Annotated in this window: 97 protein-coding genes, 3 tRNA genes, 4 pseudogenes and 1 riboswitch (1 of these 105 cut by a window edge); of the genes and pseudogenes, 94 read left to right on the top strand and 10 right to left on the bottom strand. The window is 35.6% G+C overall.

Features of this window, described 5'->3' with window-relative positions:
- From infB to accA, 14 genes are all read left to right on the top strand, one after another.
- Positions 1 to 1,608, top strand: the 3' portion of a protein-coding gene (infB, locus tag RSC39_RS02895) for a translation initiation factor IF-2 (RefSeq protein ID WP_332534984.1). The gene continues 1,245 nt to the left of window position 1, outside the view; only the last 1,608 of its 2,853 coding nucleotides appear in the window; its start codon lies beyond the left edge, outside the window; its stop codon occupies positions 1,606 to 1,608.
- Between the two features lie 244 nt (positions 1,609 to 1,852).
- Positions 1,853 to 2,212, top strand: coding sequence for a 30S ribosome-binding factor RbfA (rbfA, locus tag RSC39_RS02890; RefSeq protein WP_011675738.1), 360 nt, complete (start codon positions 1,853 to 1,855; stop codon positions 2,210 to 2,212).
- Between the two features lie 175 nt (positions 2,213 to 2,387).
- Complete coding sequence (manA, locus tag RSC39_RS02885) at positions 2,388 to 3,335, top strand: mannose-6-phosphate isomerase, class I (protein ID WP_332534981.1); 948 nt, start codon at positions 2,388 to 2,390, stop codon at positions 3,333 to 3,335.
- Positions 3,336 to 3,741: 406 nt separating this feature from the next.
- Positions 3,742 to 4,182, top strand: coding sequence for a MarR family transcriptional regulator (locus tag RSC39_RS02880; protein WP_003132498.1), 441 nt, complete (start codon positions 3,742 to 3,744; stop codon positions 4,180 to 4,182).
- Entirely contained in the window at positions 4,182 to 5,159 is a 978-nt protein-coding gene (locus RSC39_RS02875) for a beta-ketoacyl-ACP synthase III (RefSeq protein ID WP_332534979.1), read from the top strand. The genes RSC39_RS02880 and RSC39_RS02875 overlap by 1 nt, the downstream gene beginning before the upstream one ends.
- Positions 5,160 to 5,340: 181 nt before the next feature.
- Positions 5,341 to 5,562, top strand: a complete 222-nt coding sequence (locus RSC39_RS02870) for an acyl carrier protein (protein WP_003132501.1) — start codon at positions 5,341 to 5,343, stop codon at positions 5,560 to 5,562.
- A gap of 285 nt (positions 5,563 to 5,847) precedes the next feature.
- Positions 5,848 to 6,768, top strand: coding sequence for an ACP S-malonyltransferase (fabD, locus tag RSC39_RS02865; protein ID WP_332534977.1), 921 nt, complete (start codon positions 5,848 to 5,850; stop codon positions 6,766 to 6,768).
- Between the two features lie 84 nt (positions 6,769 to 6,852).
- A complete protein-coding gene (gene fabG / locus RSC39_RS02860) occupies positions 6,853 to 7,584 on the top strand; it encodes a 3-oxoacyl-[acyl-carrier-protein] reductase (protein WP_063281647.1) in 732 nt (243 codons plus the stop codon).
- 41 nt (positions 7,585 to 7,625) lie between these two features.
- Positions 7,626 to 8,861 (top strand): beta-ketoacyl-ACP synthase II, encoded by a 1,236-nt coding sequence (gene fabF, locus RSC39_RS02855; protein ID WP_043736545.1) that lies wholly within the window; start codon positions 7,626 to 7,628, stop codon positions 8,859 to 8,861.
- 61 nt (positions 8,862 to 8,922) lie between these two features.
- On the top strand, positions 8,923 to 9,390 hold the full coding sequence (accB, locus tag RSC39_RS02850; RefSeq protein WP_332534971.1) for an acetyl-CoA carboxylase biotin carboxyl carrier protein: 468 nt from the start codon (positions 8,923 to 8,925) through the stop codon (positions 9,388 to 9,390).
- Between the two features lie 120 nt (positions 9,391 to 9,510).
- A complete protein-coding gene (fabZ, locus tag RSC39_RS02845) occupies positions 9,511 to 9,945 on the top strand; it encodes a 3-hydroxyacyl-ACP dehydratase FabZ (protein WP_011675909.1) in 435 nt (144 codons plus the stop codon).
- A gap of 208 nt (positions 9,946 to 10,153) precedes the next feature.
- Positions 10,154 to 11,521, top strand: coding sequence for an acetyl-CoA carboxylase biotin carboxylase subunit (accC, locus tag RSC39_RS02840; protein WP_332534968.1), 1,368 nt, complete (start codon positions 10,154 to 10,156; stop codon positions 11,519 to 11,521).
- A gap of 75 nt (positions 11,522 to 11,596) precedes the next feature.
- Positions 11,597 to 12,463 (top strand): acetyl-CoA carboxylase, carboxyltransferase subunit beta, encoded by an 867-nt coding sequence (accD, locus tag RSC39_RS02835; RefSeq protein ID WP_332534966.1) that lies wholly within the window; start codon positions 11,597 to 11,599, stop codon positions 12,461 to 12,463.
- A complete protein-coding gene (gene accA / locus RSC39_RS02830) occupies positions 12,456 to 13,250 on the top strand; it encodes an acetyl-CoA carboxylase carboxyl transferase subunit alpha (protein WP_332534964.1) in 795 nt (264 codons plus the stop codon). The genes accD and accA overlap by 8 nt, the downstream gene beginning before the upstream one ends.
- 48 nt (positions 13,251 to 13,298) lie before the next feature.
- On the opposite strand, the gene RSC39_RS02825 is transcribed toward accA, so the two are convergent.
- Complete coding sequence (locus tag RSC39_RS02825) at positions 13,299 to 14,345, bottom strand: LacI family DNA-binding transcriptional regulator (RefSeq protein WP_063281642.1); 1,047 nt, start codon at positions 14,343 to 14,345, stop codon at positions 13,299 to 13,301.
- Between the two features lie 182 nt (positions 14,346 to 14,527).
- Between RSC39_RS02825 and RSC39_RS02820 the strand changes: the two genes are divergently transcribed.
- The 14 genes from RSC39_RS02820 (at position 14,528) to RSC39_RS02755 (ending at position 27,148) form a co-directional block, all read left to right on the top strand.
- The gene (locus RSC39_RS02820) at positions 14,528 to 15,607 is read left to right on the top strand and encodes an SIS domain-containing protein (protein WP_332534962.1); all 1,080 of its coding nucleotides are present in this window, start codon (positions 14,528 to 14,530) and stop codon (positions 15,605 to 15,607) included.
- Positions 15,608 to 15,623: 16 nt separating this feature from the next.
- Positions 15,624 to 16,583, top strand: coding sequence for an ROK family protein (locus tag RSC39_RS02815; RefSeq protein ID WP_332534960.1), 960 nt, complete (start codon positions 15,624 to 15,626; stop codon positions 16,581 to 16,583).
- Between the two features lie 30 nt (positions 16,584 to 16,613).
- Positions 16,614 to 17,861: a cellulase N-terminal Ig-like domain-containing protein gene (locus RSC39_RS02810; RefSeq protein ID WP_332534958.1), complete on the top strand. Its 1,248-nt coding sequence runs from the start codon at positions 16,614 to 16,616 to the stop codon at positions 17,859 to 17,861.
- 21 nt (positions 17,862 to 17,882) lie between these two features.
- Entirely contained in the window at positions 17,883 to 19,001 is a 1,119-nt protein-coding gene (locus RSC39_RS02805) for a glycoside hydrolase family 9 protein (RefSeq protein ID WP_332534956.1), read from the top strand.
- A complete protein-coding gene (locus RSC39_RS02800) occupies positions 18,982 to 20,289 on the top strand; it encodes a PTS transporter subunit EIIC (RefSeq protein ID WP_063281639.1) in 1,308 nt (435 codons plus the stop codon). Before RSC39_RS02805 ends, RSC39_RS02800 begins: the two co-directional genes overlap by 20 nt.
- A gap of 37 nt (positions 20,290 to 20,326) precedes the next feature.
- Positions 20,327 to 21,139 carry a Cof-type HAD-IIB family hydrolase gene (locus RSC39_RS02795; protein ID WP_063281638.1) on the top strand — a complete coding sequence of 271 codons (813 nt, stop codon included), beginning with the start codon at positions 20,327 to 20,329 and terminating at the stop codon, positions 21,137 to 21,139.
- A 111-nt stretch (positions 21,140 to 21,250) separates the two neighbouring features.
- The gene (locus tag RSC39_RS02790; RefSeq protein WP_332534950.1) at positions 21,251 to 22,390 is read left to right on the top strand and encodes a cystathionine gamma-synthase; all 1,140 of its coding nucleotides are present in this window, start codon (positions 21,251 to 21,253) and stop codon (positions 22,388 to 22,390) included.
- Between the two features lie 196 nt (positions 22,391 to 22,586).
- Positions 22,587 to 23,507, top strand: a complete 921-nt coding sequence (gene cysK, locus RSC39_RS02785) for a cysteine synthase A (protein ID WP_015082220.1) — start codon at positions 22,587 to 22,589, stop codon at positions 23,505 to 23,507.
- A 230-nt stretch (positions 23,508 to 23,737) separates the two neighbouring features.
- Positions 23,738 to 23,977 (top strand): CsbD family protein, encoded by a 240-nt coding sequence (locus RSC39_RS02780; RefSeq protein ID WP_011675915.1) that lies wholly within the window; start codon positions 23,738 to 23,740, stop codon positions 23,975 to 23,977.
- A 146-nt stretch (positions 23,978 to 24,123) separates the two neighbouring features.
- Positions 24,124 to 24,417, top strand: a complete 294-nt coding sequence (locus RSC39_RS02775; RefSeq protein ID WP_332534947.1) for a rhodanese-like domain-containing protein — start codon at positions 24,124 to 24,126, stop codon at positions 24,415 to 24,417.
- A gap of 31 nt (positions 24,418 to 24,448) precedes the next feature.
- The gene (locus RSC39_RS02770) at positions 24,449 to 24,757 is read left to right on the top strand and encodes a rhodanese-like domain-containing protein (RefSeq protein ID WP_063281635.1); all 309 of its coding nucleotides are present in this window, start codon (positions 24,449 to 24,451) and stop codon (positions 24,755 to 24,757) included.
- Positions 24,754 to 26,397, top strand: coding sequence for an FAD-dependent oxidoreductase (locus RSC39_RS02765; protein WP_332534944.1), 1,644 nt, complete (start codon positions 24,754 to 24,756; stop codon positions 26,395 to 26,397). Before RSC39_RS02770 ends, RSC39_RS02765 begins: the two co-directional genes overlap by 4 nt.
- A 17-nt stretch (positions 26,398 to 26,414) precedes the next feature.
- The gene (locus RSC39_RS02760; protein ID WP_011675918.1) at positions 26,415 to 26,669 is read left to right on the top strand and encodes a metal-sensitive transcriptional regulator; all 255 of its coding nucleotides are present in this window, start codon (positions 26,415 to 26,417) and stop codon (positions 26,667 to 26,669) included.
- 128 nt (positions 26,670 to 26,797) lie between these two features.
- Complete coding sequence (locus tag RSC39_RS02755; RefSeq protein WP_042748865.1) at positions 26,798 to 27,148, top strand: arsenate reductase family protein; 351 nt, start codon at positions 26,798 to 26,800, stop codon at positions 27,146 to 27,148.
- 162 nt (positions 27,149 to 27,310) lie between these two features.
- Here the strand turns inward: RSC39_RS02755 and RSC39_RS02750 are convergent, their stop codons facing one another.
- From RSC39_RS02750 to RSC39_RS02740, 3 genes are all read right to left on the bottom strand, one after another.
- Positions 27,311 to 28,057 (bottom strand): DeoR/GlpR family DNA-binding transcription regulator, encoded by a 747-nt coding sequence (locus RSC39_RS02750; RefSeq protein ID WP_231722666.1) that lies wholly within the window; start codon positions 28,055 to 28,057, stop codon positions 27,311 to 27,313.
- Between the two features lie 93 nt (positions 28,058 to 28,150).
- Positions 28,151 to 28,708 (bottom strand): GNAT family N-acetyltransferase, encoded by a 558-nt coding sequence (locus tag RSC39_RS02745; protein ID WP_332534938.1) that lies wholly within the window; start codon positions 28,706 to 28,708, stop codon positions 28,151 to 28,153.
- An 89-nt stretch (positions 28,709 to 28,797) separates the two neighbouring features.
- Complete coding sequence (locus RSC39_RS02740; RefSeq protein ID WP_332534936.1) at positions 28,798 to 29,655, bottom strand: exodeoxyribonuclease III; 858 nt, start codon at positions 29,653 to 29,655, stop codon at positions 28,798 to 28,800.
- 172 nt (positions 29,656 to 29,827) lie between these two features.
- Here RSC39_RS02740 and metG point away from each other — a divergent pair.
- The 36 genes and pseudogenes from metG to RSC39_RS02560 form a co-directional block, all read left to right on the top strand.
- Positions 29,828 to 31,837: pseudogene (gene metG, locus RSC39_RS02735) on the top strand (methionine--tRNA ligase); the annotation flags it as partial.
- A gap of 152 nt (positions 31,838 to 31,989) precedes the next feature.
- Entirely contained in the window at positions 31,990 to 32,229 is a 240-nt protein-coding gene (locus tag RSC39_RS02730; protein ID WP_011675925.1) for a DUF2829 domain-containing protein, read from the top strand.
- Between the two features lie 21 nt (positions 32,230 to 32,250).
- Positions 32,251 to 32,982, top strand: a complete 732-nt coding sequence (locus tag RSC39_RS02725; RefSeq protein WP_332534933.1) for a 3-oxoacyl-ACP reductase — start codon at positions 32,251 to 32,253, stop codon at positions 32,980 to 32,982.
- 301 nt (positions 32,983 to 33,283) lie between these two features.
- Positions 33,284 to 33,390, top strand: a riboswitch (PreQ1 riboswitch).
- Complete coding sequence (locus RSC39_RS02720) at positions 33,388 to 33,897, top strand: QueT transporter family protein (RefSeq protein WP_332534931.1); 510 nt, start codon at positions 33,388 to 33,390, stop codon at positions 33,895 to 33,897. (Overlaps the previous riboswitch by 3 nt.)
- Before the next feature lie 102 nt (positions 33,898 to 33,999).
- Positions 34,000 to 34,632 (top strand): NAD(P)-dependent oxidoreductase, encoded by a 633-nt coding sequence (locus tag RSC39_RS02715; protein WP_021036939.1) that lies wholly within the window; start codon positions 34,000 to 34,002, stop codon positions 34,630 to 34,632.
- 166 nt (positions 34,633 to 34,798) lie between these two features.
- Positions 34,799 to 35,821: an N-acetyl-gamma-glutamyl-phosphate reductase gene (argC, locus tag RSC39_RS02710; protein ID WP_332534928.1), complete on the top strand. Its 1,023-nt coding sequence runs from the start codon at positions 34,799 to 34,801 to the stop codon at positions 35,819 to 35,821.
- A gap of 11 nt (positions 35,822 to 35,832) precedes the next feature.
- Positions 35,833 to 37,020 carry a bifunctional glutamate N-acetyltransferase/amino-acid acetyltransferase ArgJ gene (gene argJ / locus RSC39_RS02705; protein WP_332534926.1) on the top strand — a complete coding sequence of 396 codons (1,188 nt, stop codon included), beginning with the start codon at positions 35,833 to 35,835 and terminating at the stop codon, positions 37,018 to 37,020.
- A 17-nt stretch (positions 37,021 to 37,037) separates the two neighbouring features.
- The gene (locus RSC39_RS02700) at positions 37,038 to 38,171 is read left to right on the top strand and encodes an acetylornithine transaminase (protein WP_332534924.1); all 1,134 of its coding nucleotides are present in this window, start codon (positions 37,038 to 37,040) and stop codon (positions 38,169 to 38,171) included.
- Positions 38,168 to 39,019 carry an acetylglutamate kinase gene (argB, locus tag RSC39_RS02695; RefSeq protein ID WP_332534922.1) on the top strand — a complete coding sequence of 284 codons (852 nt, stop codon included), beginning with the start codon at positions 38,168 to 38,170 and terminating at the stop codon, positions 39,017 to 39,019. The genes RSC39_RS02700 and argB overlap by 4 nt, the downstream gene beginning before the upstream one ends.
- A gap of 38 nt (positions 39,020 to 39,057) precedes the next feature.
- Positions 39,058 to 40,059: an ornithine carbamoyltransferase gene (gene argF, locus RSC39_RS02690; RefSeq protein ID WP_332534920.1), complete on the top strand. Its 1,002-nt coding sequence runs from the start codon at positions 39,058 to 39,060 to the stop codon at positions 40,057 to 40,059.
- A 106-nt stretch (positions 40,060 to 40,165) separates the two neighbouring features.
- Positions 40,166 to 40,690 carry a DivIVA domain-containing protein gene (locus RSC39_RS02685; protein ID WP_332534918.1) on the top strand — a complete coding sequence of 175 codons (525 nt, stop codon included), beginning with the start codon at positions 40,166 to 40,168 and terminating at the stop codon, positions 40,688 to 40,690.
- Positions 40,691 to 40,859: 169 nt separating this feature from the next.
- Positions 40,860 to 41,555, top strand: a complete 696-nt coding sequence (rnc, locus tag RSC39_RS02680) for a ribonuclease III (RefSeq protein WP_011675938.1) — start codon at positions 40,860 to 40,862, stop codon at positions 41,553 to 41,555.
- On the top strand, positions 41,545 to 45,069 hold the full coding sequence (gene smc, locus RSC39_RS02675) for a chromosome segregation protein SMC (RefSeq protein ID WP_332534916.1): 3,525 nt from the start codon (positions 41,545 to 41,547) through the stop codon (positions 45,067 to 45,069). The genes rnc and smc overlap by 11 nt, the downstream gene beginning before the upstream one ends.
- Before the next feature lie 242 nt (positions 45,070 to 45,311).
- Positions 45,312 to 47,480 (top strand): LTA synthase family protein, encoded by a 2,169-nt coding sequence (locus tag RSC39_RS02670; protein WP_063281621.1) that lies wholly within the window; start codon positions 45,312 to 45,314, stop codon positions 47,478 to 47,480.
- 94 nt (positions 47,481 to 47,574) lie between these two features.
- Positions 47,575 to 47,985, top strand: a complete 411-nt coding sequence (locus RSC39_RS02665) for an EbsA family protein (protein ID WP_011675941.1) — start codon at positions 47,575 to 47,577, stop codon at positions 47,983 to 47,985.
- A 92-nt stretch (positions 47,986 to 48,077) separates the two neighbouring features.
- The gene (locus RSC39_RS02660) at positions 48,078 to 49,196 is read left to right on the top strand and encodes a YibE/F family protein (protein WP_332534913.1); all 1,119 of its coding nucleotides are present in this window, start codon (positions 48,078 to 48,080) and stop codon (positions 49,194 to 49,196) included.
- Positions 49,193 to 49,954 (top strand): YibE/F family protein, encoded by a 762-nt coding sequence (locus RSC39_RS02655; RefSeq protein WP_332534911.1) that lies wholly within the window; start codon positions 49,193 to 49,195, stop codon positions 49,952 to 49,954. Before RSC39_RS02660 ends, RSC39_RS02655 begins: the two co-directional genes overlap by 4 nt.
- A 686-nt stretch (positions 49,955 to 50,640) precedes the next feature.
- Complete coding sequence (locus RSC39_RS02650; RefSeq protein ID WP_332534909.1) at positions 50,641 to 51,978, top strand: FAD-dependent oxidoreductase; 1,338 nt, start codon at positions 50,641 to 50,643, stop codon at positions 51,976 to 51,978.
- 281 nt (positions 51,979 to 52,259) lie between these two features.
- Positions 52,260 to 53,069 (top strand): Cof-type HAD-IIB family hydrolase, encoded by an 810-nt coding sequence (locus tag RSC39_RS02645; RefSeq protein ID WP_332534906.1) that lies wholly within the window; start codon positions 52,260 to 52,262, stop codon positions 53,067 to 53,069.
- A 9-nt stretch (positions 53,070 to 53,078) separates the two neighbouring features.
- Entirely contained in the window at positions 53,079 to 53,630 is a 552-nt protein-coding gene (locus RSC39_RS02640) for a hypothetical protein (protein WP_332534904.1), read from the top strand.
- A gap of 61 nt (positions 53,631 to 53,691) precedes the next feature.
- On the top strand, positions 53,692 to 55,059 hold the full coding sequence (ftsY, locus tag RSC39_RS02635; protein WP_332534902.1) for a signal recognition particle-docking protein FtsY: 1,368 nt from the start codon (positions 53,692 to 53,694) through the stop codon (positions 55,057 to 55,059).
- A 180-nt stretch (positions 55,060 to 55,239) separates the two neighbouring features.
- Positions 55,240 to 56,214 carry a ribose-phosphate diphosphokinase gene (locus tag RSC39_RS02630; protein ID WP_014572881.1) on the top strand — a complete coding sequence of 325 codons (975 nt, stop codon included), beginning with the start codon at positions 55,240 to 55,242 and terminating at the stop codon, positions 56,212 to 56,214.
- Between the two features lie 123 nt (positions 56,215 to 56,337).
- Positions 56,338 to 57,009, top strand: coding sequence for a helix-turn-helix domain-containing protein (locus RSC39_RS02625; RefSeq protein WP_332534900.1), 672 nt, complete (start codon positions 56,338 to 56,340; stop codon positions 57,007 to 57,009).
- A 70-nt stretch (positions 57,010 to 57,079) separates the two neighbouring features.
- Positions 57,080 to 59,569 carry a leucine--tRNA ligase gene (gene leuS, locus RSC39_RS02620; RefSeq protein ID WP_332534898.1) on the top strand — a complete coding sequence of 830 codons (2,490 nt, stop codon included), beginning with the start codon at positions 57,080 to 57,082 and terminating at the stop codon, positions 59,567 to 59,569.
- Positions 59,570 to 59,812: 243 nt separating this feature from the next.
- Positions 59,813 to 60,568 carry a MurR/RpiR family transcriptional regulator gene (locus tag RSC39_RS02615; RefSeq protein WP_332534896.1) on the top strand — a complete coding sequence of 252 codons (756 nt, stop codon included), beginning with the start codon at positions 59,813 to 59,815 and terminating at the stop codon, positions 60,566 to 60,568.
- 405 nt (positions 60,569 to 60,973) lie between these two features.
- Positions 60,974 to 62,392, top strand: coding sequence for a PTS sugar transporter subunit IIC (locus RSC39_RS02610; protein WP_063281614.1), 1,419 nt, complete (start codon positions 60,974 to 60,976; stop codon positions 62,390 to 62,392).
- Positions 62,393 to 62,478: 86 nt separating this feature from the next.
- Positions 62,479 to 63,843: a glycoside hydrolase family 1 protein gene (locus RSC39_RS02605; RefSeq protein ID WP_063281613.1), complete on the top strand. Its 1,365-nt coding sequence runs from the start codon at positions 62,479 to 62,481 to the stop codon at positions 63,841 to 63,843.
- A 146-nt stretch (positions 63,844 to 63,989) separates the two neighbouring features.
- The gene (locus RSC39_RS02600) at positions 63,990 to 64,793 is read left to right on the top strand and encodes an alpha/beta hydrolase (RefSeq protein WP_332534892.1); all 804 of its coding nucleotides are present in this window, start codon (positions 63,990 to 63,992) and stop codon (positions 64,791 to 64,793) included.
- Between the two features lie 138 nt (positions 64,794 to 64,931).
- Positions 64,932 to 65,294, top strand: a complete 363-nt coding sequence (locus tag RSC39_RS02595; protein WP_063281611.1) for a hypothetical protein — start codon at positions 64,932 to 64,934, stop codon at positions 65,292 to 65,294.
- Between the two features lie 132 nt (positions 65,295 to 65,426).
- Positions 65,427 to 66,668: pseudogene (locus RSC39_RS02590) on the top strand (NAD(P)/FAD-dependent oxidoreductase); the annotation flags it as partial.
- Between the two features lie 158 nt (positions 66,669 to 66,826).
- Entirely contained in the window at positions 66,827 to 68,830 is a 2,004-nt protein-coding gene (locus RSC39_RS02585; protein WP_332534890.1) for an NAD(P)/FAD-dependent oxidoreductase, read from the top strand.
- 113 nt (positions 68,831 to 68,943) lie between these two features.
- Positions 68,944 to 69,615, top strand: coding sequence for an L-serine ammonia-lyase, iron-sulfur-dependent subunit beta (gene sdaAB / locus RSC39_RS02580; protein WP_011675783.1), 672 nt, complete (start codon positions 68,944 to 68,946; stop codon positions 69,613 to 69,615).
- A 19-nt stretch (positions 69,616 to 69,634) separates the two neighbouring features.
- Complete coding sequence (sdaAA, locus tag RSC39_RS02575) at positions 69,635 to 70,498, top strand: L-serine ammonia-lyase, iron-sulfur-dependent, subunit alpha (RefSeq protein WP_021036962.1); 864 nt, start codon at positions 69,635 to 69,637, stop codon at positions 70,496 to 70,498.
- Positions 70,499 to 70,618: 120 nt separating this feature from the next.
- Positions 70,619 to 71,074 (top strand): CopY/TcrY family copper transport repressor, encoded by a 456-nt coding sequence (locus RSC39_RS02570; protein WP_063281609.1) that lies wholly within the window; start codon positions 70,619 to 70,621, stop codon positions 71,072 to 71,074.
- An 18-nt stretch (positions 71,075 to 71,092) separates the two neighbouring features.
- Positions 71,093 to 71,293: a heavy-metal-associated domain-containing protein gene (locus RSC39_RS02565; protein ID WP_011835520.1), complete on the top strand. Its 201-nt coding sequence runs from the start codon at positions 71,093 to 71,095 to the stop codon at positions 71,291 to 71,293.
- Between the two features lie 186 nt (positions 71,294 to 71,479).
- Positions 71,480 to 73,642 carry a heavy metal translocating P-type ATPase gene (locus RSC39_RS02560; protein ID WP_332534886.1) on the top strand — a complete coding sequence of 721 codons (2,163 nt, stop codon included), beginning with the start codon at positions 71,480 to 71,482 and terminating at the stop codon, positions 73,640 to 73,642.
- Between the two features lie 65 nt (positions 73,643 to 73,707).
- Here RSC39_RS02560 and RSC39_RS02555 read toward each other — a convergent pair whose 3' ends face one another.
- The 3 genes from RSC39_RS02555 to RSC39_RS02545 all read right to left on the bottom strand — a co-directional run bounded on the left by RSC39_RS02555 (position 73,708) and on the right by RSC39_RS02545 (position 77,351).
- Positions 73,708 to 73,854: a hypothetical protein gene (locus RSC39_RS02555; protein WP_011675788.1), complete on the bottom strand. Its 147-nt coding sequence runs from the start codon at positions 73,852 to 73,854 to the stop codon at positions 73,708 to 73,710.
- Positions 73,844 to 76,495, bottom strand: a complete 2,652-nt coding sequence (locus RSC39_RS02550) for a YfhO family protein (protein ID WP_332534883.1) — start codon at positions 76,493 to 76,495, stop codon at positions 73,844 to 73,846. Before RSC39_RS02550 ends, RSC39_RS02555 begins: the two co-directional genes overlap by 11 nt.
- Positions 76,496 to 76,565: 70 nt before the next feature.
- Positions 76,566 to 77,351 (bottom strand): DUF4931 domain-containing protein, encoded by a 786-nt coding sequence (locus tag RSC39_RS02545; RefSeq protein ID WP_332534881.1) that lies wholly within the window; start codon positions 77,349 to 77,351, stop codon positions 76,566 to 76,568.
- A 314-nt stretch (positions 77,352 to 77,665) separates the two neighbouring features.
- On the opposite strand from RSC39_RS02545, the gene mnmA reads away from it, so the two are divergent.
- From mnmA to mutY, 6 genes are all read left to right on the top strand, one after another.
- Positions 77,666 to 78,796 carry a tRNA 2-thiouridine(34) synthase MnmA gene (mnmA, locus tag RSC39_RS02540; RefSeq protein WP_332535137.1) on the top strand — a complete coding sequence of 377 codons (1,131 nt, stop codon included), beginning with the start codon at positions 77,666 to 77,668 and terminating at the stop codon, positions 78,794 to 78,796.
- 211 nt (positions 78,797 to 79,007) lie between these two features.
- On the top strand, positions 79,008 to 80,234 hold the full coding sequence (gene rpsA / locus RSC39_RS02535; RefSeq protein WP_003132594.1) for a 30S ribosomal protein S1: 1,227 nt from the start codon (positions 79,008 to 79,010) through the stop codon (positions 80,232 to 80,234).
- A 151-nt stretch (positions 80,235 to 80,385) separates the two neighbouring features.
- Entirely contained in the window at positions 80,386 to 81,102 is a 717-nt protein-coding gene (locus RSC39_RS02530; RefSeq protein ID WP_063281605.1) for a nucleoside phosphorylase, read from the top strand.
- 17 nt (positions 81,103 to 81,119) lie between these two features.
- Positions 81,120 to 81,833, top strand: a complete 714-nt coding sequence (gene pnuC / locus RSC39_RS02525) for a nicotinamide riboside transporter PnuC (RefSeq protein ID WP_021036969.1) — start codon at positions 81,120 to 81,122, stop codon at positions 81,831 to 81,833.
- 96 nt (positions 81,834 to 81,929) lie between these two features.
- Positions 81,930 to 83,939: an excinuclease ABC subunit UvrC gene (gene uvrC / locus RSC39_RS02520; protein WP_332534877.1), complete on the top strand. Its 2,010-nt coding sequence runs from the start codon at positions 81,930 to 81,932 to the stop codon at positions 83,937 to 83,939.
- A 97-nt stretch (positions 83,940 to 84,036) separates the two neighbouring features.
- Positions 84,037 to 85,200 carry an A/G-specific adenine glycosylase gene (mutY, locus tag RSC39_RS02515; protein ID WP_332534875.1) on the top strand — a complete coding sequence of 388 codons (1,164 nt, stop codon included), beginning with the start codon at positions 84,037 to 84,039 and terminating at the stop codon, positions 85,198 to 85,200.
- Positions 85,201 to 85,323: 123 nt separating this feature from the next.
- Here mutY and RSC39_RS02510 read toward each other — a convergent pair.
- The 3 genes from RSC39_RS02510 to RSC39_RS02500 all read right to left on the bottom strand — a co-directional run bounded on the left by RSC39_RS02510 (position 85,324) and on the right by RSC39_RS02500 (position 85,591).
- A tRNA-Ser gene (locus RSC39_RS02510) sits at positions 85,324 to 85,411 on the bottom strand.
- 15 nt (positions 85,412 to 85,426) lie between these two features.
- Positions 85,427 to 85,499 (bottom strand) — tRNA-Asp (locus tag RSC39_RS02505).
- Between the two features lie 2 nt (positions 85,500 to 85,501).
- A tRNA-Ser gene (locus tag RSC39_RS02500) sits at positions 85,502 to 85,591 on the bottom strand.
- 663 nt (positions 85,592 to 86,254) lie between these two features.
- On the opposite strand from RSC39_RS02500, the gene secE reads away from it, so the two are divergent.
- From secE to RSC39_RS02380, 24 genes and pseudogenes are all read left to right on the top strand, one after another.
- Positions 86,255 to 86,428 (top strand): preprotein translocase subunit SecE, encoded by a 174-nt coding sequence (secE, locus tag RSC39_RS02495; protein WP_063281017.1) that lies wholly within the window; start codon positions 86,255 to 86,257, stop codon positions 86,426 to 86,428.
- Between the two features lie 198 nt (positions 86,429 to 86,626).
- Complete coding sequence (gene secG, locus RSC39_RS02490) at positions 86,627 to 86,866, top strand: preprotein translocase subunit SecG (protein ID WP_063281016.1); 240 nt, start codon at positions 86,627 to 86,629, stop codon at positions 86,864 to 86,866.
- Between the two features lie 1,052 nt (positions 86,867 to 87,918).
- On the top strand, positions 87,919 to 89,385 hold the full coding sequence (locus tag RSC39_RS02485; RefSeq protein WP_332534871.1) for a glycosyltransferase: 1,467 nt from the start codon (positions 87,919 to 87,921) through the stop codon (positions 89,383 to 89,385).
- Positions 89,385 to 90,710 (top strand): hypothetical protein, encoded by a 1,326-nt coding sequence (locus tag RSC39_RS02480; RefSeq protein ID WP_063281014.1) that lies wholly within the window; start codon positions 89,385 to 89,387, stop codon positions 90,708 to 90,710. The genes RSC39_RS02485 and RSC39_RS02480 overlap by 1 nt, the downstream gene beginning before the upstream one ends.
- A 52-nt stretch (positions 90,711 to 90,762) precedes the next feature.
- Complete coding sequence (locus RSC39_RS02475; RefSeq protein ID WP_155723343.1) at positions 90,763 to 90,975, top strand: hypothetical protein; 213 nt, start codon at positions 90,763 to 90,765, stop codon at positions 90,973 to 90,975.
- Positions 90,976 to 90,996: 21 nt separating this feature from the next.
- A pseudogene (secA, locus tag RSC39_RS02470) lies at positions 90,997 to 93,366 on the top strand (preprotein translocase subunit SecA).
- A 23-nt stretch (positions 93,367 to 93,389) separates the two neighbouring features.
- On the top strand, positions 93,390 to 94,619 hold the full coding sequence (locus tag RSC39_RS02465) for a preprotein translocase subunit SecY (protein ID WP_332534868.1): 1,230 nt from the start codon (positions 93,390 to 93,392) through the stop codon (positions 94,617 to 94,619).
- Positions 94,616 to 96,205 (top strand): accessory Sec system glycosyltransferase Asp1, encoded by a 1,590-nt coding sequence (gene asp1, locus RSC39_RS02460; protein WP_063281011.1) that lies wholly within the window; start codon positions 94,616 to 94,618, stop codon positions 96,203 to 96,205. The genes RSC39_RS02465 and asp1 overlap by 4 nt, the downstream gene beginning before the upstream one ends.
- Positions 96,184 to 97,797 carry an accessory Sec system protein Asp2 gene (gene asp2, locus RSC39_RS02455; protein ID WP_332534865.1) on the top strand — a complete coding sequence of 538 codons (1,614 nt, stop codon included), beginning with the start codon at positions 96,184 to 96,186 and terminating at the stop codon, positions 97,795 to 97,797. Before asp1 ends, asp2 begins: the two co-directional genes overlap by 22 nt.
- Position 97,798: 1 nt before the next feature.
- Complete coding sequence (gene asp3, locus RSC39_RS02450; protein ID WP_196756653.1) at positions 97,799 to 98,587, top strand: accessory Sec system protein Asp3; 789 nt, start codon at positions 97,799 to 97,801, stop codon at positions 98,585 to 98,587.
- Positions 98,568 to 99,641, top strand: coding sequence for a beta-1,6-galactofuranosyltransferase (locus RSC39_RS02445; RefSeq protein WP_332534862.1), 1,074 nt, complete (start codon positions 98,568 to 98,570; stop codon positions 99,639 to 99,641). Before asp3 ends, RSC39_RS02445 begins: the two co-directional genes overlap by 20 nt.
- Position 99,642: 1 nt before the next feature.
- Positions 99,643 to 100,710, top strand: a complete 1,068-nt coding sequence (locus RSC39_RS02440) for a hypothetical protein (protein WP_063281007.1) — start codon at positions 99,643 to 99,645, stop codon at positions 100,708 to 100,710.
- 16 nt (positions 100,711 to 100,726) lie between these two features.
- Entirely contained in the window at positions 100,727 to 101,236 is a 510-nt protein-coding gene (locus tag RSC39_RS02435; protein WP_332534858.1) for a sugar O-acetyltransferase, read from the top strand.
- A gap of 30 nt (positions 101,237 to 101,266) precedes the next feature.
- Positions 101,267 to 104,656, top strand: a complete 3,390-nt coding sequence (locus RSC39_RS02430; RefSeq protein WP_332534856.1) for a KxYKxGKxW signal peptide domain-containing protein — start codon at positions 101,267 to 101,269, stop codon at positions 104,654 to 104,656.
- Between the two features lie 141 nt (positions 104,657 to 104,797).
- Entirely contained in the window at positions 104,798 to 105,916 is a 1,119-nt protein-coding gene (locus RSC39_RS02425) for a hypothetical protein (protein ID WP_332534854.1), read from the top strand.
- A gap of 588 nt (positions 105,917 to 106,504) precedes the next feature.
- Positions 106,505 to 106,810, top strand: a complete 306-nt coding sequence (locus RSC39_RS02420) for a helix-turn-helix transcriptional regulator (protein WP_155723361.1) — start codon at positions 106,505 to 106,507, stop codon at positions 106,808 to 106,810.
- A 383-nt stretch (positions 106,811 to 107,193) separates the two neighbouring features.
- Positions 107,194 to 108,612: a dipeptidase PepV gene (gene pepV / locus RSC39_RS02415; protein ID WP_332534851.1), complete on the top strand. Its 1,419-nt coding sequence runs from the start codon at positions 107,194 to 107,196 to the stop codon at positions 108,610 to 108,612.
- 128 nt (positions 108,613 to 108,740) lie between these two features.
- Positions 108,741 to 109,100, top strand: coding sequence for a holo-ACP synthase (gene acpS / locus RSC39_RS02410; protein WP_332534849.1), 360 nt, complete (start codon positions 108,741 to 108,743; stop codon positions 109,098 to 109,100).
- Between the two features lie 43 nt (positions 109,101 to 109,143).
- Positions 109,144 to 110,247, top strand: a complete 1,104-nt coding sequence (gene alr, locus RSC39_RS02405; RefSeq protein ID WP_332534847.1) for an alanine racemase — start codon at positions 109,144 to 109,146, stop codon at positions 110,245 to 110,247.
- Positions 110,248 to 110,407: 160 nt separating this feature from the next.
- Complete coding sequence (locus RSC39_RS02400) at positions 110,408 to 110,836, top strand: Spx/MgsR family RNA polymerase-binding regulatory protein (RefSeq protein WP_332534845.1); 429 nt, start codon at positions 110,408 to 110,410, stop codon at positions 110,834 to 110,836.
- Between the two features lie 137 nt (positions 110,837 to 110,973).
- Positions 110,974 to 112,281, top strand: coding sequence for an NAD(P)/FAD-dependent oxidoreductase (locus RSC39_RS02395; protein ID WP_332534843.1), 1,308 nt, complete (start codon positions 110,974 to 110,976; stop codon positions 112,279 to 112,281).
- Between the two features lie 128 nt (positions 112,282 to 112,409).
- Entirely contained in the window at positions 112,410 to 113,327 is a 918-nt protein-coding gene (locus RSC39_RS02390; protein ID WP_011675807.1) for an ABC transporter ATP-binding protein, read from the top strand.
- The gene (locus RSC39_RS02385; RefSeq protein ID WP_332534841.1) at positions 113,324 to 114,826 is read left to right on the top strand and encodes an ABC transporter permease/substrate-binding protein; all 1,503 of its coding nucleotides are present in this window, start codon (positions 113,324 to 113,326) and stop codon (positions 114,824 to 114,826) included. The genes RSC39_RS02390 and RSC39_RS02385 overlap by 4 nt, the downstream gene beginning before the upstream one ends.
- 264 nt (positions 114,827 to 115,090) lie before the next feature.
- Positions 115,091 to 115,343, top strand: a pseudogene (locus RSC39_RS02380) (cell wall anchor protein); the annotation flags it as partial.

Genomic DNA, 115,343 nt, shown 5'->3' with positions numbered 1-115,343 from the left:
TATGGCGTGACACCACTTAAAAAGGTTGAAGAAGATAAATCAGATATTGAACGTTTGTTTGTTGAAGAGGGTTATCTTAATGAAGATAAACTGGTTGAACGCCCAGCAGTTGTAACAATTATGGGACACGTTGACCATGGTAAAACGACTTTGCTTGACCGTTTCCGTGAATCTCGCGTCACTGAAGGTGAAGCTGGTGGTATCACTCAACATATTGGGGCTTACCAAATTAAAACCAATGGCAAGAAAATTACTTTCCTTGACACACCAGGTCACGAAGCCTTCACTTCTATGCGTGCTCGTGGTGCTTCAGTCACTGATATTACAATCCTCGTTGTTGCTGCTGATGATGGTGTAATGCCTCAAACAATTGAAGCAATTAATCACTCTAAAGCTGCTGGCGTGCCAATTATTGTAGCCATTAACAAGATTGATAAACCAGGGGCTAATCCACAACGTGTGACACAAGAATTGACTGAACATGGTGTTTTCCCAGTCGCATGGGACCCAGAAAATGGTTCAGAATTTGTTGAAATTTCAGCTAAATTCAACCAGAATCTTGAGGAATTGTTAGATACAGTTCTTCTTGTGGCAGAAGTGCAAGAACTCAAAGCTGACCCATCTGTTCGAGCAATTGGTACTGTTGTTGAAGCACGTCTTGACCAAGGTAAAGGGGCGATTGCAACTCTCTTGGTTCAACAAGGGACACTTCATATCCAAGACCCAATCGTTGTCGGAAATACTTACGGTCGTGTACGTACAATGACAAACGACCTTGGACGCCGAATTAAAGAAGCTGGTCCATCAACACCAATTGAGTTAACAGGTCTTTCAGATGTTCCTCAAGCGGGTGACCACTTTGCGGTATTTGAAGATGAAAAAGCAGCCCGCGCTGCTGGTGAAGAACGTGCTAAACGTGCTCAATTGATTAAACGTCAAAATACACGTCGTGTTAACTTGGATAATCTCTTTGACACACTTAAAGAAGGTCAAACTAAATCTGTTAACATTATCATCAAAGCTGATGTACAAGGTTCAGCAGAAGCACTTGCCGCTTCACTTCAAAAAATTGAAGTTGAAGGTGTAAAAGTTGATATCGTCCATTCAGCTGTTGGAGCAATTTCAGAGTCTGATATTTCACTTGCTGCGGCATCAAATGCGATTATCATTGGTTTCAATGTTCGTCCAACTGGTCTTGCTCGTGAACAAGCAGCGCAAGAAGAAGTTGACATTCGCTTGCACAGTATCATTTATAAAGTCATTGAAGAAGTTGAAACAGCAATGCGTGGAATGCTTGACCCAGAATTCAAAGAAGAAATTATCGGTGAAGCAATTGTTCGCGAAACATTCAACGTTTCTAAAGTGGGTACAATTGCCGGATTCATGGTTATTCGTGGTAAAGTGACTCGTGATGCTTCAGTTCGTGTTATCCGTGAAGGTGTCGTGATTCATGATGGTGCCATTGCCAGCCTTAAACATTTTAAAGATGATGTTAAAGAAGTCGGAAATGCTCAAGAAGGTGGTTTGATGGTTGAAGACTTCAATGATGTTGAAATTGATGATACATTTGAAGTTTACAAAATGGTTGAAATCGAACGTAAAAAATAAGATGTGAGGAAGATTCGCTTAGAAGTTAAGAAAAATGTCATTCGACTTGCGACTATAGTCGTATAGCGAGAATGGACAACGCAGTAGCAAAAGTGCGGAGATAGGAAAATTTAGGATTCACACAAGTTGTGTTTCTGTATTTCACCTATTTTCAATGATTTCTAGGACTATTGACTCACTTAAAAAAATGTAAAAATAGTTTCATATTTATTTCTTACATTTTGAAATAAATTAGGAGGAAAAAATGGGAAATTCTTTTCGTAGCGACCGTGTCGCAGTAGAGATTCAACGCGAAATCAATGATATTTTGCGCAATAAAGTTCGCGATCCACGTGTACAAGATGTTAATATTACTGATGTTCAATTGACAGGCGATTTGAGTCAAGCGACTGTTTATTATAGTCTCTTGTCAAACTTAGCTTCTGACAATGAAAAAGCTGCCACTGCTTTGAAAAAAGCAACTGGACTTTTCAAAAGTGAATTGGCAAAACGAATGACTATTTTTAAAATTCCAGATTTAACTTTTGCAAAAGATGAATCTGTTGAATATGGTTCAAAAATCGACGAGCTCTTACGTGGGCTTAACGATAAATCAGAATATTAATTAAAAAGTTACTGACAGAAAAAGTTGAATGTGTTCTCTATAGAGATAGATTCTGCACCTTTTGTCAGTAATTTTTTTGTCTTAAAATTACTGACAAATTGTTCTAGATAAATTTTGTGATATAATAGACATTGTGAAATGAAAGCGAATAAAATCTGCTCATTTGGAGGAAAATATGAAAGAACCATTGTTTTTGAACTCAGTTTTGCAAGAAAAAATCTGGGGCGGCGACCATTTGAAAGAATTTGGCTATGATTTGCCATCCGATAAAGTTGGCGAATATTGGGCCATTTCTGCTCATCCACATGGTGTGTCAACAATTGCTAATGGCGAATTTAAAGGTCAAAAACTTGACCAATTATACGCAAGTCATCGCGAATTGTTTGGTGACAGTAAAAAGGAAGTCTTTCCATTATTAACTAAAATTTTGGATGCCAATGACTGGCTTTCTGTACAAGTTCATCCAGATGATGAATATGGACAAAAACATGAGGGTGAACTTGGGAAAACTGAATGTTGGTACATAATTTCAGCTGAACCAGGAGCTGAAATTATCTATGGTCATAATGCCAAATCACGTGAAGAACTCGCTGAAATGATTAAATCTGGTGATTGGGATCATTTGTTGCGTAAAGTGAAAGTGAAAACGGGTGATTTCTTCCATGTTCCATCAGGAACAATGCACGCAATTGGTGCTGGAATTGTCATTCTTGAAACACAACAATCTTCTGATACGACTTACCGTGTTTACGATTTTGATCGTAAAGACGACCAAGGAAATCTTCGTGAATTACATATTCAACAATCGATTGATGTCTTGAATATTCCGGGCGACAAAGTTCCTGAAAATCAAGTTAAAACTGAAAAATTTGCTGATGCAGAAATTACAACTCTTGTGAAATCAGATTTCTTTGATGTTTATAAATGGCAAATTCATGGTGGCCATGAATTTACCAAAGTTGCTGATTACACTTTGGTTTCTGTCCTTGATGGCGAAGGGAAATTGACTGTTGATGGAAATGAATATCCCTTGAAAAAAGGTGCTCATTTTATCTTACCAAGCAATGTTGAAAACTGGACTTTATCTGGTCATTTAGAAATTATTGCCAGCAATCCAGCCTAATCAAATGAAAAATTACTGACGAAAGTTCAAAAAATCTTGTCAGTAATTTTTTTTTGACAAAATTTCTGTCAGTAAAAATACCATTTTTACAGATAAAAACTGTGGATTTTCAAAAAAATTTAAAAATGTTGACGTTTTCTAAAAATTATTACTTGCAAATCATTCTAAAAAATAATATAATTTGATACAGAAAATCATTTGCAATATAAAAACAAATTGAGTTCATCTTGCGCGAAAGATAAAATAGATTATTAATCAGGGGATAAATTGATGATATTTTGATATCAGTTTATCCCCTGTCTAAATGTAATAATAAAAGCCCATAGGGACTTTTATTTATTTCGTTTTCCTATTTTTACTAATGTCTAAAGTCGGACTCACATCTAAAAAATGAAGAGGATGACAGATGAAAACAGATTTTGATAAGGTAAATGAATGGCTGATTCAACTCTTTCATGATTTTATGATATTAGAGGAGCAATTCTTAAAAGATTCAGCTTATTCAGATGTAACAGTAAAAGAATTACAAATTTTGACACTCGTCCATACGTTGGGAACTTGTCGAGCAACAGATATTGCCAAAAATCAAAAATTGGCCTTATCAACAATTACAATTACCCTCAATCGATTAGAAGATAAGGGATATATCGAACGCAAGCGTTCAACAGCGGACCGACGAGTGACTCACATTATACTGACATCGAAGGGTGATGAGCTTTGTGCGACTCACCGTGAATTTTTCCATACGATTACAGATAATCTATTTGATAGCGTTTATGGAACTACTGAAAATAAATTGGCTGGTGAACTTGCAACTTTACACGATTCTTTGGAGAATATGAAATAATGACTTTTGCGAAAATTACGCAAGTGGCACACTATGTGCCTGAAAATGTGGTATCTAATGATGACTTATCCAAAATAATGGATACTAATGATGAATGGATTTACAGTCGAACAGGAATTAAAAATCGTCATATTTCAACTGGGGAAAATACTTCAGATTTAGCAACAAAAGTTGCTAAACAGTTGATTGAAAATTCTGGGTTAGACCCAGAATTGATAGATTTTATTATTGTTGCTACTGTGACCCCTGATTCAATGATGCCATCAACAGCCGCACGCGTTCAAGCGCAAGTAGGTGCAACTAATGCATTTGCTTACGACTTGACCGCGGCATGCTCAGGATTTGTTTTTGCACTATCAACCGCAGAAAAATTAATTTCCTCAGGTGCTTATCAACGTGGGATTGTCATTGGGGCAGAAGTATTCTCAAAAGTAATTGACTGGTCAGACCGATCAACAGCCGTTCTTTTTGGAGATGGTGCTGCTGGTGTACTCTTGGACAATAGTGGAAGTCAACCTCTTATCATTGCTGAAAAAATGCAGACAGATGGCAAGCGAGGTGGAAGTTTACTTTCTAGCTACGCTGATATTGAAACGCCATTTGCCTCTGTTTCATACGAGGCTTCAAACTTGAGTATGGAAGGGCGAGCAATTTTTGATTTTGCTGTACGCGATGTTCCAAAGAACATTCAAGCAACATTAGAAAAATCTGACCTTGCTGCTGAAGAAATAGATTATTATCTCCTTCATCAAGCAAATTCAAGAATTCTTGATAAAATGGCTAAAAAGTTAGGCGTGACAAGGGATAAGTTCCTCCAAAATATGCAAGAATATGGCAATACATCGGCAGCAAGTATCCCTATATTGTTGTCAGAATCCGTAAAAAATGGTATATTTAGTTTGGACGGTCAAACAAAAGTCGTCTTGACAGGATTTGGTGGTGGCCTCACTTGGGGCACAGCAATTATTAATTTATAAGAGTCAAAAAGTTTAGCCTACTTTTGGTAAGTTGTCTACTTTAAATTTTAAAGAAGTGACGAAAAAGTTGAAGCTGACTTAACTCTTAAGTAGATTTTTAAAATCTACATTTAACTAATGGTTATAAACCGCTTTGCGGATATAATATAAATATTTTCACTCAATTAAAGGAGAAAAAATTATGGCAGTATTTGAAAAAGTACAAGATATTATCGTTGACGAACTCGGTAAAGAAAAAGAAGAAGTAACACTCGAAACTTCATTTGAAGAGCTCGACGCTGATTCACTTGACCTTTTCCAAATCATCAATGACATCGAAGACGAATTCGACGTTGAAGTTGATACAGAAGCAGATATGAAAACAGTTGCTGACCTCGTTAAATACGTAGAAAACAACAAATAATTCGGGATGGGGGTGAAGCGAGCAAGGGAGTTGATTCTTTTGCGACTTTCGCCCCTTCTTTTCGTTGGACTAGCTCTATTTTTAAAAATAGAATTCTAGTATAGGGAGCTCAGTAGTGTTATACTGGGCTTGTCCTATAATTTTCATATTGAGGAATGTCATTTTTTTTAAGATAAAAACATTTTACAATACTAATAATTAACTTTATAAAAGAAAATACGAGGAATTCTAATCTACTAGTTTGAATAGCTTATTTGAATTCGAAATAGTTGATTACTATATATTATGACTAAAACAGCATTTTTATTCTCGGGTCAGGGCGCACAACAGCTAGGAATGGCTCGTGATTTATATGACCAACACGAATCGGTAAAAACGACTTTTGACGAAGCAAGCAAAGCTTTAGGATATGACTTACGTGCTTTGATTGATCATGATGAAGAAAAATTAAATGAAACAAAATATACACAACCCGCTATTTTGACAACTTCTGTTGCCATTATGCGATTGTTGAATGAAAATGGAATAAAACCCGATGTAGTTGCTGGGCTTAGTCTTGGTGAGTATTCAGCATTAGTTGCTTCAGGAATTATTGATTTTCAAGAAGCAGTTAAGCTTGTAGCTAAACGTGGTCAATACATGACAGAAGCTGCTCCGACTGGTTCAGGTAAAATGGTTGCAGTAATGAATACAGAGCCTGCTTTGATTGAAGAGATTTGTCAAAAAGCATCTGAGCGTGGCATTGTGAGCCCGGCAAATTACAACACGCCCGCACAAATTGTTATTGGTGGTGAAGTTTTAGCCGTTGATTACGCCGTTGAATTATTAAAAGAGGCAGGGGTTCGTAAACTGATTGAATTAAAAGTATCAGGACCTTTCCATACAGCTATTCTTAAGCCAGCTTCTGAAAAATTAGCTTTGGAACTTGATAAAATTAATTTTAAATCTTTTGAATTACCTTTAATTTCGAATACTAGCGCTAAAGTAATGCAAGAGGATGAGGTCAAAGCCTTGTTAACTCGCCAAGTAATGGAACCTGTCCGTTTCTATGAATCTGTTGAAACAATACAAAAACTAGGAGTGACTCGCTTTATTGAAGTTGGTCCTGGGAAAGTACTTTCTGGTTTCATAAAGAAAATTGATAAAAGTGCAGAATTTACAAATGTTTGCGATATTGCTACATTTGAAGCCTTGATTAATCAGTAAAATAGGAGAAAGGAATTGAGTTAGCCTACTAGAGTTGAATTGCTTCTGTATTTAAACTCTAGGGAAAGCTCATATCTGGGAATAATGGAAATTAAAAATAAAAACGTCTTTGTAACTGGTTCAACTCGTGGAATTGGTAAAGCAATTGCTCTTCAATTTGCTAAAGCGGGTTCTAATGTGATCATTAATGGACGTTCAGCTGTTTCAGAAGAACTTTTAGCTGAATTTAAAACTTTTGGTGTTCAAGCGGTTGGGATATCAGGTGATATTTCAAAATCAGAAGATGCTAAACGAATGGTTAAAGAAGCAATTGAAGCCCTTGGTTCAGTAGATATTTTGGTAAACAATGCAGGAATCACACGCGATGGCTTATCATTAAAAATGTCAGAAGAAGATTTTGAGACTGTTCTTAAAATCAACTTGACAGGTGCCTTTAATATGACACAAGCAGTTTTAAAACCAATGACTAGAGCGCGTTCTGGAGCAATCATTAATATCTCATCAGTTGTTGGTTTGATGGGAAATGCTGGACAAGCAAATTATGCGGCTTCAAAAGCTGGACTCATTGGTTTAACAAAATCAATTGCCAGAGAGGTAGCAGGACGTAACGTTCGTGTAAATGCTGTGGCTCCAGGATTTATTGAATCAGATATGACAGAAGTTCTTTCTGATAAGGTTAAAGATGCAATGAAAGGGCAAATTCCAATGAAACGTTTTGGTATGCCAGAAGAAATTGCGACCGCGGTTCAATTCTTGGCCGAACAAGAATATATGACTGGACAAGTACTCACCATTGATGGTGGGGTTGCGATGTAAATTGCTCATTTATAAATTTTGAAATTAAGAAGGATAAAAATATGACAAATAGAGTTGTAATCACTGGTTATGGCGTAGTTAGTGCAATTGGGAATAGCCCAGAAGAATTTTGGAACAATCTTAAAGCTGGTAAAACTGGAATTGGTCCAATCACTCATTTTGATGCCGAAGCAACAGGAATTTCTGTTGCAGCAGAAGTAAAAGAATTTCCATTTGACAAATATTTCCAGAAAAAAGATGCACGACGCATGGATACTTTTTCACTTTATGCGGTTTATGCAGCGCTTGATGCGATGGAAATGTCTGGTATTACAGAAGAAAATACTAATTTTGACCGTTTGGGTTGTATCATGGCTTCTGGGATTGGTGGACTTGAACAATCACAAAAAAATTCACAAGCGATTGTTGCTAAAGGACCTCGTAAAGGGGTTGCTCCACTCTATGTTCCACTTGCTATTGCTAATATGGCAACTGGTAATGTTGCTTTACGTACAGGTGCTCGTGGTGTTTCACGTGCCGAAGTTACTGCTTGTGCGGCTGGTGCCAATTCAATTGGTTCAGCTTTCCGTGAAATCAAACATGGTTACGCTGATGCAATGATCGCTGGTGGTGCTGAAGCGGCAATTTGTGAACTTGGAATTGCTGGATTTGCTAATTTGACAGCTTTGACTAAAGAAACTGACCCTGAAAAAGCATGTATTCCATTCGATAAAAACCGCTCTGGTTTCGTAATGGGTGAAGGCTCTGGTGTTTTGATTTTGGAAAGTCTTGAACATGCACAAGCTCGCGGTGCTAATATCTTGGCTGAGATTGTTGGTTACGGAAATACAAATGATGCTTTCCATATGACAACTCCTTCAGGAGTTGGTGCTGAAAATGCCATTAAATTGGCATTGGAAGAAGCTGGGGCAAGTCCTGCTGATGTAGATTATGTCAATGCTCACGGAACTTCAACACATGCTAATGAAGAAACTGAAAGCAAAGCGATTCACAATGTTATCGGCGATAAAGCTTACGTTTCATCTACAAAAGCTTTGCATGGACATGCACTTGGTGCAACGGGTGCAATTGAAGCAGTAGCAACTGTTCAAGCCCTTTTGAATCAATATGCACCAGTAAACGCTGGAACAACTGAACTTGATGAAGGAATGACAATTAATGTTGTTCTTGGTGAAGGGAAACCTGCTGAAATTAACCTTGCCTTGTCACAAGACTTTGGTTTTGGTGGACATAATGCTGTATTGGCATTCAAGAAATGGGAAAATGCGGCCGAATAAGGCGTATTTTGACGATAGAATAAAACTTTGCCTAGCAAAGTGTCAAAAAGGATAAACAAAAATGAACATTTCAGAAGTAAAAGATTTGATGAACCAATTCAATGGTTCTACTTTACGTGAATTTTCTTGGAAAAATGCTGACGGCGAATTATCATTTTCAAAAAATGAAGGGCAAGCCCTTGTTGGTACTCAAAGTTCCGCTCCTATTGCACCTGCTTTTACAGCTCAACAAGCTGCGCCAGTTGCAGAAAGCACAGAAGTTCCCGTGGCAAATGAAACAGCCGTAGAAGCTGAAGGCGAAGCAGTTACTTCTCCATTGGTAGGTGTGGCTTATCTTAAACCTTCTCCAGATAAAGCTGAATTTGCTAAAGTTGGAGATACGGTTAAAAAAGGTCAAACCTTGCTTATTATTGAAGCAATGAAGGTGATGAACGAAATTCCAGCACCAAAAGATGGAATTATCACTGAGGTGATGGTTTCAGGAGAAGATGTTGTTGAATTTGGTCAAGATTTGATGAGAATCAAATAAAAATTACTGACAAGGCTCTGTCAGCTTATCTTTAATGTAAAAATTGCTGACAGTTCTAGAGGCTAGATGATTTACAGGCAAGTTCTGTCAGTAAATCATCTAAAAGAAAAGTGAGAATAAATGACTGAAGTAAATATTAATGTAACAGAAATTATGGAGGCTTTGCCTCATCGTTATCCATTTTTATTAGTGGACCGTGTGATTGATATTGCTGATGATGAGATTACAGCAATTAAAAATGTGACGATTAATGAAGAATTTTTCCAAGGACATTTTCCACAATATCCAGTAATGCCAGGCGTTTTGATTATGGAAGCTCTCGCCCAAGCGGCTGGTGTCTTGGAATTATCTAAACCTGAAAATAAAGGGAAGCTTGTCTTTTATGCGGGAATGGATAACGTTAAATATAAAAAACAAGTCACTCCTGGAGACCAGTTGGTCTTACATGCTAAATTTATCAAACGTCGTGGACCAATTGCGGTTGTTGAAGCAGAAGCAACTGTTGATGGAAAATTGGCAGCGAAAGGAACTTTGACCTTTGCCTTAGGTAAATAGGTTATTCCCATTTAAAAATAATCATATTTATTATGATTAAGAAGCAAAAAATTTATTTTAACCATAAGATTTTTTACTTATGGTAAATTCGGACTTATTTTTATTTATCAAAAAATTGTTTTGTTGGGAATAACTTTCTTTTTTATCATTCCTTTCAAAACACCCATTGAGCAAAAGCTCGGGGTATTTTCCCATATGGAGAACATCTATGTTTAATAAAATTTTGATTGCCAATCGTGGCGAAATTGCTGTAAGAATTATTCGTGCAGCTCGTGAATTAGGAGTGGGTACAGTTGCCATTTATTCAACTGCAGACCGTGACGCTTTACATGTTCATTTAGCTGATGAAGCGATTTGTGTTGGTCCAGCTAGAAGTACAGAATCATATCTTAATATGAATAATATTCTGTCAGCTGCTGTTGCAACTGGCGCACAAGCGATTCACCCAGGTTTTGGATTTCTTTCGGAGAATTCAAAGTTTGCTCGTCTTTGTGAAGAAATGAATATTAAATTTATCGGACCGTCAGCAAAAGTCATGGATATGATGGGTGATAAAATCAATGCTCGTGCAGAAATGATTAAAGCTGGTGTTCCAGTAACTCCGGGTTCTGAGGGCGAAGTTCATACCACTGACGAGGCCGTGAAAATTGCTGAAGAAATTGGCTATCCAATCATGCTTAAAGCGTCAGCTGGTGGTGGTGGTAAAGGAATTCGTAAAGTTAATACTGTCGAAGAACTTGTCCCAGCCTTTGAGGCAGCCCAAGCTGAAGCCCAAGCGGCTTTTGGAAATGGTGCCATGTTCATCGAACGTATGATTTTCCCAGCTCGTCATATTGAAGTTCAAATCTTAGGTGACAGCCATGGCAACGTGATTCATCTTGGCGAACGTGATTGTTCTCTTCAACGTAATAATCAGAAAGTTCTCGAAGAATCTCCGTCAGTAGCAATTGGACATACTTTACGTAATGAAATCACGTCGGCTGCTGTAAAAGCGGCTCAACATGTTTCTTATGAAAATGCAGGAACCATTGAATTTTTACTTGACGAATCTTCTGGTAAGTTTTATTTCATGGAAATGAATACTCGTGTTCAAGTTGAACATCCAGTTACTGAATTTGTCTCTGGTGTAGATATTGTCAAAGAGCAAATTCGTGTAGCCAATGGCAATGAGTTATCTGTTAAGCAAGAAGACGTGACTTTTAGCGGACATGCGATTGAATGTCGAATTAATGCTGAAAATCCTAAGTTTAATTTTGCACCATCGCCAGGAAAGATTACTAATCTTTTCTTACCAGGTGGTGGGGTTGGCTTACGGGTTGATAGTGCCATGTACAGTGGCTACAGTATTCCCCCTTACTATGACAGTATGATTGCTAAAGTCATTGTTCATGGCGAAAATCGTTTTGAAGCTTTGATGAAAATGCAACGTGCCCTCCTTGAATTCGATGTTGAAGGTGTGACAACGAATGTTGATTTTCAATTGGAGCTTATTTCTGATCCACATGTTGTTGCGGGAGATTACGATACAAGTTTCTTAGGAAATGTTTTCTTACCAGAATATCAAAAAGAAGACTGACAAGAAAATTCTGCAAAAGCAGAAAGCGAATGTCTGTCACTAAATTTAATAAAAAAATGAGAAAAGGATGCAAAGATGGCTCTTTTCCAAAAGAAAAAATACATTAAAATTAATCCAAATCGTTCAATTATTGAGAAACAAGCAGAGCATCCGGAAGTTCCAGACGAACTTTTTGCTAAATGTCCTGCTTGTAAACACACGATTTATCAAAAAGATTTAGGAAAGAATAAAGTCTGTCCTAATTGTGACTATAATTTCCGAATTACGGCAAAGGAACGTCTAGCCATTGTTGCTGACAAAGATTCTTTTGTTGAAATGTTTACTGGAATTGATAGTAAAAATCCCTTAGATTTTCCAGGATATCCTGAGAAATTGGCGGCCACAAAAGCAAGAACAGGTCTTGACGAAGCAATTATGACCGGAGTGGCTATGATTAAAGGTCAAAAAACGGCTTTGGCAATCATGGACTCGACTTTTATTATGGCTTCTATGGGGACGGTTGTTGGTGAAAAACTGACACGTCTCTTTGAACATGCGACGACTGAAAAATTACCAATTATTGTTTTTACAGCATCAGGTGGGGCACGTATGCAAGAGGGAATCATGTCCTTGATGCAAATGGCTAAAACCTCAGCTGCTGTCAAACGTCATTCAAATGCTGGTCTTTTTTATATTATTGTTTTGACTGACCCAACCACGGGTGGAGTGACGGCATCTTTTGCTAGCTTGGGCGATATTATTCTTGCCGAACCACAATCTTTGATTGGTTTTGCTGGCCGTCGAGTTATTGAGCAAACGGTGCGTCAAACCTTACCTGATGATTTTCAAAAAGCTGAATTTCTTTTGAATCACGGTTTTGTCGATGCCATTGTTAAGCGCAATGAATTACGTCAAAAATTGGCCCTTCTTTTAGAACTTCATACGGAGGTGGAAAATGTCTGAAACTATTGATTCAATGACAGGTGAAGTTTCGCAAAAAAATATTGCTGATATTATTAATGAAGCAAGAGCTGCTGATAGAATTTCGGCAAGAGATATTATTGATCAGGTTTTCACTGACTTCTTTGAATTACACGGAGATCGTCAATTAACGGATGATGAAGCAATCGTCGGTGGAATTGCACGATTTAATGACCAAGCTGTGACCGTTATCGGAATTCAAAAAGGGCGCAATCTTGAGGAAAATTTGGCGACTAATTTTGGACAACCCAGTCCGAATGGTTATCGGAAAGCTTTGAGATTGATGAAACAGGCCGAAAAATTTGGCCGTCCAGTCATTACTTTTGTCAATACTGCGGGTGCTTATCCCGGCATTGAAGCCGAAGAACGTGGTCAAGGTGAGGCGATTGCTAGAAATCTTTTAGAGATGTCTGACCTTAAAGTCCCACTGATTGCCTTTATAACAGGTGAAGGAGGCTCTGGTGGAGCACTTGCTCTTGCGCTTGCTAATAAGGTTTATATTTTAGAAAATGCCGTTTATTCTGTTCTTTCGCCAGAAGGTTTTGCCACTATTCTGTGGAAAGATGGTTCGCGTCGTGATGAAGCGGCTGAGCTGATGAAAATTACTGCACCACATCTTTTAGAAATGGGAATTGTTGATGGGATTATTTCTGAAGAAAATCTGATTGATAATCTCAAAAGACAGCTGACAGAAACGCTCAGCGAGTTAACTTTACTGACAGAAACTGAATTAGCAGAACAACGCTATAATCGATTTAGAAAATATTAAAAACGAAGCCCTTTGCATCGTTTTTTTATTTTTTTGAAAGATATAGAATTAGCAAGACTCTCCAAGAATGAGCTTAGGAATAGGAAAGGTCAAATTATTAGTATTTATGGTCTCATTATCAAGTACTTCAAATAATAAGTGAATGGTTTTTTCTCCCAATTCAGAAATATTATGGTCTATCGAAGTAATCCGTGGGATATGAAAAGCGCTATCTGGGAAATATTCACAAGAGGCCACTCCGTTTAAAGTTGACGAATTAGAAAAATCTCGCAAGGCACGAAGTGCTCCTTGTGCTACACGGTCATTAATGGCCACAATTCCATCAAATTCTATTTTTGAACTCAGTAAACGAGCGACCGCCTCATAGCCATCTTTAGCATAAAAATTATTATTAATAATTCTACTTTCATCAATCTGTAATTGATTTTCGGCTAAAATATCTCGAAAAGTCCCCGTTCTTTCTTGAGTGATCCAAGTGTTAGGAGAGCCACCAATGAAAGCTAATTTTTGATAGCCTTTTTGAATCATATAGGAAACAAGGAGTTGTGTGGGAGTTCGTTGATCTCTTTTTAGTGAAAATATATTTGTTGACAAGTCGGATAAATCTCTTCCAACAACGACAAGAGGAATCTCCTTAGCCAAATTTTGAAGAGCAGTTTGATATTCTGAATTGATTTCAGCTTCATCCAAAAGTCCCCCTAAAATTAGAACCGCATCAAAATTATTTTCTTGAATTTGTTTAAAAATGCTGACTTCAGTTAGCCTATTTTTTTTATCTTGAATCCTGTTGGCAGTCTGTGTATCGAATAGAGAAAGCGTATAGCCTTTGTCAATAAGCTGACTATCAAGCTCAGCAACCAATTGATTGAAATAAGGATTTGTAATATCTGAAACAAGAATAGCTAACATATTTGTCTTTTTAGAAACCATCCCTCGTGCCAACATACTAGGATGATAATTATTTTCAAGAATAATTTTTTCAATTTTTTGCTTTGTTTTTTCTGAAACTTCTTTATCGTTATTAATAGCTCTGGAAACTGTGCTGACAGAAACACCAGCCATTTTTGCAATATCTTTAATCGTTATTTTTTTCATTAGTTTACCAATCTTTTGATCGCATTTATAATCTAATCTCTATTATCAATTATTTTTTTACAATAGTCAATTCTTTTAAATAAAAACGTTTACAAAAAATTATTGACATCCTCCTTAAGATGAATTATAATATATTTATGGAAACGTTACCGGAAATAAAATATTAATGAAGGAGAGAAGAAGTGGAAGAAACTAAACCAACAATGATGACCTATATCAAGGAGGAGCAAGATGTATTATCCAACATATTAAAAAGATACCCTGATAATTGTCCGGTTATCGAGGGTAATAACTGGTTAATCCTAGCGACTGGGTCAAGTATTAACGCAGCTTACAGCGCGAAATATTATATTGAAAAACTATTAGATGTTTATCTCATGATAGAAGAACCATTCAAATTTCAATATTATGAAAAATTAAGACCAGAAATTGATAGCGTTATCGGTATTTCTCAAAGTGGAGAAAGTACTTCGACAATCGAAGCCTTAAAAGCGATTCAAAAGGAAAAAGCAGACCTTGCTACTTATGGGCTAACAAGTAAAAAAGAAAGCGAACTTGCCGAGATTGTTGGGGAAGTCATTGATATTGAAAATGGGATAGAACGTGTTGGCTATGTCACAAAAGGATTCACGGCAACTATTTTTAAATTAATGTTAAGTGGATTAAAAACGGCCAAAAATAAAGGTTTAATTAGTGAACAGGAAGAAGCAAAAGAACTGAGCAGTTTTGAAAAAGCTATCAATAAAATTTCAGATATTATTGAAAAAACGGAAAACTTTTATGAAAAATGGTCAGAGAAATTAGGCCAAGCAGAGCGTTTTACTTCGTTATGCACTGGTGCCTTGATTGGAACAGCAATGGAAATGCAAACAAAATTTTCAGAAACGATTCGGATTCCAAGTCAAGGAATGGATATAGAGGTTTTCATGCACGGTCCTTATTTTGAAGTCAATTCAATGCATCAACACTTCTATATTGATAGTAATTCGCCAATGAATCAACGACTCTTTAATTTACGAGATTATGAAAAACAATATGTTGGTCAAGTATACACGATCAGTTTAAATAAAAGTCAGAATGATTCTGAACTTGGATTGGAACTGGAGATTGATGAATACAAAGCAGGACTTTTTATGATTATTCCTTTTCAAATTTTGGCACACCATATTGCGCAAGCAAGAGGGAATCATTTAAGTCAGAGGATTTATACAGATTTTGGTCTTGCAATGAAGAGTAAAACTAAGCCTGGTGATTACGCTTAGTTAAAAAGGGGAAATCATGAAAAAAGAAACGGTCTTAGGGGTAGACCTTGGTGGGACTAAGATTCTTATCGGGGAACTTGACCAAGCAGGAAATATTTTGGAAAGTAAATCTTTTCGTTCAAAGGTAACTTCTCAAGTTGAAGCAGTCGAGCAAATAAAAGAAGTGATTGCTTCGTATTTTGAAAATGAAAAGCTCCAAGGGCAATTAGTAGCTATCAGTATTGATTTAGTAGGGAGAGTTGACTCTGAAAAAGGAATTTGGTATGAAATTCACCCTGAGAATGCTAAAGAGATTCCATTAGCCCAAGAAATTAGTCAAAGATTCAATTTACCAGTTGTTATTAATAATGATGTTTCTAGTGCTAGTCTTGCAGAAATGGAGTTAGGAATCGGCAAAAAAACCAAGGATTTTATTTATTTAAATATCGGAACAGGAATTGCCGGCCGAATAATTGCTGAGGGTCAATTGCTAAAAGGCGGTCATTCTAATGCTGGAGAAATCGGTCATAGTCTTGTTGGGATAAATAATCATGTAAGATGTGTCTGCGGCCGAATCGCATGTGTAGAAACTTTTGCCTCTGGTTTAGGAATGAGTAATGAGGTTCATCGTTTAAAAAATAAATATCCAACTCAATTAGAAATTACTGACAAACATCGTGTCAGCGGGGAGGAGATAATCAACGCTTTTCAAAAAAATGACCCACTTGCTAAAGAAGTCGTTGAGCAAGCTACTAAGGGAATTGCTGAACTTATCATGAACTTAGTCAGGACGTCAGACCCAGAAGCGGTAATTTTGGGTGGAGGATTAGCAAACAATGATATTTTTTATGAGCTGATGCTTGAAAAGTTAAATGCCAATACCATGCGTTTTGTGACAGAAGGAGTCCATCAAACAGAAATTGATCCGCGTTTGATTGCCTTAAAAGGGTGTGCGGTTCATGCCTTCAAGAAGCTGGCAGGAAAAGAAGCTCAATAAATTCATTAACAGGAAAATAATGAGGTAAATATGAAAAAATTTTATCAAGACTTACTAGCGACTAATAGTCTCCATAAACCATTGACTGTCCATAAAGAAGAAAGTTTTGAAAGTGAAAGTCTGAAAAAAGAAAAAATAATTCAACAAGTTCCAATTTTAGGGGAATGGGAACAAATCGGAAGGGGAAAGCTTGTTAAAGATGATGCACTGATTCATCTAAAAAGTCCGGCGAGGTTTGAAACTTATCCAGCAGACTGGCCGCAAGATGGGGATTATACCTCATTTGGAATGATTGGGGCCAAACGGATTTTTGCCAATGAAAACTGGGAATCCTTTAATCAATTAAAATTAGTGGTGACTAGCAATTGTAAAAACATTATCAATCCAGCAATTACCATCAGTTTCACAAATGATGGCAAAATAAAAGTTCCAGATAAATATGACCGAGAAGGTCATCATGTCATTAATTTGGAAAATAAAAAGACCCAAGAATATCGTCTAAACTTAAGCAATCTTTCAAGAGATGCCATAAGTAAATTAGAAATTACTTTTAATGCTAATGGTTCCTATATGAATTTACCAGCAGAGTGGGATATTGTTGTTGAACAGGTTTTCTTAGAGACTAATCAAGAAAAAACAAATGTTAAAGGCTGGCAACTTTTAGAAAATGATTTAAGCTATTCACATATTGGCTATCCGAAGGAATCAACTAAAACAGTTATTGCTCATAATAAACATATCGACGAAAGGTTTAGGCTTGTCAGTAAAGAAAATTCTGAAAATGTTTATGAAGGAACCTTCAAAAAAATTGATAAAACTGTTGGAGCTTACGCAATTGCTGATTTTTCAGACTATGAGATAAGCGGTGAATATTATTTCCAAGTTGGTGATTTAAAAACAAAATCATTCAAAATTGCTGATTACGAAAATTTGTTAAAAAGTTCTTTATGGAAAAGTTTAAATTTTGTATTTTGTGAACGTTGTGGTTGTCCAGTTTCTGGGATTCATGGGACTTGTCATCAAGATGTCTATGCTGAATTTAATGACAGAAAAATAATTTTCAATGGAGGTTGGCATGATGCAGGTGACCTTTCACAACAACTGGTCCAGTCAGCAGAAGTGACCTTGGGAATTTTTGAATTAGCAGAAAAAGTAAAAAATAGTGACCCCGTCTTATATGCTCGACTTTTAGAAGAAGGGGAATGGGGCTTAGATTTTATTTTCAAAACTAGACTGGGGAATGGCTATCGTTTGACAAGTGCTGGTGTCAGTCGTTAGACAGATAATCAAATTGGGTCAATGGATGATGCGAAAGCGCGCGTGCATAATAGTTCTTACGATAATTTTCTGATTACAGGTATTTTAGCGAAAATATATCTGTCCTTATCCGAAGAATCTGACTTGAGAGAAAAAATTGCCTCAATCTTAGAAATTGATTATGAAGAGGCACTGACAGAATTTAAAAAAGCACCTTTCGTGCATGAACCCATCAGTTGGGAGCATACTTATTCAACCTCTAAAAGCAGCTATCTAGCAACTATGATATGGACGGCTGCATTACTTTATCAAATTACTGACAAAGTTGATTATCAACTTTTAGTTGAGCAAAAGCTTGTTGAATTGCTCGCTTGTCAGGAAACTGACGGAATTTCTCTTTTTGACGGAACTTTACTAAAAGGGATGTTTTATCGGGATGAAAAGAAAAAAGTTTTTCAACATTTTAATCATCAAGCAAGAGAACACCTTTACGCTTATGCCATGACAGAAGCACAAAAGATAATTACTGACGAAGAATTGAAAGTGAAATTATCAACTTCTGTCAGTAATTATGGGACTTATCTAAAATATTTAATGAAATTTGCGGCTCCTTATCCAATGATTGCCAGTGGAATTTATGAAAAAAATGAGTGGCAAGATAAGGAATCTTTTGATAAGCAACATTTATTAGTCGGGCCAGAAGCGAAAATTGAGTTTCAAGAGCAATTGGTCGCTGGTGAGCAGATTGCCGAAAATTATTATATTAAGCGATTTCCAGTTTGGTTCTCTTTTAGAGGGAATAGTGCAATATTATTATCAATGGGTGAAAGTGCAGCTCTTTTGGGGAAACTTTTAGGAGATAAATCACTGACAGAAATCGCCTATCAGCAATTGGAGTGGCTGATAGGAAAAAATCCTTTTGGACAATCCATGATGTTTGGCGAGGGACATCAATTTCCTGAGATGTATACCGTATCATCAGGAGAAATAGTTGGCGAAATGCCTGTAGGAGTACAGACCTTTGAGAATGAAGATGCTCCTTATTGGCCCCAGTTTAATAATGCAACCTATAAGGAAGTTTGGGTTGGTTTAGCTGGAAAATGGTTTACGTTAGTATCAAAATTACTTGAAGAGGAAGAATATGAAAAAGTTATCGGTTGATCAGTTAAGTCAGCTTGCTGGAAAAATTTCAGCAAATCGTTATATTGCAGCGATTCGTGATGCATTTGCTTCTACGATTCCTATTACGATTACCGCCGCAATTTTTGTCTTAATCAATAATCTATTATTGGAAAAAACAACAGGTCTATTGAGGGGAATTCCTGGGAGAGATTTCATCTCAAATGTCTGTATTCAGGGTTACAATGGGACTTTAGGTATATTAGGTTTAATGATAACTTTCCAAATTGGTTATCATTTGGCAAAAACTTATGGTACAGATGGGGCTTTAGAAGGAATTGTAGCCATTGCCTGCTATATCACTTTAATTCCAAATACTGTCAGCGTTTTGAGTGTGGGAGGTAAGACTTTTCAGGCTGCTGGGACACTCACACAAACTTATACAAGTGCGACAACAATGCTTTTAGGAATTATTGCAGCTTTGGTAGGTGTGACCTTACTCTGTAAGTTTTCACAAAATCAAAAATTGAAAATTAAAATGCCTGAAAGTGTTCCGTCAGCAATTGAGAATTCATTTAATAAACTGATTCCGGCAATTCTAGTCATAACGATTTTTGCAATTGTCGAAGAAACTATCAAAAGCTTGAGTGGTTCCTCTGTCCCAGAACTTATTGTGAAATTCTTGCAAGCCCCTTTAGTGGGTGGTTTCCAATCACTTCCTGGAATCCTACTCTATGTTTTATTATCAACTTTTGTATTTGTTCTTGGAATTCATGGGGCTTATGTATTTGGTGCAATTTCTGGCCCAGTTTTATTGACAAGTTTGCAACAAAATATTGATGCGATTCAGGCTGGACATACAGCACCTAATATTGTCACTCAACCTTTCCTTGATGCCTATGTTTATATGGGTGGCGGTGGAACAATGATTTGTCTTGTGATTGCACTTTTCATCTTTTCAAAACGTAAAGATGAACGAACAATGGCAGAAATTGGGGGAGTTGCTAGTATCTTTAATATCAGTGAACCCATGATGTTTGGTTTGCCAATTGTGTTTAATCCAGTCTATGCCATTCCATTTTGTCTTGTTCCTTTGTTATCAACAGTGATTGCTTATTTTGCAACAAGTCTGCATTTTGTTTCCCCAACTTATATTTCAATTCCATGGGTGACTCCACCTTTGATATCTGGTTATTTAGCAACAGCAGGTGATATCCGCGGTTCAATTGTACAATTTATCATCATTGTTCTTGGTGTCTTAGTTTATATGCCATTTGTTATCTTTTCAAATAAACTTGCACAAAAAGAAAGGGTTGTCACAGAAGACTAAAGACAAAGCGGTAAAAGTTGATTTTTAAAGGAGAAATATGATTCCAAAAATGATTTTTATGGATATTGATGGAACCTTGGTGGATGCAAATATGAAAATATCAGCCCTTGATAAAGACAGTATTTGTCAACTTATTGACCAAGGGACTCTGGTATATCTTGCGACAGGTAGAAAATATCAAGCAGCGAAAGCTGTCGCAAAAAATTTACATCCTCAAGTGAAAGTGATTGCTTCAAATGGTTGTGTTTATGATTGTGAGCAAAAATTAATAAAAAATGCTTTGAACCTTGAAGCGCTAATTGAAGCTTTTGAAATTTGTCAAAGAAAAAATGTTTCCTTATTTTTCTTTGGGCTGTCAGAAACTTTTTACAGTAAAGATTTGCCGGATTACTTCAAAAATGAGGATAAAGGAAGATTAGTTTCAGAAGGAGAAAGAGAATTTATCAAAATTTCTAGCCTAGATGATTTACAAAAGTTTTCAAATCTAATAATCAATGGAATCATAATTTCTGAGGATGATTTTGAAATTTTAGAAGAAATAAAAACCGAATTAGAAGCATCAGAGAATTTATCTGTTTCCTCGTCAGCCATAAATAATCTTGAATTGACCCCAAAATCAGTCACAAAAGCGACAGCAATATCGGCTTTACAAGATTATTATGCAGTGAGTAAGAAAGATACAGTGGCCTTTGGTGATGGGATGAATGACCTTGAAATGTTTGGGCAAGTTCATTATTCGGTGGCCATGGGAAATGCGTCAGAACTTGTCAAAAAGCAAGCCACTTATGAAACTTTATCTAATCTCGACAGTGGAATTAGTCATTTCCTAAAATTTTTAAGTCGTCAATAAATTTCAGATCGTTATAAAAAATATTAAGTCTGCCATAGCATTTTCTTATGGCGACTTTTTAACTTTCATGATATTTTTATATTATAGAAAAAATTAGAAAGTAAAGGACGAATGACAAGTTTAAAAACAAAAGTAATTCACGGTGGAATCTCAACAGATAGAACAACAGGAGCTGTTTCTGTTCCAATTTATCAAACATCAACTTATAAACAAAATGGACTTGGACAACCTAAAGAATATGAATATTCACGTTCAGGTAATCCGACACGACATGCTTTGGAAGAATTAATTGCAGATTTAGAGGGTGGGGTTCAAGGTTTTGCTTTTAGTTCAGGCTTGGCTGGAATTCACGCGGTACTATCTTTATTTTCTGCGGGCGATCATATCATCTTAGCTGATGATGTTTATGGCGGAACTTTTCGATTGATGGACAAGGTGCTGACAAAGACAGGAATAATCTATGATTTAGTAGATTTGAGCAATCTTGACGATTTAAAGGCAGCTTTTAAAGCAGAAACCAAAGCAGTCTACTTTGAAACACCCTCAAATCCCCTCCTAAAAGTCTTGGATATCAAAGAAATTTCAAGGATTGCTAAAGCTCATAATGCTCTAACATTAGTTGATAATACCTTTGCGACGCCTTATTTACAACAACCAATCGCTCTAGGAGCGGATATTGTCTTGCATTCTGCAACGAAATATTTAGGAGGACACTCAGATGTAGTGGCTGGTTTGGTAACGACAAATTCAAATGAACTCGCTAGTGAAATTGGCTTTTTACAAAATTCTATTGGAGCGGTTCTTGGTCCACAAGATAGCTGGTTAGTCCAAAGAGGAATCAAAACACTTGCACTCCGGATGGAGGCCCATTCAGCAAATGCTCAAAAAATCGCTGAGTTTTTAGAAGCATCACAAGCTGTTTCAAAAGTTTATTATCCAGGTCTCGTCAATCATGAAGGACATGAGATTGCTAAAAAACAAATGACTGCTTTTGGTGGAATGATTTCATTTGAATTGACTGACGAAAGTGCGGTTAAAAATTTTGTTGAAAACTTGCGCTATTTTACACTAGCCGAATCACTCGGCGGAGTCGAATCTTTGATTGAAGTGCCATCAGTAATGACTCATGCCTCAATTCCTAAAGAACTTCGGGAAGAAATTGGGATAAAAGATGGATTGATTCGCTTATCAGTCGGTGTTGAAGCTCTTGAAGATTTACTGACGGACCTCAAAGAAGCACTCGAAAAATAATAATTTATTGACAGAGTTGTAAGCAAAGCTTACAACTCATTTCTCCACCCGCTTTAACAGCTCCCGTTGGTCCTGTTGAACTGACAGAAAAATTAGATAGTAAAAATTGAGAATGATTTACTGACAGAATGGTAAACTTCAAAGTCTGTCATTCTTAAGCAGAACTGACAAGACTGTCAGTAATTTAGGAATTAATATGGCAAAAATTGTTGAAAATATCACTGAATTAGTTGGCAATAGTCCAATAATAAAATTAAAAAATAGCCCAGAAAACAGTGCTGAAATTTATCTCAAACTGGAATATTTCAATCCTGGAGGCTCAGTTAAAGACCGGATTGCCCTACAAATGATTCGACAAGCAGAACAAGAGGGACTCTTGAAAAAAGGGGGAACGATTGTAGAGCCTACTTCTGGAAATACAGGGATTGGACTTGCCATGGTTGGAGCAGCCTTGGGTTATAATGTCGTAATTATCATGCCTGATAGTTACTCAAAAGAACGTCGTCAGCTCATTCAAGCTTATGGGGCAAAGTTAATATTAACTCCAGCAGCTGACGGAATTAAGGCTGCCATTGATTTAGGTGAACAGCTGGTCAAAGAAAATGGCTGGTACATGCCAATGCAATTTGAAAATCCAGCCAATTTGAAAGCCCATGAATTGAGCACAGGCCCTGAAATTATTGAAGCCTTTGGTAAAGAAGGACTGGATGCTTTTGTGGCTTGCGCAGGAACTGGTGGGACAATTTCTGGAGTTTCTCATTATCTAAAAAGTCAAAATTCCAAGATAAAAACTTTTGTCGTTGAACCAGCGGAATCTCCGATTTTAACAGGAGGAGAGAGTGGGCCTCATCGAATTCAAGGAATCGGCATTCCTTTTATGTCGCCCAATTTGGATACAAAGTCTTATGACGGCGTGGTGGATGTGACAAGTGATGATGCTTTAGATACCGCACGAAAGATCGGTAAAACAGAAGGTTTTTTAGTCGGAATTTCTTCAGGGGCTGCCATTTGGGCAGCTTATGATTTGGCTAAAAAACTCGGAAAAGGGAAAAAAATACTAGCACTTTGTGCTGATAATGGGGAGCGATATCTTTCAACAGAACTTTATGATTATTAAAACTTGGCATGTTCCAAGTTTTTTTTATCGTTATGAGCAGTTTTCTGTACTTTTTTTGCTACGGATGTTAGAATGAGAATAGATTAAGAAGAGAATAAAGGAGGGAAATCGTACATTCTATTTTATCAATCAATGATTGATAAATTTAACTGATTTAGTTTTTCTAAAAATTATTATGAAACGTTCATGATAATTTGAGATGAAATCGCAAATTACGAGGAGGATTTAAAATGGCTTTAAATGACAAACTTGATGCAACAAAAGATAAAGTAAGTGGAAAAGTTAAAGAAACCACAGGTAAAGTAACTGGTGATGAAAAACTAGAAGCTAAAGGTAAAACAGAAGGACTTATGGGAAAAGCTAAAGAAGGCTTGGAAAATATCAAAGATAAGGCTTCTGACCTTGCTGAAGATGTTGCAGAAAAATTTAATGATACGGTTGACTCTGTCAAACATAAAAAAGATAACTAATTAATTTCCTATTTTTTATCAACAAAAACCTAAGTGATTGAAAACTTAGGTTTTTTTATTTTATAAATTAGGAAGTGATAAAACTTGACTTATATACCCATGGGGGTATATAATGGTTTTAAATTAACTAAAGAAGAGGCAATGAAGTGCAAACAATTGATGCTGGTCAGTTAAAATTACTGACAGAAAATAAAAAAGTAATAATCATTGATGTTCGAGAAGATTTTGAATATCGAAATGGGCATGTTCCAGAAGCTAAAAATATTCCATTAAGTCAGTTAGAAGAAAAATATCAAGAAATTACTGATGGAAGTTATATTATCTGTCAGTCAGGCGCTCGTTCTGCTAGGGCTTGTCAATATCTTTTGTCAAAAGGAATTGAAACAATCAATATTTCTGGAGGCACTTCAGCTTGGGATGGACAGCTAGATTTTGATTAAAAGTAAGAAGTGACAAAGTTGAGGAGAAAATGTGTTCAAGTTATTTAATAAAATAAAAACAATAAGTATCTCTGAATTAACAGATGAAATAAAAAAAGGAAAACAATTAATTGATGTGCGAGAAGTAGAGGAATTTAAAAGAGGACATATTAGTGGCGCCCGAAATCTTCCATTGAGTCAACTGACCGCTCAATCATTAAATAAGAACAAAAAATACTTACTCATCTGTCAGTCAGGAATGAGGTCAAAAAAAGCTTACAAAATATTGAGCAAAGCTGATTATGATGTGACCAATATATCTGGTGGAATGTTAGCTTGGAGAGGAAAAATCAAAAAATGACAGAGAAAATATTAATTGTTGGTGGTGTTGCTGGCGGAATGTCTGCGGCCACCCGCTTGCGTCGTCTTCAGGAAAAGGCAGAAATTATTGTTTTTGAAAAAGGACCTTATGTTTCATTTGCAAATTGTGGTTTGCCTTATTATGTGGGCGGAGAAATTGAAGAACGAGAAAATTTAATTGTCCAATCGTCTAAAGCATTGCAAAAACGTTTTAACTTAGATGTGCGTGAAAATTCTGAGGTCACTGCAATTGACAGTAAAGAAAAGAAAATTACAGTCCTTTCAAATGGGAAAAGTTATTTTGAAAGCTATGATAAACTCATTCTTTCACCAGGTGCCAAACCATTTGTTCCACAAATTAAAGGATTAGATCTGGCAAACAATGTCTTTACTTTACGAAATATTCCTGATGTGGATAAAATAATGGCTCAGCTGAAAGAGAAAGCGCCTAAAAAGGCGACGATCATTGGTGCTGGTTTCATTGGAATAGAAATGGCCGAAAATCTTGCAAAACGTGGAATAGCGGTCACAATCGTTGAAAAAGCGCCACATGTTTTGCCAACGATTGATCGGGAAATGGCTGCTTATGTCAATGAAGAATTAATCAAAAATAATGTATCAGTAATGACAAACACAGGAGCTGTGGAATTTAAGGACAAGCAAATTTTACTTGATAATGGTGAAAGTCTTTTATCAGATTTAACAATTCTCTCGGTCGGTATTCAACCAGAAACGAGTTTAGCTAAAATGGCTGATATTAAATTAGGACTTAGGAATGCTATTCTAGTTGATGAACATTACGAAACATCGGTTAAAGACATTTATGCGGTAGGTGATGCTATTGTTGTCAAAAATCAATTAGGACATGATGCTTTAATTTCACTGGCCTCTCCAGCCAATCGTCAAGGACGTCAGGTCGCTGATATCATTAGTGGCTTGCCAGTTGAAAATCGTGGTTCGCTCGGGACGGCGATTGTTCGTGTATTTGATTTACAAGTGGCAAGTACAGGGCTTTCAGAGTCGCAACTTCAGTCCTTAAATCTGAAGCATAAAATTGTTCATGTGATGGCAAACAATCATGCTGGATATTATCCAGGAGCGACATCTATTGTTCTGAAACTAATTTTTGAGCCAGAGAGTGGGGAAATTTTTGGAGCACAGGCGCTTGGTAAAGAAGGAGTTGATAAAAGAATTGATATTTTATCGACAGCAATTAAAGCTAAACTCACTGTATTTGACTTACCAGAATTAGAATTTACTTATGCTCCACCTTTTGGCTCGGCTAAAGATCCTGTGAATATGGCTGGTTATGCTGCAATGAATATTATATTGGGACAGTCAGAAAATATTCAGTGGCATGAGCTTGCAGATGAATTGGCAAAAGGAAAAGTTTTGCTTGATGTAAGAAATCCTAATGAACTAATTAAAGGTAAATTTAAAAATTCTCAAAATATTCCACTTGATGAGCTCCGTGGACGTCTTAATGAACTGGATAAGAAGATTCAATATATCGTAAGTTGTCAGTCAGGACTTCGCTCTTACAATGCTGAACGGATCTTAAAACAAGAAGGTTATCAAGTTAAAAATTTAGATGGAGCCTTTGGTTTATATAGTAAAGTCAGGAATGATTTAATTGAATAAACAAAGGGAAGATGCTGATGAAAAAATATGATAAAAAAATGGAAAATCGATTGAAAAGGGCTAATGGTCAGCTGTCAGGTGTTTTAAACATGATGGATTCAGGTGAGGAGTGTATTGATGTCGTCAGGCAACTGACTGCAGTTCGTTCTAGTTTAGATAGTCTGATTGGTCTAATCGTGGCAGAAAATCTTAAAGAGCTTTTACTGGATAATGAAGTGACTGACAAGGAAGAAAAACTTGAACAAGCCATCAAATTGATTGTGAAAAAATAACGATGGCTGAAACTTAGTCAGCAATAAAAAACCATATTATGTTAATAATATGGTTTTTTTATCAAGAAATTTTTATAAAAATTGACTTTTTATTATGCTATAATAAGACTGGATTTAAGGAGGGGAAAATGTACGATTTTTATTGGTATCCAAAATGTTCTACTTGTAGAAAAGCAAAAGCAAAATTAGATGAACTTGGTATAGACTATCAAGCGATTGATTTGAAGGAAACACCACCTAGTCAGCAAAAATTTGAAAAGTGGTTTAAAGAAGCTGACTTTCCCATTAAAAAATTTTTCAATACAAGTGGCTTAGTTTATCGTGACTTGAATCTTAAAGATAAGCTAGCAACATTATCGGAAAAAGAAATGGCAGAACTTCTTTCATCAAATGGAATGCTTATCAAACGCCCATTACTCGTAAAAAATGATCAAGTTCAGCAGATTGGTTTTAAAGAATCATCTTATGAAAAAATATAAAAAAATGAGTTGGTTAGACTCATTTTTTTATGTAATAATATTTAAATCTTAGGAGATTCTAAAAAAGCTAAACTTTCAAACGAAAGCGAAAATCTTTCTTATGAAGAAAATATATCATATTTTAGAAAATCTGTCAATAAAAAAATGGACATTGTCCATTTTTTATTGAATAGTCGTGACTTTGATATTTTGATTTTCAAGAATTGCTTCGGTTTCTTTACTGATCGCTTTATCAGTAAAGACTTGCGAAATTTCAGGGAATGAAAAACAAGTGACGGTGCCGTTTTGCTTAAATTTAGAAGCATCAGTTAAAATAATGACTTCCTTAGCGGCAGCGGCCATGACATGAATGGCTTCACTACGGGCAAGGTCATTACTTCTAAAACCACGTATGGGGTCAAAACCATCAATGCCGATAAATAATTTGTCAACATAAAATTCATCAACTACCTTTTTTATCAGTGGACCTACATTGACTTGGGAGTTGTTTTGATATTCTCCACCAAGTAAGATGACTTTAACGGAATCGGATTTCCGGATATAATTGGCAATAAAAACAGAGTTAGTAATGACGGTAACATTTTTCCGATTAAAGGCTAACTCTTCAGCGAGTAGAGCACAAGTAGAGCCAGATTCAATCATCACTGTATCCCCATCAAGAATATTTTCAGCAGCTTTAATGGCAATTTTACGCTTTAAGTCATAGTTTTTTGCTAAACGGAAGTTGATATCATCTGTATTATTAATCAAAGCAAAACCGTGTTGGCGATTAATAATTCCTTTTTCTTCAAGTTTATCAAGATCTTTTCGGATTGTTACGTTTGAAACTTCGAGTAATTGTGAAAGTTGAGTGACTTCGATTTTTTTATAATCACTCACAATCCGGATAATTTCGTCAGAACGGGACATTTAGTAGCCTTTCGTCATCTTTTTTATATTTTAAGACTACCACAAAAATCCAAAAAAATAAAATTTTTTATTAGTATTTCTTTCATTCGTAAGTTAATGAAGTAAAGTATATTCGTTTTTGGTAATTGCCCAATAGTCTGTAAGAATAGGCTGCTTAAACTTAGGAAAATAAGAATAAACCTTTCCTAAATGCTTCATTCCTAATTTTTCCATGACACGACCTGATTTTGAATTTTCTGTTAGGTGTTCGGCCTGAATGACCTCAATCCCCAACTCATTGAAACAGAGCTTGAAAAGGCATCTGGCTGCTTCTGGCATATATCCCTTGCCCCAGCTATTTTGATTTAAAATCCAACCAAATTCAACAATTTTTTCTTTGATAATATTAAGAAAAATTTCCCCAATGAGTTGTCCTGAAGTTTTTTCAATAATTCCCCAATGATTGAGACCATCAGGCAGAAAAAAATTGGCAATTGTGGATTTGGTTGTCTCTACCGAGTCATGCGGTTCAAAGCTAGTATAACGAACAACTTCTGGATTAGAAGCATAGTTAAACATTTCTGTGGCATCCTCAAGTTGTAATTTTCTAAGAATCAAGCGCTCAGTTTCTAAGGTCTGATGCTCTGCTAATATTAAATTTATATCAACCATAATAATTTTTCTCCTTGACTATTTTCACTCAATTATAGCCTCTATTTGTTTTATTGACAATAAAAAAGAACCTTTAAGGTTCTTTTATTTTAGAGTTCAAATTCTAAGAGAATTGGGACGTGATCTAGACGTTCGCCAGAATCAAGGGGTTCAGAAACTTTAATTGCATCTGCAAGACGATTGGAAACTAACCAATAATCAATTCTCCAACCTGAATTATTTAGTTTTGAGGTTTTTGCACGTTGGGCAAACCAAGTATAAATACTGCGTCCTTCTTCATAAAACTTCTCAACAGGACCATGAAGTTTACGGAATGTATCAGTAAATCCAGCCTCTAAAAGTTGACCAAATTTTTCACGTTCTTGGTCGGTAAATCCAGCTGAGTTGTGATTGCCACGGGGATTGGCCAAGTCGATTTCTGTATAGGCTGCATTGAAATCTCCACAAACAAAGACAGGTTTTTGAGCATCAAGGCTTGTGAGATAGTTACGGTAGTTATCATCCCAAATTCCACGTAAATCAAGTCGCGTCAGACCTTCTTGAGCATTTGGTGTATAAACCGTAGTGACAAAGAAGTCAGGAAATTCAAGGGTGATGATTCGACCTTCGGCATCCATAGGTTCAGGAGCATCAATTTCAGGAAAAGTGATGACTGGTTCTGGTAGAGTTTCTTTATAAAGAATCATTGTTCCAGAATATCCTTTACGAGCAGGTTCTACTGATGAACGCCAGACGATTTTATAACCTTTAAAAAGTTCTTCCAAAACTTCGAGATGAGCTTTTTTAGGTCCAGTAGAAGGAAGTTTGGTTTCTTGAATGGCTAAAACGTCTGGTTGTGCTTGGGCAAGATTTTTAACAACGGCAAGAGAAAGTGCAGCACGTTCTGAGGTTCCAGTCAATGCAGCATTGAGTGAGTCAATATTCCATGAGATAAATTTATAGTTCATAATCGTTCCTTTATTTTTTAAAAGAATTTCCAAAGAGCTGTGACTTAAAGGAATTCTTAACTTTTCTATGATAATTATAACAAACTTAATCAGACAATGCGATTTTAGAGGTTTTTTGGTATAATATTTAGATGAGAATCTTCTCAAATATCGAGCCTCATTTGCTCGGAAAGAGGAAAATATGACAGAAAACAAAACTTTTTACATTACAACCCCAATTTATTATCCATCTGGTAAGTTGCATCTTGGTAGTTCTTACACAACTATTGCTTGTGACGTGCTTGCTCGTTACAAACGTTTGATGGGCTTTGATACTTTTTATTTAACAGGGCTTGATGAACACGGAATGAAAATTCAACGAAAAGCCGAAGAATTGGGAATGACTCCTAAAGAATACTTGGACCCAATGGCGGCTGATGTTCAAGAATTATGGAAAAAATTGGATATTTCTTATGATAAATTTATCCGTACTACAGACACTTATCATGAAGAAGCCGTAGCGAAGGCTTTTGAACAGTTATTGGAACAAGATGATATTTATTTGGGAAAATATGCGGGTTGGTATTCTGTTTCTGATGAAGAGTTTTTCACTGAAACACAACTTGAAGAAATTTTCCGAGATGAATCTGGAAATATTACTGGTGGCATTGCACCTTCTGGTCATGAAGTGGAATGGGTTGAAGAAGAAACTTATTTCTTCCGCATGGGAAAATATGCTGACTGGCTTTTACAATATTATGATGAACATCCAGATTTTATTCAACCTGAGGTTCGTAAAAATGAAATGGTCAATAATTTCATCAAGCCAGGTCTAGAAGATTTGGCTTTGACACGGACAAGTTTTACTTGGGGAATTCCTGTCCCTTCTAATCCTAAGCATGTGGTCTACGTGTGGTTTGATGCTTTATTGAACTATATTACAGCGCTCGGCTATAATTCTGACAATGACAGTAATTTTAAAAAATACTGGCCTGGAATTAATATGGTTGGTAAAGAAATTGTTCGTTTCCATACGATTTACTGGCCAATTATGCTTCATGCTCTAGGTTTACCTGCTCCTAAAAAGATTTTCGGACATGGATGGCTCTTGATGAAAGACGGAAAAATGTCTAAATCAAAAGGGAATGTTGTTTATCCTGAGATGTTGATTGAACGTTATGGCCTTGATGCGGTTCGTTATTATTTGATGCGTGCGATTTCTTTTGGACAAGATGGAATTTTCACTCCAGAAGATTTTGTTGGACGTATTAATTTTGATTTGGCCAATGATTTGGGGAATTTGTTGAATCGTACAGTTTCAATGATTAACAAATATAATGACGGAAAAATCGAAGCAACTGGAGTTTCGACTGAATTTGATGCAAGTTTGGAAGAAGTGGTTGAAGAAACAATCAGTCATTTCCATAAAGCAATGGATAAATTTGAATTCAACGTGGCTTTGGCTGATGTTTGGACATTGATTTCAAGAACAAATAAATATATTGATGAAACAGCACCTTGGGTCCTTGCAAAATCAGAAGACGACAAAGCAAAATTGAATAATGTTTTGTATCATTTGGCTGAAAATTTACGAATTGCAGGTAGCCTTTTACAACCATTTATGCGTGCAACTTCAGGTAAAATCTTCGAGCAATTGGGAATGGATGAAGAATCATTTTTACTTGAAAATCTAGCTTTTGGTTATTCATTTACTCATCCTGTAGTAGCAAAAGGCGAACCTATTTTCCCACGTCTTGATGTGGAAGAAGAGGTTGCTTATATTAAATTACAAATGTCTGGTGGCTCAGCGGACTCCGCTGAGGTGGCAGATGAATGGGTGCCTGAAGAAGTTGAATTGAATTTAACTTTACCACAAATTAAATTTGATGATTTTGAAAAAATTGAACTAAAAGTTGCCGAAGTGCTTGAAGTGGAACGTGTGGAAGGCTCTGATAAATTATTGAAATTTAAGCTTGATGCTGGTGATTCTGAACCACGTCAAATCTTGTCAGGAATTGCACAATTCTATCCAAATGAACAAGAATTAGTAGGTAAAAAATTACAAATTGTAGCCAACTTGAAACCACGTAAAATGATGAAAAAATACGTTTCACAAGGAATGATTTTATCAGCTGAATTTGGGGATCAATTGCGTGTCTTGACCGTTGATGCTGATGTTCCTGCTGGTTCATTGATTGGATAATAAATAATATTGCGGGCAAGCTCCGCCAGTAAAATTCGATTGAATAATGAGCATTTTAGTTGTAGATAAAGGAATCGTTAGTAGAGCTGGCAATTCTGTCAGTAATATTAAGAGGGGCGAAAGCCCCTTTTTAAACAATATGGAGGAAAAAAATGACTTTTGAAGAAGCATTAGCTTTACTTAAAGCTGGAAAAAAAGTAGTTAGAACTAAAGGCTGGTCTGGTGCCGAAAATTATGTCAAACTTTATGATTCGATTGTTTTAGAATCTGGTGAAAAGTTAGAAGTGACCCCTTATTTCTTGATTAATGTCTCAGGAGAGGGTGAAGGTTTTTCAATGTGGGCACCAACGCCTTGCGACGTTTTGGCTGATGATTGGGCCTTGGTTGAATAGATAGAATAGATAGGCTACAAAATGAAATTTTCTGGGAAAAAAGTGCTAATTACAGGTGCTGCCAGTGGTATTGGCTTGGCTCAAACAAAAGCATTTTTGGCCGAAGGCGCACAAGTTGTTGCTGTTGACTTACAAGAATTTACTGACGAATCTGTCAGTAAATCAAATAATCTGTCAGTAAAAATGGTTGATGTTTCCAATGCTCAAGCAGTTGAAAAATTGTCTAACGAAGTGGGAATGATTGATATTTTACTCAATACAGCGGGCATTTTAGATGCTTATAAAACCTTGGAAGAAACCGATTTTGCAGAATGGCAACGTATTTTGTCAACGAATCTCAATTCGATGTATTTGATGATTTCGGCTTTCTTACCTAAAATGAAAAGGCAAAAATCAGGAGTCATTATCAATATGGCTTCGGTTGCCGGCTTAGTGGCAGGTGGAGGCGGTGTCGCTTATACGGCCAGTAAGCATGCTATTGTTGGACTGACAAAACAATTGGCTTTAGATGAGGCGCAACATGGGATTCAAATAGCAGCCATTGCTCCGGGGGCAATCAATACTCCGATGAATGCGGCTGATTTTACTGAAAATAATGGTCAGATGGCTCAGTGGGTAGCAGATGAGACACCAGCTAAAAGATGGGCCAGCCCTGATGAAGTGGCTAATCTGACCCTCTTTTTAGCCAGTCCACAGGCTTCTTATATGTCGGGAGTAATTGTTCCAATTGATGGAGGTTGGACAATTAAATAAAAGATATTGAAAGACTTATCAGCATGTTGGTAAGTCTTTTATTTATTGTAGGAAAGTCTGTATTAATTACAAAAGTACTGACAGACTCATTGATTTTACTGACGAGTTGCTCAATTGGTTGTTTTCCGTGAAAAAAATTCTGTCAGTAATTTTTGAGCTTCTTTTTGGCACATTTACTTGATGGTCTGTCTTGAGAGAGTTTTTATTGATTACAAAAAATTAGCAGCTGTCAGCGAAACTAACCTCTCTCTATTTACTGATGAAAGAAAATCTTTGTCACTCCTTTTCATTTGTTCAAAAATCTGTTAAAATAAAAACGTTGCTCAATTGCGAGTCAACCCTTGAGCCTTCTTCCCTTTGCTCAAGCATATTAAACGCGACATTTTGTCGCCAAAGGAGAGTATTTTGAAAAAGTCTAGAACTTATGATATTGTTACGATTGCGATTGTTGCCGCTCTTTATGTTATTCTAACGATGACGCCGGGTCTGAGCGCGATTTCTTATGGGCCAATCCAATTTCGGGTGTCGGAAATGTTAAATTTCACAGCATTCTTCAATAAAAAATATATTATTGCGGTTACGATTGGCTGTATGATTTCAAACTTTTTGTCTTTCACTTGGGTCGATGTGATTGTTGGTGGTTTATCAACTTTAATTTTCTTAAGTCTTGGTCTTTTCTTATTTGAACGCTTTAAAGGACAGTATTTTTGGAATGGTCAGTTAAATAAAGCCTTTCTGTTTTTTGCAATTTTCTTTTCAATTAGTATGTTTACCATTGCTCTTGAGCTAAAATTTGTCTCCGGAGCCCCATTTTTTGTGACATGGTTGACACTTGGTCTGGGTGAATTTGCCAGTCTATTGGTTGGGGCGTTTGTGATGGATAAACTTGGGAAAAGAGTGGATTTAAGCCGATAAATATAGTAAAGCAGCACTTGCTGCTTTTTTTGAACCATTTTTAGAAGCCAAAATTACTTAATTTGTTATAATAAAAATAAATAAAGGATTGGAGAGTTTGTAATGAAAAAAATAGCTGTGATTGCTGCTACTGGTAAAGCTGGAAGTTTAATTGCCCAAAAAGCTCTTAGTCATGGTCATGAAGTGACTGCCATTGTCAGAAATAAAGAGCGATTAAAAAATCAAGTGACTGCTGTTCTTGAAAAAGATATCTTTGCATTGACCGCAGAAGATTTATCTGGATTTGATGCCATCGTTTTGGCTCATCGTGCACCAGCAGGTCAAGAAGAAGATTACTCAAAAGTAGCAGAGAAAATGATAAAAATTCTTGACGGTTCAGAAAGTCGTTTAATCATCGTGGGAGGAGCAAGTTCACTTTATCTTGATGAGAACCGCGATCAACGCCTACTAGATGTAACACCAACGGATTTGCCTTATTATCCAACACTTTTGGAGATGGCTAAAGCAAGCTTGATTTATGAAAGTTCAAAACTCAATTTCACATTCTTTTCCCCAGCAGAATTTTTTGACCCAGAAGGTTTAGAAACAAATGATTATACAATCACCGGAGATGTTTTGGGACACAATAAAGCCGGAAAAAGCCGAATTTCATATGCTGACTATGCCGAAGCGGTCGTAAAAATGATTGAAGACGGAAAATATCAACATGAACATATTGGAATTTACGAAAATTAAAATGTATTAAAATACATAAATAATGATGAATTTAATCTAAAAAAGTAGAATAGCAATGTTCTACTTTTTTTATTTTTTTGAAAAAGTGTATAAAAATACAATGAATTCTTGACAAATAAAAATCAGAGTAGTATAGTGTATAAAAATACACGAAAAGGGTATAGATATGAAAAAAATCGCAATTGTTGGAATTACAGGCTATAGTGGACTAGAACTTCTTAGAATTTTTTATGGTCATCCAGAAGTAGAAGTGGTAAAAGTCTGTGCAACAAGTCATTATGGAGAAAAACTGTCAGAGCTTTTTCCACAATTAGAAAACTTGACTGACTTGACTGTCAGTGAATTTAATGACGAAGAAATCATGACAGAATGTGATGCCGTCTTTTTTGCAACCTCATCTGGAGTGAGTCAAAACTTGGCTTTAGCTTTTATAGATGCAGATTTTCCTGTCATTGATTTATCAGGAGATTTTCGTTTAAAAAAAGTTGAAACATACGAAAAATGGTATAAAAATACAAATATAAAAAATGAATATTTATTAAAGTCGGAATATCATCTGGCGGATATTGGAAAAGCAAGTGGGAACTATATCGCTAATCCCGGCTGTTATGCGACTGCAACTCTACTTGCGCTCTATCCATCCGTGAAAAATGAAATGATTGATTTAAATTCGATTATTGTTGATGCTAAATCGGGTTTGTCAGGAGCTGGAAAGACACTTTCTGAGTCAAGTCATTTTGTCAATGTAGCGGATAATATGTCCATGTATAAAGTCAATGCTCATCAGCATATTCCGGAAATTGCTCAACAATTAAAAATTTGGAATCCGAATTTTCAAGCCCTGCAATTTTCAACTTCTTTAATTCCTGTTAGCAGAGGAATTTTTGTCAGTACTTATGCAAAAGTAGTCAGTAATTTCGACATTGAGCAGATAAGAAGAGCTTATGTTCAGGCTTTTCTTGACAAACCTTTTGTTAGAATACGACGACAAATGCCGCAGCTCTCAGATGTGATTGGGACAAACTTTTGTGATATTGGTTTGGCCTACAATCCAGTAACCAATGTTTTAAGCATTGTATCAGTGATTGATAATCTCATGAAAGGAGCTGCGGGACAGGCAGTGCAAAATTTTAATCAGTTATTTGGCTATGATGAAAGTTTAGGTTTAAACTTTATGCCAAGATTATAGAAGAGGGAAAAATGAAGAAAATAACGGGAACAATTGCCAGTCCGAAAGGTTTTGTTGCGGACGCGGTTCATGCACAATTAAAATATAAAAATTTGGATTTAGGAATGATTCTGAGTGACGTTCCAGCTGTGATTGCAGGCGTTTTTACTACAAACAAAGTTGCTGCGGCACCTGTTTTAATCGACCGTGCTATTGTCAAAAATGGTCAAGCACAAGCAATTATTTGTAATTCAGCAGTGGCTAATGCGGTAACGGGGGAACAAGGGTTTCAAAATGCTTTAAAAACGCAAAAAGTATTTGCTCAAAAATTTAAAATCAAAGCCGATGAAGTGGCAGTTTGTTCAACAGGGGTGATTGGCCTTCAACTTCCGATGGAAAAAATGGTCAATGGAATTTCTAAATTATCACAAAATGGCAAGCCCGAATATTTTGCCAAAGCCATCTTAACGACTGATACTAAATGTAAAACAATTAATTTTGAAAGTGAGATTGGTGGAAAAATGGTCAATATGGCTGGCGTTTGCAAAGGGTCTGGCATGATTCATCCAAACATGGCAACCATGCTTGCCTTTATCACAACTGACGTCAAAATTTCGCAAAGCTTACTTCAAAAAATGCTGTCAGAAATCATTGAAAAAACCTTCAATCAAATCACGGTAGATGGAGATACATCGACCAATGATACGGTTTTGGTCATGGCAAATGGTCAAGCCAAAAATCAAGAAATTCTGGCTGACAGTCAAGACTATCAACTTTTTAAAGAAATGCTGACAGAGGTTTGTCAGCATTTGGCTAAGGAAATTGCAGCTGACGGAGAAGGTGCAACAAAGTTGATTGAAGTGACGGTCAAAGGAGCACCAGATGATTTATCAGCTAGAATGATTGCCAAAAAAATTGTCGGATCAAGCCTGGTCAAAACGGCTATCTTTGGAGCTGACCCCAATTGGGGCAGAATTATCTCATCTATCGGGCAAGTGGCAACTTTTGAAGTTAATGATATTGAGTTGAAAATTCAAAATGAACTTGTCCTTTATCATTCGACGCCAGTCACTTTTGACAATGCTTTTCTTTCTGAAAAATTAAAAGAAGACAAGATTAAGATTGTGGCAGATTTAAATAGTGGAAATGGCAATGGACAGGCTTGGGGCTGTGACTTGACTTACAAGTATGTTGAAATTAATGCTTTATATACCAGCTGAAAAAATGAGGAAAAATAATGACGGATTTATTTGAAAATTACGGACGCTTACCATTTAGCTTGACCAAAGGTCAGGGCGTTTATCTTTATGATGACAAAGGCAATAAATATCTGGATTTCACTAGCGGCATTGGAGTGATGAATCTAGGTTACACTTTTGAAAAGGGCAAGAATGCTGTTAAAGTCCAACTTGACAATCTGGCTCATCTTTCAAATCTTTATCAAAATCCTCTGCAAGAAGAAGTGGCAGCAAAGTTAAGTCAAAATCACAAATACAAAGCTTTCTTTTGTAACTCTGGAACAGAGGCTAATGAAGCTGCCTTAAAATTAACACGATTGATTAAAGCAGGTCACAAAATCTTAGCATTTACTGATGGTTTTCACGGTCGAACTTTTGGAGCCATGAGTGCCACCATGCAAGAGAAAATTCAAGCTGGATTTGCACCATTGCTCCCAGATTTTGTGGCGACTACTTATAATGATGTGGCCGCCCTTCAACAGGTGGTTGAAAATGAGAAAATCGGCGCTATTATCTTTGAAATTATTCAAGGAGAAGGGGGCATTTTGCCAATTCGAGCAGATTTTGTTCAAGCATTGAAAAGTTGTCAACAAAATGGAATTTTATTGATTGTTGACGAGGTTCAAACAGGAATTGGGCGAACAGGAAAACTTTTTTCTTTTGAACATTTTGGCTTTGAACCGGATATTTTCACAGTTGCTAAAGCCTTGGCAAATGGTCTTCCAACCGGCGCAATGTTGGCTAAAAATCACTATGCCCATTATTTTTCTGCTGGGAAACATGGCTCAACTTTTGGCGGAAATCCCTTGGCTATGGCCTGCGCCAATCAAGTTTTGACAGCAATGGACAATGATTTTTTAGAAAATATTACTGACAAAGGAAATTTTTTCCTAAATTTACTGACAGAAAAGTTGTCAGTAAAATCAACAGTAAAAAGCATTCGAGGCTTAGGTTTGATGATTGGCATTCAACTTGCTGACGAGAAAAAAGTGCCCGAAGTTCTTGCTTTATTACGCGAAAATGGCTTGCTTGCTCTGGCAGCTGGACACGATGTCATTCGGTTATTGCCGCCGCTTGTCATGACCAAAGAAGAATTGCAAAAAGGAGCAGAGCTATTGGAGAAACTTTTATGACAGATTCACATAATACAGCCCAGACTTTAACTGAAAGTCTCAAATATTTTCTGAAATATCGTGACCAAACTGTCGTCATCAAATACGGCGGCAATGCCATGGTTGATGAAAAAGTGAAAGAAAGTATTCTAAAAGATATTTTATTACTTAAAACAGTTGGAATTAAAGTCGTTTTGGTTCATGGCGGAGGACCTGCGATTGGAGAATTACTTGAAAAATATGAACAAAAAAGTCAATTTGTTCAGGGTTTGCGCGTGACCAATAAAAAAACAGCTCGATTGGCACTGACAGCTTTAGCTGGAAAAGTAAATAAAAGTTTGGTTCAAGATATCATTCGCTTAGGAGGTAATGCGATTGGTGTTTCAGGAATTGATGGTAAATTAATAGAAGCCAAGCCAATTTCTGAAGATTTAGGCTATGTTGGAGAAATTACGGTGATTCATCCGGAAATCATTGAGCGAATCAATCAAACAGATGCTGTTCCAGTCATTGCGTCAGCCGCTATTGGTCTTGATGGGGAAATTTATAATGTCAACGCTGATACTGCAGCCAGTCGAATCGCTGGAGCGCTTTGTGCCGAGCAATTTATTTTATTAAGTGATGTACGCGGTTTATATGGTAATTTTCCTGACGAAGGTTCATTTATTGATGAAATTAACCTGACCAATCTGGAAAAGTTAGTTAAAGAGAAAAAAATTACTGACGGCATGATTCCAAAGATAGAAGCCATTAAATACGCCATGCAAGAAGGTTTGGGACAGGCCGTATTACTCGACGGACGAGTGCCACATGCTTTATTACTAGAATTATTTACTGACAGAGGTCAAGGGACTTTGATTAATCACTGACAGATTTACTGACGATATAAGCAAACAAAGGAGAGAGAATGTTTCAAGGAAGAAGTTTTTTAAAAGAAATAGATTTTAGTAAAGATGAGTTGTTATATCTGATTGACTTTGCCATTCATCTAAAAAAATTAAAAAAAGAACATATTCAACATAAATATTTATTAGATAAAAATATTGCTCTTATTTTTGAGAAAACCTCGACAAGAACAAGAGCCGCATTCACGACAGCTGCCATTGATTTGGGGGCACACCCAGAATTTTTAGGACCAAATGATATTCAGCTTGGGAAAAAAGAATCCATTTCGGATACGGCAAAGGTTTTGGGAACCATGTTTGACGGCATTGAATTTCGCGGCTTTAAACAAAGTGATGTAGAAATCTTGGCGAAAGACTCGCAAGTGCCAGTCTGGAATGGTCTTACTGATGATTGGCACCCCACGCAAATGTTAGCTGATTTTATGACAATTAAAGAGCATTTTGGTTATTTAAAAGGTCTGACTCTTGCTTACGTTGGTGATGGTCGAAACAATGTGGCCCATTCGTTGCTGGTGACAGGGGCAATTTTGGGAGTCAATGTAACAATTATCTCGCCAGAAAGTTTGCAACCTGCTCATGAAATTCAAAAACTTGCCCGCAATTATGCGCTAAGAACACACAGCAAAATCAGCATTCGTTCGGATTTAAATGGTCTTGAAAATGCCGATATCGTTTATACAGATGTCTGGGTCAGCATGGGTGAAGAAAGCCAAACAGCCGAGCGAATCAAGTTACTAAAATCCTACCAAATCAATCAAAAAGTGGTGGATAAGATTATAAATAAAAACTTTATTTTCATGCATTGTTTGCCAAGTTTCCATGATTTGAATACCGAAGTCATGAAAGAAATAAAAGAAAATTATAATCTTAATGAATTAGAAGTCACCGATGAAGTTTTTAATTCTAAAAATTCAGTCGTTTTTGAGCAAGCCGAAAATCGGATGCACACGATAAAAGCAGTGATGGCAGCTACTTTAGGGGATTTATTTATTCCTAATGTGTAAATCAGAATTAATTTTATTTTTCATGAAATCAATTTATTATAAGAAAAATGATATAATTTTGGGTAATAGAGTCTGAAAGAGTAGATTTTATGGAGGAAGAAATTTTATGAATGATAAAGATGATAGATTTGACAAGGAGCTGGCGGAGTTAAAAAATCCATCATTGAAAAAATTTAAAACTGCGAGTTTATTTTGGAATTCGCGTGAGCTTGGAATTGGATATAATCGAGCAGAAGTAGATGAATACTTATTATTCATCTCGCAAAAACCCTCTTTATCAGATGAACTTACAAAAAAGAAGTTTAAATCAGAGTTTCATGGATATATAAAAATGGATGTAAAGTTCTTTTTGAAAGAAGTTGCTGCCCATCGTTATGCAGAAACACATCAAGAGGAGAATAGGATTAAACAAGAAGAAAAACTGGCATCAATTGATTTGAATAATCCAAATTTTCGCTCATTAATCTACGGTTATAAGAAAGCAGAAGTAGATGAATTTTTACAATTAATGACAAGTTTAGATAGAAAAGAAATATTGGAGAAAAATTTCCATAGTCAAATTGGAGGCTATTCTAAAGATGATGTGGATTGGTATCTGGATAAGGTCATTCAATCTAAGCTAGAAAAATAAAATTTGCAAATTTAAACATTAGATAAAATTTACTTTATCTAATGTTTTTTATTCTTAAGCCATTAAAAAGTGCCATTCCACAAGGAAAGTCATACAAAAAAAGTTTTTTTTGGTATAATAAGGGATAAAACTATAAATGATATAGAAGTTTTAAGTGAAGGAGATTTTTATGCTCAAGCTTCAAGAAAAATTAAAAAATGATTATGGATTAGTCTTCAATGATGAAGACTTGTTAAAAACGGCTTTTACACATTCTTCATTTACGAATGAAGAACGGCTCCCAAAGATTGCAAACAATGAACGTTTGGAATTTTTGGGAGACGTCGCCTTATCTTTGGTGATTTCAGATTACCTTTACCGAACTTATCCGGAAAAACTTGAAGGGGAGCTTTCGAAAATGCGTTCAAGTATTGTTCGGACAGAGTCGTTGGCTAACTTTTCACGTTCTTGTGGATTTGGGGAGTTCTTACGATTAGGTCATGGGGAAGAAAAAATGGGTGGCCGTGACCGAGAGACAACACTAGAAAACCTTTTTGAAGCGTTTTTGGGTGCCCTTTTTATTGACCAAGGGATGGATGAAGTTCGTAAGTTTATTCAACATGTCGTGATTCCCCATGTTAAAAATGATGATTATGTTAAAGTGATTGACTATAAAACAGAATTGCAAGAAGTTCTACAAGTCGGTGGTGAAACCACAATTACCTATAACATCTTGAAAGAAGAAGGACCTGCCCATGACCGCTCATTTGTTGCGGCGGTTTATAACAATGGCAAAGAATTGGGTCGTGGTCTAGGAAAATCCAAAAAAGTGGCAGAACAAAAAGCTGCAGAAAATGCAATAAAAGGGCAAAACCATGTATCTTAAAAAAATGGAAATTGTCGGCTTTAAATCCTTTGCCGATAAGACTAAAGTTGAATTTGATAAAGGGATAACCGCGGTTGTTGGTCCCAATGGTTCTGGAAAATCAAATATTGTTGAAGCTTTACGTTGGGTTTTAGGCGAACAGTCTGCTAAGGCACTTCGTGGCGGGAAAATGCCTGATGTTATTTTTGCTGGAACAGAGAAAAGAAAAGCACTAAATTACGCTGAGGTCATTGCCCATTTTGATAATTCTGACCATTATTTACAAGGGCAAGATGAGCAAGAAGAGGTTGTGATCACAAGACGTTTATATCGCAATGGAGACTCGGAGTTTTTGATGAATGGTCGAAAATGTCGCTTACGCGATATTCATGACTTATTTACAGATACTGGTTTAGGACGTGATTCTTTATCAATTATTTCTCAAGGTCGAATTGAATCGGTTTTTAATTCAAAACCAGAAGAAAGACGGGCCATTTTTGAAGAAGCGGCAGGTGTTTTAAAATACAAAAATCGCCGAAATGAAACGGAATCTAAATTAAATTCAACACAGGACAATCTTGATCGTTTAGAAGATATTATTTTTGAGTTGAATAGTCAGCTGGTTCCCTTACAATCGCAACGTGATGTGGCACTTCGTTTTCAAGAGTTAGAGGCCGTGCGTTCTGATTTATCCCTAGCGGTTTTAGTTGGACAATTGGAAACTAAAAAAGCTCGATATGACCAAACTGAACTTGATTTGACAGCAGTGGTCACTGAATTAAAGCAATTGTCAGCTCGTAAAAAAGAATATGATGAACAAGTCGGTCAGTTGCGCAGAGAGCGTCAAAAGGTCGAATCTGAACAAGAAAAATTGCAAACGGATCAGCTTAATTTTTCAAATTTAAAATCAGATCTAACAAGAAAAATTGAACTCTTTGATGTTCAAAAAGATTCATCAGAGAAATCAGCTGCTGAACGTGAAGAACGACTTGAAAATTTAAAAAGCCGTTTGCTGACAGTGGAACAAGATTTGTCAGAGGTTCAGGAAAAATCAGAAATTTTACTGACAGAAAAAAATGAATTAGATAAATTACTGACAGATTTGTCAGCGGATTTAGCGACCCTTTCTGAATCACCAGAAGTAATCATGGAGCGTTTGCGTGATGAATTTGTCCAATTGGTTGAAAAAGAAGCTCAAATCTCTAATGAAATTGTAAGAAATAAAGCAGAAATAGCTGATTTGAGTCGTCGCCAATCCGAGCAGGATGAATCTGTCAGAGAAAACTTGACCAAATTTGAAAAAATAAGTAAAGATTTATCTGAAACACAAGAAAAATTGACAGCTGTACAAGCCGAAATCAGCCACTTGTTAGCAGAATTTGAAAAGCAAAATCAAGCAGAGAAAAAACAAGCAGAATTAGAGCGTTTAGCACAAAATGAAATGTATGATTATCTGCAAGAACTCAATCAACATAAAGCTCGTTTGGCCTCTTTGCAAAATATTCGTGACAGCCATAGTAATCTTTTTGCTGGAGTTCGCGCGGTCATGCAAAATGCATCTGAAATTGGTGGATTGATTGGGGTGGTCTCTGATTTATTGACCTTTGACCCTAAATATACAACGGCCATTGATATTGCTTTAGGTGGTGGGAGTCAAAATGTCGTCACCGAAGATGAAAATGCGGCGAAGCGGGCGATTGCCTTCTTACGTGAAAAACGTTTAGGGCGAGCAACATTTCTTCCTCTGACGACAATTAAAGGTCGAGAATTTAATGGACTAAACCGTATTCAAAATATGACAGGTTTTGTTGATTTGGCTATCAATCTTGTCCATTTTGAAGAGCGATTGCACAAGGCAATGAGCTCACTTTTGGGAACAACAGTGATTGTGGATACGGCAGAAAATGCCACTGCTATTGCGCGTATGATGAATTATACGGTACGGATTGTCACGCTTGATGGTACACAAATAAATCCCGGAGGTTCTTATGCGGGAGGAGCTGGAAAACGTAATTCTACGACCTTTACTTCTGTTGAAATTGCTAATTTAGAAAAACAAATCGTTTCGTCTGAACAAAAATTAAAAAGAGCAGAACAAGCAGTTCAAAAGGCCCAAAAAACACGTCAAGACTTATTAAAAGAAGTTGAAATTTTGAAAAGTCAAGGCGAAGAAAAACGTTTTGTTGAGCAATCTTTAAATCTAAAAATCGAACAATTAGTAGAACAAAAGAGTGCTTTAGAACAGCTGACAGATCTGTCAGCCACTCAAGAATCAACAAGTAATCTGCTTGAGCTGACTCGACAAAATGAAAATAAATCAGAGCTTCTTACAAAAATTACCCAACGAAAAGGGGAAATTGAAAATCAACTTGAAGAAGTTAAAACAAATAGTCAGACTCACAAAAACTTACTGTCAGAAAAAACAAAGGCTTTGAATCATGCCCAACTTCGACAATCAGAAGTTGCCAGTGAATTGAAGTTCATCAAAGCTGATGAAAAACGTTTATTGGCTGACTTGTCAGCATTATCAGAAGAAAAAAATCAGCTGACAGCACTTTTAAATCCTGTCCAATTTGATGAAACAGAGAGAAATAATTTCTCAAAACAACTGACAGAAGTCGAAGAACGATTGAGTCAGATTAATGTCCGAATGGTCAGTCTAAAATTCGAGCGTGAGGACTTAGCTGCTCAAATGGAAGATTTAGAACAGCATAATCAAGACTTTATTCAACAAACGCAGGAACTTAATACGAAAAAAACGCGTTACGAAATGCAATTGGAGCAAATTGAAGGTCAATTAATGACTCTTCAAGAAACTTTAAATAGTGAACACCAAATGAGTTTTGAAGAAGCGCAAGCTACAGTTGAAAAATTGGAAGATTTAGCAGCAGCAGAGCAAAAACTTAAAGAGTTAGAGCGTCAAATTAAGGCATTAGGTCCGATTAATTTAGATGCTATCGTTCAATATGATGAAGTGAATGAACGCTTTAGTTTCCTATCAAGTCAAAAAGATGATTTGTTAGAAGCTAAAAATCTGCTATTGAATACAATTGATGATATGAATGATGAAGTTAAAATTCGTTTCAAAACAAGTTTTGATGCCATTCGTGAGAGTTTCAAAACGACCTTCGCCCAAATGTTTGCAGGGGGAATGGCAGATTTGGAGTTAACAAGTGATAATCTTCTTGAAGCTGGCGTTGAAATCAAGGTTCAGCCTCCTGGTAAAAAATTATCTAGTTTGAATTTGATGAGTGGTGGCGAAAAAGCACTGACAGCTTTAGCCTTGATTTTTGCGATATTAAGAGTACGCACAGTACCTTTTGTGGTTCTTGATGAAGTTGAAGCTGCGCTTGACGAAGCTAATGTTAAACGTTTTGGTGATTATATGAATCACTTTGACAATAGTAATCAATTTATCGTTGTAACACATCGTCGAGGAACAATGGCAGCAGCTGGTTCGATGTATGGGGTTACAATGGCTGACGCTGGGGTTTCTAAGATGATTTCAGTTAAGCTTGATTCAGCAGTAAATTGAAATTTAAGATAGTTTTAATTTATAAATGCTACACTATAGATTGATTTTTGAAGGACTGCCTAATTTATGGTTTGGTATATGATTTGCCTAAAAACAAGGAAAGTCGTATAATTTAAGCAATAAAAACATGAATTTAAAAAATTTCATTAATTTCAAAGTTGATGAAATCTGGCGTTTTTCGTATTTATTAATAAGTTAATTATTAATGAATTGACTGCAGTTTTTCTTTATATTAAGGAAGAATGAGTATATTTTCTGGGGATAATAAATTGAAAAAATTACTATCTGCTTTCAACACACGTGTTGGTTTGCTTAGTTTTATTGTATTTTTTGTATGGATTAAATCGATGATTGCCTACTTCGGAGTTTTTAATCTTCGGGGAGTTGGTCCAGCAGAATTAGTGCTGATGATTATTAATCCGATTGGCTTTACAGCGATTTGCTTTGCTGTATTACTCTTTATTAGAAGGACGTCGCTATTTTATCTAGCAACGTTAGTCTTGACCATTGCAGCAAATTTCTTGCTCTACCTCAATATTCTCTATTATCGAGAATTTACCGATTTTATCACGATTGATACGATGACGGGTGGAGCTGGAATGTTCCAACATGGTTTTGACTTTGGTTCAGTTCCTGTTCATTTGATGGACTGGGTTTATTGGATTGACCTTGTCGTGATTATCGTGTTATTGATTGCTAAAAAAATCAAATTTGACCAACGTCCAGTTGGTGCCAAAAGAGCATTTACCTATCTTTCAATGGGCTTGGCTTTATTTGGTTTGAACTTTTGGTTCGGCGATTTTAATAAGCATCAGTTAATTTTGCGCAAAGCTCAATCAGACAAAACATATATTGTACGTTATCTTGGCTTAGGCCCATGGATGCTAACTGACAGTTACTATACTCATTTGGCAAATACGCAACGTAAAGATGCTAGCAAAGAAAGTTTGCAAGAAATTCAAAAATACATTGCTTCAAATCGTTATTTGGCGCCAAATATGAAAATGTATGGGATTGCTAAAAACCGTAATGTCATTGAAATTCACTTAGAATCTTTCCAACAAGCTTTGATTGATTTGAAAATCAAAGGGACAGACGGTAAAGAGCATGTTGTGACTCCATTCTTAAATTCAATCTATCATTCAAATTCTACTTATTCATTTAGTAATTTCTTTAATCAGGTTGGACAAGGAAAAACATCTGATGCCGAAAACTTATTGGAAACTTCAACATTTGGTTTGCCTGCTGGCTCACTTTTTGCAAAATATGGTTCAACACAAACATTCCAAGCTATGCCAGCAATTTTGAATCAAACCGATGGCTATAGCTCGGCTGTAGTTCACGGAAATGTTGGTGCTTTCTATAATCGATTGAATACATATAAACAAATGGGTTATCAAAATTTCTTTGACCAAAGTTTCTTTGATAATTCCGCATCAAACATGAGTCCTTGGGGAATCAAAGATAAATTACTCTTCCGTGATTCAGTACCATTGCTTGAACAAATGCAACAGCCATTTTATGTTAAATATTTAACAGTTACCAACCATTTAACTTATACAATGGACGATGAAGATAAAGATCCAAACTTCGCAACTGTTGATTCAGGAAATAAGTTAGTTGACGGTTACTTTGAAACAGCTCATTATTTGGACCAAGCGGTTCAACAGTTCTATGATTATTTGAAAAAATCAGGTCTTTACGATAAATCAATCATTGTATTATATGGTGACCACTACGGAATTTCTGGTAGTGATAATAAGGCTTTTGCTCCTTATGTTGGTTATAACGGAGATACGCTTAATAGTTATGACACTACGATGTTACAACGAACACCATTTATGGTAGATATTCCTGGACAAACCAGTGGCCATATCATCAATACCTATGTTGGTCAACTTGATGTCATGCCAACGCTAGAACATTTACTTGGAATTGATACGAAGAAATATGTTCAATTTGGTCAAGATATGTTTGCTTCTGGCCGACAAGATTTTGTGGCTCTGCGAAATGGTGGATTTGTTACACCAACAATTACGCAGCCAAGTTTGAATGGAAGTTTTTATGACACCCAAACAGGCTTGCAGATTGAGAAACTTAATGCTCAACAAGAACAATATGTCAAAGAAACCAAGCAAAAAGTTTCTGATCTCTTGAAAGCATCTGATAAATTAAATAATCAAAATCTCCTCAGATTCTACACGCCGGAAGGCTTCAAAGCTGTTGACCCTAAAGATTACAACTACACGGTCAAAGCAACTGAGAAGAAACTGAAGAAGGAAAACGAAGACTTAGCAGCTAGATCAAATAGCTTGCTGAGCCAAAATCAAGGAAAATCAACTTTACCAGATTATTCAGTTGATATTCCAGAAGTCCAAAAAGGACAAGATTCACCAAAAGTGAAAGATTAATAAAAATTAAATAAATAAATTGCTGACGGAAATCTTTAGAATGACCTATTCAACTTTCCAAAGTTATCAGCATTTTATATTAAGAGAGGAACCAATGAAAACAGGATATTTTCTTCCAGTGTCACTTAATCATCGATTGGTTTTGCTTTGGGGCATCATTATTTTAAGCTTCGAGCGGACACTTTTTTATGAATTTAATAAAGAGGGCAACTGGTTTTTGACTATTTTGGCAATTGCTTCATATATTATCTTTATCACTTTGATTTGGCCACATCGTTTCTTCATTGCTGATGATGAGCTTCATTTTACAACTTTTCCGCGTGTGCGAATGAAAACAATTGATTTAAAATACATTACAGCCGTAAAAACAACTAAATTTGGTTTTGGATTTTCTTATGCTGGCAAACGTTATCAATTCTTCACTTTTGGAAAGTCTAAAGAAGCTTTAGCAACTTTGCATGATACGATAGAACATTCTGATAAGGTCAGTGATTTAAAAGCCTAATAAAAAAGACGGCAGCTTTGTCGTCTTTTGATTTGTCATTTTAAAAAATAATAACTAAAAATAATTATTTTTGGTTTTGTAAAAGGAAACTTATGAATATAAAATGGATATTCAAAAAAATGCTACTGCCCATTATATTTGCTCTTGTCGCATTTTTTCTCGTTAGTCATGACCAATTCTTGTATAAGGCACCAGTTGGGAAAATAAGTGTTGCTAAAACGCTAAGCAATCATGAAGTTAGTGATGATTTCCAAAATAAAGACCGCCAAATAACACAAGAATTATCGATAAAAGTCCTCAATGCAAAGGCTTCAGAACCTGAAAGCCTGAAATTAGAGAATACGACAACCTTATCGCAGACAACTGGACAGATATATCGAGTCGGTCAGCAAGTGATTTTAAAGAAAATTTCGGGAAATTATCAGATTGTAACCTTAAAAAGAGATGCATTAATTATTGCTCTTGTCGTTTTATTTATTGGTTTTCTAATCAGTTTTGAACGCTTTAAGGCTTCGCTTTTTCTGCTTTTATCCTTGATTTTAAATCTATTATACTTTGTCATCGTTATCGCCTTCAATGTTGAATTTAATCCACCGGTTATTTTACTTTTTGGACTTCTGTCAGTAATTTTTGCGGCTTCATCGCTCTTGTTTGTCTTAGGACCAACAAGGCAGATGCTTTACACCTTTATTACCACAGTCTTAACAACGGCTCTAACATTTTCGATTGTTTTATTCGTTTTAAAGATGACAGGAAATTCTGGCATTCACTTTGAATATTTAGACTATGTGACCCAAAATCCATCAGAATTTTTCTTTGTTGGCACAATGATTTCGGTCTTGGGAGCAATCATGGATGGAACAGGTGATATTGTTGCAGGTCTTTTTGGTTTGGATAGACAAAATAAATTAAACAAAATAAATATGACTAGCAAAGATTACATTAAATCGGGAATTTCAATTGGTCAAGAGCTTATTGGAACTTTGACAAATGTTTTGTTCATGATTTTTATGGCGGAAACTTTACCAATGACCCTCTTATTATTGAGAAATGGCAATTCTTGGTCTTATATTGCGACGGTTGGCCTTAATCTTGGATTATTGCAAACAATCATTTCGGCCATTGGGATTGTACTGGCTGTTCCAATTACCGCTGTTTTCACAAGTTTTGCTCTGGCTAGAAGTCATCAAGGAAAGGGGATTTCACTATGAATGCACTCCTTATCCTCTTGATTTTATTAATTGTCTTGATGATTTTAGTTGCTAAAAAAGATGGCTTACGTAATCTTATCGGTTTAGCTTTCAATTTTATTGCGATTTTTGTTCTGATTACCTTAATTTCATGGGGCTTTAATGCGATAGTCGTTCTGGTTATCCTGTCAGTAATTATTTTGGCAATCGCCATATTTATGTCTGCTGACGAAAGTGAAGTTACATTAATTACCTTTAAAACGAGTATCATTGTTGTCTTATCATTGCTTATTCTGGCTTTAATCATTCAACATTTTGGTCAATTTCAAGGATTTGCAACAGAAGATGTTGATGAATTAGAAAACCTGTCATTAAATGTGGGTCTTAATTTTTCAAATGTCGCAATTGTGGTCATGGTTATTTCCATGCTTGGTGCGGTTGCTGAATCAGCCATGGCTTTAGCTGCCAGCCTTTCAGAAGTTGTTGAGCAAGATGAGTCCATGAGTCTTGAGCAATTTAAAAGTCAAAGGGAAATCATTTCTCAACAAATTTTGGGAACAGCAGTCAATACGTTATTTTTTGGAGTTTTGGGAGCGACAGTTGGTTTAATTCTCTGGTTTGTACGTTTAAATTATCGTTTGGCCGATATTTTTAACTCAAAATTACTGATGGCAGAAGTTGCAGCGATGCTTTTGGGAATGTTAGGGATTTTATTTGCTATTTGGCTTTCGGGTTATTTTGTTCAAAAATCTTTTGAGCGAAAAAAATCGGACAAGTAGTTCTATGAGTGAAAATAAAAGTTTGATGAAAAACATCAAGCTTTTTTTGATGCATTTTATAATTAATTTGTATATCTTATTCAATGCATCCTGTAAGCACTCAATTTATAATAAAAGAATCAAAAATCTAAACTCTCATCGTTTAGAGGAATTATTCTAAGTTACTTTGAAACTATTATGGTGAGTAATAAATAAGGAGAGTGTTTCAGTAAAATACAGCAACTTCAAATAGAGAGAAGTTTTTACTTGAGTGGAAGAAGGGACGGTAAATAAAAATACTGCTTATGCTTATGTTTTTGTATTTTTTAATTAATTTATAATTTAAAATTTATTTATCTTGTTTTTTTAATAAATATAAGACATTTAATACTTCTAAAAAATAGAAAAATATATAAGAATGTTATATTATAAAGCTTTTTTTGTGAATGAATGTTTTATGTATTTTTGCCATAATTTTATATTAAAATTATTTATTTTTAATATATTGTTGACAGATTTAAATCTTACTGCTAAAATAAACTTGTAAGATAGCGAATGATATTAAAAAGAAAGTTTCTGTTAATGTTTTGGTTATTCTTGGTTCGAGTTAAGAAACATCTGTAAATTAATAGAAACAATGTTAGTTCGACTATTTATACATTAATTTCAAAAGTCTAATAAAAATCTAAAGAGGAGATTTTTTCACTATGAAAATCATTATTATTGGAACAAACCATGCAGGAATTGCTGCAGCGAACACTTTACTTGATAACTATCCGGAACATGAAATTTTAATGCTAGATCGTAGCAACAATATGAGCTATATTGGTGCAGGGACTGCTATGTGGTTAGGGCGTCAGATTGATGAAACAGATGATTTGTTCTATTCTCAATCATCTGATTTTCAAACAAAGGGTGCCAAAATATTAACTGAAGCAGAGGTTTCGTTAATTAATTTTGAAAAGAAAGAAGTAAATGTTACTTTAAAATCAGGAGAATTTTTAATTGAAAGCTATGACAAACTAATTCTTGCAACAGGTTCAAGTCCAATTGTTCCTGATTCTTCAGAAAGTGAGCTTGAAGGCGTCCATTTCGTAAAACTTTTTCAAGAAGCTCAAGCTATTGATGAAGAACTTTCTAGACCAGAAGTTAATCGAATTGCTATTATTGGAGCTGGTTATATCGGTACTGAAGTTGCCGAAGGAATAAAACGTCGCGGGAAGGAAGTTCTTTTATTTGATACTGAACCAACTTCTCTTGCCACATACTACGATGAAGAATTTGCAAAAACGATGGATAACAATTTAGAAGAACATGGTATTGAACTTCATTTGGGAGAAATCGTAGTGGGATATGAAGAAAAAAATAATCGAGTTTCACAAGTTAAAACAAATAAAGCGGCTTATGAAATTGATATGGTAATCAACTGTATTGGATTTAAACCAAATAGTGTTTTAGCAGAGGGGAAACTTGAGACACTTAAAAACAAGGCAATTAAAGTAGACAAATATCAACAAACGAGTGATCCGAATGTTTATGCAATAGGAGATGTAGCGTCGATTTATTCTAATGCTCTACAAGATTTTACCTATATTGCTCTTGCCACAAATGCTGTGCGTTCTGGAATTGTTGCGGCTCATAATCTTGCTGGAACCCTGTTAGAATCTGCTGGTGTACAAGGGTCAAATGGAATTTCAATTTTTGGTTATCACATGACTTCTACAGGGCTTTCAGTTAAAAGTGCAAAAAAACTTGGCTTAGAAGTGTTATACACTGATTTTGAAGATAAGCAGAAAGCTTGGTTTCTCAAGACAAGCAATGAAACAGTTAAAATTCGGATTGTTTACGAAAAAGAGAGCCGCCGAATTGTTGGAGCACAAATGGCCAGTTATAGTGAAATCATAGCAGGGAATATAAATATGTTCAGCTTGGCCATTCAAAATCAAACGACAATAGATGAGCTCGCTCTTCTTGACTTATTTTTCTTACCACATTTCAATAATCCTTACAATTATATGACTATGGCTGCTTTAACTGCAAAATAATTAGTAGAGAACCTATGGCTTAAGAAAGTCTCTTGAAGTTTTAACGATTTTCCACTCTTCAATAGGATAGCTTAAGAGGATTTTAATAGGAATATTATTGGATTGCATTTTTATTTTTAAACTTTTCCCTCCAAGACATTAGAAAAGAAGTTAAGTCACTCACTTTGTGAAGTGGCTTTTTAAATTTGAATTTTATAGGAATGATAGTTATTAAAAGATTAACTTTCCATGTTCATTTAAACCTATTGAATCTCAATGACACGCTGTGCTATAATAAAGCAATGAATAAAGAAATTAAACTGATTGCCCTCGATTTGGATGGGACTTTACTTAACTCTTCAAAAGAAATCTCAAAAGAAAATAGACTGGCCATTGATGCGGCACGTCAAAAAGGGGTCCACGTTGTGTTGACAACTGGCCGCCCTCTGATTGCGATTCAGCCTTTTCTTAAGACCTTAGAAATGCTCGATTTTGAAGACTTTTCTATTACATTTAATGGTGGTCTGGTTCAAAGAAATACGGGACAAATCTTATCTAAAAAAAGTTTTACTCATGATGAAATACTTGAAATTAAAGAATTAACTACAAAACTAGGAATTCCATGTGATGTTTTGAGTGAAGAAAAGGTTTATATGACCAAAAGTGACGTTGTTTCTCAATATGATACGTTGAATAAACTCCTGACTTTCATTAAAGTTGAGTTTGACCAAGTTCCACTAGATGTTGTTTACAATAAAATCGTTTCTTGTACGGATAAAGAGTTGCTAGATGCTCAATTAAGCAAAATTCCAGAATCTTATTTTGAAGAATTTGAGATTTTTAAAACACAGGCTAAACTTTTAGAATTTATGCCTAAAGGGATTAATAAAGCTTATGGTTTGACACAATTGACGAATCAGTTGAATTTAGGGGCAGAAAATGTAATGGCTATGGGCGATGAAGCCAATGATTTATCGATGATATCATGGGCGGGTTATGGAGTCGCAATGGCAAATGCTGTGCCCGCTGTTAAAGAAGAAGCCAGAATTATTTCTGATTTAACAAATGACCAACATGCCGTGGCCCATATGATTGAAAAATATGTACTTTAAGGAATTGAAATGAAAGATGAAGTTCAAATAAAGAAATATTTGCCAAGTTTAATTTTCGCAATAATTTTACCTGTTGTTGCCTACTTATTATTGAAAACTTGGGGCAGCACAGACACATTAGCACTCGGAATCGCGACTGCTTTTCCGGTTATTCATATGGTCTGGTCTTTGATTGTTAGAAAAGAAATTAATCCGGTTTCTTTGGTGGCAATAATTGGTTTTTTAATTTCACTTTTGACCGTTTATTTGACTCATGGCAATAATCTTGCCTTCAAGCTTTGGCATCCCATTTTAACAGCGGCAATTGGGACAATTTTTTTACTATCACTTGTTTTTAATCGACCACTATTAGAATTTGCGAATGAAGGACAGAGTCATAAAAAAATGATGATTTTAACACTTTTCATGGGTCTAGTTTTTGTTTGTCATGCTTTGTCAGTTATTTTGTTAGCTTTCTGGGTAAAGACAACAGCTTTTGTTTTAATTTCAAAAATCATTGATTTTTCTGCAGTTGCTATCCTACTTTTAGGACTCGGATTTTTAAGAAAAAAATTAATTTAAAATTTATATTTTACAAATGAACTTTATCATCTATGCATGATATTTATATTAAGGAGAAAATATGGGACTTTTTGACCGTCTCTTCGGAAAGAAGAAACAAGAAGAAACTAAGCATGACGAGCCTGTCATTGAAAAAGTAGTTGTTGAGAACACTCAAGAGCCTAAGAATGAAGAAGAAACAAGAGAAACTACAGAACTTACTGAAGTAAGTCCAAAGCCAGTTGACCTAGAAAATGTTACTGACGAATCTGTCAGTAAAGTAATTGACATTGAAAGAGAAGAAGTTTCAAAAGAAATTGCTGATGGACCTGTTTCTAAAGAGAAAACGATTAGTCCTGAGCGCGAAAATGTAGTCGTTACTGATGAAAAATCAGCAGAAATGACCGACAAAGAAGTAAATTCAGAAGTTTCAACAATTGCAAAGGAAAATGTTACTGACGAAGATGAAGAAGAGATTGTCATTGACATTGATGCTTTGGCTAATATTTTCACTCAATCACGTGAGGAAACTGAGAAAAAATACGAGCAATCATTAACTTTAACTCGTAAGACATTTTCTGATGGTTTCAATGAACTCTTTGCCAATTTCCGCACAGTAGATGAAGAATTTTTCGAAGAGCTTGAAGAAACGTTAATTATGTCAGATGTCGGCGTTGATTTGGCGATGGAAGTGACCGAAGAATTGCGTAAAGAAGCCAAGTTAATCAATGCTAAATCGACAGATGATTTGCGCCAGCTGATTATTGAAAAAATTGTTGATAAGTTTGATGGTGAAAAATTACCAACACAATTGGATATTCAACCAGAAGGATTGAGCATTTTGCTTTTTGTTGGGGTTAATGGCGTTGGTAAAACAACAACCATTGGTAAATTGGCTGCCCGCTATAAAAATGAGGGCAAAAAAGTACTTCTCGCCGCCGCAGACACATTCCGTGCTGGAGCCATTGACCAATTGGTTGAATGGGGAAATCGTTCACAAGTTGAAGTAGTTACAAAACCAGCTGGTTCTGACCCAGCAGCAGTTGTTTTTGACGCTCTAGCAAAAGCTAAATCAGAAAATTATGATATTCTGCTTGTAGATACGGCTGGTCGTTTGCAAAATAAAGATAATCTGATGAAAGAATTGGAAAAAATCGGAAAAGTCATTAAACGTGAAGTTCCAGATGCACCGCACGAAACAATTTTGGCACTTGATGCAACGACGGGGCAAAATGCGATTCAACAGGCTAAGGAATTTTCAGCCGTTACTCCGATTACAGGGATTGCTTTGACCAAACTTGATGGTTCAGCCAAAGGTGGGATTGTGCTCTCTATCGTTCAAAGTCTAAAAATTCCTGTTAAACTCATTGGTTTGGGTGAAAAAATTGATGATTTACAAGATTTTGATGAAGAATTTTTCGTTAGAGGACTCTTCAAAGAATTATTATAAAGGTTTAATAAAGTGAGAAATTAAAAAGAATCTGCAGACTTTAGTAGATTCTTTTTTACTTGTCAACGTTTCCATGAAAATAAAGCCCATGAGCGTTTGAAAAAATTGGGAATTTAATGTAAAATAGAACTACATAAAATAGAACTCCTGTGTTCTTTAGGAATTAAAGAAAGGCTCTTCATGTCGTATTCAAATTTGAAGTTGTTTTCGCTCTCTTCTAACCACGAATTAGCCCAAAAAGTGGCTAAAGAAATTGGAATTGAGCTTGGAAAAGTAAGTGTTGGTGCCCACTCAGATGGCGAAACTGTCGTTCATATCGACGAATCAGTTCGCGGTGATCATGTGTTTATCCTCCAATCAACAAGTGACCCTGTCAATGATAACTTGATGGAACTCTTGATTATGATGGATGCACTTCGTCGTGCCTCTGCCGCATCAATTAACATTGTCTTGCCATACTACGGTTATGCTCGTCAAGACCGTAAAGCTCGTGCCCGTGAACCAATCACATCAAAACTCGTAGCAAACATGCTTCAAATTGCTGGTGCCGACCGTTTAATTACTTTCGACCTTCACGCACCACAAATTCAAGGTTTCTTCAACATTCCAGTTGACCATCTTATGGGGTCACCACTGATTGCTGAATACTTCCGTCGTCAATTAGTTTCTGCTGGTGATGATATCGTTGTTGTTTCACCTGACCATGGTGGTGTCGGACGTGCACGTAAGTTGGCAAACTTCCTAAAAGCGCCACTTGCTATTATTGATAAACGCCGTCCTCGTGCCAATGTTGCTGAAATCATGAATATTATTGGTGACGTTCAAGGTAAAAAATGTATCTTGATTGATGACATGATTGATACAGCTGGAACAATTACCCTTGCAGCAAACGCATTGAAAGAACTTGGGGCAACCGAAGTTTATGCTTCATGTACTCATGCCGTACTTTCAGGACCTGCAATTGATCGGATTAATAATTCAGCAATTACAAAATTGGTTGTTTTGGATACTATTGAAATGCCAGAAGAACGTCAAAGTGAAAAAATTGTGCAACTTTCAATTGCTCACTTACTTGCTGATGCGATTATTCGCATTCATGAACGTCGTCCATTGTCACCACTCTTTGAATTACATCTTCCTTCAGAACAAATTTAAAACTAGTTTTAAATTAATTTAGCTAAATGAGCGATTGTTCTGCTAAGCCTAACTAGTATTTATTAGAATTCAAAGTGGATTTACGATAAGACTTCAAGCGACCAGGGGTCGCTTTTTTAAAAAATGGAACTAGAAAAAATTAGAAAAATTTATGAGAAGGTTGACCCAAGTCAGCTGACAGAACGAGAAAAATTACTGACAGAATTAATTTTTACTGACAGAAAATTGAGTATCGACAACCTTCCTAATGGCCGCTATCGCATTTTACAATTTTCCGGAAATAACTTTGAGGAATTGGAAAACACCTTAAAGTTACTTTTGCCTGATTTTGTGAAGAGTCTTAGAGAACAAAAGATTGTCATTGAATTTTTTTCAAGTGACAGTCCCACCACTTCAGAACTTTTTGATATTTTTCAAACACTTTCCCAAGATATGGGGGAAGAAGTGACCGCTTATGTCGGTCGCTTTGTTGATAAAAATAGGCTCTCGGAAGTTTATGCTGAAGAAAGTAAAATTTTTGAAAATCATTCTACTTTTAGTGAGTATATTTTATCAGAAAGCTTAAATCTTTTGGAAAATAATATTTTACATGAGATTCGTAAAGAATTATTAGAAAATCCTGAGGATCAAAAACTAGTGAAGGCAATGTATAAGGCAAGCGCGAATCAAACAAAAGCTGCTAAATTACTTTATGTCCATCGAAATACCCTGATTAATAAAATAAAAAAATATGAGCAAAAATATGGCTTGCAACTTTCAGGAAGTGACCTAACTCTTGCTTACAATTTATTATAATCATCAGTTTAAAACATTGAATATATGAGAAAGGAACTGAGTTTGATACTGTTGAACTCAAATCTTTAATATGGAATACAATCATCAAGAAATTGAAGCCAAATGGCAAAAATTCTGGGCGGATAATCAAACTTTCCGCACTGGGACAGATAAAACAAAACCAAAATTTTACGCCCTAGACATGTTCCCTTATCCATCTGGAGCTGGACTTCACGTGGGACACCCAGAAGGTTATACAGCAACTGATATTTTGAGCCGTTACAAACGTGCTCAAGGCTTTAATGTTCTTCATCCAATGGGCTGGGACGCTTTTGGTTTACCAGCTGAGCAATATGCTATGGACACAGGGAATGACCCTGCGGAATTTACAGCTGAAAATATTGCTAACTTTAAACGTCAAATCAATAGCTTAGGTTTCAGTTATGATTGGGAGCGTGAAGTAAATACGACTGACCCTAAGTTCTACAAATGGACGCAGTGGATTTTCACTAAACTTTATGAAAAAGGGCTAGCTTATGAAGCAGAAGTTGCAGTGAACTGGGTTGAAGAACTCGGAACTGCCATTGCCAACGAAGAAGTACTACCAGATGGTACCTCTGAACGCGGAGGTTATCCAGTGGTTCGCAAACCAATGCGTCAATGGATGCTTAAAATTACAGCTTACGCCGAACGTTTACTTGAAGACCTTGAAGAAGTGGATTGGCCAGAGTCAATCAAAGAAATGCAACGAAACTGGATTGGTAAATCAGTTGGGGCAGACGTTACCTTCAAAGTTGAGGGAACGGACAAATCATTTGAAGTCTTTACAACTCGTCCTGATACTCTTTTTGGCGCGACTTATGCTGTTTTGGCTCCTGAACATGATTTAGTTGATGCAATTACAACGCCTGAGCAAGTTCAAGCGGTCGCTGATTATCGTCGTCAAGCCAGCCTCAAATCTGATTTGGCTCGTACAGACCTCGCTAAGGAAAAAACTGGCGCCTTTACAGGTGCTTATGCGATTAATCCAATTAATGGACGGAAGATGCCAATTTGGGTTGCAGATTATGTTCTGGCCTCTTATGGACACGGTGCTGTCATGGCTGTACCTGCTCATGATGAACGTGACTGGGAATTTGCTAAAGTTTATGGACTTGAAATTTTGCCTGTTGTTGAGGGTGGAAATGTAGAAGAAGCCGTTTATACTGAAGATGGTCCGCATATTAATTCAGAATTTTTGAATGGTCTTGATAAAGCACAAGCGATTGAAAAAGCCATTGAATTTTTGGAAGAAAAGAAAATCGGGAAGAAAAAAATCACTTACCGTTTGCGTGACTGGCTCTTTAGCCGTCAACGTTATTGGGGTGAGCCAATTCCAATTATTCATTGGGAAGATGGAACATCAACTGCTCTACCCGAAAATGAATTGCCACTTGTTTTACCGGTGACTTCTGACATCAAACCTTCGGGAACTGGTGAGTCACCATTGGCTAATCTGACAGACTGGTTGGAAGTTACACGAGAAGACGGTGTAAAAGGTCGTCGTGAAACGAACACAATGCCTCAATGGGCAGGTTCAAGCTGGTATTACCTCCGTTATATCGACCCACACAATACTGAAGCCTTGGCTGATCCAGAGCTCCTCAAAGAATGGTTGCCAGTTGATATCTATGTCGGAGGAGCTGAACATGCAGTTCTTCACTTACTTTACGCTCGTTTCTGGCATAAAGTACTTTATGACTTAGGAGTGGTGCCAACTAAAGAACCTTTCCAAAAACTCTTTAACCAAGGAATGATTTTGGGAACTTCTTATCGCGACCATCGTGGAGCACTCGTTGCAACTGACAAAGTTGAAAAACGAGATGGTGGATTTTACCACATGGAAACGGGCGAAGAACTTGAACAAGCACCAGCTAAAATGTCTAAGTCTCTTAAAAATGTCGTGAATCCTGATGATGTTGTGGAACATTATGGTGCTGATACATTACGTGTATATGAAATGTTCATGGGACCACTTGATGCAAGTATTCCTTGGTCAGAAGAAGGACTTGAAGGAGCTCGTAAATTCCTTGATCGTGTCGTTCGGATGATTGATAATTCAGAGATTAGTGACAAAAATAATGGAGAATTGGATAAAGTTTATAACGAAACAGTGAAAAATGTCACTGAGCGTTTGGACTTGATGTATTTTAATACAGCTATTTCCCAATTGATGATTTTTGTCAATGCGACAAATAAAGCGAAAGTTTTACCTTTGGAATACGCCAATGGATTTGTTCAACTTTTGGCACCATTCGCACCACATATTGCCGAAGAACTTTGGGTAAAATTAGGGAATGAAGCTGGAATTTCTTATGTTGCTTGGCCAACTTTTGACGAAAGTAAATTAGTTGAATCAGAAGTTGAGATTGTTGTTCAAATCAATGGAAAATTGAAAGCAAAAATCAAAATTGCCAAAGACTTAGGACGTGATGAACTTGAGAAAATTGGTCGCGAAGCCGTTGCTGAGGCACTTGAAGGTAAAAATGTTGTCAAAGTCATTGCTGTTCCAAATAAATTGGTTAATATTGTTGTAAAATAAAAATGACAATTAGAATATTCATCAGATAAAACCCACAAGATTGGCTGTCAGTAAATATATTTTGATAGCTAAAGTATAAAAGTGAACTAAGCTGGTTGACGAATTTGTCAGCTAGCTTATTTTATTTTGAAAAAATACTTATCAATGAATCAGAGAATTCTGTCAGTAAATCATAGTCGTTTTAAAAAGACAGGCTTACAAAAATAACTTAGAAGTACTTTTAGAAAGGTTTGGTCAGTAAAAATGATTGATTTCTTACCTGAGCAAGTACGTACGCTCAATGAACTAGAAACTGCGGCTTTCAACTTCATCCTATCTAATTTATCAACTATCGATAAAATGTCAGTCAGACAACTTGCACAAGCAGTTCATGTTTCGACTGCAACAGTCATGCGAATGACTAGAAAACTTGGCTTTGAAGGTTGGGTAGAATTAAAGTATTATCTCAAAAATCAAAATCAATTAGCAGAAATTCCAGTTAATTATTATGAAAATTTATTGCAACTCGATCTGTTTTTACGAAAAATAACCTCTAAGGAAGCGGGGATAAAACTTGAAGAAGCTATTAAACTCATTCGTGAAGCTCGCTATATTATCTTTATTGGAGTGGGTTCATCTGGCGCTTTAGCTGAATATGGAGCTCGTTATTTTACAAACATTGGCTTAGAATCTTACGCCATTTCTGACCCTTATCAAGCTGTCAAAGGAAAAGGGGCGCCAGACGTTTTAAGCATCGTCTTATCAGCTTCTGGTGAAACTGATAAAATTATTGAACGAGTCGTTAAACTAAGAGAGGAAGCCTCCGCAAAGATTATTTCAATTACTAATCATCCAGAAACAACATTATCCAAACTTTCAAATATCAATCTGACTTATGGCTTTCAAACGGAATATTCTGCCTATGACCCTCTTGAAAATTTGACATCACAACTGCCTGTCATTGCTTTTATTGAAATTTTGGCCCATCAAGCAATAGAAAAAAGTGATAATCGTAACTAATCTTGTAACATGTGACAAAGATAAAAATACCTCTTGCAAATATTTTTGTAAGGGGTATTATTGTATTGTAAACGTTTTAATTGGTGAAAGAGAAGTCTGAAAGGACATTTTATTTCATCTTATTTACCTGAGTTTGGTGTGCTAGAAACTTATGAAAAAAGATAAAATTTGCCATAGTCTCTAAGCGAGCACCCCTCACATCTTAATCAATTGAGTTCGCCCTCCTTGAAATGAGTGAAAATGCGATTCGCCTTGCGACTTTAGTCGCTTAGAGCGAATGGACAGCGTAGCAGCTTGCTGCGTAGATAGATAAAATTTTGAACCTGCACAAGTGCAGAACCAAAAATTTTCCTAATTTTCCTCATTTCAGAACAGTCGGGCTCACATCTTAAAGGAGGTTTATTTATGAACGGCTTCATAAATAATAAAGTATTGCCGCCAATTATGAAATTCGTGAATACACGAGCAATGACGGCTTTGAAAAATGGGATGCTATTTGCGATGCCATTTATCATTGTTGGGTCAATTTTCTTAATTTTGGCGAACATTCCAATTCCACCTGTTGCCAAATGGTTATCAGACAATGGCTGGTCAGCAATTTTTACGCAAGCATTTAACGTGTCATTCGGTATTCTAGCCATCTGGGCAGCAGTTGGGATTGGCTATTCTTATGTCAAAGAAGCTGGATTTGGCGATGTGGCTTTACAAGGTGGCTTAACTTCTCTTTCTGCATTTTTCATTGTTCAATCTCTAAGTATTGCAAATCCAATTACGGCGGCTCTATCCACTGGAAAAGAAGCATCAGGCATTGGAAATCTCACGGGAGCTCAAGCAACGGCTGCTTTTGAAAAGCTTCCTCATGCCATGCAAGTTTTCTTGAATAACCCAGTGACAGGAGTGCTCAATTTAACTTGGAATGGTGGTCAAGGAATGATAGCCGCCATCGTTATCGGTATTTTATCAGGTTGGGCTTATTCGGCAATGATGAAAGCTGGTTGGAAAATTACCCTTCCTGAGCAAGTTCCTTCAAATGTTGCCAATCAATTTACATCAATGATTCCAACAGGAGTAATTGTCGTCGCCGCTACGGTTATTTATGCTTTGTTCGATAAAATTGGACATACTGATGCAGTAACCTTTATTTACCACTGGTTATCAGTTCCTCTACAAGGCTTAGGTGGCTCATTTGGCGGAATCATTATTATTTCACTCTTAGTTCCATTCTTCTGGTTCTTTGGGGTTCATGGTGGGATTATTATGGGGGCTATTACCTCTGCCTTCTTGATTCCAAATACTTTTGCCAACGCTTCACTTTATCAGTCACACAAGCTAAGTTTAGCTAATGGCGCTCATATTGTGACCAATGAATTTTATAATAACTTTATTAATCTTTCAGGTTCAGGAATTACTTTTGGATTAATTATCTTTACGATTTTCTTTGCTCGTTCTGAACAGATGAAATCAATTGGTAAAGTAGAGTTAGTCCCAGGTTTATTTAATATCAATGAACCTTTCTTATTTGGCTTGCCCCTTGTATTGAATCCTGTTCTTGCTCTACCATTCTTCCTTGTTCCAGTTGTGGTTTCAGCAACAGTTTATGGTGCCATTTATTTCCATATTGTTCCGCCAATGAATGGTGTTGCTGCTCCTTGGACTACGCCACCCATTATCTCTGGATTCTTAATCGGAGGTTGGCAATATGCGGTGCTACAAGTTATTGCACTTTTAGAATCAATTTTGATTTATCTTCCATTTGCTAGAAAGTATGACAAAATGCTGTTAGAAGAAGAAGCAAAAACTGACGCTGATGAAGCTCTTGCTTAGTCAAACTAATAAGGAGTTTAGAAACTCCGAAGAAGCTTTTTTCTTCGGAATTTCTTTTTATAAAATTAAAGATAAAAGGGGACAAAATGGAAAATAAAATACCAAAAGATTTTTTCTGGGGAAATTCAACTTCATCAATGCAAACCGAAGGAGCGTGGAATGAAGGGGGGAAAGGACTTTCCGTTTATGATGTGGATACTGCGGGGCGTCGGGCTAAAGATTGGCAAGTAACTAATGATAATTACCATGACTATTCACAAGACCTTGAGTTGATGAAAAAAATGAATATGAATATGTACCGCTTTCAGATTTCTTGGTCACGTGTTGTACCTGATGGTGACGGCGCATTTAATGAAGAAGGAATTGCTTTTTATAATCGATTAATTGACGATTTACTTGCTCACGGAATTGAACCTATGATTTGTCTTTATCACTTTGATATGCCATTAAATCTGGCTGAAAAGTATGATGGTTTTTTGAGTCGAAAGGTCAAAGAGGCTTTTGTTCGGTTTGGGCAAGAAATGATGAGAAGATTTGCTGACAGAGTAAAATATTGGATTGTTTTCAATGAACATAATCTTTATTTTGCTGACGGCTTTGAGCATTACTCAGGAGTTTTGAAAAAAGACCTAACGCTCTCTGATATGTACACTGTTTTTCATCATACGATGCTTGCTCATTGTGAATTGGTTCAGTTTTTGCATCAGAATTTTGAAGGAAAAATTGGTGGAATGTTAGCGACAACAGAGATATATCCAGCCAGTCCGTCTCCAAAAGATAATTTATATCTTAGAAAATTTGATGAATTTTACAATCGAAATCTCTGTGATGTTTACGCTTTTGGACATTATTCACATGAAGTTATGACTTTTGTTAAAAATCAGGAAATTGATATGGATTTCCAAGAAGGAGATGATGAAATTTTAAGAAATGGTATTTCTGATTTTATTTCTTTTTCATATTACCGTTCCGTTTTATTAGATGCCAGTCAATTGTCTGAAAATGATGCGCCAAATTCTTACTTGACCAAGGGGATGAAATTAAATCCCTTACTTGAGCATAATCAATGGGACTGGTCCATTGACCCTGAGGGATTTAGAAGGATTTTAAGTAAAATCTATAATGAATTTGGCTTACCAGTCTTTCCTATTGAAAATGGAATTGGTCAGTCAGAAAGTTGGAATGGGAAAACTGAAATTGCTGATGACCTGAGAATTTCTTATCATCGAAGACATCTGGAAGCTATGGAAAAAGCGATATTTACTGACGGAGTCAAAGTACTGGGCTATCTTGGCTGGGGCTTAATTGATATTCCCGCTTCATCAGGAAATATTGATAAACGCTATGGAGCTGTTTATGTTGACCCTAAAAGTCTTAAACGTATTCCAAAAAAATCATTTTATTGGTTCAAAAAAGTTTTTGCTTCAAATGGGAATCAGTTGGAAGAATAATGTGAGTTAATTCAATTTAAATAAGTCCATTATTAAAAAATGAGAATTACTGACGAATCTGTCAGCAATTCAAGAGTTCAGAATCTGCCAGTCCTGGCAGATTTTTTGATACAATGAAAGCATTGAAAAAACTTGAGAGGGAAAAAATGTCTTTTTTTACCACAAATGATTTAGTAAACATAAATTTTCATGATTACGGAAGCGCAATGAATCCTCCTATTATTTTGATTGGGGGTTACTCATCAAGTGAGGTGACTTGGTTTGCACAAATTGAGGCTTTCGTAAATGCCGGATACCGGGTCATTACTCATGATCATCGCTCACATGGGGATTCACAGAAAGTTGATTATGGCTTGACTTTGCATCGATTGGCCATGGATTTAAAAGAATTGATTGACCACTTGCAACTAAAAAACGTCATCTTAATCGGACATTCAATGGGTGCGGCAACAATTATGGCTTATGAAGAATTATTTACTGACGAAAATGTAAGAGCAGTAATCACAGAAGACCAAGCGCCAACTTTTTTTAGATCAGCTGACTGGTTAAATGGTCAATATGGGAAAACACTAACAGAATTATCATCTTTTATTGATGATTTCCCCAAAACTCGCTTGACTCAAAAAAAACTTTCAGATACAGTTAAACGCACTTTAGGACATGGTATGAAACCATTTGATTTTAAACGGTTTCGTCCCTTATTGCAAAATGTAATTTTACAGGACTGGCGAGCTCAACTGACTCAGGAAAAAAAGCCACATTTATTTTTTTCAGGAGGTCAATCCCCTATTTTTCCGGCTATTCATGCCCAAGCAGCGCGTGAACTACAAAAAAATCCAGATTCCGAATGTCAAATTTTTGAAGGATGTGGTCATATTTTACATTTGGAAGAAATTGAAAAGTTTAACCAAGCGGTCATTGATTTTCTTTATAAAATACAAAAAGACTGATTCTGTCAGTTTTTTTTGCTGACCGTCAGTAAAAGTTAGCTTCTTACCAAAGTATTAAATAAATTTTATTTTCATATCATTTTTTTCTAATGAAAAAACTTGGTAAAATAGAACTAAGAAATGGAAAGGAGCCAAACCATGAAAAACATGAACATGGAAGTTGCCCAACAAGAACAAACTGATAATCATCAAATCGTGAAAAGTCATAAAATTGAAACTAAGGTCATGAAATTAGTTGTGGACAGTTACTTACAAGGCGCTCAAACCTGTGAAGTACATGACGGAAAAATTCTTGGCGTAAGTATCCATCAGGGAGCCTGCGATAGTATTCATCTTTTCATCAATGACGACCATAAAGTAACCGTTGAAGTGAGTCAAGGCATTAGTCGAATTTCACTGATGAAAAAGAAAAATATTGAAGACATTGATTATATTCTCCCCTTTATGAAATGTTTGGGAGTATCGGAAGGTCAAGTGATGAAAAATTATCCAACCATCTAAAAAAGAGCCGTAATAAACGGCTTTTTCCTATTTTAAAGTTCAAAAGGTCAATTTATAAACAGAAAAGTGTATATTTATTTCGATAAAAGGTATAATATTTTTGGATTTATTATTAGTAGGAGGCCAAGAGAAATGGCTAAGAAAAAAATAGTTGTTGTAGGTGCTGGATTTGCTGGAGTGTCAGCGACACGCTTACTTGCCAAAAATTTGAAAAATGATGCAGAAATTACTGTCATTGATAAACATGATTTTCAAACTTCCATGACCCAACTTCATGAGGTTGCGGCAAGCCGTGTTGAACCAGATGCGGTTCAATATCAGTTAGAACGAACAATTGGTAAGTTTCACAATGTAAATGTTGTGAAAGATTCTCTGATTGAACTTGATAAAGCTGGCAAAAAGGTTATCACAGAAAAAGGAAGCTATGATTATGATTACCTTGTAGTGTCAATGGGAGGCGAGCCTAACGATTTTGGAGTTCCAGGTGTTAAAGAATATGGATTTACCCTTTGGTCACTTGAAGATGCTTTGAAAATTAAAGCACATCTAAAGGAAATGGTGCAAGCCGCAGCCAAAGAGTCAGATTTAGAAAAACGCAAAAAACTGCTCACATTTAGTGTTGCTGGTTCAGGTTTTACCGGAATTGAAATGGCTGGTGAGTTGATTGACTGGCGAAAAAAAGTTTCTAAAAAATACGGTATTCCTGAATCTGAATTTACAATTAATATTGTGGAAATGATGCCAACCATTATGAATATTTTGGATCGTAGCCTAGCTGACAAAGCTCTTACTTATCTTCAAAATAAAAATATTAATGTGCTGGTCAATCACGGGATTACTGCTGTGGCAGAAGATCATATTACTGTAAATGTTGGCGGGCGTGATGAAGAAAAAGTTGTTAAGGAAATTCCAGGGAACACCTTAATTTGGACAACAGGTGTTCAAGGAAATACAGAAGCAGAAGCCTGTCAACTTTCAGAAACAGAACGAGGACATCGTCTCCAAGCGAATGAATACATGGAAGCAATTGGAAATGAAAACCAAGGAATCTATGTCGCAGGTGATGTCTCAGGCTATATCGTTCCAGAAAATGGTCGCCCAACTCCACAAATTGTTGAAGCTGCAGAACAAACTGGAAGTACTGCTGCGAAGAATATTATTGCGGATATTAAAGGTGGAACAAAAACTAAATTCTCAGGGAACTACCGTGGAACGCTTGTTTCAATTGGTTCTGACTATGCCGTTGGAACAGTTGGAAAAACAAAATTGAGTGGTTTTTCAGCAACCTTTATGAAACATATGGTTTATCTTGTTTATACCTTTGAAATTCGTTCAGGACATTACTTCTTTAAATATATTAATGACCAACTTTTCCACAAAGGAGCGATTTAATTAAAATCACTAAAAAAACAAAACTTTTCTAAAATAATTTTGGAAAAGTTTTTCTTGTGTAACAGTTTACAAATTGCTCTAAAAAGGATATAATAGTGCCTGACGTTATTATTATATTACTAATAGGAGAACCGTTCTAAATGACTAAGAAACAAATCGTAGTCATCGGTGGTGGTGTTGCAGGAGTACATGCGACGCGTGAGCTTTCTAAAAAGCTTAAAGCAGATGCTGACATCACATTGATTGACAAACATAGTTACCACACAACCATGACTCAACTCCACGAAGTTGCAGCTGGTCGTGTTCCATTCACAACTGTACAATATGATTTCCAAAAGCTTTTAGGAAAACGTAAAAATGTTAGTCTTGTGACCGATTCAGTAGTCAGCCTTGACAAAGAAAATAAAAAAGTAATTACAAAACATGGTAGTTACAACTATGACTATGTTATTGTTGCGCTTGGTGGAGAACCAAATGATTTTGGCGTTCCAGGTGTAAAAGAACATGGATTTACTCTTTGGTCACTTGAAGACGCAATGAAAATCAAACGTCACTTGGAAACAATTGTTCAATATGCTTCCACAGAAGTTGACGATGAAAAACGCCGTGCTTTATTGACGGTTTCAGTTGCTGGTTCAGGATTTACTGGTATTGAAATGGCCGGTGAATTGATTGACTGGCGTAAAAAAGTTTCAACAGATTGGAAGATTCCTGAAGAAGAAATCACAATCAATGTTGTTGAAATGATGCCAACAATTCTTAATACATTAGACCGTAAACAAGCAGATAAAGCTCATGCTTATCTTGAAAAGAAAAATGTTCACGTTTTGACTAATCATGGAATTGTTGAAGTGGCCAAAGACCATATCAAAGTAAATGTTGGTGGACGTGACGAAGAAAAAGTTGCCAAAGAACTTCCAACACATACATTGATTTGGACAACAGGTGTTCAAGGAAATACAGCTGCAAAAACAGATCTCAACGAAACAGAACGCGGCCATCGTCTTCAAGCAAATGAATACATGGAAGCTGTTGGTTTTGAAGGAAAAGGGATTTATGTAGCTGGTGACGTTTCAGGCTATATCGAACCAGATACTGGTCGTCCAACACCACAAATCGTTGAAGCCGCAGAACAAACTGCACACACAGCAGCAGCAAATATTCTTGCAGACATCAACGGTGGAAGCAAACATAAACACGAAAGTAAATACCAAGGAACAATGGTTTCAATCGGTTCAACTTGGGGAGTTGCTAAAATCGGTAGCATGCGTCTAACTGGTTTCTGGGCAATGTTGATGAAGAATATTGTTTACTTTATCTATACATTACAAATTCGCTCAGCACATTATTTCTGGCGTTATGCCTTGGATGAAGTCTTCCGCGTAAAAGATAATCGTAACTTTATGCGTGGTCATACTTCACGTCAAGGAAATGTACTTTGGGCTGTTCCGCTTCGTATTTTCTACGGTGTCGTTTGGTTTACCGAAGCAATCAAGAAAATTGTGGGTGACGGTCAATACTTCAATCCAACGACTTGGTTTGGTAAAGGTTCATGGTTTACAAATGACCTCAAATTCCCATTCTCATGGTTACAAGAAGCACCAAAAGCAGCAGATGCTGCAGCTGGAGCTTCAACAGCCGCTTCATCAAGCTCTAGTGTTGCAGATGCCGCAGCAGGTGCCTCAGGTGCAGCAACAACAACCGCTTCAAGTGGTGGTGGAGAAGCCGCACACAAAGCAACTGAATGGGGACTTTCATATGCTTATGGCTCTGACCCAATGACTGTATTTGATAAAGTGCCACATTGGATGGAACCAATCTTTAAGTTCATGATTCCAAACCGTGAAGTTGCCTTGTTCATGCAAAAATTCATGTCTATCGTTGAAATCTTCCTCGCACTTGCACTCATTTTTGGACTTTTCACTTGGATTGCAGCAGCAGCAACAGCCGCTTTGACTGTTATGTTCTCACTTTCAGGAATGTTCTACTGGGTTAACATTTGGTTTATTCCAGTGGCAATTGCCCTCATGAATGGTTCTGGTCGTTCATTTGGTTTAGATAAATGGGTTCAACCTTGGATTCAAAGATGGCTAACCAAGATATGGTATGGTCAATCACGTTCAATTTATAAAGGACGTCAATAGAAAGTAGCTCTTCAGAGCTATTTTTTTTTGCCTGAAAAAGCTTGAAAATTATGTTATGATATTTGAAGATAAAAGATAGTTTATAAACTATCTTTGTAAGAACTGAGGTTTAAATGGATAATTTAAGATATAAAAGTGTCTTTGACATCATTGGTCCAGTGATGATTGGACCATCAAGTTCACACACGGCTGGTGCGGCTCGCATTGGTAAAATAGTACGTTCTATCTTTGGTGAACTTCCAGAAAAATTAGAGATTCATCTTTATGAGTCTTTTGCTAAAACATATAAGGGTCATGGAACGGATGTTGCTCTTGTTGCTGGGGTTTTGGGAATGGATACGGATGATGAACGATTGCCAATGGCTCCGCAACTGGCTTATGAGCAAGGAATGGAAATTTCTTATGTACCACATCCAGAAGAAAGAGCAGATCATCCAAATACCGCACGTTTAATTGCCAAAAAAGGTGACCGAACGATGACGGTGACAGGTATTTCTATTGGTGGTGGAATGATTCAAGTGACAGAACTCAATGGATTTGATATTGCAATTTCGGCTGGCGTACCAACATTTGTTGTCATCCATGAAGACGTTCCCGGAATGATTGCTAGGGTTTCTAGCCTTCTTTCCGAGCATCAAATTAATATTGCTCAAATGAATGTAACCAGGGAAGCCAAAGGTGAAAAAGCCATTATGATTTTAGAAGTTGATACACCAAATGTTAAGGAAGTAATTGGGGAAATGAAACTTATTCCTCGCTTGCATGCTGTCAATTTCTTTAATTAAAAACAGTAGAGGAATAAATATGTTTAAAAATATAGAAGAATTAATTGAGGATTCTAAAAACTATTCTTCAATAACAGAATTAATGATTGCGATTGAAATTGAGCAAACTGGGCGAAATCGTGAACAAATCTGGGAAATGATGGAACATAATCTAGACACGATGCTTGATTCTGTTAAAAAAGGATTGGTTGGAAAAAAATCACTGACAGGTTTGACTGGTGGTGATGCAAAATTAATGGACGACTACATTCAATCAGGGAAAGCTTTGTCAGGAGATATTATTTTAGGAGCTGCGCGTGATGCAGTTGCGGTAAATGAGGTCAATGCCCAAATGGGTCTGATTTGCGCTACTCCAACTGCTGGTTCCGCTGGATGTTTACCGGGGGTCTTAACTTCGGCAATTAAAACATTAGGTTTGACACATGAGCAACAAGTCGAATTTCTATTTGTTGCTGGAGCTTTTGGTCTAGCAATTGCTAATAATGCAACAATCTCGGGTGCTGAGGGAGGATGTCAAGCGGAAGTTGGTTCAGCCTCAGCAATGGCTTCGGCCGCTCTTGTTCTTGCTGCAGGAGGTTCTGCTGAGCAAGCAGGTTATGCAATTGCCATTGTTTTACAAAATATGTTAGGATTGATTTGTGACCCTGTTGCTGGTCTGGTCGAAATTCCCTGTGTTCACCGTAATGCAATGGGCGCTTCACAAGCGATGATTTCTGCTGATATGGCTTTGGCCGGGGTTAAAACAGTAATTCCAGTCGATGAAGTTGTGAATACAATGTATAATGTCGGGCGCTCTTTACCAGCAGCTTTTAGAGAAACAGCCGAAGGCGGATTGGCTCAGACAACCACTGGACGTAAGATTATGGAAGAATTATTTGGTTAAGATTAAACTTAAAGATTCGAATATGAGATTCGAACTTTATTTTTTTGAGTTGAATACTTGACTTTTAGTGTTTACGCGTGTAAACTTATTTTATGAAAACGAATATGGAAAGGAGAAAAAATGAACGAAATAGAATTTAATGTTTCAAATGCCGAATTAATCGTTATGCGTGTAATTTGGTCTTTAGGAGAAGCACGAGTTGATGAGATTTATGCCCAGATTCCTCAAGAATTAGAATGGTCTTTAGCCACGGTAAAAACCTTGCTTGGCCGTTTAGTAAAAAAAGAAATGCTGAGTACCGAAAAAGAAGGAAGAAAATTTGTTTATCGACCTTTGATGGAAGAATGTACAGCAATTAATTTGATGGCAGATGGACTGATTCAAAAGGTCTGCCAAACAAAACATGTAAATGTTTTACAAGAAATGATTGAAAAATCTACTTTAACTGCACAAGATTTGGAGTTTTTGCAAGAATCGCTTAAAGCCAAAGAAGTGGTTGAGCAAAAGCATTGTAATTGTCTAGAAACCAGTGGTCTTTGCGCCTGCAAACATGAACATGAGCAAATTTCTGCTTAGAAAAGAGAGAATTGAAAAATGAAAGAAACTTTAAAAATTGATGGAATGACTTGTGATCACTGCGTGATGCACGTAACAAATGCTTTAGAATCAGTTGAAGGGGTTGAAAAAGCCAAAGTATCTTTGAAGAAAAAAGAAGCACTTGTAAAATTTGATGCTCCTGCCGATTTGGATCAAATGGCACTTGCTGTTGCGGAAGCTGGTTACAAAGTAATTTAAAAAACACTTCGTTTGTGAATTGAAATTAAATTTGCTAGAATGAAATTGGTAAAGCAAACCCCAAATATTGTTTTACTAAATAATAACAGGTCATCTTCATTCCCCAAATGGAGATGATTTTTTCTTGACTTTTTAAGTTTACAATTGTAAACTATACATATAGATAAAATATGAGAAGAGGAACTAATGAGAAGTCAATCATTTGTAATTACAGGAATGACCTGTGCAAATTGTGTAAATACAGTATCAAAAACTTTGAATCAGTCAGATAAAATTGTTGAAGCGACAGTTAATTTAGCCACGGAAAAAGCTAAAATTGTAGCTGATGATAGCTTAACTGATCAGGAAATTATCAATTTAGTGGAAAAAGCGGGTTATGGTGCCATTGTTAATGACAAGGCTCACCAAGAGAAAATCGCAAGACAGGCGGCAAGAAAAGCGAGAAACTTGTCTTTATCTTTTTGGATTTCTTTAATTTTGACTTTGCCCTTAGTAGTTGCAATGTTTGCTGATATTTTTGGAGTACATGCAAATTGGGTGATGTTTTTACATGAACCGCTCTTACAGTTGATTTTAGCAAGTCCGGTACAATTTATTGTTGGTTGGCGCTTTTATGTCGGAGCTTATCATGCTTTACGTAATAAATCGGCAAATATGGATGTTCTTGTTGCTTTAGGAACATCTGTAGCTTATTTTTCAAGTTTGATTTTGGCTGTTTTTATGGGTCAAAAAAATGCTTTAAATTTTGAATCATCAATGGTGATTATTACTTTAGTGGTCATGGGTAAACTTTTAGAACATAATGCAAAAGAGAAAACAACACAGGCAATTACTGGGTTAATGTCTAGTCGAGCAAGCGTTGTTCATACAGAATCTGCTGATTTAGCAATTGAAGAAGTGAAAATGGGACAAGTCATTCGGATTTTGCCAGGGGAAAAAGTTCCTTTGGACGCCATGATTCTTTCTGGGAAAGCTTCGTTCGATGAATCCATTTTGACTGGTGAGTCCCTCCCAGTGGTCAAAATGGATGATGAGATTGTTTTTGAAGGAACGATAAATCTAGATGGCGAAGTCAAAGCCGTTGTTGTCCATGATTTAAATGATTCAACCATCTCTCGCATGGTGGAAATGATGAGCGAAGCTCAGGGTTCTAAGCCAAATATTCAAAAATTAGCTGACAAGATTTCGGGAATTTTTGTCCCAATTGTCCTCGCAATTGCCTTGGTTACTTTTGTTGCAACTTGGGCTGTCAGTGGAATTTTACTGACAGCAATCATGCACGCCGTGGCTGTATTGGTCATTGCCTGCCCTTGTGCCCTCGGTTTAGCAACACCAACAGCAATTATCTCGGGAACTGGCTTGGCGGCAAAGAATGGTCTATTGATTAAAAATGCTAATGCTTTGGAACTTGCTGGTTTAGTTGACACAATCTTTTTTGACAAAACAGGGACGATTACAACAGGTGAATTTGAATTGACAGACTTTAAATTGCTGACAGAAAATGAAAAAATTACTGACAGAACTGAGTCTATCAAATCAAAAATGTTAACTGATGAATTTAAAATTTTGGCGAGTCTTGAGGCACATTCTAATCATCCTTTGGCTAAGTCGCTCAAATTTTCTGGTGATTTGTATGACTTAACAGATTTATCTGAACTTGCCGGTCGTGGTTTGTCAGCAAAAATTAATGGTCAAGAATATTTTGCAGGAAATGATAAATTGATGACGGAGTTAAATTTATCAGTTCCTGAAACTGAAGATACGGTCATTTATCTAGCGGATAAAGAAAAATTATTGGCAATGGCTATCTTTAGTTCAAGTCTAAAAGAAGATAGTGTTGATACAATTCGTGTCTTGCAAAAACGTGGAATAAAAACGGTGATGTTGACAGGAGATAATGCCAATTCAGCCGCAAAAATACAAGAGCTGATTCATTTAGATGAAATCAAAAGTGGTTTGCGACCTGAAGAAAAAGCTGAAATTGTCCAATCAACACCAAATTCAATGATGGTGGGTGATGGAATTAATGATGCCATTGCCCTAGCTTCAGCAACCGTGGGTCTGGCAATGGCAACCGGTTCTGACATTGCTATGGAAGCTGGAGATGTAACGGTGATTGGTGGGCAACTCCATAAAATTTCAACTTTCTTTGAAGTCGCCAAAAAGACGATTTCAAAAATTAAACAAAATTACTTTTGGGCATTTGTTTATAATATTATAGGAATTCCGCTTGCTGCCTTTGGATTACTTAATCCAATGCTTGCCGCCGCGGCAATGAGTTTATCATCAGTTTCAGTTATCTTGAATTCATTACTTTTAACTAAAGCAAAAATAAAAAGCGTTGATTAATCAACGCTTTTTATTTTTAGAATTACTGACAGAAGTGAAAATTTTACTGACAAACCTGTGAGATTCTATTTATTTTTATAGAGGTCTGGGTCAAGTAGGCCTCCTTTTTTGAAATTGACTTCAAAATGTTTTGTTTTTAGAGAATAAGAGACAGGAATGCTTACCGCTACTAGGATTCCAAGAGTAAAGGTTAAAATTGATTTAGCTTTCATTTTGCTGACCTCCAGCTTTTCTATGTTTGTTAGTGAAGTAGTTGTAACCTATAAATAACAAAATTCCTAAGATAAAGCAAATGATTCCTTCTTTTAAGCCATTAGGGAAGAATTTGAGCTCTAGTTGATGTTTTCCAGCGGGAACTGCCACTTTTGTAAAACCATCTTGAGCTTTACTGACAGGGACTTTTTTACCGTCAATTTTAGCTGACCAGCCTTTGTCATAAGGGATAGTAAGGAAAATATCTCCTTTTTCTTTCTCATTATAAGTCATGCGAACACCATTTTTTATGGTTTCCGTTTTAGGGCTACGAGATTTCAAAAGCGCCATTTCTTTTTGATAAGTCTGAGTATCTAGACGCCAAAACGAAGTGGTATCAAAGGTAACTTGTGAATTTTCAGGAAAAGATAAGGTCACTTTGAGTTTCGTTTCTTTAGTAAAACTTCCCAAATTGAAGAAAGAACCAGTGTCATTTGTGCCAATATAATAACTATTAAGGGAACGAGTCATTTTTGGATTAGATACATCAGAGATTGTAATCAAAGTATTTTCAGCATTACTGTTTAGATAAGTAATATTTGGTACTGACAGATAAAGTTGGCTATTAGCGTCAGCTGTAATGCCGTAAGTGACAGATACATCGGTAGCAGTAGAGGTTTTTGGACGTGTCAGCGTCACTGAACTTCCCACACCAGTAATTTTGTCTGATGTTTCTTCACTTGTAGTGTAAAAGGGAGTAAAGAAGGTAGTCTTTGATTGAGTTAATGCATTAACTAACGCTGTTTGGTTATTGATAAAGTTACTAGCTTTCGCTTTATCAGTGAATTTGGCATCTTTAAACCCACCAGGAACAAAGACACCTAGGCCAATTGCATTTGAGTTCTGGGTCAATGTACTAAGGCTGTTGGAAGCAGGTGAAAAACCAAATTTTGGAGGTTGGGCCTGACTGATATTATACTTGATAGCAAAAATTGAATCCATAAGTATTGTATTTCCAGGATAACGTAAGTTCAAATAGGTGCTGTCAGTATGGAATCCTAGCTGACGCATGACTGAACTGGCATTACTATTACGGACAGATGAAAATTGGGAAAGTGCATTGAAATTATACTTCATCCCATCATTAGCGGTATCAGGAACAGTATTGTCTGTTCTGGCGAAAGTTGAACCGGAAAGTTCATTTACTTTATTGGCGATAGGTTCTAAAGAATTTACTTGAGTATTATAGTAGTCACGACTTGCAAAATTCCATTCTTTTTGCACGCCTTGAACTTGATAAAGGGCATTGACACCAGCCTCAACGGTCATAAAGATAAAGAGAAGAATGACAAAAAGATGATTTGAAATCCAGTTTCTGATAGAATTAATAGATAAAATCAGATAGGCAAGACCAAACAAAAAGGTTAGCATAACTTGGGAAGTCATCACGTATTTGTAATGGCCAAAGACTAAAGTTGACAGAAAGCCAAGAATTAAAAATAGGCTGATAGTCAAAATATGCCAAGTTTTGATTTCATTCCAGCGAGATAAAGTTTCAAGAGCCATAATTACGATGAGCAAGCTGAATAAAAAGGCATAACGATGTAAAAACATGTTAGGTGAATGCATTCCTTGCCATAATAAATCTAAGGCTTGAAGATAAAAGGAAGCAATTAAAAAACCAATGATTCCTAGAAAAGCGAATTTACTTCGGAGTCGAATACTTTTAGTAAAAAAGAAGATGATAGCCAGTCCTAGTGGCATCAAGCCGACATAAATCATTGGAATGGCATTGAATTGAGTGGTATCATAAGTTCCAACAAAATTTTTGGCGAAAAGATCGAATAGATGCGAGTTTTCAGTAAAAATTCCTGATAAAGTGGATAAGGCATCGGAATTATTAGACTTCAAATCCAGATACATTGGCAATAGCATGATTAAACTAGCAAATCCAGCCAAAGCAGAAGAAGCCACAAAATCAAGTACTTTTGTCCAAGACCATTTTTCATAGGTCATCCGCGCCAAGAAATAAAGCACTAAGAAAATGGCGACCATAAAGCCAAAGTAGTAATTCTGGATAAATAAAATCAGTAAACTTACAAAATAGAGCCAACGCTTTCGCTCATCCATTAAGCGGTGAAGTCCCCAAATAATCAAGGGAAGGAGAATGAATACATCAAGCCACATGGTAATTTCAAGCTGCGAAGTTAAAAAGCTCATCAGTGCAAAAGCAGTACTTATTGATAAAACAGTCAGATTAGAAAGCTTTTGATACATATTTTTGAAACTGACAAATGATGACAGACCAATTAGGCCAAATTTTATGATGGTAAATAAATACAAAGCATCTGGCATTGATTTCACATCAAAGAAAAAAGTGAACGGCATGAGAAAACTTCCCATATAATAAGCCGAAAATGCATAAAGATTAAGACCAAGTCCACTTGTAAAAGTATATAAGAAACCTTGAGAACCACCAGAATGTAAAATATTACGATAGAGAGAATGTATGGCGACATACTGATGATAAGCATCTCCAGCCAAAATTGACCGTGAACTTCCCCAATAAATCCCAGTCATTGCAAGAACGATAACCATTAAGATTAATGGAATAAAAAAACTTGCAAGAAGTGCCCATTTATTTTTCTTGATAAATTTCATAATTCTATTATACCAAAGATACAAAAATCAAACTTATATTAAGTGTATTAAAAAAACACTGATAAAACTGTCAGTATTTTTTATCTAAACGATTTCTAATTTCGTCAGCAACTTCTTCCAATGCTTCAATTCCATTAACTTGTGGGATTTTATAACCAATAAAATAAGGCGAAGTAATAAAGCGTGGAACAATTTTACAAATATATTTATCATCAAAATGATGGAAAAAGAGATTATAAGAATCACAACGCCCATTCATATAGTCTGTCATTAAATAAGAGGTGATCCCGTGAACATTGTCAGCAAGTTTTTCAACATTTTTAAGATCAGAAATAATGACATTAAATTCTACAAAACCCATAATTGGCCGAGTAGATAAAGTGACTGTCAGGCCATTTTTCTTGATTTCAACGCCTTCAAAATTTTCTTTTGCAATTTGCGCATAACCGTCAGTTTCTTCCAAGCCAACAACCTGTAAATGAGGATGGCGCAAAGTTCCGCCAGAATGAGGTCCGAAATTTTTAAACATCAAAGCTGATTGATAATTTCCAGACTGAATCATCTCATCCCAACAGTCAAAAGCAAAGGAAAAAACTTCGCGATTTTCTTCCAGACTGTAAGTAGAAATATCACCCAGATGTCCATCAGATTCAATAATTACGGTCATCATTGAATTTTTTAGCGTTGGAAATTTATTTTTTAACCAAATTTTATGGTCAGAAGTTTTTAATATACCGGTCAGGTGTTCAACATCACAAAAAGGACAAATTTTTTCTTTGGGTACAACAGTTTCATTACGTTTTTTTGTTCCAATAGCTGTATTGAAAACTAAAGGATTTTCACTATGTTTAATCATTAAAATATTATACCACTTTTTTTGACTACTTTTTTTATCAAAAGTCTAGTTTTTACTTAGGCAATGTGTTATAATATTCCAGTTACCTATTAATGTTCAGCCTTCAACTGTAACATTTACAAAAGTCAGCCTTCAACTGATATTTTGTCTAACTTGAAAAGAAAAAATTTACTGACGAAACGACTAGGATATCTATAAACGCTGAAGCGTCAAGGCCTATTCTAAGATAAAGCTGTCAGTAAGATTTTTGTCATTTCAAAATCAAAATAGAAAGAGATGGTGAAAAATTAATGGATAACACAAATACTCAACTTATGTCTGGTAAAAGTCCAGCTCAAACACGTGTCGTCGTCGGAATGTCTGGTGGTGTAGATAGCTCGGTCACAGCATTGCTTCTTAAAGAACAAGGCTATGATGTCATTGGCGTCTTCATGAAAAACTGGGATGATACTGACGAGAATGGGGTCTGTACGGCCACTGAAGACTACAAAGATGTCGCTGCAGTCGCAGACCAAATTGGTGTTCCCTATTATTCAGTAAACTTTGAAAAAGAATACTGGGACCGTGTTTTTGAATACTTCCTTGCCGAATATCGTGCTGGACGTACCCCTAATCCTGATGTCATGTGTAATAAGGAAATTAAATTTAAAGCTTTCCTAGATTATGCCATGGAACTTGGAGCAGACTATGTCGCAACAGGTCACTATGCACAAGTTCGTACTGATGAAGATGGAACTGTTCATATGTTACGTGGAGCAGACAATAATAAAGACCAAACCTATTTCTTAAGTCAATTGACCCAAGAACAACTCAAAAAAACAATGTTTCCTTTAGGTCATCTGGAAAAACCAGAAGTTCGTAGAATTGCTGAAAAAGCAGGACTTGCGACTGCCAAGAAAAAAGATTCAACAGGGATTTGCTTCATTGGTGAAAAGAATTTCAAAAAGTTCCTTGGAGAATATTTACCAGCTCAACCAGGTAAAATGATGACACTTGACGGTATCGAAATGGGAAACCACGCCGGTTTGATGTACTATACTATCGGTCAACGTGGTGGTCTTGGTATCGGTGGACAACACGGTCAATTAACAAGTGACCCATGGTTTGTTGTTGGTAAAGACTTGACTACCAATACCCTTTATGTTGGACAAGGTTTCCACCATGAACATCTTTATTCAACAAGTCTTGATGCAAGCGATTTGAGCTTTACCAGAGAAATGCCAGAAACTTTTGACCTTCACTGCACAGCGAAATTCCGTTATCGTCAAGAAGACACAGGTGTTACGATTCATGTCAATGGTGATAAAGTAACTGTTGATTTCGACGAACCTGTTCGCGCAATCACCCCTGGACAAGCAGTTGTTTTCTATGATGGAGAAGAATGCCTTGGTGGAGCAATGATTGACGTCGCTTACAAAGAACAAAAAGTGATGCAATATCAATAAAATACCGACCTGCCAAAGTTTTGACAGGTTTTTTTTGAATAAAAAAAGAAACGGTTTTCATATATTGATGATAATATTTTTGTATATAATAAAATACTTACAACTTTTTTAATATAAATCAAGAAAAATGCTTTCCCTAAGCGATTTTTTATGGTATAATGTTTTGTAAGGCTGTGTACCAGCCAAATTGTTGGAGGAATTTTTTTTACAAATGAATGAATTTGAAACACTATTAAACAGCGTTGAAGACGTTAAAGTACGTGACGTCGTTAAGGGCGAAATCCTTTCAGTTGAAAACGGGCAAGCAACTGTTGCCATCGTAGGAACTGGTGTTGAGGGTGTCCTTACACTTCGCGAGATCACTAACGATAAAGATGCTGATATCAATACATTCGTTAAACCTGGTGATGTTCTTGATTTGCTTGTCATCAAACAAATCGTCGGTAAAGAAGCTGAAGGTGCTAACGTATATCTCCTTTCATTGAAACGTCTTGAAGCTCGTAAAGCTTGGACTCAATTGGAAGGCAAAGAAGGCGAAATCGTAACAGTTAAAGTTACTAAGGACGTTAAAGGCGGACTTTCAGTAGACTATAACGGTGTTCGTGGATTTATCCCAGCATCTATGATTGATACTTACTTTGTGAAAGACACTAAGAAATTTGTCGGTGAAGAAATTGAAGCTAAAATTATCGAAGTTAACGCTTCTGAAAACCGCTTTATCCTTAGCCGTCGTGCAGTTGTTGAAGCTGAAGCAATCGAAATGCGTAAAGAAGCTTTTGCGCAACTTCAAGAAGGCGACATCGTTGAAGGTACAGTTTCACGCGTAACTAACTTCGGTGCTTTCGTTGACCTTGGTGGTATTGATGGCTTGGTTCACGTTTCTGAACTTTCACACAGCCGTATCAAACGTCCATCAGATGCAGTTAAACCTGGTGACGTTGTTAACGTTAAGATTTTGAAACTCGATCCAGAAGCTGGACGTCTTTCACTTTCGCTTAAAGCTACACAACCTGGACCATGGGAACAAGTTGAAGAAAAAGCACCAGTTGGCTCAACTGTTGAAGGAACTGTTAAACGTTTGACAGACTTCGGTGCCTTTGTTGAACTTTATCCAGGTGTTGAAGGACTTGTTCACGTTTCACAAATTTCATGGGAACGTGTTGAAAATCCAAAAGATGTTCTTAAAGTTGGTCAAGTTGTGAACGTAAAAGTTCTTGACGTGAAACCTGCTGAAGAACGTATCTCACTTTCAATCAAAGCGCTTGAAGAAGCTCCTGCTCGTCCAGCTCGTAACAACGACAACGACGGTGAAAAACGTGACCGCAAACCACGCGCACCACGTAAAGCAGCTAAACCTTCATACGATTTGCCTGAAACACAAGAAGGCTTCTCACTTGCTGATTTCCTTGGTGAAGACTTCGATATTAACGATTTGTAAGAAAAATTCAAAAATATCCTCTAAAAGACCCAGTGGGTCTTTTTTTGTCATTAAAATTAATCAAATTAACTTTAAATTGTTTAAAATATTTGCTATAATTTAATTGTTTCAAACAAATCAAATAAACCTTTATGAAATGAAGGAGTGACTAATGGAAGAGTTACAAGCACACATCCAATTAAAGAAAACTGATGCAGTAGAAGATGCAATTATTGTAGGTGATCCAGCGCGGGTAGACCAAGTGGCAAAATTTTTGACGGAATTCAGAGAATTAAAATATAACCGTGAATTTCGTTCACTTCGTGGTACCTATAAAAACAAAGAAGTCTTAGTTCTGTCTACAGGAGTTGGGGCGCCGTCAGCTGCTATTGCCATTGAAGAACTTCATAATATTGGAGTTAAGAGAATTATAAGAGTAGGCTCTGCTGGAGCTTTGCAGTTGGGGATTGGTTTAGGAAGTCCAATTATTGGAGAAGGAGCAGTGCGTGACGATGGTCTGACAAAGATGTATGTTCCAGAACAATATCCGGCAGCTCCCTCTAGTACTTTGCTAGCAAAAGCAAAAGAAATTGCACCTGAGGCCATTTATGGAATTATTCGTTCGCATGACGGTTTTTATATGGATAATAATGAGCAGACACAGGAATATTGGTCAAATTTTGGACTTATTGGTGAGGATATGGAGTCTGGAGCCTTATTTACTGTTGGACGCCTGCGAGGAATCGAAACTTTATCTATTTTAAACAACGTTGTAGCTTATAAAGAAGATTTACAAGCTGGGGTAAATGATTTAGTTTCAGGGGCTGATAGGGTCATTGAAGGTGAAAAACGAACAATTGAAATTGCTTTAGAAGTTTTAAATAAGTAATTTAAAAAGGAGAAGAAATGACAAAAGAATCATGGCTTTTTAAACAACTTTTTGCAAATTGGAAAAAGTTTGAAATCACATATATCGCTATTTTATTGTTATTACAAATCATTGTTTATATTATTGCTCCGGATTCCTTCATTGGGATGATTTCGGGTGTCTTTGGAGTGCTTTGTCTCATTTATGGAATGAAAGGACGTAAAATTAATTTTGCGTTTGGATTGATACAGACTATAGCGATGACTTTAATAGCTTATCAGACCCATTCATGGATGAGTTTTGTAATGGGAATTTTTTATATTTTATCTCAACCTGTTGGTTGGTTTTTTTGGGGACAAGATGATGCTATTCATGAATTTAAACCAAAAACTCGTCGACTGATATTTTTAGGAGCTTTTATTGCTTGGCTAATCGTTTGGGTTATTGATGCTTTTTTAAATGGCCAACTTCCTTATTTTGACTCCTTAAATCTGATTATCCCACTTATCGCGCAAGTATTATACATTTTGAAATATAAAGAAAATTGGTCACTCTGGATTGTGGTTAATACTGCTGCCGTGGTCTATTGGTCAATATTGACAATACAATTTATAATGGACGTAAATACTCAAGGCCAATTGGGAATGTATTTATCACAAGTTGCTCTGCAAGGAGCCTTACTCTTCAATGCCATCTATGCAAATCGGGTTTGGGCAAGCGGGGAAGCGGATAATGAAGGTGGTACGAAATGATTAGTCAAAATACCCTAAGGATTTAGGGTGTTTTTTTGTTCTTATTAACATCCAAAAGGAGAGCAGCTCCTACATTTTTTTGCTATAATAAACATTATGAATCAAACGATAAAAGCGAAGTTGGAGCTATTGCCTGATAGCCCTGGCTGTTATTTACATAAAGATAAAAATGGGACTATTATTTATGTCGGAAAGGCAAAGAATCTGAAAAACCGAGTGCGCTCTTATTTTCATGGTTCTCATAATACAAAGACAGAATTATTGGTTTCCGAAATTGAAGATTTGGAATGGATTGTTGTAGGTTCTAATATTGAATCTCTGGTTTTAGAAATAAATCTTATTCAACGTTACAAGCCAAAATATAATATCATGCTTAAGGATGATAAATATTATCCTTTTTTGAAAATAACAAATGAAAAATATCCTCGCCTGTTAGTTGTACGTAAAGTTCAAAAAGACGGGGCGACTTATTTTGGACCTTATCCAGATGTTAAGGCTGCTAATGAGGTTAAACGACTTTTAGACCGAATTTTTCCTTTTAGAAAATGCGGATTGCACGAGAAAAAAGTCTGCTTCTATTTTCATATCCATCAGTGTTTATGTCCGGTTGTTAATCACGTTGACCCACAAGTATATAAGGACATGACTCAGGAAGTTAAAGAATTTCTAACAGGTTCAGATAAAAAAATTGTTAAAGAACTTGAAGGAAAAATGATAAGTGCTTCAGATAATATGGAATTTGAGCAAGCTGCCGAATATCGTGATGTGATTAAGGCGATTGGAACTTTAAGAACGAAACAGCGGGTAATGAATCAGGACTTGAAAGACCGAGATGTATTTGGCTATTACGTTGATAAGGGATGGATGTGTGTTCAAGTCTTTTTCGTGCGTCAAGGGAAACTGATTCAACGAGATGTTAATCTATTTCCATATTACAATGATGCCGAAGAAGATTTCTTGACTTATATTGGTCAGTTTTATCAAGATAATAATCATATGATGCCAAGAGAGATTTTTATTCCTCAAGATATTGATAAGGATTCTGTAGAAGCAGTAGTTGCCGCTAGTCAAGAAGGAAATTTGCTGACAAAAGCGCAAGCTAAAGCAGTAGATGCTAAAGTCTTTACGGCAAAAACGCTTAAATTTTCTGACCAAAAAGATGTTGAGCAATCAATTGTCAAACTAGATAAAGAATTATCATCAGAGAAACGTTTGTCTTCACTTTTAGCTAAAACACAGATTATCCAACCAAGTCGTGGGGAGAAAAAACAATTGGTTAATATGGCGACCAAGAATGCTCAGACTCAATTACAGCTGAAATTCGATGTGGCTGAACGTGACATTTTAAAAACTACTAAAGCAGTTGAAAATTTAGGGAAAATTTTAGGAATACCAAAACCGGTTAGAATAGAGTCTTTTGATAATTCAAATATCATGGGAACTTCACCAGTGTCTGCGATGGTCGTATTTATTGATGGAAAACCGTCAAAAAAAGATTATCGGAAGTATAAAATTAAAACAGTAGTTGGAGCTGACGATTACGCCTCAATGCGCGAAGTGATGACCAGACGTTATTCGCGAGCGCTCAAAGAAGAAACTGCTCTTCCTGATTTGATTGCAATGGATGGGGGGGCAGGTCAAGTTAATATTGCTAAAGAAGTTTTGCGAGAACTTGGTTTAGCTATTCCTGTAGCGGGGATGCAAAAAAATGATAAGCACCAAACATCAGAGTTACTTTTTGGTGATCTACTAGAGGTTGTCCCCCTATCAAGACAATCTCAAGAATTCTTTTTACTGACCAGAATTCAAGATGAAGTTCACCGCTTTGCGATTACCTTTCATAGACAACTACGTGGGAAAAATACATTTTCAAGTAAGTTGGATGGAATTGTTGGATTAGGACCAAAACGGAAGCAAAAATTGCTGACAACTTTTAAAAATTTAAAAGCGATTGAAGAAGCGACGGTTGAAGAAGTTGCTGAGGCAGGAGTTCCTTATGAAGTTGCCGAGCGTGTCAAAAACACTTTGTCTGCTCCTCATAAAAGCGATGAAAATTGGGAATCCATCAAAGATAATGTTCCTCTTTTAAAAAGTGAAAAGTCATAAGCAAAAGGATTGTCAGTAAAAACTGTCAGTTCTTTTATCTTGTCAGTAAAACAAAGAAGAGTGCTTGAAGCATATCGAAAATGTAAATGGAGAATTGATGGACTGGTCTAAAAATAAAATAAAAGAATTTCAAAAAGATTTACTTTCTTGGTATGATGCTAATAAAAAACCATTACCTTGGCGACAAACGACCGAACCTTATAAAATCTGGATTTCAGAAATTATGTCGCAGCAAACGCAAGTGGAAACGGTCATCCCCTATTTTGAACGCTTCATGAACAAGTACCCTACAGTTGAATCATTAGCTCAAGCTGATGATACAGAGTTATTAAAACTTTGGGAAGGTTTGGGTTATTATTCACGAGCTCGAAACTTAAAAATTGCAGCCCAAGAGATTGTGAATGAATATAATGGAAAATTTCCAGATAATTTGAAAGAGATTCTATCCCTCAAAGGAATTGGTCCTTATACAGCAGCGGCTATTGCATCTATTTCCTTTGATTTGGCTGAACCAGCTATCGATGGAAATTTGATGCGTGTGACAAGTAGAATTTTTGAATTAGAGTGTGATATTTCAAAAAGTAGTTCACGAAAAATATTTGATGAGCATTTGCGGAAACTCATCAGTAAAAAAAGACCTGGTGATTTTAATCAAGGACTAATGGATTTAGGTTCACTTGTGTGTAGCCCAAAGAAGCCGAAATGTGAAACCTGTCCGCTGAATAAATACTGTGCGGCAGCAGCTGATGGAAAACAGTTGAACTACCCAGTAAAAACAAAAAAGCTCAAACAAAAAGAGCTGTATTATACTGCCTTCGCATTAGAGAATTCTCTAGGTGAATACTATTTGGAGAAACGACCATCGAAAGGCTTGTTAGCTGATATGTGGACATTTCCACTGACAGAATTATCATCAGTAGACTTTGAAAAAATAATTACTGACGGAGCGGTCAGTAAAAATATTATCATGCCAGAACTTCCTGAAAGTATTTCCAAAATGGAATATGTAGACAATTTTACACATGTATTTTCTCATCAAAAGTGGCATATTGTCCTTATTAAATTAAAATCAGAAGAAAGATTTGAAATTGCTGACAAATTTTTGTCAGAAGATAAAATCTGGGTTCATTATGATCCGAAAAATTTGACAGAATATAATAAAAGTTTAGGATTTTCAGATAATAAAAAAAGCCACGAGCAAATACCGCTTGCTGGCCCCCAAGTAAAAATGTTTGATATTTTGGATAGGTTGAATTTTTGAAAAAGTTGATGGGAAATAGAGTTTACTTATTATCTAAAAAAAACATTGGAAACGCTAACCAATGTTTTTTTGTACTAAGCAGAAAAATAATATGTTAAAAAAGACATCAATATCTTAGTACAAAGGGGAGTAAGGGATTCGAACCCTCGCACCGGTTTCCCGACCTAACGATTTAGCAAACCGTCCTCTTAAGCCTCTTGAGTAACTCCCCAAAACATCAAAAAAACGGTCCCGACGGGAATCGAACCCGCGATCTTCGCCGTGACAGGGCGACGTGATAACCGCTACACTACGGGACCAAAGGAGGATGTGGGATTCGAACCCACGCACGATTTTACACGCCTGACGGTTTTCAAGACCGTTCCCTTCAGCCAAACTTGGGTAATCCTCCGTAATCAATAAAACAATATTAACATTATTGAAAAATAAAGTCAAGATAAAAGTAACTTTAAAGTAGTACTTATATTAATACAATAAAGTATTAAATAAGATAGAAATATAAATAGATCTTGATTTATAAGTAAGCACAGATAAATTTAATATCAGAACTTAATTTTTTATTCTTAAGTGAATCACTAGTGAGCGCATTATCAAATCTCGTACTACCAGGACTATCAGGAATTTAAGCAGATGATTTTTGTAATTACTGTTATTATTCAGAAGGAGCTTAATCTATTGAGCGTTAGAGAAAGATTAAACAAAATAAAAAAATGATTATTCAGAAATGATTTTTGTCCATAAGAAAGGTTAATTAATTTTCCTCAAATATTCCACTCCCCCGACGATTTTCGTGATGAATTAGAATCATTCAATACTTATCTTATGTCATAATTCCTTGACATCAGTATGACATGTTTGTATAATATATAAATATCGAGTGTATTTTAGTTACTGACGTAATTAGTTATGAGTTTGAAATAAAATTAATAGATTGCTAAGAGATCATTCAATGTCCTACTAACGATTCTGTTATCAACCTTCTTTGTGAATCTAGGATAAGCTGATTACCATGAAGAAAGTGCATCCTTAGGATGAGAAAAAGGAGAAAAATTTCATGAGAATGTATTCAAAAAATATTGAAAAAGAATTAAAAAAAATCACTTGGTTATCAATCCCACAAATATTAAAAGAAACAGCGACAGTAATTATAATTTCTATTGTTCTTTTAATTTTTTTAGGTGGAATTAATTGGTTACTACAACAAAGCTTTATTCACTTAATGAGGTAAAGGAAGTTTAGAATCATCAAGTTTATAGCTTAAAATATTTTATTCTTCCAACATTGGACTAATTTTTAAACAGAAAAATTCTGATACTAAGCCTATTTCTGTTTAAGTTATCGCAAAAGAATATATTCAAAAATTGGATAATTCTTATTTAATATTTTCGAACTTATTAATAGAAAGTTTTTACAGGAGCATTTATACATGTACAGTACTTTAATTTATATGCTAATAGTTGTTAGTTTGATAATTATTATGCTTGTTTTATTGCAACCCTCTAAACAACAAGATGCTTTATCGCTTTTGTCTTCAGACCAAAGTAGTGCCCTTTTTGAAAAACAAAAACTTAGAGGATTTAGTCTTATTTTACAATATACTACAGCAGTTTTGGGAGGAGTATGGCTTATTTTGGGAATTATTTTAATGTATTTGGGTAGTCATTAAAGTTATTATATTATTAATTTAAAGATAAAAAACTTGCGGTAGGCAAGTTTTTTATCTCTTCGTAATTTAGCTTGAAATGGACAAGAGAACTAAATAGTTAATATGCCTTTGTTTTATAGATTAATAAATTAATCAGTTATTAAATAAAAGAATAGCAGAAACACTTATAAAAATTAATTTAAAGTTGTGATCTTTGTATTCGATGAACTATCTAGCAAATGTTGCTTAATTAATTTTATGCCAAATATAAAAAAACTTCAAATGGTAATTTTGAAGTTTTTTTATTTGGAAATTTCCCTATATCTATTAACCTATGTTAGTAAGAAAGAAATCTAAAATTTTAGAATGATAAGTTCTTTGGGAAAGCTGAAAAGTTCTATCAGTTGTGAAAATTTGCTTTCAAATACTTAAAAAAAGATTTCAAGTCCTACGTAAGGTTTCGCAATTATTAATATAAGTTTATCACATCTATTTTAAAAAAATTCAGTATAATTTTTATATTTTGTATATTTTGTACCCGCGATATGAAAGTTTTATCATTCAAAAAATTTAAGAGTAAAAAAAAAAAAGATTGATAAGTTTTTATTTTAAGAGTATTCAGATATTATACTTAAGCGATTTTCCAAAAATTGGAGCTATAAATAATCGATTTTTTATAAAAAAATAACGAAATTTTAGCATAATAAGTCTACGAAAAATTACAATTTTTCGTAGACATAGAGTTTTATAAGTAATCAATTATTTTCTTTATAGAATGCAATATAAAGGAAGATGTAGTGAAATAGGACATGCTTAAGAAAAAAAATAAGGAAATTTCTTTAAATAACTATTTTTTTACACATTATTAAGCCTGAACGTAATATTTTACAAAATGGTTTGCTTCATAAATACATCGGTTTTAAATAAAAAAGATAGCTATTTTTATTTAAAACCTATCTCTTATTTGCAAAAAATAAAAAATGTTTACCATAAGGTGGTTTAAAGGGTTATGAGGTTCCCTTTATTAACAAAAAATCTTAAATATATAAATAAGGAGTATTCACAAACTAAATATGAAAGTCTACAGTGTTAATAAAGGAATTGGTTATGCCTCCAGTGGTGTAGAGTATGCACAAAAGTATCGGAAAGAACTATTCGAGGATTTAGATATTGATGATAAGTATATTTTTTTAAATTACTTATCAAAGAACATTACTGTTTATTCTAATTTATTAGGGTATCAGAAAGAACAAATTATTTGGATTTATAACTTTTTAAGTCATCGTTCAGCTGAAGAGTCATCATTTACAGTGGAGAAATTTTTAGAGGAATTAGAAGAACAAGTTGAAGTGCTAACTCAAAATGAAACAAGCATTGAAATTAAGGTTTCTAATACACAGCGTTATAAAATTTGGCTTTTAGAATTAAATCTTGTTGATAGAGTAGACTATTTTGTAAATGGTTCATTAGTTAGTGTTAGTCACTATGATAAAACACTTAATAATGTTGAAGAATATCACCAGGGAAAATTAGTTAAACGAACTTTTTTTGATTTAGAAGGCAATAAAAGCTATGAACAATTTTATTCAAATAAAGAAATAACAGTCACCTTTATTGATAATCAAATTTTGTATGGGAAAATGGCTTTTTACCAGTATTTTTTCAATAAACTTGAATTACAACAAGAAGATGCGGTGATTATCGATCGACCTCTAGACGTTGTTGAAGGAATTGTTCCTTTATTAGTTCATCAAGTTAGGCTCTTTTCTGTTGTCCATGCCGAACATTATAATGAAAACCTTTCTGAAGGTGACCACATTCTTTGGAATAATAATTATGAGTATATATTTGAACATGCGGATGCTTTCGAAGCAATCATTGTTGCTACTGAGCGACAAAATCAAATTTTAAGTCAGCAGTTAAGAAAAAAAACAATGATAAAGACAATTCCAGTTGGTTACATAGAAGCCATTAATCGCAAAAGGACGTATAAGCCGTATAGTTTGATAACAGCCAGTCGATTGGCCACTGAAAAACATATCGATATATTAATCAAGGCCGTTGCTGCTGCTAGAGAAGTCCTTCCCAGACTAACTTTAGATGTATACGGTGAAGGAGCGGAACGGAATAAATTAGAAGAAATTATTCAAAAATTAGAAGCTGAGAGTTTTATTAAATTATGTGGTCATAAAGATTTGAAAAAAATATACAGTAATTATAGTGGATACGTTTCAGCATCAACATCTGAGGGATTTGGTCTATCATTGCTTGAAGCAATGGGGGAAGCTTTACCATTAATTGGTGTTGATGTTGAATATGGGAACCGTGAATTTATTGAAAATGGCAAGAATGGGATTCTATTTGAAAAAGGCGACTTAAAAGCCATGCCCGAGGTTCTTAATAAAGCGATTATCTCATTTTATGATAAAAAGTTAGATCAAGCAGGACGGGCTGTATCAAGAAAAAAAGCCAAACCATATCTTAAGCAGAATGTTACTAAAAAGTGGCAAAAATTATTAGAAAAAGAAGGAAATTCTTAATGAAAGTTAGCATTTTTGATCAATATAATGAAAATACGAAAAAATTATTGCAATCTCTAATTACAGCAGGAATAACTCGAAAAAATTTATTTGTTCACTATGATGGAGAATTACCTGTTGGCGCAATGAGTCCTTTCACATTTTTTACAAATTGTCATGAAAAGGTTGAAAGACAAGATGGACTATTTTTTGATCAAGTAGCAGTTCCCGATTGGTATGATATTCGCCATAGTGATGGGGAAAGTGCCAGCATTGAATACCTTAAAAAAGCAGTTGGGAAAATTAATTATCGAAAGAAGGGTTACCGTCTAGTAGATACGGTTGATTGGTTTTCACAAGAAAATTCTAAAGTTGTTGTGAAGAAGGATCGATATAATTTAGCGGGACACCATTATGCTTCTACTTATTTCAGTACAGTTGGCCCATATAGAACAGAATATTATGATGTGGATGGCAGAGCTGTGATAATTGAAGATTTGACTCATCGTACAATTCGATTACATCGAAATTCAATGATTCATCATTTTGAAAATCTTACACAATTTTTCCTTTATTTTCTTAAGGTGGCACAAATTAAGGTGTCTGAAAGTTATATTAATTCATTATCGTTTCCATTATTTATAAGTCGAGCATTAAATATGGGAAATAAGACAACATTATTCTGGCAAGAAAATTTAGGAAAAGATGTTCCTGGTAATATGAAGAATGAGTTAGAAAAAGCTGAAGCTTTAAATCAAATTATCTTCATGAAAGAAAATCAATTAATTCATGTCAAAAAAGACTTTCCTACAACAAAAGTCAAGTTGAATTATTTGTCAAATATCGGTGAATTCACTAGAGAAAATCATTTTAGAAAAAGTGCATTTATACTAACAAACAGTGATAATATTCATGGACTACAAGATATCCTCCAGAATTTACCAGAACTTAATATCACCGTTGCTGCTTACACAAATATGAGTACTAAATTACTTCACATGGAGGAAGAATTTAATAATATTAAATTGATTCCATCGATTAATGAAGAGAGATTAAATGTTGAACTAGAGAAGGCAGATATTTATTTAGACATTAATCACGGGATTAAAGTTGGGGATATTTTGAAACGTGCTTATCAACAACAAATGATTATTTTTTCTAATAAAGAAGTTGCACAGCAAGGAGAAAATAGTTTGATTTTTGAGGACACCCGTGAGATATGTAATCATTTATCTTATATTTTGAGTGATCGTACAAATTGGCAAAAATTACTTACGAAGATGGTTGAGAAAAATGGGCAACTCTCGACGATTCATGAGTATAAAACAATTTTAAACCTTCAATAATTTAGTTCAGATTATAGAGTTTTCATAGGAATATATTTGAGAATTGAAAGGAATGAAACTTATGCAAAAAAATTTTTTAAAAGAAAGAATTGAGTCAGGATTTGAGGAAGAAAGAGAATTATTGAATCATGAGGTGGAGAAAAAGGAAAGAATGCCAATAATACTCTACTTTAGACCGGTCTATTTTTTCATCATGATAACTGCAACGTTGGCTGCTTTAGCAAGTAGTGGATTTACAGCTCTTAAGTTTTTCATATCACAATAAAAGTTAGGACAGTATCAAAGAATGTTGAAAATGCGAAAATATCAAAGATTGGCTAAGAAAATCTATCGTGTATTACCTAGATATCGTGAGATGTCAGATGAAGCTTTAAAAGGGCAAACTGAAGTTTTTCGAAAATTACTTTCTGAAGGCAAAACTTTGGTTGAAATACTCCCTCATGCGTTTGCAGTCGTTATAGAGGCAAATAAACGTGTTCTTGGTTTAGAGCCTTACTATGTCCAAGTATTAGGTGGACTTGCACTCTTTTTTGGAAATATTGCTGAAATTAAAACAGGCGAAGGTAAGACTCTTGTAGCAACAATGCCTTTATACGCTCGAGCATTGGAGGGGGAAAAAGGAAACTATCTTATAACCTCCAATGAATATTTAGCCGAACGTGATGGTCAAGAGATGGGACAAGTTTTTCAATGGTTGAATATGAGCGTTGGAATTGGTGCTGGTATTGAAGAGCAAGATTTTGAAGCAAAAAAACGTCTCTATACTTCTGATATTATCTATACAACGCATTCAAAGTTAGGATTTGATTATTTATTTGATAACTTAGGTTCTGAGTTAGCAGAACAAGTGGTATCTAAATTTAATTTTGCAATTGTTGATGAAATTGATGCCGTATTATTAGATGGCGCACAAACTGCACTAGTTATTTCTGGAAGTCCAAAAGTTCAATCTGATTATTATCAGATTTGCGATTGGTTTGTAAAGAGTTTAGGTGATGAAGATTACGAATATAGTGATGATAGACGTGGAGTTTGGATTTCTCAAGTTGGTTTAGAAAAATTGAAACAGTATTTTGATATTGAAGATGTTTTTAGTAAACAATATATTGACTTCTATCGACATATTGTTTTGGCACTTCAAGCAAACTATTTGAAGAAAAAAGGGAAAGATTATGTCGTTATCGATGGGAAGGTCTTATTATTAGATCTCGTCAATGGTCGAACGATGCCAGGGGTTAAACTACAAGGTGGGATTCATCAAGCTATTGAGAGTAAAGAAGGCGTTGAAATTAGTAATGAAACAAAATCTTTAGGAGCTATAAGTTATCAAAGCTTATTTAAAAAATTTAAAAGATTATCAGGAATGACTGGAACAGCCAAAACAGATGAGAAAGAGTTTATGGAAACCTATCATTTACGAGTAGTTGAAATCCCAACTAATCTTCCAATAAAGCGTGATGATAAACCAGATAAGATTTATGTAACTAATCAAACAAAGATTGAAGAGTCAATAAAAGCGGTCAAAAAAGGAATTGATGAAAATAGACCGATTTTAATCGAAACAGGATCAGTTTCAATGTCAGATTTATATTCTTTGGTTTTATTAGAAAATAAAATTCCACATAATCTCTTAAATGCTCGGACAGCGGTACGTGAGAAACAAATTGTTAATGATGCAGGACGTCCGAGAACAGTAACTTTGGCTACTTCTATGGCTGGCCGTGGGACAGATATTAAGCTTACAACAGAAGCAAGGAATAATGGTGGTCTGAAAGTAATCGGAACTGAGAGGCTGAATAATAAGCGAATTGATAATCAGCTAAGAGGACGAGCAGGGAGGCAAGGAGAACCTGGGGAGGCAGCATTCTTTGTTTCACTCGAAGATAAAGTGATTATTGAGAACTCGCCTCGTTGGGTTCGTAAAGCAAGAGCGAATTTTTTAAATAAAATTTCACAGGGTAGGCGAGCAGCAAGCGATAAAATTCACAGCTATCGCTTATCTAAAACTATGGATAAAGCTCAGAAAAAATTAGGAAATTCAGAAATGAAAGCACGTAAAAATACGTTAGCATTTGACACAATTTTGAGTGACCAGAGGAATCGGATTTATGTAGCACGAAATAAAGTAATGTCAGAAGATGAGAGATATTTTGAAAAAATTATTTCTATGTCTGTTCAACAAGTAATTACAAACTTTGTAAATAACGTCGAAGAACTGTCGGTACAGACGGTGTCAGATTTTATTTTCAATAATATGAAGAGCGATTATCCTTTAAAAAAAATCGAGGAGTAGATTGATCAAATGAATCATCCAAGAGTAATTCATGAATTCTTATTCAAACTTGCAAATAATTTAGTTGCTCAATCCTTTAATCGTTTCAAAGATTCAGGGCAATTACGATATTTTAAAAAAGTAGTAATTTTAAGAGCAATTGATAGCGCCTGGATAGATCAGTTAGATTATTTACAACAATTAAAAAGTTTAGTTGATGGACGTACCATGGCACAACACAAACCACTCAATGAGTTTGGAAAGGAAGCACGTCGTCGTTTTTTTGAAATGGAAGATGAAATTTTTATAGCTATCTTTAGAAGTATTTCACTATCAGAATTAAAGGTGCAAGTAGATGGCTCAATTGATATTGAATTTCCTTAGATAAGAGACGGAGAATTATTTATATGAAGAAATATAATGAATTAATCAAAAAAGCTATCTTTACCCTTGCAGTAATATTGTTCTTTTATATTGCTCAAGGGATACCAGTTCCAGGTTACTCGATTAATTTTAGACTACCAGAGGGAACAATTTCTCTTGAAAGAATGTTGTCATTAACAACTGGTGGAGTGCTATCAAGTCCAACATTGCTTGCTTTAGGGATTGGTCCTTATATGACGGTTTCGATATTAATGTCAGTGACTTTATTTGCGAATCGGGATTTATCAGCACAGCTTTCTCTTGAGGAACGGGGACGATTAGAGATCGTTGGTATATTTTTTATGTCTATCCTACAGGCTATTCCTTTAGCGTTTAACCTCAGAAGTGCAGTTACTTCCAAAATTAGTTTCCTATCTACGTTTCATATCTTTCTTTTTACTATCCTATGTTTTGTGGTAGGAGCATTACTTGTTTCGTGGTTGGCAAGTTTGAATGTTATTTACGGATTAGGGGGACCTTTTATTTTACTATTACCAGGGATTATAAAAGGTCTTGCGGGAGGTTTAGGTGCTAACTATAACAGTGTTCTCACTCATTTTGATAGACTTGTTATTTTTTTAATCATCAGTGTATTATTTGTTGCCATAACAGTAGCCATTTATCTTGCTGAATATCGTTTTGATATTCAGCGAATAGGTCTTGATAAACATTCTAAAGAGTCCTATATTGCCTTTCGTCTATTGATTGCAGGATCAATGCCATTAATGTTTGCAACTACGTTAACCTTTTTTCCTTACTATGTAATGAAGTTGTTTAACATAAAAAATGAGGCGATATTATCAATATTTAATATTTCAAATTTAAGCGGTATTTTGGTGTACGGAATTATTTTATATTTGCTAGGTATTTTATTTTCTTTTATTAATATCATGCCAGACCAAATTGCTAAAAATTTAAAAGAATCTGGTGATTATATTTTAGGAATTACTCCGGGAGAAGATACAAAAAGGTATATTTCAAAACGCGTTTGGGGAATTGCATTAATTGGAAATTTATTTCTTCCAGTGATTGTAACAGTACCACTATTGGTAGGCTTTTTAACAAATCATCAATCAATTTCTAATATGTCGAACTACTTCGTAATGTTTTTTGTTTTGGTGGTGATTTATGATAACTTGCAACAGGATATAAGATTTCTGCTTTATAAAAATAACTATGACTTATTTGGCACAAATCGGAGGAATTTTGGATGATTTATTTTTTAACAGACTGGCAAGGAGAAGAACAGCTTGAATTAGATGCAATATTTAATGTGACTAAAACATTTAATATAAGTGAGGTAGAGACAAAAATTATTAATACAAAATTATTGCCATTTTCAAGTTATTTTGCAAATAGTTTTGAGTTTTATAATCCGAATAAGATTATTAACTTATTAGATACGGTAGCTCACCAAGTTGCAGCAACCCATGCTCCACTTAATTTGAGTGATTTACACTTTCCTCAAAACTGGGAAAAAACGTTCACACGAACAAATGTTTTGTTATCTGAAAATGGTGTTATCAAAGGTGAAGTTTTCTTTAATAAGTTTGGTTTTGTATCGGAAGTCCACTATCCTTCTCAGTTAGGGAATGAAATTCATGTCTACTCCGAAAAAGGACATATTTTAAGTAAACAAAAAATTTCATCATCAGGAGAACAGATTGAAAATCAAGTTTTTGATGAGGGAGGGAAACTAATCTTTACAGATTGGAGTGATTATGTATTTATTGGTGAAACTTACAAAAATTATTTCGCAAGAGAGACTTATGCTACTTTTAAAGATTTGTTTATAGAGTTATTGAACACTACCTTAACAAACTTTAATTCTGTTGAGGATCGGATTATTGTTGATGGGACTAGCAGTTGGTTGATGGATATAGTGGAAGGTTTCTCTTTTCCTGAGACAGCTCTCTATGTTTTTTCTGGTGAATTAGGGCAGTGCATAGATCAAATTGATAAACATCGGACTCTTATTGAAAAGGGGAAGAGGATTATTACTGATAATCACTCTCTTCAAAAGAGAATTGAAAACGATCTTGTTTATCAATCTTTAAAAAATGTTACACGATATATGCCTCTTTATCCCACCACATTAACATTAGGGAAAAGTAACACCTATTTAGAACAATCCATTTATTGGCAAATTAATCACTTTGATGTTCAAAGTGAGAAAATATTACTAGATTTCCTACGATTGAAACTTGAAATTAATGATTTATATTTAATAATTGACATGCAAAACAATGCGGACCAAGTAAAAGTACAAAGAACTATTGAATCTTTTATTAGTCAAAATTTAGGGGTTGATACAATATCTTCTGATTATCTACTAGTGAAACAATATTATGAAGCGCTAGAAAAGGAAGAAATGACGCCTGAATTGGATAATTTATTTAGTATTGCAAAAGAAGAACAAAATTTGGAATTTAGTAAAGCCCTCGAAGCATACGCCTTCTTTACATGTATCACATTTAGAAATTTCCCAAGTGTTCAAGAATTAAGACAGGATTTCACTAAAATGAGAATTTTTATTGATTATCGAGATGAAAATCAGTTTCATAGTCACTCTTTAGCGCTTAGCGCAGGGATACCAATTCTTTCAAAAAAGGCCTCACCTTATCTAAACAAAGAGAAGAATGGAGTAGTTTTTCAAAATAATGAACAGTTGATTAGGGCTACTGACAGCTATTTGAGTAATACAGATAAATGGAATCAAAATTTAGTGGAAAGTGTTGATATCATACAAAAGTATAGTATGGATGGATTAATAATCGAATGGAAGGAGTACTTAAAGTGAAGGAAAAATTAAAATTTCTTTTTCATCTTGGCGGTGATAAACTAGCAAGTACTGAAGCAATAACTGAGGATTATAATTACCAACATCTTGAAATTACTGATCACTTGATGCAAGATTTGATGGAGATTCAGCCAATGACTCCTGATCAAATCAATAATTCAACTAGTTTGTTTATTCTAAGTCACGAGGCCATGAGTCACCTCAGTCAAATTGATCTCTCAAAGTTGCCAAGTCATCAAATTTTCTATGAAGATCTTTATGGAGCGAGTGACGCTGACCTGAGAGTTTTGCTGATTAAAGGGGCACAACAAATTGATTTATCAGATAATGGTGAAGCGTTTTTTGAATTTATTAAGAAAAATTATGTTAATCCCTGGGGAACCAGTATTGACAATAGTATGGTTGAAATAAATGAAAATTTTGAAGGATCGGTAACTAAAAAAGGTTCTGCATTGTATATTCTTGATGGAGATTTTGGTTCTGATTATCAACAAGTTATGTTGTGGAAAAATAAATGGGGAGCTTCAGGACGTGTCAATTTTTATCCTGAAATGAGTTCTCTAGGACAAGTTTCTTACTTTTGGCGTATTTATTACAGAAATAATGGAAATAGTCAAAAAGTTCAATATGTGGATATTTATCCAGAGCAAATTAAAGATGGGCAGGTTTATTTTAACTTAGGATTTTCTGAGTTTCCAGTCAACTTTGGATTATTTGTTAAAGGATATGGGAGAGTCCAAATTGGTAGTCTCCATATAAGATATGGTTTAGAGGGAGATAACTTCTTAGCCATGGGGGGCAGACGTATAGTGCAACCGAATCATATGGGAGAAGAACTGGGCTATTATTTTAATGCTGGTGATTTAAAACCACCCCTCAATGTTTATTTTTCGGGTTTTAGACCTTCAGAAGGTTATGAAGGGCGTTGGATGATGGGAAGTTTAGGTTCTCCTTTTATTTTGGTTTATGATCCTCGTTTAGTAGGGGGTTCTTTTTACCGGGGGCCAGGATTAGAGGAAGAATTAATTAAGGTTATTCAGGAGAAACTACAATTACTAGGTTTTTCAAAGAATGAATTAATTTTGTCGGGTTTGTCAATGGGAACCTATGCTGCTTTATACTATGGTTCACAATTAGAACCACATGCGGTTATTGTAGGGAAACCTTTAGCAAATATTGGTGGTTTAGCAGTAAATTCAAGAATGTTTGCCCCATATGGTTGGGATTTAGCAATGGATACGATCATACACTTAACAGGAGAGTTGACTCATGAAAGTGCTGAGGCATTGGATGAAGAATTTTGGGGGAAATTTGAATCTGCAAATTTTTCTGAAACAGCTTTTTTTATTGTTCATATGTTACAGGACACAGATAAGCCGTTTAAGAGAATTTTTGATTATTTAAAGAAGGCTTATCCAACAGCTAAGATCTTACACAAGGGACTGGAGGGGCGACACAACGATAATACTCGTGGTGTGACAGGCTGGTTTTATAAACAATATCAGCAAATGTTAATTTCGGATTTTAATAGGGCTTTGGTCATCGAAGAAGAGGACAAAGAAGTAGATTTGAGAGGTGAGGATGGTGAGTGAGTTGTTTATTGTACGTTGGCCTCAAAATATATCAGCTGTATATGTTAGAGGGGCAACAATTCGCTATTCTAAAAACCAGTCAGTGTATTATGCAAATGAGGTACTCTCACCAGGTCAAGTGATTTGTACATGGAATTCTGAATCGGATTATGTATTAAGTGGTAGTGCTCCATCACTTCCTTTGCTACAAGTGGGCAGACATTATGAGTTAAGTTTTAAATTAAAAGCTGATAATGATTTGCCTGTTCAAATACAAATTAAATTTTTGGATACTCAAAAAGAAATTATAAATTCTTATAGTAGCACTGAAACTTGCTTTAACTTTGAGGTTCCTAAAGGGACTGTTTCTTATGAAATTAATTTAATTAATTTGAAACACCGCTGGTTATTATTTGATTTCTTATCAATTAGTGAATCCGGAGAAGAGAAGATTATTGAGAAACACTTCCGGAAACATTATGATTGGGTTCATGTCAAACAGGCGAAACTCCCACAAAATAAAGCAGCTCATTTGATAGTGAATAGGGGACCCAGAAGTATTGTACCAGTTTCATTAAAACAAAATATAGATTATGAACAAATTTTTGTTTATACTGATGGAAAAAATATAGAAAAGTTAATAACTGACTTAGATACTGCTTTTCAAGTTCATAATGATTATGAATTAACAATTGAGGCAGGAATAGAGTTTTATTCAATACCAAAAGAGATCATCAAAAAAATAGAGATGAGTCTAATATCAAAAAAAATAACTAGGAGGCAGACAAAAAATGACCAATTGGATTACTGAAGTTGAGGATAATGACTACGTTTCACGACGTGCGTCAGGAATTATTGCTAATAAAATGGCAGCGCAATCGATTAGTGATGTTGGATTTCGTAAATTACACTATCCAAGAATATACTCAGCAAAATTGCGTGAAGTTGGAAAAGAAGCAAGACAGGAATATCTGGAAGCGTTACTAAACTGTGTATTACCCGGTGATACAGTCATTGTGCAGTACCCCTTATGGACAAATAACACAGAATTTGAATTAGAGTTTATCAACTATTTGAAATCAGAGCGTCAGGCAAAGATTGTAGCGCTGGTTTGGGATATCGTTTCGTGGCTTCAAGATAATAGGGAGAGAGATTACACAGGGGATGCTTCTTTGTGGATGCTTAATAAATACGATCTCGTCATTTCAGCAAATCCCAAAATGGCAAAAAGGTTACAAAAAGAGGGAGGGGTCACTTCTCCAATGATCCCCATGTATTTATCTGACTTTGTTTACAGTGGACCATTAGCTCAAAAGCACTTCAAAAAAGAAATTTATTATGTTGCAACTGGTATCGACCCGGCAATGATCGAAGAGTATCCTTCGAATCTGCCCATTAATTTTATTGGTCCAAATAATATGGTGAAAGATTTTCCTGATTATGTTCGTTTATTGGGTCCCATGGATAGTAATGATATTCCTCATCAATTAGATGGAGGATTTGGATTATTGTATTATCCACAAAATGGTGGTTACAAAGGAATGCACAGATATGGGGAGTTCAACAACCCAATGAAGTTATCTTTATATTTAGCTTCAGGACTGCCAGTTATTACACTTTCAAATACGGCTCATGCAAAGTGGATCAAGGAACGTGGAGTTGGTCTTGTCATTGACAAATTATCAGATCTTGATCAGGCGATTAATGCAGTGAGTGAGGAAGACTACTACAAAATGCTTGAAAATATCAAACCTTGGCAACGAGCAGTTTCGACAGGATTTTTTGCCAAAGGAGCAGCGGTAGAAGCAGTTCGTTTTGTCAATCTTGGATTTAAAGATTATTTAATTACTCAGGAGGAAAAATAAAATGACTAATTGGATTACACGGCTTAATGCTTCAGACTACAATCAACAACATGATGCGATACAAATTGTGAGTAAAAATGTTGCTTACTCAGCAAAACAACTAGGATTTCAGGAGCTAAATATTACTGGATATACTAATATCAGTGATAATCGAGAAAGACGTCACCATATTCGTGAAGCTGTTTTAGGAGTTATTCAACCTGGGGATTTAGTTGTGGTACAGTTTCCGATGTGGACACACCTAAATTTTCAATCAGAGTTTTTTGACACTATTCTAAGCGTTGAATCTGTCAGAATGGTTTGTTTAATCCATGATGTCCCTACTTGGATGTTTACCAAGGGGGAGGAGGAGTATGACCGAGAAAATGATTTTTGGCTCAATCAACTCAAGAAATTTGATTTGATTATGGTGGCTAATGAAAAGGCTGGACATAAATTACAAGAAGATGGTGTAGAGGTTCCGATGATTCCAATGCATATTTGGGATTATTTGTACAATGGTCCGAGACAAGAAAAGAAATTTATAAAAAAACTATATTATGTTGGTGGGCGAGACATTGTGGATACCACTTACAATGGTTCTACTCCTCTTTACATCTATGATAGAAATGTTGAAAAACGAGTTTTAGAAAGTGGTAGTGTGACATGGTTAGGAAGAAAGCCAAGTGATGAAATTGTGTCCACTATGGACGGTGGATTTGGTGTGGTTGTCACAGAAAATCTCAAAGAAAAATCAAATATGAACTTTGTTTATTATAATCAGTTCAATAATCCAACAAAGTTGTCAATGTATTTAGCAGCTGGTCTTCCAATCATTGTTTCAAGTAAAACTTATCATGCTCAAATGGTAAAAGAGCAAGGAATTGGATTGGTGGTAGATGATTTAAATCAAATTGATTCTATTTTGGCTTCGATGACCGCACAGGACTATCAAAAAATGTTAGATAATGTGAGATTCTGGCAAGAAGCCGTTTCGGAAGGATTCTTCATTAAAAGAGCCCTCATATCGATGATGCGTGCGCTAGAATTGGGCTTTAAAGATGACTTGGTTAAAAAAATAAATAATTGAAAGGAGGTGAGGTAAAATGCCAATTCGAGACGAGCAAAAGAGAAGAATGAACCGAGAACAGTTAAGTTTATTGAATACTGGTGCCTATAATCGTGAAGAGATAATTTCTAAAGAGCGAGTATTGCTTAATATAGAAACAAAAGCAAATATTTATATTGATGTTCCTTTTCAAGTTGATTATGGAACAAATATTCATTTCTCGGGAAATTTTTATGCGGATACCGATTGTCTTTTCTCGGATATAGGCGATATTAATTTTGGTAAAGATGTGAAGCTCGGGCCACGTGTACAAATTTATACGGTCAACCATCCGGTTGATCCAAAAGAGCGTTTAGAAAGAGGGCTTGTAATAGCCTCTCCTGTGAATGTGGGCGATAACGTTTGGATTGGTGGAGGAACCATTATCAATCCTGGAGTTACAATTGGAGCAAATACGGTTGTTGGCTCCGGCAGTGTCGTAACCAAATCATTGCCAGCTAATGTGCTGGCTGCTGGTAATCCAGCAAAAATTATTCGAAATATTTGAGAAAACTGTGAAAGGTTAACAAAAAAGGTAATGTCCAGAAAGAATAATATAAAAAAATTATGGATGTCTGACAAAAAAGAAAGATATAAATCCTATAAGCGAAAAAAAACGTGGATGTATGCCACAATCACCGGGATAGCTAGTATCGTTGGAGGTGGAGGAATTGCGGTTCCTATGATTAAAGCCGATACTATAGGTTCTGGTGATACTACTACTAAAGAGGTTGACAGTGATAAACTGTTGGTGAATCAGAGTAGTGTGAATATCCCGGCTAGTAATGCAAATGTTGTAGAGACAGGTGCCAAAGCCGGTCAAGAAGTAACAATAACACTTAGTGATGAGGCAAATAATCCAACAGATGGTTACTATATTAATGTTGATGGTTATTGGACTCAAGGAATTTGTGCGATAAACAATGATGATGCTCAACTTGTTGTACTATTAGTAAGTAAAGCAGATCCATCAAAAGTTTATTACGCAACGGCTACCTATGACGGGAGTGTCCATCTTACGAGTAGTCCGGCACTAGTAACAACTTCACCGCAAAACTTATCTTCAGGTTCAACGATTGTAATTAAGACAGGTTCGAATTTTGTCATGTCTTCCGTAATTACGCAACCTAAAGAAGCTACAAACAATATTCAAGGTATCTATGTAAAATATCGTAGTATGACTGGTGGAGAAATACCAGGAACAGCTTTACCTTCGGATAAGGACTGGCAACCAGAGTTTCCAAAGCAAGTTTCTGTAATTGTTAAGTACCAAGATGAAGCAGGACACACGCTAAGAACTGATACTAAGGAAGTATTTTATAATCAAATTCAAGAGTATACAGTAAGTGATATCCCTCCAGTTATTAATGGATTGACTTATGATCCAATTACTAGTACAGGGAAGTTAATTGGTCGTGACCAGGAAACGGTAATCTTAAGATATAAGGATACCTTACCAAGTGAGTCTGACTCAACCAGTGATTCAGTTTCTGACAGTAATTCAACCTCTGATTCTGAATCTGACAGTGATTTATCTTCCGATTCTGAATCGGATAGTAACTCAACCAGTGATTCAATAAGTGATAGTGACTCGACCAGTGATTCAGTCAGTGATTCTGATTCGACCAGTGATTCGGTCAGTGATAGCGACTCAACCTCTGATTCAGTCAGTGGTTCTGATTCAACCTCTGACTCAATAAGCGATTCTGACTCAACCTCTGATTCAGTCAGTGATAGTGATTCAGTTTCTGACTCAGTTTCCGATAGTGACAGCTCAAGTGATTCGCTCTCTGATTCACTTTCTGATAGTGATTCAATGTCTGATTCTGCATCTGATAGTGATAGCACAAGTGACTCCATTTCCGATTCTGCATCTGATAGTGACAGTACAAGTGATTCACTTTCTGATTCAGTAAGTGATAGCGATTCAACCTCTGATTCAGTTTCTGACTCAGTTTCCGATAGTGACAGCTCGAGTGACTCGCTCTCTGATTCGCTTTCTGATAGTGATTCAACGTCTGATTCTGCATCTGATAGTGATAGCACGAGTGACTCCATTTCCGATTCTGCATCTGATAGTGACAGTACGAGTGATTCGGTTTCTGATTCAACCAGTGATTCGGTAAGTGATAGCGATTCAACGTCTGATTCAACGTCTGACTCAGTTTCCGATAGTGATAGTTCAAGTGACTCGCTCTCTGATTCGCTTTCTGATAGTGATTCAACGTCAGATTCAACATCTGACTCAGTGTCTGATAGTGATTCAACATCCGACTCAGTAAGTGATTCAGATTCAACGTCTGACTCAGTTTCTGATAGTGATTCAACATCCGACTCAGTAAGTGATTCTGATTCAACAAGCGATTCAGTTTCTGATTCTGACTCAACCAGTGATTCAGTTTCTGATAGTGATTCAACATCTGACTCAGTCAGTGATAGTGATTCAACGTCAGATTCAGTGTCTGATAGTGATTCAACATCTGATTCAGTCAGTGATAGTGATTCAACATCCGACTCAGTCAGCGATTCAGATTCAACGTCAGATTCAGTAAGTGATAGCGATTCAACAAGCGATTCAGTTTCTGATAGTGATTCAACGTCCGACTCAGTAAGTGATAGCGATTCAACCAGTGATTCAGTTTCTGATAGTGATTCAACATCTGATTCAGTCAGTGATAGTGATTCAACATCCGACTCAGTCAGCGATTCAGATTCAACGTCAGATTCAGTAAGTGATAGCGATTCAACAAGCGATTCAGTTTCTGATAGTGATTCAACGTCCGACTCAGTAAGTGATAGCGATTCAACCAGTGATTCAGTTTCTGATAGTGATTCAACATCTGATTCAGTCAGTGATAGTGATTCAACATCCGACTCAGTCAGCGATTCAGATTCAACGTCAGATTCAGTAAGTGATAGCGATTCAACATCTGACTCAGTTAGCGATTCAGATTCAACGTCCGACTCAGTTTCTGATAGTGATTCAACCAGTGATTCAGTTTCTGATAGTGATTCAACATCCGATTCAGTAAGTGATTCTGACTCAACCAGTGATTCAGTAAGTGATAGTGATTCAACATCCGACTCAGTCAGTGATTCAGATTCAACCAGTGATTCAGTTTCTGATAGTGATTCAACATCCGATTCAGTAAGTGATTCTGACTCAACCAGTGATTCAGTAAGTGATAGTGATTCAACATCCGACTCAGTCAGCGATTCAGATTCAACATCCGACTCAGTCAGCGATTCAGATTCAACATCTGATTCAGTCAGTGATAGTGATTCAACATCTGACTCAGTTTCTGATAGTGATTCAACATCTGACTCAGTCAGTGATAGTGATTCAACATCTGATTCAGTAAGTGATAGTGATTCAACGTCCGACTCAGTCAGTGATAGTGATTCAACATCTGATTCAGTCAGTGATAGTGATTCAACGTCCGATTCAGTCAGCGATTCAGATTCAACATCTGACTCAGTCAGCGATAGCGATTCAACCAGTGATTCAGTTTCTGATTCAGATTCAACATCTGACTCAGTTAGCGATTCTGATTCATTGCCTGGTAGTGATTCATTGAGTGATTCAGATTCAATGTCTGATTCAGTCTCTGATAGTGATTCATTGAGTGATTCAGATTCAATGTCCGATTCAGTCTCTGATAGTGATTCATTGAGCGATTCAGATTCAATGTCTGATTCAGTCTCTGATAGTGATTCATTGAGCGATTCAGATTCAATGTCCGATTCATTAAGTGACTCTGATTCAGAAAGCAGTAATAACTCAGAAACTTCTGAAAATCCACCATCAGGTTATTTACCTAAAACAGGGGTTGAAGAAGGCTCATTATCTGAAGTAGGAACTTTAGTGACAATGTTGACAATGTTACTTGTTGCAATTGCAGCAAAAAGAAGAAAAGAAGAAAATTGATAAATGACTAGACAATAGTCAAATTACTGATTGACAACTGGGGAGGTTATTAGATTGTCTAAATATATTATAAAAGCAATTTATCCCCCTCAGAAATCATCAGTGAAAGAGATAATAATAAGTTTAAAAAGAGGATTTTAGATGACTAATTGGGTTGTAACTAATAATAGCTGGCATGGTGCTGGCGGTTACCCGTTCTGGGGAGGAGCTGGTGGAAAAGCACGGTTCGACTTTGAAGAAACAATGGTAAAAGATATGGACTTTAAACAACTATCTTTGGGTTTTTTTGGAGATCCTAAAGATATTGATGAGCATATTAATGGGGTGACTAATGCGGTTAAAACAGGTGATATAATATTTTTACAATTTCCACAGTTCACAAGTGTATTTTTCATGAAATGTTTCATAGAAAAAGTGACTCAAACATTTGGAGCGAAAGTTGTTGCATACATTCATGATGTACTACCTTGGAGAGATCCAGGAAATTATAATGAATCTGCCAGAGCCGAATTTTTCCAAACTTTATCTTTATGTCAAGGTCTGATTGTTCATAGTGATGTGATGAAAAATAGGCTAGATGAAGAGTTTAAATATTATGATTATAGTAGTAATCAAGTTTATATTATTCAAAAATATTTTGGTTACAGAGCTAATAGAATGACGTTTGATTGGAAACGAAAATGGGATGACTTTCCTAATATGAGTCTTGATTATGCAGGTAATCTAGATGTTGCACAATTTTTGAATCAACTTCCTGAAAACATCAATATTAATGTTTATGGTGAGAATAAAAGTATCACTCCAAATCCAAATATTAACCTAATGGGTAACTTTGATAGTGAAGCTATCACTCATGTATTGAAAGGTGATTTTGGACTTGTATGGAAATCGACAACTTATCCTTATATTACTGGATTATATGGTGAGTATGAAAAGATTAATGCCCCTCATAAACTATCTATGTATTTAGCGGCCGACTTGCCTGTTATTGTTTCATCTCAATCAGCGATGGCTAAGTATGTTAAAGAAAATAATATAGGTATCGTTATTGACAGTTTGGAAGATTTACCAAACATACCTGAAAAAATAACCAAAGAAGATTACAATAAAATGGTTTTTAATGTTAATAGAATTGGTAATCTAATTCGGAGTATGTTCCCTGCTAAATGGGCAGTCATGCAAATGATTGATAAATTGGATTTTGAACCTAACGATGACATGAAATATTTTAGAGAACACAATGGTCGACCATATAGATAATATCTTGTTCTAAACACTCAATTGAACTAAAGTTATTCTAAAATTTAAGCAGCAGCTCAGGATGAATTCAAACGTTATAGCATCAGAAAGAGGTTATTTCTAGTAGGGCTCCACATAAAGGTAATACTTTGAGTTTACCTAAGTGGGTTCCTTCTAAAGCACTAGAAATAAAAAATCATCATTTGAAGTTAGAGCGATAATTGTGACAAAAATAATTTGAATCAATAGATTTTATCCGTTAGATGAGTTATTAATCATGAAATGGAATTTGATTGGAGTAATCTATTCCTAGAAAAGCAGTCCTATTCCATTAGAAGTAAAATCGGGAATAGGACTGTTTAATTTAATGTGATAAAACTTCTTAAAAATTTTACTGGTAAATACTTGATATAAAGGCGTGATTGATTGAAGAATATTTGATTATAAAGTGGTAGCTCATCACGAGTACACTTGATTAGGATATGAAAGATGCCAGAGTTTAACAATCAGGAAAATATGAGAAAAACAGTTTAGTTTGATGGTATATAATAAATAATAAAAAATTCGGGAGATAAAATAGTTATCATACTTAAAGAAAGGAATGAAATAGTGGAAAGTAACTTTTATCAACGTTTAAGAGATTTGGCTAAGGCATCAAAAAAATCTTTTAATAAAATTGAGAGAGAAATGAACTATCCAAGAAATGCCCTACATAATTATAAAGAAGGGCGAGATCCTTCAGGGACAAGAGTAGTTGAATTGGCTCATTATTTCGGAGTTACTCCAGAATATTTACTTGGTAAAGAGCTTCAACCTAAAAGTACTTCAGCCAATTTTCTTTTTAAATCACTTAGTATTGAAGAAAAAAAAGAAATGTGTCTTCTCTGTTATGAATGGTTGTTAGTTTCAAAATAAGTGAGATGGCAGAGAGAGAGAGCTTTTAATGAATTATCTTTCATACTAAGAGATAGAGCCAAGCATGGCCAAAAACTTGAAAATCAGTATTAGAGATAGAACTTTAAAAAGCAGGAGAATTTCTTTTATAATTGAGATTTAAAAGACAAGATTAATTTCTTGTCTTTTTATTTTTAGCTGGTATTTTTATTAAAATTATTTAAAAATCAATAATATATATTTTAAAAGTTTATAAGTTGAGAAAAAGGCATAAATGTATAAAGAGATACAAATTGAGATGATTTGAAAGAGACATAAATATGGCCAATGGATTATGATACTTATTGCACCATAATGCTTAACTATGATACAATAGATAAATATACTACTTCAAGGAGAAGATTATGACAACTATTGATTTTAAAGCTGAAGTTGAAAAGCGTAAAGACGCTTTGATGGAAGATTTGTTTAGCCTTTTGCGCATTGATTCTGCAATGGATATGGAACATGCAGATGCTGAAAATCCATTTGGCCCTGGTCCAAGAAAAGCTTTGGATGCTTTCTTGAAAATTGCTGAACGTGATGGTTATACAACTAAAAATTATGATAACTATGTTGGACATTTTGAATATGAAAATGGAGCAAAGGCTGATGCCGAAGTTCTCGGAATTATTGGTCACTTAGATGTTGTTCCTGCTGGTTCTGGTTGGGATTCAAATCCATTTGAGCCAGAAATCCGTAATGGAAATCTCTATGCCCGTGGTGCTTCTGATGATAAAGGACCAACAGTTGCATGTTACTATGCACTCAAAATTTTGAAAGAACTTAATCTTCCATTATCTAAAAAAATCCGCTTCATCGTTGGTACAAACGAAGAAACAGGTTGGGCAGATATGGATTACTACTTTGAGCACTGTGAATTGCCATTGCCTGATTTTGGTTTCTCACCTGATGCTGAGTTCCCAATTATCAATGGTGAAAAAGGAAATATCACAGAATATCTCCATTTCTCAGGTAAAAATGCTGGTCAAGTTGTTCTTCACAGCTTTAAAGCAGGTCTTGCAGAAAATATGGTTCCAGAATCAGCAACTGCAGTGATTTCAGGTGCTAAAGATTTAGAAGTTGCACTTGAAAAATTTGTAGCTGAACATGCAAGCAAAAATCTTCGTTTTGACCTTGAAGAAGCTGATGGAAAAGCAACAATTACGCTTTATGGTAAATCAGCGCATGGTGCGATGCCAGAAAAAGGGATTAATGGAGCAACTTATCTTACTTTGTTCTTGAATCAATTTGACTTTGCTGACGGTGCTGCTGCCTTCATTAAAGTTGGGGCTGAAAAACTTCTTGAAGATCATGAAGGTGAAAAATTAGGTACAGCTTTTGTTGATGAATTGATGGGAAATACCTCAATGAATGCTGGTGTTTGGTCATTTGATGAAAATGGTGAAGGTAAAATCGCCCTCAATTTCCGTTTCCCACAAGGGAACAGCCCAGAGCGTATGCAAGAAATTCTTGCTAAACTTGATGGGGTTGTTGAAGTTGAACTTTCAAAACACCTCCACACACCTCACTATGTTCCAATGTCAGACCCACTTGTATCAACATTGATTGATGTTTATGAAAAACACACTGGTCTTAAAGGCTATGAAACAATCATTGGTGGTGGAACATTCGGTCGTCTGTTGGAACGTGGTGTTGCTTATGGAGCAATGTTTGAAGGCGAACCAGATTCAATGCACCAAGCGAATGAAATGAAACCTGTTGAAAATATCTACAAAGCGGCAGTGATTTATGCTGAAGCAATTTATGAACTTGCAAAATAAGTTATAAAAATTTAGAGATTCTCTCTTTTAAGAAAATTTATAACTAATAAAAATTTGTTTTCAAAAGGTGAAAAATCTGGCAGTCTTTGCCAGATTTTAGCCTTTATTCTAGAAATAGAGGTGAAAGGATGGTTTTTGGGACAGGTGTTGATAATGTTGAACTTTCTCGAATTCAAAAAGCATTAATGCGCTCAGAGCGTTTTGTGGAACAAGTTCTTACAACAATGGAGCTAGAAAAGTACAATAATTTTCAATCCACTGCTCGTAAAACAGAATTTCTCGCTGGACGCTGGGCGGCAAAGGAGGCTTTTTCTAAGGCTTATGGTACCGGATTTGGTAAAGCTTTAGGAATGCATGATCTTGAAATAAAAAATGATGAATTGGGAAAACCTTATTTTTCAAAACATCCTTTTGAGGGTCAAGTTCATTTATCTATTTCGCATAGTAATTTAGAAGCAGTTGCTTTTGTTGTTTTAGAAAAAAATTAAGAAGTAATAAAAATTTTGCTTAAACTAGAGAAAGGTTTAAAAGATGAAAACTTCACCACATCGTAATACTTCAGCTATTGTTGATTTAAAAGCGATTAGAAATAATATTGAAAAATTTAAAAAGCATATTAACCCTAATGCAGAGATTTGGCCAGCAGTGAAAGCAGATGCTTATGGTCATGGCTCGGTTGAGGTTTCTAAAGCGGTGAGCGATTTGGTAGGTGGTTTTTGTGTATCAAACCTAGATGAGGCAATTGAATTACGAAATCATCTGGTGACTAAACCGATTTTAGTTTTATCCGGAATTGTTCCAGAAGATGTTGATATTGCAGCTGCCCTTAATATTAGTCTGACTGCCCCAAGTTTAGAATGGTTGAAATTGGTTGTTCAAGAAGAAGCAGAACTTTCAGATTTAAAGATTCATATTGGTGTAGATTCTGGTATGGGTCGGATTGGTATTCGTGATGTTGAAGAAGCTAATCAGATGATTGAACTTGCTGATAAATATGCGATTAATTTTGAAGGAATTTTCACTCATTTTGCGACTGCGGATATGGCTGATGAAACAAAATTTAAAGATCAACAGGCAAGATTTAACAAAATTATGGCCGGATTATCACGTCAACCAAAATTTGTTCACTCAACTAATACGGCCGCCGCTTTATGGCATAAGGAACAAGTTCAAGCTATTGAACGTTTAGGGATTTCAATGTATGGCTTGAATCCAAGTGGTAAAACTTTGGAACTTCCTTTTGAAATTGAACCCGCTCTCTCTTTAGTTTCTGAATTGACTCATATAAAAAAAATAGTTGCAGGTGAAACGGTTGGTTATGGTGCAACTTATGAGACGAGTGAAGAAACTTGGATTGGAACTGTTCCAATTGGTTACGCTGACGGATGGACCCGTCAAATGCAAGGTTTCAAAGTGCTTGTTGATGGAAAGTTTTGTGAGATTGTTGGTCGAGTTTGTATGGATCAAATGATGATAAAACTTGATAAGTCTTACCCTTTGGGAACGAAGGTCACTTTGATTGGTCGAGATAAGGCTAATGAAATCACGACAACAGACGTTGCTGATTGGCGTGGAACGATTAATTATGAAGTGCTTTGCTTACTTTCTGATAGAATCAAAAGAATCTATAAATAAAATTAAAAAAACTGTATTTTTACAGTTTTTTTGTTTTCTGTTAAAAACAGATGATAACCTCATTTTTATCTCATAAAAGCCTTTACAAATTATCTTTTTATGGTAGAATATAATTAAGAGATAAATGAGAATGTGATAAGAAATAGATGAGGTGAACATTATGATAAAAATCTACACGGTAGCATCTTGCAGCTCTTGTAAAAAAGCGAAAGAATGGTTGGAAAAACATCAACTTGCCTATCAGGAAATAAATTTAGTTACAAATCATATTGGAAGAGAGGATTTATTAGAAATATTATCCCTAACAGAAGGGGGGACAGTAGATATTATTTCTAAGAGGAGTCAAGCTTACGAACGTTTAAATATTGATTTTGAATCAATTAAATTAAATGATTTAGTTGAGCTGATTGAAATGAATCCAACAATCTTACGTCGTCCATTGATTATTGATAATAAACGGTTGCAAGTCGGCTATAATGACGATGAAATCAGAAAATTTTTGCCTAGAAAAATGAGAAAAATCCAAATTGAAGCAGCTACAGAGCGCTTATATCAATTTGATTTGGAAGAGGAATTTCAAGAAGGATAAATCAGTAGTGCTTACTACTGATTTTTTTATATTAAAGGCTAAATGGTTTGATATTTGGGAGAAAAAAAGTAGAATTAATCTAAAGCCTTGTAAGTTATTACATTAAAAGTTTAATTTGAAAATTAGAAGGAGAAAGAATGTTTGATTATATTATTATTGGAGCAGGACCTGGGGGACTTGGCTTAGCTTATCGCCTTAAAACGAAAGATAATAAAATTGCAATCATTGAAAATGATAAGTGGGGTGGAACTTGTCCAAATTATGGTTGTGACCCAACTAAAATGATGATGGCAGTGATTGAGGCTAAAAGTCATGTTGAACATTTAAAAGGTCAAGGAATTTCGGGTGATTTAAAGATTGATTGGAAAGGTTTGCGAAGTCGTAAGTTAAATATTACCGACCCTTATGAAAAATCGACTTTTGAAGGGTTAAAAAATGCTGATATTGAAACGATATATGGTAGCGCAAGTTTTACTGAGCAAGGAGAACTGCAAGTTGCAGGAGAGATTTATCAGGCCAAAACTTATATTATTGCGACAGGAAGTCGTCCACGTCGTCTAGAACTTGATGGTGGCGAATTTCTAAAAACAAGTAATGATTTTTTAGCTCTTGAAGAATTACCTGCTAAGATTAGTTTCATGGGAAGTGGGCCAATATCATTAGAATTAGCTCAAATTGCTAAAGCTGCTGGAAGTGATGTAACGATTATTTCTCGTAAGAAAAGTAATGTTGCTCATTTTGATGAAGAAATGGGACAAGAATTTATCAATTACCTCAAAAATCAGGGCATTAATTTTATTGAAGATATTTCTGTAAGCAAAGTTGAAAAATTGACTGACGGTTTTTTGTTGACTGATGGAGCTGGTTTTGAACATAAAACAGATTTAGTGATTGCTGGAGTTGGTCGTCAGCCAAATAGCGATCAGCTTAATTTAGATAAAGTTGGCGTTGAAACAGACCCCAAAGGGATTAAAGTAAACGACTATCTACAAACAAGCAATCCTAAAATTTATGCCATGGGAGATGTCCTCTCTAAAGCGGAGCCTCATTTAACTCCTGTTTCTTCATTTGAAGGAAATTATTTGGGTCAAAATTTGCCAAATGCTAATAAAGTACCAATCCATTATCCACAGATTCCGACAATTATTTTTGGAACGGCGAAATTAGCTGAGGTTGGTATTTTGACAGGGACTGGAATTCGCACAAAAAGTTTGAATTTAAAATCTTGGTATACTTATAAGAGAATTAATGACCCCTTAGCAAAACTAAAAGTTGCCATCAATGAAAATCAAGAAATCGTCGGTGCTTCAACAGTAAGTTCAGTGGCTGATGAAGTGATTAATTTAATCAGTATTTTAATTCAACAAAAAATGACATTGGCTGATGTTGAAAAAATGATTTTTACTTATCCAACAGTAGCCAGTGACTTAGAATATTTTTACTGACAGTTTGCTTGACTGATGAGTAACATTATAATAGAAGAAACCATAAGTCAAAGCTGAAGAAAATTTTTTACTGACAGAATATATTTTCAAGTGGTCAGTAAATTTTAATGATAGAAATGAGGACATTCATGATTGAATTCCAGAATGTGTCCAAGGCTTTCGCTAGTAAAAAAATTCTTGATCATGCTAATTTTACTATTAAAGACCAAGAGTTTTTTGTGCTAGTAGGGCCGAGTGGAAGTGGAAAAACGACCACTTTAAAGATGATTAATCAATTAGTCACTCACAGTGAGGGGAAAATTTTAATCAACAATGAAGAAGTAAGTACAACAAATCTGAGGAAATTAAGATTATCTGTGGGTTATGTCTTACAACAAATCGCTTTATTTCCCAATCTAACCGTTTCAGAGAACATTGCTTTGATTCCTGAAATGAAAGGTTGGGATAAAACAAAAATTACTGACAGAACCAATGAACTTCTAGATTTAGTTGGTCTGGATGCTAAAGATTATGCTCACCGCCAACCCAGTGAATTATCAGGAGGGGAGCAACAAAGGGTCGGAATTTTGCGGGCAATTGCTGCCAATCCTAAAATTGTTTTGATGGATGAGCCTTTTTCAGCACTTGACCCAATTTCACGTCGTCAGTTGCAAATATTTATTAAAGATTTACAAAAGAAAATGAATTTGACGATTGTCTTTGTTACTCATGATTTAGATGAAGCCTTATATTTGGCTGACCGTGTGGCCGTTATGAATGATGGCTTAATCCAGCAAATTGCTGAGCCAGCTGATATTTATCAACATCCAGCAAATGATTTCGTTAAAACATTTTTCAAAGAATATCATCAGAACTTATCAACGGTTTCTGTTGAAAATTTATTACTGACAGAGCTGTCAGTAAATCCAGAAGCACAAGAAGTTGCTGAAAATACAACGATATCTGAAATAATCAATCGTCTATCTGAAAAAGAAGTTTTGAAATACAGGGGCAAAAGCATCACCTCAGATGATATTATTTGTTATATTGCAGGAGGTGAAAAATGAGCCAATTAATTTCAACTTTTCAAAATCAGCAAGGACAATTTTGGCAGGCGCTTTTGGAACATATTCAAATCTCACTCATTTCAATTTTTATTGCGATTTTGATTTCGATTCCCCTAGCCCTCTTACTTCGACGTTTTCCGAAAATTGCCGAACCGATTTTGCAAGTCACAGGAATTTTTCAAACCATTCCTAGTTTAGCTCTTTTGGGATTATTAATTCCATTTATCGGAATTGGAAGTTTACCAGCCATTGTTGCACTTGTTGTTTATGCGATTTTTCCAATTGTTCAAAATACATATACGGGTTTAGAGCAAATTGAACCTTCCTTGATTGAGACCGCAACGGCATTTGGGATGAATCGCAGGGAACGACTGATGAAATTTGAACTCTCATTGGCAATGCCCTTTATCATGGCAGGAATTCGGACGAGTACAGTTATGGTCATTGGTACCGCGACACTCGCTGCCCTGATTGGCGCTGGAGGTTTAGGAAACTTTATTCTTCTTGGAATAAATATGAATGATGTTTCATTGATTTTGATTGGAGCCATTTCGTCAGCACTTTTAGCGATTATTTTCAGTAGTCTTTTAAAATTTTTAGAAAAAGCCAAGATAAAAACAATTCTCATCAGTTTTTTCATTGGCTTACTCGTTCTTGGAGGCTCTTATTATCGCCCTCAAACTTCTAATCATCCACAAATTACAATTGCTGGTAAATTGGGAGCAGAACCTGATGTATTGATTAACATGTACAAGTTACTCATTGAGAAGGATAGTAATATTCGTGTCAATTTAAAATCAAATTTTGGTGATACGACTTTCCTCTATAATGCCTTAAAAGCAGGAAAAATTGACATCTATCCTGAATACACAGGGACGATTACTTCTACATTTTTAAAAGACCCAGTTAATTCTACTGACCCGTCTGTAGTTTGGCAAAAAGCAGAAGAAGGCATTGAAAAACTCAATCAATTTACCTATTTATCACCAATGAAATTTCAAGATACTTATGCTCTTGCTGTCAAATCTGATTTTGCTAAAGAACATCAGCTCACGAAAATTTCTGATTTGGTTAACGTTTCAGGATTAACTGCAGGTTTTGATGTTGAATTTGCTAATCGTTCAGATGGAAATATTGGCTTGAAAAAACGATATGGACTTGATTTAAATGTCAAAACCATGCAAAGTAGTCTGATTTATAATGCCTTAAACTCTGGGGCTGTGGATGTCGCTGAAGTCTATTCTACTGACAGTCAAATTAAACAATATAATCTTACTGTTTTAAAAGATGATAAGAACCTTTTTCCACCTTATCAGGCAGCACCACTGATGAAAGAAAGTTTATTAAAAAAATATCCTGAACTCAAGAAGATTCTCAATAAACTGTCAGGAAAAATTACTGACCAAGAGATGATTGAGATGAACTATGATGTTAATGTTAAGCAGGAAGACGCTTCAAAAGTAGCAGAAAGATATTTAAAAGCTAAAGGATTAATTTAAAAGAAAAAGACCATTGTATAATGGTCTTTTTCTTTTAAGAGGAGGAGAAAATATAAATGCGCGTGTAAGAACACAACATAAGATATTTCAGCCTTTTATTGAAATAGATACCTATCACTTTTGGTAGGTTTTTTTTTGTATTCTAAAAGTCTTGTTTATAAATTTGGTTAAAATTATTACTTTATGTTGACATAAGTTTCTGATTAAGTGTATAATATTAAATAATCAGAAAACAAAAAATATTCACTAAAAGGAGGTTTTACATTGGAAAATCAGAAAAACCCCTTTCAGATGAAGTCACCAAGCAAATTTTGGTTGCTTAGCACTGGAATTCTTTTAAGTTTGTTAGTTACTAGTTTGCCTTTAGCAGTAAAAGCAGATGAAAATCTAGCTGTTACACAAACAAGCCAAGCTGAAGCTGTCAACAATCCAACTGTAAATTCTTCCCTTGCCGTGTCTGATTCGACAACCGAAGGAAATACAGGAAGTTCACAGGCAGAAATGCAAACTAAAGAGG

Origin of the sequence: Lactococcus sp. (genome assembly GCF_036648155.1) — a bacterium.
GTDB classification, from domain to species: domain Bacteria; phylum Bacillota; class Bacilli; order Lactobacillales; family Streptococcaceae; genus Lactococcus; species Lactococcus cremoris.
Note: the sequence above shows the minus strand (reverse complement) of the source record. Positions and strands in the feature narration are given on the sequence as shown.

Bases quoted from the DNA above. Each gene is read 5' to 3' on its own strand.
- rbfA (WP_011675738.1), top strand. From the start codon at position 1,853: ATGGGAAATTCTTTTCGTAGCGACCGTGTCGCAGTAGAGATTCAACGC.
- manA (WP_332534981.1), top strand. From the start codon at position 2,388: ATGAAAGAACCATTGTTTTTGAACTCAGTTTTGCAAGAAAAAATCTGG.
- RSC39_RS02880 (WP_003132498.1), top strand. From the start codon at position 3,742: ATGAAAACAGATTTTGATAAGGTAAATGAATGGCTGATTCAACTCTTT.
- RSC39_RS02875 (WP_332534979.1), top strand. From the start codon at position 4,182: ATGACTTTTGCGAAAATTACGCAAGTGGCACACTATGTGCCTGAAAAT.
- RSC39_RS02870 (WP_003132501.1), top strand. From the start codon at position 5,341: ATGGCAGTATTTGAAAAAGTACAAGATATTATCGTTGACGAACTCGGT.
- fabD (WP_332534977.1), top strand. From the start codon at position 5,848: ATGACTAAAACAGCATTTTTATTCTCGGGTCAGGGCGCACAACAGCTA.
- fabG (WP_063281647.1), top strand. From the start codon at position 6,853: ATGGAAATTAAAAATAAAAACGTCTTTGTAACTGGTTCAACTCGTGGA.
- fabF (WP_043736545.1), top strand. From the start codon at position 7,626: ATGACAAATAGAGTTGTAATCACTGGTTATGGCGTAGTTAGTGCAATT.
- accB (WP_332534971.1), top strand. From the start codon at position 8,923: ATGAACATTTCAGAAGTAAAAGATTTGATGAACCAATTCAATGGTTCT.
- fabZ (WP_011675909.1), top strand. From the start codon at position 9,511: ATGACTGAAGTAAATATTAATGTAACAGAAATTATGGAGGCTTTGCCT.
- accC (WP_332534968.1), top strand. From the start codon at position 10,154: ATGTTTAATAAAATTTTGATTGCCAATCGTGGCGAAATTGCTGTAAGA.
- accD (WP_332534966.1), top strand. From the start codon at position 11,597: ATGGCTCTTTTCCAAAAGAAAAAATACATTAAAATTAATCCAAATCGT.
- accA (WP_332534964.1), top strand. From the start codon at position 12,456: ATGTCTGAAACTATTGATTCAATGACAGGTGAAGTTTCGCAAAAAAAT.
- RSC39_RS02825 (WP_063281642.1), bottom strand. From the start codon at position 14,345: ATGAAAAAAATAACGATTAAAGATATTGCAAAAATGGCTGGTGTTTCT.
- RSC39_RS02815 (WP_332534960.1), top strand. From the start codon at position 15,624: ATGAAAAAAGAAACGGTCTTAGGGGTAGACCTTGGTGGGACTAAGATT.
- RSC39_RS02810 (WP_332534958.1), top strand. From the start codon at position 16,614: ATGAAAAAATTTTATCAAGACTTACTAGCGACTAATAGTCTCCATAAA.
- RSC39_RS02805 (WP_332534956.1), top strand. From the start codon at position 17,883: ATGGATGATGCGAAAGCGCGCGTGCATAATAGTTCTTACGATAATTTT.
- RSC39_RS02800 (WP_063281639.1), top strand. From the start codon at position 18,982: ATGAAAAAGTTATCGGTTGATCAGTTAAGTCAGCTTGCTGGAAAAATT.
- RSC39_RS02795 (WP_063281638.1), top strand. From the start codon at position 20,327: ATGATTCCAAAAATGATTTTTATGGATATTGATGGAACCTTGGTGGAT.
- RSC39_RS02790 (WP_332534950.1), top strand. From the start codon at position 21,251: ATGACAAGTTTAAAAACAAAAGTAATTCACGGTGGAATCTCAACAGAT.
- cysK (WP_015082220.1), top strand. From the start codon at position 22,587: ATGGCAAAAATTGTTGAAAATATCACTGAATTAGTTGGCAATAGTCCA.
- RSC39_RS02780 (WP_011675915.1), top strand. From the start codon at position 23,738: ATGGCTTTAAATGACAAACTTGATGCAACAAAAGATAAAGTAAGTGGA.
- RSC39_RS02765 (WP_332534944.1), top strand. From the start codon at position 24,754: ATGACAGAGAAAATATTAATTGTTGGTGGTGTTGCTGGCGGAATGTCT.
- RSC39_RS02760 (WP_011675918.1), top strand. From the start codon at position 26,415: ATGAAAAAATATGATAAAAAAATGGAAAATCGATTGAAAAGGGCTAAT.
- RSC39_RS02755 (WP_042748865.1), top strand. From the start codon at position 26,798: ATGTACGATTTTTATTGGTATCCAAAATGTTCTACTTGTAGAAAAGCA.
- RSC39_RS02750 (WP_231722666.1), bottom strand. From the start codon at position 28,057: ATGTCCCGTTCTGACGAAATTATCCGGATTGTGAGTGATTATAAAAAA.
- RSC39_RS02745 (WP_332534938.1), bottom strand. From the start codon at position 28,708: ATGGTTGATATAAATTTAATATTAGCAGAGCATCAGACCTTAGAAACT.
- RSC39_RS02740 (WP_332534936.1), bottom strand. From the start codon at position 29,655: ATGAACTATAAATTTATCTCATGGAATATTGACTCACTCAATGCTGCA.
- RSC39_RS02730 (WP_011675925.1), top strand. From the start codon at position 31,990: ATGACTTTTGAAGAAGCATTAGCTTTACTTAAAGCTGGAAAAAAAGTA.
- RSC39_RS02725 (WP_332534933.1), top strand. From the start codon at position 32,251: ATGAAATTTTCTGGGAAAAAAGTGCTAATTACAGGTGCTGCCAGTGGT.
- RSC39_RS02715 (WP_021036939.1), top strand. From the start codon at position 34,000: ATGAAAAAAATAGCTGTGATTGCTGCTACTGGTAAAGCTGGAAGTTTA.
- argC (WP_332534928.1), top strand. From the start codon at position 34,799: ATGAAAAAAATCGCAATTGTTGGAATTACAGGCTATAGTGGACTAGAA.
- argJ (WP_332534926.1), top strand. From the start codon at position 35,833: ATGAAGAAAATAACGGGAACAATTGCCAGTCCGAAAGGTTTTGTTGCG.
- RSC39_RS02700 (WP_332534924.1), top strand. From the start codon at position 37,038: ATGACGGATTTATTTGAAAATTACGGACGCTTACCATTTAGCTTGACC.
- argB (WP_332534922.1), top strand. From the start codon at position 38,168: ATGACAGATTCACATAATACAGCCCAGACTTTAACTGAAAGTCTCAAA.
- argF (WP_332534920.1), top strand. From the start codon at position 39,058: ATGTTTCAAGGAAGAAGTTTTTTAAAAGAAATAGATTTTAGTAAAGAT.
- RSC39_RS02685 (WP_332534918.1), top strand. From the start codon at position 40,166: ATGAATGATAAAGATGATAGATTTGACAAGGAGCTGGCGGAGTTAAAA.
- rnc (WP_011675938.1), top strand. From the start codon at position 40,860: ATGCTCAAGCTTCAAGAAAAATTAAAAAATGATTATGGATTAGTCTTC.
- smc (WP_332534916.1), top strand. From the start codon at position 41,545: ATGTATCTTAAAAAAATGGAAATTGTCGGCTTTAAATCCTTTGCCGAT.
- RSC39_RS02670 (WP_063281621.1), top strand. From the start codon at position 45,312: ATGAGTATATTTTCTGGGGATAATAAATTGAAAAAATTACTATCTGCT.
- RSC39_RS02665 (WP_011675941.1), top strand. From the start codon at position 47,575: ATGAAAACAGGATATTTTCTTCCAGTGTCACTTAATCATCGATTGGTT.
- RSC39_RS02660 (WP_332534913.1), top strand. From the start codon at position 48,078: ATGAATATAAAATGGATATTCAAAAAAATGCTACTGCCCATTATATTT.
- RSC39_RS02655 (WP_332534911.1), top strand. From the start codon at position 49,193: ATGAATGCACTCCTTATCCTCTTGATTTTATTAATTGTCTTGATGATT.
- RSC39_RS02650 (WP_332534909.1), top strand. From the start codon at position 50,641: ATGAAAATCATTATTATTGGAACAAACCATGCAGGAATTGCTGCAGCG.
- RSC39_RS02645 (WP_332534906.1), top strand. From the start codon at position 52,260: ATGAATAAAGAAATTAAACTGATTGCCCTCGATTTGGATGGGACTTTA.
- RSC39_RS02640 (WP_332534904.1), top strand. From the start codon at position 53,079: ATGAAAGATGAAGTTCAAATAAAGAAATATTTGCCAAGTTTAATTTTC.
- ftsY (WP_332534902.1), top strand. From the start codon at position 53,692: ATGGGACTTTTTGACCGTCTCTTCGGAAAGAAGAAACAAGAAGAAACT.
- RSC39_RS02630 (WP_014572881.1), top strand. From the start codon at position 55,240: ATGTCGTATTCAAATTTGAAGTTGTTTTCGCTCTCTTCTAACCACGAA.
- RSC39_RS02625 (WP_332534900.1), top strand. From the start codon at position 56,338: ATGGAACTAGAAAAAATTAGAAAAATTTATGAGAAGGTTGACCCAAGT.
- leuS (WP_332534898.1), top strand. From the start codon at position 57,080: ATGGAATACAATCATCAAGAAATTGAAGCCAAATGGCAAAAATTCTGG.
- RSC39_RS02615 (WP_332534896.1), top strand. From the start codon at position 59,813: ATGATTGATTTCTTACCTGAGCAAGTACGTACGCTCAATGAACTAGAA.
- RSC39_RS02610 (WP_063281614.1), top strand. From the start codon at position 60,974: ATGAACGGCTTCATAAATAATAAAGTATTGCCGCCAATTATGAAATTC.
- RSC39_RS02605 (WP_063281613.1), top strand. From the start codon at position 62,479: ATGGAAAATAAAATACCAAAAGATTTTTTCTGGGGAAATTCAACTTCA.
- RSC39_RS02600 (WP_332534892.1), top strand. From the start codon at position 63,990: ATGTCTTTTTTTACCACAAATGATTTAGTAAACATAAATTTTCATGAT.
- RSC39_RS02595 (WP_063281611.1), top strand. From the start codon at position 64,932: ATGAAAAACATGAACATGGAAGTTGCCCAACAAGAACAAACTGATAAT.
- RSC39_RS02585 (WP_332534890.1), top strand. From the start codon at position 66,827: ATGACTAAGAAACAAATCGTAGTCATCGGTGGTGGTGTTGCAGGAGTA.
- sdaAB (WP_011675783.1), top strand. From the start codon at position 68,944: ATGGATAATTTAAGATATAAAAGTGTCTTTGACATCATTGGTCCAGTG.
- sdaAA (WP_021036962.1), top strand. From the start codon at position 69,635: ATGTTTAAAAATATAGAAGAATTAATTGAGGATTCTAAAAACTATTCT.
- RSC39_RS02570 (WP_063281609.1), top strand. From the start codon at position 70,619: ATGAACGAAATAGAATTTAATGTTTCAAATGCCGAATTAATCGTTATG.
- RSC39_RS02565 (WP_011835520.1), top strand. From the start codon at position 71,093: ATGAAAGAAACTTTAAAAATTGATGGAATGACTTGTGATCACTGCGTG.
- RSC39_RS02560 (WP_332534886.1), top strand. From the start codon at position 71,480: ATGAGAAGTCAATCATTTGTAATTACAGGAATGACCTGTGCAAATTGT.
- RSC39_RS02555 (WP_011675788.1), bottom strand. From the start codon at position 73,854: ATGAAAGCTAAATCAATTTTAACCTTTACTCTTGGAATCCTAGTAGCG.
- RSC39_RS02550 (WP_332534883.1), bottom strand. From the start codon at position 76,495: ATGAAATTTATCAAGAAAAATAAATGGGCACTTCTTGCAAGTTTTTTT.
- RSC39_RS02545 (WP_332534881.1), bottom strand. From the start codon at position 77,351: ATGATTAAACATAGTGAAAATCCTTTAGTTTTCAATACAGCTATTGGA.
- mnmA (WP_332535137.1), top strand. From the start codon at position 77,666: ATGTCTGGTAAAAGTCCAGCTCAAACACGTGTCGTCGTCGGAATGTCT.
- rpsA (WP_003132594.1), top strand. From the start codon at position 79,008: ATGAATGAATTTGAAACACTATTAAACAGCGTTGAAGACGTTAAAGTA.
- RSC39_RS02530 (WP_063281605.1), top strand. From the start codon at position 80,386: ATGGAAGAGTTACAAGCACACATCCAATTAAAGAAAACTGATGCAGTA.
- pnuC (WP_021036969.1), top strand. From the start codon at position 81,120: ATGACAAAAGAATCATGGCTTTTTAAACAACTTTTTGCAAATTGGAAA.
- uvrC (WP_332534877.1), top strand. From the start codon at position 81,930: ATGAATCAAACGATAAAAGCGAAGTTGGAGCTATTGCCTGATAGCCCT.
- mutY (WP_332534875.1), top strand. From the start codon at position 84,037: ATGGACTGGTCTAAAAATAAAATAAAAGAATTTCAAAAAGATTTACTT.
- secE (WP_063281017.1), top strand. From the start codon at position 86,255: ATGAGAATGTATTCAAAAAATATTGAAAAAGAATTAAAAAAAATCACT.
- secG (WP_063281016.1), top strand. From the start codon at position 86,627: ATGTACAGTACTTTAATTTATATGCTAATAGTTGTTAGTTTGATAATT.
- RSC39_RS02485 (WP_332534871.1), top strand. From the start codon at position 87,919: ATGAAAGTCTACAGTGTTAATAAAGGAATTGGTTATGCCTCCAGTGGT.
- RSC39_RS02480 (WP_063281014.1), top strand. From the start codon at position 89,385: ATGAAAGTTAGCATTTTTGATCAATATAATGAAAATACGAAAAAATTA.
- RSC39_RS02475 (WP_155723343.1), top strand. From the start codon at position 90,763: ATGAAACTTATGCAAAAAAATTTTTTAAAAGAAAGAATTGAGTCAGGA.
- RSC39_RS02465 (WP_332534868.1), top strand. From the start codon at position 93,390: ATGAAGAAATATAATGAATTAATCAAAAAAGCTATCTTTACCCTTGCA.
- asp1 (WP_063281011.1), top strand. From the start codon at position 94,616: ATGATTTATTTTTTAACAGACTGGCAAGGAGAAGAACAGCTTGAATTA.
- asp2 (WP_332534865.1), top strand. From the start codon at position 96,184: ATGGAAGGAGTACTTAAAGTGAAGGAAAAATTAAAATTTCTTTTTCAT.
- RSC39_RS02445 (WP_332534862.1), top strand. From the start codon at position 98,568: ATGACCAATTGGATTACTGAAGTTGAGGATAATGACTACGTTTCACGA.
- RSC39_RS02440 (WP_063281007.1), top strand. From the start codon at position 99,643: ATGACTAATTGGATTACACGGCTTAATGCTTCAGACTACAATCAACAA.
- RSC39_RS02435 (WP_332534858.1), top strand. From the start codon at position 100,727: ATGCCAATTCGAGACGAGCAAAAGAGAAGAATGAACCGAGAACAGTTA.
- RSC39_RS02430 (WP_332534856.1), top strand. From the start codon at position 101,267: ATGTCCAGAAAGAATAATATAAAAAAATTATGGATGTCTGACAAAAAA.
- RSC39_RS02425 (WP_332534854.1), top strand. From the start codon at position 104,798: ATGACTAATTGGGTTGTAACTAATAATAGCTGGCATGGTGCTGGCGGT.
- pepV (WP_332534851.1), top strand. From the start codon at position 107,194: ATGACAACTATTGATTTTAAAGCTGAAGTTGAAAAGCGTAAAGACGCT.
- acpS (WP_332534849.1), top strand. From the start codon at position 108,741: ATGGTTTTTGGGACAGGTGTTGATAATGTTGAACTTTCTCGAATTCAA.
- alr (WP_332534847.1), top strand. From the start codon at position 109,144: ATGAAAACTTCACCACATCGTAATACTTCAGCTATTGTTGATTTAAAA.
- RSC39_RS02400 (WP_332534845.1), top strand. From the start codon at position 110,408: ATGATAAAAATCTACACGGTAGCATCTTGCAGCTCTTGTAAAAAAGCG.
- RSC39_RS02395 (WP_332534843.1), top strand. From the start codon at position 110,974: ATGTTTGATTATATTATTATTGGAGCAGGACCTGGGGGACTTGGCTTA.
- RSC39_RS02390 (WP_011675807.1), top strand. From the start codon at position 112,410: ATGATTGAATTCCAGAATGTGTCCAAGGCTTTCGCTAGTAAAAAAATT.
- RSC39_RS02385 (WP_332534841.1), top strand. From the start codon at position 113,324: ATGAGCCAATTAATTTCAACTTTTCAAAATCAGCAAGGACAATTTTGG.